This is a genomic window from Halomonas lysinitropha (assembly GCF_902500215.1).
In the GTDB taxonomy this organism is placed as follows: domain Bacteria; phylum Pseudomonadota; class Gammaproteobacteria; order Pseudomonadales; family Halomonadaceae; genus Halomonas; species Halomonas lysinitropha.
In genome coordinates this window covers 1-113,451 of record NZ_CABVOU010000014.1, presented here as the reverse complement: position 1 = coordinate 113,451, position 113,451 = coordinate 1, and the positions used below count along the sequence as shown (strand labels likewise).

The 113,451-nt window shown below is 65.1% G+C and carries 99 protein-coding genes and 1 pseudogene (1 of these 100 only partly in view); 66 read left to right on the top strand and 34 right to left on the bottom strand.

The window, feature by feature from the left end; genetic code table 11:
- The 4 genes from dgcA to etfB all read left to right on the top strand — a co-directional run.
- A protein-coding gene (gene dgcA / locus HALO32_RS00595; protein ID WP_151441839.1) for a dimethylglycine demethylation protein DgcA crosses the window boundary here: on the top strand, positions 1–705 show its 3' portion. The gene continues 1,368 nt to the left of window position 1, outside the view; the window shows 705 of its 2,073 coding nt (coding positions 1,369–2,073); the start codon falls outside the window, past its left edge; it ends in the stop codon at positions 703–705.
- 80 nt (positions 706–785) lie between these two features.
- Positions 786–2,750 (top strand): (Fe-S)-binding protein, encoded by a 1,965-nt coding sequence (locus tag HALO32_RS00590; RefSeq protein ID WP_151441838.1) that lies wholly within the window; start codon positions 786–788, stop codon positions 2,748–2,750.
- Positions 2,750–4,021, top strand: coding sequence for an electron transfer flavoprotein subunit alpha (gene etfA, locus HALO32_RS00585; protein ID WP_151441837.1), 1,272 nt, complete (start codon positions 2,750–2,752; stop codon positions 4,019–4,021). The genes HALO32_RS00590 and etfA overlap by 1 nt, the downstream gene beginning before the upstream one ends.
- Positions 4,011–4,832, top strand: a complete 822-nt coding sequence (etfB, locus tag HALO32_RS00580) for an electron transfer flavoprotein subunit beta (protein ID WP_151441836.1) — start codon at positions 4,011–4,013, stop codon at positions 4,830–4,832. The genes etfA and etfB overlap by 11 nt, the downstream gene beginning before the upstream one ends.
- Before the next feature lie 74 nt (positions 4,833–4,906).
- Here etfB and HALO32_RS00575 read toward each other — a convergent pair whose 3' ends face one another.
- Positions 4,907–5,431 (bottom strand): invasion associated locus B family protein, encoded by a 525-nt coding sequence (locus HALO32_RS00575; RefSeq protein WP_151441835.1) that lies wholly within the window; start codon positions 5,429–5,431, stop codon positions 4,907–4,909.
- Positions 5,432–5,666: 235 nt separating this feature from the next.
- On the opposite strand from HALO32_RS00575, the gene fdhA reads away from it, so the two are divergent.
- Complete coding sequence (gene fdhA / locus HALO32_RS00570) at positions 5,667–6,860, top strand: formaldehyde dehydrogenase, glutathione-independent (RefSeq protein ID WP_151441834.1); 1,194 nt, start codon at positions 5,667–5,669, stop codon at positions 6,858–6,860.
- A 64-nt stretch (positions 6,861–6,924) separates the two neighbouring features.
- Here fdhA and HALO32_RS00565 read toward each other — a convergent pair whose 3' ends face one another.
- Positions 6,925–7,812 (bottom strand): LysR family transcriptional regulator, encoded by an 888-nt coding sequence (locus HALO32_RS00565; protein ID WP_151441833.1) that lies wholly within the window; start codon positions 7,810–7,812, stop codon positions 6,925–6,927.
- Between the two features lie 94 nt (positions 7,813–7,906).
- Here HALO32_RS00565 and HALO32_RS00560 point away from each other — a divergent pair, with 94 nt between their 5' ends.
- The 9 genes from HALO32_RS00560 (at position 7,907) to HALO32_RS00520 (ending at position 19,950) form a co-directional block, all read left to right on the top strand.
- On the top strand, positions 7,907–9,349 hold the full coding sequence (locus tag HALO32_RS00560; RefSeq protein ID WP_151441832.1) for an aldehyde dehydrogenase family protein: 1,443 nt from the start codon (positions 7,907–7,909) through the stop codon (positions 9,347–9,349).
- A 22-nt stretch (positions 9,350–9,371) separates the two neighbouring features.
- Positions 9,372–10,364: a dipeptidase gene (locus HALO32_RS00555; protein ID WP_192576404.1), complete on the top strand. Its 993-nt coding sequence runs from the start codon at positions 9,372–9,374 to the stop codon at positions 10,362–10,364.
- Between the two features lie 42 nt (positions 10,365–10,406).
- Positions 10,407–11,996: a BCCT family transporter gene (locus tag HALO32_RS00550; RefSeq protein ID WP_151441831.1), complete on the top strand. Its 1,590-nt coding sequence runs from the start codon at positions 10,407–10,409 to the stop codon at positions 11,994–11,996.
- Complete coding sequence (locus tag HALO32_RS00545) at positions 11,989–13,749, top strand: hypothetical protein (RefSeq protein ID WP_151441830.1); 1,761 nt, start codon at positions 11,989–11,991, stop codon at positions 13,747–13,749. The genes HALO32_RS00550 and HALO32_RS00545 overlap by 8 nt, the downstream gene beginning before the upstream one ends.
- Positions 13,746–14,513, top strand: coding sequence for an Ldh family oxidoreductase (locus HALO32_RS00540; RefSeq protein ID WP_151441829.1), 768 nt, complete (start codon positions 13,746–13,748; stop codon positions 14,511–14,513). Before HALO32_RS00545 ends, HALO32_RS00540 begins: the two co-directional genes overlap by 4 nt.
- Positions 14,514–14,540: 27 nt before the next feature.
- Positions 14,541–14,912, top strand: a complete 372-nt coding sequence (locus HALO32_RS00535) for a RidA family protein (RefSeq protein WP_151441828.1) — start codon at positions 14,541–14,543, stop codon at positions 14,910–14,912.
- 184 nt (positions 14,913–15,096) lie between these two features.
- Complete coding sequence (locus HALO32_RS00530) at positions 15,097–16,815, top strand: NADH-ubiquinone oxidoreductase-F iron-sulfur binding region domain-containing protein (RefSeq protein WP_151441827.1); 1,719 nt, start codon at positions 15,097–15,099, stop codon at positions 16,813–16,815.
- Between the two features lie 11 nt (positions 16,816–16,826).
- On the top strand, positions 16,827–19,688 hold the full coding sequence (fdhF, locus tag HALO32_RS00525) for a formate dehydrogenase subunit alpha (protein ID WP_151441826.1): 2,862 nt from the start codon (positions 16,827–16,829) through the stop codon (positions 19,686–19,688).
- A gap of 19 nt (positions 19,689–19,707) precedes the next feature.
- The gene (locus HALO32_RS00520; protein ID WP_151441825.1) at positions 19,708–19,950 is read left to right on the top strand and encodes a hypothetical protein; all 243 of its coding nucleotides are present in this window, start codon (positions 19,708–19,710) and stop codon (positions 19,948–19,950) included.
- A 132-nt stretch (positions 19,951–20,082) separates the two neighbouring features.
- Here HALO32_RS00520 and HALO32_RS00515 read toward each other — a convergent pair whose 3' ends face one another.
- From HALO32_RS00515 to purU, 3 genes are all read right to left on the bottom strand, one after another.
- On the bottom strand, positions 20,083–21,639 hold the full coding sequence (locus HALO32_RS00515; protein WP_151441824.1) for a trimethylamine methyltransferase family protein: 1,557 nt from the start codon (positions 21,637–21,639) through the stop codon (positions 20,083–20,085).
- Positions 21,640–21,756: 117 nt separating this feature from the next.
- Positions 21,757–22,677, bottom strand: a complete 921-nt coding sequence (gene folD / locus HALO32_RS00510; RefSeq protein WP_151441823.1) for a bifunctional methylenetetrahydrofolate dehydrogenase/methenyltetrahydrofolate cyclohydrolase FolD — start codon at positions 22,675–22,677, stop codon at positions 21,757–21,759.
- Between the two features lie 16 nt (positions 22,678–22,693).
- Positions 22,694–23,572, bottom strand: coding sequence for a formyltetrahydrofolate deformylase (gene purU / locus HALO32_RS00505; RefSeq protein ID WP_151441822.1), 879 nt, complete (start codon positions 23,570–23,572; stop codon positions 22,694–22,696).
- Positions 23,573–23,890: 318 nt separating this feature from the next.
- Here purU and HALO32_RS00500 point away from each other — a divergent pair, with 318 nt between their 5' ends.
- The 7 genes from HALO32_RS00500 to HALO32_RS00470 all read left to right on the top strand — a co-directional run bounded on the left by HALO32_RS00500 (position 23,891) and on the right by HALO32_RS00470 (position 30,309).
- Positions 23,891–24,592: a corrinoid protein gene (locus HALO32_RS00500; protein ID WP_151441821.1), complete on the top strand. Its 702-nt coding sequence runs from the start codon at positions 23,891–23,893 to the stop codon at positions 24,590–24,592.
- Positions 24,593–24,609: 17 nt separating this feature from the next.
- Positions 24,610–25,236, top strand: a complete 627-nt coding sequence (locus HALO32_RS00495; protein ID WP_151441820.1) for a DUF1638 domain-containing protein — start codon at positions 24,610–24,612, stop codon at positions 25,234–25,236.
- On the top strand, positions 25,224–25,559 hold the full coding sequence (locus HALO32_RS00490) for a virulence factor (RefSeq protein ID WP_151441819.1): 336 nt from the start codon (positions 25,224–25,226) through the stop codon (positions 25,557–25,559). The genes HALO32_RS00495 and HALO32_RS00490 overlap by 13 nt, the downstream gene beginning before the upstream one ends.
- A gap of 50 nt (positions 25,560–25,609) precedes the next feature.
- On the top strand, positions 25,610–26,092 hold the full coding sequence (locus HALO32_RS00485) for a methylenetetrahydrofolate reductase C-terminal domain-containing protein (RefSeq protein WP_151441818.1): 483 nt from the start codon (positions 25,610–25,612) through the stop codon (positions 26,090–26,092).
- Positions 26,092–27,156, top strand: coding sequence for a methylenetetrahydrofolate reductase (locus HALO32_RS00480; RefSeq protein WP_151441817.1), 1,065 nt, complete (start codon positions 26,092–26,094; stop codon positions 27,154–27,156). Before HALO32_RS00485 ends, HALO32_RS00480 begins: the two co-directional genes overlap by 1 nt.
- A 109-nt stretch (positions 27,157–27,265) precedes the next feature.
- Positions 27,266–28,180 carry a dihydropteroate synthase gene (locus HALO32_RS00475; RefSeq protein ID WP_151441816.1) on the top strand — a complete coding sequence of 305 codons (915 nt, stop codon included), beginning with the start codon at positions 27,266–27,268 and terminating at the stop codon, positions 28,178–28,180.
- 95 nt (positions 28,181–28,275) lie between these two features.
- Positions 28,276–30,309: an ASKHA domain-containing protein gene (locus tag HALO32_RS00470; protein WP_192576403.1), complete on the top strand. Its 2,034-nt coding sequence runs from the start codon at positions 28,276–28,278 to the stop codon at positions 30,307–30,309.
- 58 nt (positions 30,310–30,367) lie between these two features.
- On the opposite strand, the gene HALO32_RS00465 is transcribed toward HALO32_RS00470, so the two are convergent.
- Positions 30,368–31,654 carry an aromatic ring-hydroxylating oxygenase subunit alpha gene (locus HALO32_RS00465; protein WP_151441814.1) on the bottom strand — a complete coding sequence of 429 codons (1,287 nt, stop codon included), beginning with the start codon at positions 31,652–31,654 and terminating at the stop codon, positions 30,368–30,370.
- Between the two features lie 330 nt (positions 31,655–31,984).
- On the opposite strand from HALO32_RS00465, the gene HALO32_RS00460 reads away from it, so the two are divergent.
- The 6 genes from HALO32_RS00460 (at position 31,985) to HALO32_RS00435 (ending at position 39,883) form a co-directional block, all read left to right on the top strand.
- Positions 31,985–33,091, top strand: coding sequence for a hybrid-cluster NAD(P)-dependent oxidoreductase (locus HALO32_RS00460; RefSeq protein ID WP_151441813.1), 1,107 nt, complete (start codon positions 31,985–31,987; stop codon positions 33,089–33,091).
- A gap of 136 nt (positions 33,092–33,227) precedes the next feature.
- Entirely contained in the window at positions 33,228–34,538 is a 1,311-nt protein-coding gene (gene glyA, locus HALO32_RS00455) for a serine hydroxymethyltransferase (protein WP_151441812.1), read from the top strand.
- A gap of 47 nt (positions 34,539–34,585) precedes the next feature.
- Complete coding sequence (locus tag HALO32_RS00450) at positions 34,586–35,836, top strand: sarcosine oxidase subunit beta family protein (RefSeq protein WP_151441811.1); 1,251 nt, start codon at positions 34,586–34,588, stop codon at positions 35,834–35,836.
- A 12-nt stretch (positions 35,837–35,848) separates the two neighbouring features.
- A complete protein-coding gene (locus HALO32_RS00445; protein WP_151441810.1) occupies positions 35,849–36,205 on the top strand; it encodes a sarcosine oxidase subunit delta in 357 nt (118 codons plus the stop codon).
- The gene (locus tag HALO32_RS00440) at positions 36,202–39,240 is read left to right on the top strand and encodes a sarcosine oxidase subunit alpha family protein (RefSeq protein WP_151441809.1); all 3,039 of its coding nucleotides are present in this window, start codon (positions 36,202–36,204) and stop codon (positions 39,238–39,240) included. The genes HALO32_RS00445 and HALO32_RS00440 overlap by 4 nt, the downstream gene beginning before the upstream one ends.
- Positions 39,233–39,883 carry a sarcosine oxidase subunit gamma gene (locus tag HALO32_RS00435; protein WP_151441808.1) on the top strand — a complete coding sequence of 217 codons (651 nt, stop codon included), beginning with the start codon at positions 39,233–39,235 and terminating at the stop codon, positions 39,881–39,883. Before HALO32_RS00440 ends, HALO32_RS00435 begins: the two co-directional genes overlap by 8 nt.
- A gap of 128 nt (positions 39,884–40,011) precedes the next feature.
- On the opposite strand, the gene HALO32_RS00430 is transcribed toward HALO32_RS00435, so the two are convergent.
- Complete coding sequence (locus HALO32_RS00430) at positions 40,012–41,043, bottom strand: LacI family DNA-binding transcriptional regulator (RefSeq protein ID WP_151441807.1); 1,032 nt, start codon at positions 41,041–41,043, stop codon at positions 40,012–40,014.
- Positions 41,044–41,185: 142 nt separating this feature from the next.
- On the opposite strand from HALO32_RS00430, the gene ltnD reads away from it, so the two are divergent.
- The 10 genes from ltnD to HALO32_RS00380 all read left to right on the top strand — a co-directional run bounded on the left by ltnD (position 41,186) and on the right by HALO32_RS00380 (position 51,362).
- Complete coding sequence (gene ltnD / locus HALO32_RS00425) at positions 41,186–42,112, top strand: L-threonate dehydrogenase (protein WP_267902479.1); 927 nt, start codon at positions 41,186–41,188, stop codon at positions 42,110–42,112.
- A 2-nt stretch (positions 42,113–42,114) separates the two neighbouring features.
- The gene (otnK, locus tag HALO32_RS00420) at positions 42,115–43,422 is read left to right on the top strand and encodes a 3-oxo-tetronate kinase (protein ID WP_151441806.1); all 1,308 of its coding nucleotides are present in this window, start codon (positions 42,115–42,117) and stop codon (positions 43,420–43,422) included.
- Positions 43,419–44,066: a 3-oxo-tetronate 4-phosphate decarboxylase gene (otnC, locus tag HALO32_RS00415; RefSeq protein ID WP_151441805.1), complete on the top strand. Its 648-nt coding sequence runs from the start codon at positions 43,419–43,421 to the stop codon at positions 44,064–44,066. The genes otnK and otnC overlap by 4 nt, the downstream gene beginning before the upstream one ends.
- Before the next feature lie 23 nt (positions 44,067–44,089).
- Positions 44,090–44,884: a 2-oxo-tetronate isomerase gene (otnI, locus tag HALO32_RS00410; protein ID WP_151441804.1), complete on the top strand. Its 795-nt coding sequence runs from the start codon at positions 44,090–44,092 to the stop codon at positions 44,882–44,884.
- Between the two features lie 53 nt (positions 44,885–44,937).
- Positions 44,938–45,900, top strand: a complete 963-nt coding sequence (gene denD / locus HALO32_RS00405; RefSeq protein WP_151441803.1) for a D-erythronate dehydrogenase — start codon at positions 44,938–44,940, stop codon at positions 45,898–45,900.
- Positions 45,901–45,987: 87 nt separating this feature from the next.
- Positions 45,988–46,980, top strand: coding sequence for a TRAP transporter substrate-binding protein (locus tag HALO32_RS00400; protein WP_151441802.1), 993 nt, complete (start codon positions 45,988–45,990; stop codon positions 46,978–46,980).
- 59 nt (positions 46,981–47,039) lie between these two features.
- The gene (locus HALO32_RS00395; protein WP_151441801.1) at positions 47,040–47,648 is read left to right on the top strand and encodes a TRAP transporter small permease; all 609 of its coding nucleotides are present in this window, start codon (positions 47,040–47,042) and stop codon (positions 47,646–47,648) included.
- Complete coding sequence (locus tag HALO32_RS00390; RefSeq protein ID WP_040183504.1) at positions 47,645–48,919, top strand: TRAP transporter large permease; 1,275 nt, start codon at positions 47,645–47,647, stop codon at positions 48,917–48,919. The genes HALO32_RS00395 and HALO32_RS00390 overlap by 4 nt, the downstream gene beginning before the upstream one ends.
- A 68-nt stretch (positions 48,920–48,987) precedes the next feature.
- Complete coding sequence (locus HALO32_RS00385; RefSeq protein WP_225809602.1) at positions 48,988–50,448, top strand: aldehyde dehydrogenase family protein; 1,461 nt, start codon at positions 48,988–48,990, stop codon at positions 50,446–50,448.
- 35 nt (positions 50,449–50,483) lie between these two features.
- Positions 50,484–51,362: an NAD(P)-dependent oxidoreductase gene (locus HALO32_RS00380; protein WP_151441800.1), complete on the top strand. Its 879-nt coding sequence runs from the start codon at positions 50,484–50,486 to the stop codon at positions 51,360–51,362.
- Between the two features lie 102 nt (positions 51,363–51,464).
- Here the strand turns inward: HALO32_RS00380 and HALO32_RS00375 are convergent, their stop codons facing one another.
- Positions 51,465–52,055: a biliverdin-producing heme oxygenase gene (locus tag HALO32_RS00375; protein WP_192576402.1), complete on the bottom strand. Its 591-nt coding sequence runs from the start codon at positions 52,053–52,055 to the stop codon at positions 51,465–51,467.
- Between the two features lie 111 nt (positions 52,056–52,166).
- Here HALO32_RS00375 and HALO32_RS00370 point away from each other — a divergent pair, with 111 nt between their 5' ends.
- From HALO32_RS00370 to ahpF, 3 genes are all read left to right on the top strand, one after another.
- Complete coding sequence (locus HALO32_RS00370; protein WP_151441798.1) at positions 52,167–52,559, top strand: ribonucleotide reductase subunit alpha; 393 nt, start codon at positions 52,167–52,169, stop codon at positions 52,557–52,559.
- A 137-nt stretch (positions 52,560–52,696) separates the two neighbouring features.
- On the top strand, positions 52,697–53,260 hold the full coding sequence (gene ahpC, locus HALO32_RS00365) for an alkyl hydroperoxide reductase subunit C (protein WP_151441797.1): 564 nt from the start codon (positions 52,697–52,699) through the stop codon (positions 53,258–53,260).
- A 169-nt stretch (positions 53,261–53,429) separates the two neighbouring features.
- The gene (gene ahpF, locus HALO32_RS00360) at positions 53,430–54,983 is read left to right on the top strand and encodes an alkyl hydroperoxide reductase subunit F (RefSeq protein WP_151441796.1); all 1,554 of its coding nucleotides are present in this window, start codon (positions 53,430–53,432) and stop codon (positions 54,981–54,983) included.
- 57 nt (positions 54,984–55,040) lie between these two features.
- Here the strand turns inward: ahpF and HALO32_RS00355 are convergent, their stop codons facing one another.
- On the bottom strand, positions 55,041–57,128 hold the full coding sequence (locus HALO32_RS00355; protein ID WP_151441795.1) for a sensor domain-containing diguanylate cyclase: 2,088 nt from the start codon (positions 57,126–57,128) through the stop codon (positions 55,041–55,043).
- A 316-nt stretch (positions 57,129–57,444) separates the two neighbouring features.
- Here HALO32_RS00355 and HALO32_RS00350 point away from each other — a divergent pair, with 316 nt between their 5' ends.
- A complete protein-coding gene (locus tag HALO32_RS00350) occupies positions 57,445–58,236 on the top strand; it encodes an EAL domain-containing protein (RefSeq protein ID WP_151441794.1) in 792 nt (263 codons plus the stop codon).
- A 7-nt stretch (positions 58,237–58,243) separates the two neighbouring features.
- On the opposite strand, the gene HALO32_RS00345 is transcribed toward HALO32_RS00350, so the two are convergent.
- Entirely contained in the window at positions 58,244–58,609 is a 366-nt protein-coding gene (locus HALO32_RS00345; RefSeq protein ID WP_151441793.1) for a DUF6164 family protein, read from the bottom strand.
- A gap of 515 nt (positions 58,610–59,124) precedes the next feature.
- Between HALO32_RS00345 and HALO32_RS00340 the strand changes: the two genes are divergently transcribed.
- The 9 genes from HALO32_RS00340 (at position 59,125) to HALO32_RS00300 (ending at position 68,639) form a co-directional block, all read left to right on the top strand.
- Entirely contained in the window at positions 59,125–61,134 is a 2,010-nt protein-coding gene (locus HALO32_RS00340; RefSeq protein WP_151441792.1) for a heme lyase CcmF/NrfE family subunit, read from the top strand.
- Positions 61,134–61,679: a DsbE family thiol:disulfide interchange protein gene (locus tag HALO32_RS00335; protein WP_151441791.1), complete on the top strand. Its 546-nt coding sequence runs from the start codon at positions 61,134–61,136 to the stop codon at positions 61,677–61,679. Before HALO32_RS00340 ends, HALO32_RS00335 begins: the two co-directional genes overlap by 1 nt.
- On the top strand, positions 61,679–62,161 hold the full coding sequence (locus HALO32_RS00330; RefSeq protein ID WP_151441790.1) for a cytochrome c-type biogenesis protein: 483 nt from the start codon (positions 61,679–61,681) through the stop codon (positions 62,159–62,161). The genes HALO32_RS00335 and HALO32_RS00330 overlap by 1 nt, the downstream gene beginning before the upstream one ends.
- A 15-nt stretch (positions 62,162–62,176) precedes the next feature.
- The gene (gene ccmI / locus HALO32_RS00325) at positions 62,177–63,073 is read left to right on the top strand and encodes a c-type cytochrome biogenesis protein CcmI (RefSeq protein ID WP_151441789.1); all 897 of its coding nucleotides are present in this window, start codon (positions 62,177–62,179) and stop codon (positions 63,071–63,073) included.
- A 22-nt stretch (positions 63,074–63,095) separates the two neighbouring features.
- Entirely contained in the window at positions 63,096–63,878 is a 783-nt protein-coding gene (locus HALO32_RS00320; protein WP_151441788.1) for a Crp/Fnr family transcriptional regulator, read from the top strand.
- 226 nt (positions 63,879–64,104) lie between these two features.
- A complete protein-coding gene (locus tag HALO32_RS00315; protein ID WP_151441787.1) occupies positions 64,105–65,715 on the top strand; it encodes a nitrite reductase in 1,611 nt (536 codons plus the stop codon).
- A gap of 182 nt (positions 65,716–65,897) precedes the next feature.
- The gene (locus HALO32_RS00310; protein ID WP_225809600.1) at positions 65,898–67,583 is read left to right on the top strand and encodes a NapC/NirT family cytochrome c; all 1,686 of its coding nucleotides are present in this window, start codon (positions 65,898–65,900) and stop codon (positions 67,581–67,583) included.
- Between the two features lie 23 nt (positions 67,584–67,606).
- Positions 67,607–68,002 (top strand): cupredoxin domain-containing protein, encoded by a 396-nt coding sequence (locus HALO32_RS00305; protein ID WP_225809598.1) that lies wholly within the window; start codon positions 67,607–67,609, stop codon positions 68,000–68,002.
- Between the two features lie 79 nt (positions 68,003–68,081).
- Positions 68,082–68,639: a hypothetical protein gene (locus tag HALO32_RS00300; RefSeq protein ID WP_151441786.1), complete on the top strand. Its 558-nt coding sequence runs from the start codon at positions 68,082–68,084 to the stop codon at positions 68,637–68,639.
- A 12-nt stretch (positions 68,640–68,651) separates the two neighbouring features.
- Here HALO32_RS00300 and HALO32_RS00295 read toward each other — a convergent pair whose 3' ends face one another.
- The 9 genes from HALO32_RS00295 to HALO32_RS00255 all read right to left on the bottom strand — a co-directional run bounded on the left by HALO32_RS00295 (position 68,652) and on the right by HALO32_RS00255 (position 78,085).
- On the bottom strand, positions 68,652–69,206 hold the full coding sequence (locus HALO32_RS00295) for a hypothetical protein (RefSeq protein ID WP_151441785.1): 555 nt from the start codon (positions 69,204–69,206) through the stop codon (positions 68,652–68,654).
- 84 nt (positions 69,207–69,290) lie between these two features.
- Entirely contained in the window at positions 69,291–69,842 is a 552-nt protein-coding gene (locus tag HALO32_RS00290; RefSeq protein WP_151441784.1) for a nitrous oxide reductase accessory protein NosL, read from the bottom strand.
- A 32-nt stretch (positions 69,843–69,874) separates the two neighbouring features.
- Positions 69,875–70,699: an ABC transporter permease gene (locus tag HALO32_RS00285; RefSeq protein WP_151441783.1), complete on the bottom strand. Its 825-nt coding sequence runs from the start codon at positions 70,697–70,699 to the stop codon at positions 69,875–69,877.
- Positions 70,696–71,628 (bottom strand): ABC transporter ATP-binding protein, encoded by a 933-nt coding sequence (locus HALO32_RS00280; RefSeq protein WP_151441782.1) that lies wholly within the window; start codon positions 71,626–71,628, stop codon positions 70,696–70,698. The genes HALO32_RS00285 and HALO32_RS00280 overlap by 4 nt, the downstream gene beginning before the upstream one ends.
- Positions 71,625–72,971 (bottom strand): nitrous oxide reductase family maturation protein NosD, encoded by a 1,347-nt coding sequence (locus HALO32_RS00275; RefSeq protein WP_225809596.1) that lies wholly within the window; start codon positions 72,969–72,971, stop codon positions 71,625–71,627. The genes HALO32_RS00280 and HALO32_RS00275 overlap by 4 nt, the downstream gene beginning before the upstream one ends.
- Before the next feature lie 56 nt (positions 72,972–73,027).
- Complete coding sequence (nosZ, locus tag HALO32_RS00270; RefSeq protein WP_151441781.1) at positions 73,028–74,902, bottom strand: TAT-dependent nitrous-oxide reductase; 1,875 nt, start codon at positions 74,900–74,902, stop codon at positions 73,028–73,030.
- Positions 74,899–77,037 (bottom strand): transcriptional regulator NosR, encoded by a 2,139-nt coding sequence (gene nosR, locus HALO32_RS00265; protein WP_151441780.1) that lies wholly within the window; start codon positions 77,035–77,037, stop codon positions 74,899–74,901. The genes nosZ and nosR overlap by 4 nt, the downstream gene beginning before the upstream one ends.
- A gap of 92 nt (positions 77,038–77,129) precedes the next feature.
- The gene (locus HALO32_RS00260; protein ID WP_151441779.1) at positions 77,130–77,447 is read right to left on the bottom strand and encodes a c-type cytochrome; all 318 of its coding nucleotides are present in this window, start codon (positions 77,445–77,447) and stop codon (positions 77,130–77,132) included.
- Between the two features lie 185 nt (positions 77,448–77,632).
- Entirely contained in the window at positions 77,633–78,085 is a 453-nt protein-coding gene (locus tag HALO32_RS00255) for an Rrf2 family transcriptional regulator (protein ID WP_151441778.1), read from the bottom strand.
- A 159-nt stretch (positions 78,086–78,244) separates the two neighbouring features.
- Here HALO32_RS00255 and HALO32_RS00250 point away from each other — a divergent pair, with 159 nt between their 5' ends.
- Both HALO32_RS00250 and hemN read left to right on the top strand, forming a co-directional pair.
- On the top strand, positions 78,245–79,420 hold the full coding sequence (locus HALO32_RS00250; RefSeq protein WP_151441777.1) for an NnrS family protein: 1,176 nt from the start codon (positions 78,245–78,247) through the stop codon (positions 79,418–79,420).
- A gap of 115 nt (positions 79,421–79,535) precedes the next feature.
- Complete coding sequence (hemN, locus tag HALO32_RS00245) at positions 79,536–80,921, top strand: oxygen-independent coproporphyrinogen III oxidase (RefSeq protein WP_151441776.1); 1,386 nt, start codon at positions 79,536–79,538, stop codon at positions 80,919–80,921.
- 58 nt (positions 80,922–80,979) lie between these two features.
- On the opposite strand, the gene gdhA is transcribed toward hemN, so the two are convergent.
- A complete protein-coding gene (gdhA, locus tag HALO32_RS00240) occupies positions 80,980–82,332 on the bottom strand; it encodes an NADP-specific glutamate dehydrogenase (protein WP_151441775.1) in 1,353 nt (450 codons plus the stop codon).
- A 480-nt stretch (positions 82,333–82,812) separates the two neighbouring features.
- Here gdhA and ubiT point away from each other — a divergent pair, with 480 nt between their 5' ends.
- From ubiT to HALO32_RS00225, 3 genes are all read left to right on the top strand, one after another.
- On the top strand, positions 82,813–83,292 hold the full coding sequence (ubiT, locus tag HALO32_RS00235; protein WP_151441774.1) for a ubiquinone anaerobic biosynthesis accessory factor UbiT: 480 nt from the start codon (positions 82,813–82,815) through the stop codon (positions 83,290–83,292).
- Positions 83,293–83,329: 37 nt separating this feature from the next.
- Positions 83,330–86,572 (top strand): LAGLIDADG family homing endonuclease, encoded by a 3,243-nt coding sequence (locus HALO32_RS00230; protein ID WP_151441773.1) that lies wholly within the window; start codon positions 83,330–83,332, stop codon positions 86,570–86,572.
- Positions 86,573–86,647: 75 nt separating this feature from the next.
- Positions 86,648–87,400: a ribonucleoside-diphosphate reductase gene (locus HALO32_RS00225; protein ID WP_151441772.1), complete on the top strand. Its 753-nt coding sequence runs from the start codon at positions 86,648–86,650 to the stop codon at positions 87,398–87,400.
- Positions 87,401–87,520: 120 nt separating this feature from the next.
- On the opposite strand, the gene HALO32_RS00220 is transcribed toward HALO32_RS00225, so the two are convergent.
- The 3 genes from HALO32_RS00220 to ubiU are packed head-to-tail and all read right to left on the bottom strand — an operon-like array spanning position 87,521 to position 90,193.
- Complete coding sequence (locus HALO32_RS00220) at positions 87,521–88,261, bottom strand: anaerobic ribonucleoside-triphosphate reductase activating protein (protein ID WP_151441771.1); 741 nt, start codon at positions 88,259–88,261, stop codon at positions 87,521–87,523.
- Positions 88,262–88,266: 5 nt separating this feature from the next.
- The gene (locus HALO32_RS00215) at positions 88,267–89,187 is read right to left on the bottom strand and encodes a U32 family peptidase (protein ID WP_151441770.1); all 921 of its coding nucleotides are present in this window, start codon (positions 89,185–89,187) and stop codon (positions 88,267–88,269) included.
- 10 nt (positions 89,188–89,197) lie between these two features.
- Complete coding sequence (ubiU, locus tag HALO32_RS00210; RefSeq protein ID WP_151441769.1) at positions 89,198–90,193, bottom strand: ubiquinone anaerobic biosynthesis protein UbiU; 996 nt, start codon at positions 90,191–90,193, stop codon at positions 89,198–89,200.
- 209 nt (positions 90,194–90,402) lie between these two features.
- Between ubiU and HALO32_RS00205 the strand changes: the two genes are divergently transcribed.
- The gene (locus HALO32_RS00205; protein WP_151441768.1) at positions 90,403–90,846 is read left to right on the top strand and encodes a globin; all 444 of its coding nucleotides are present in this window, start codon (positions 90,403–90,405) and stop codon (positions 90,844–90,846) included.
- Positions 90,847–90,949: 103 nt separating this feature from the next.
- Here the strand turns inward: HALO32_RS00205 and HALO32_RS00200 are convergent, their stop codons facing one another.
- From HALO32_RS00200 to ytfE, 3 genes are all read right to left on the bottom strand, one after another.
- On the bottom strand, positions 90,950–91,513 hold the full coding sequence (locus HALO32_RS00200) for a hypothetical protein (protein WP_151441767.1): 564 nt from the start codon (positions 91,511–91,513) through the stop codon (positions 90,950–90,952).
- Between the two features lie 322 nt (positions 91,514–91,835).
- Positions 91,836–92,453: a hemerythrin domain-containing protein gene (locus HALO32_RS00195; protein WP_151441766.1), complete on the bottom strand. Its 618-nt coding sequence runs from the start codon at positions 92,451–92,453 to the stop codon at positions 91,836–91,838.
- Positions 92,454–92,513: 60 nt separating this feature from the next.
- Positions 92,514–93,170 (bottom strand): iron-sulfur cluster repair protein YtfE, encoded by a 657-nt coding sequence (gene ytfE, locus HALO32_RS00190; protein WP_151441765.1) that lies wholly within the window; start codon positions 93,168–93,170, stop codon positions 92,514–92,516.
- A gap of 166 nt (positions 93,171–93,336) precedes the next feature.
- Between ytfE and norR the strand changes: the two genes are divergently transcribed.
- The 7 genes from norR to HALO32_RS00155 all read left to right on the top strand — a co-directional run bounded on the left by norR (position 93,337) and on the right by HALO32_RS00155 (position 101,814).
- Positions 93,337–94,872: a nitric oxide reductase transcriptional regulator NorR gene (gene norR / locus HALO32_RS00185; protein ID WP_151441764.1), complete on the top strand. Its 1,536-nt coding sequence runs from the start codon at positions 93,337–93,339 to the stop codon at positions 94,870–94,872.
- Between the two features lie 108 nt (positions 94,873–94,980).
- Positions 94,981–95,598 carry a TetR/AcrR family transcriptional regulator gene (locus tag HALO32_RS00180; protein ID WP_151441763.1) on the top strand — a complete coding sequence of 206 codons (618 nt, stop codon included), beginning with the start codon at positions 94,981–94,983 and terminating at the stop codon, positions 95,596–95,598.
- The gene (locus HALO32_RS18205; protein WP_151441762.1) at positions 95,595–96,977 is read left to right on the top strand and encodes an efflux RND transporter periplasmic adaptor subunit; all 1,383 of its coding nucleotides are present in this window, start codon (positions 95,595–95,597) and stop codon (positions 96,975–96,977) included. Before HALO32_RS00180 ends, HALO32_RS18205 begins: the two co-directional genes overlap by 4 nt.
- On the top strand, positions 96,974–100,099 hold the full coding sequence (locus tag HALO32_RS00170) for an efflux RND transporter permease subunit (RefSeq protein WP_151441761.1): 3,126 nt from the start codon (positions 96,974–96,976) through the stop codon (positions 100,097–100,099). The genes HALO32_RS18205 and HALO32_RS00170 overlap by 4 nt, the downstream gene beginning before the upstream one ends.
- Positions 100,100–100,198: 99 nt before the next feature.
- Positions 100,199–100,543: a hexameric tyrosine-coordinated heme protein gene (locus HALO32_RS00165; RefSeq protein WP_225809594.1), complete on the top strand. Its 345-nt coding sequence runs from the start codon at positions 100,199–100,201 to the stop codon at positions 100,541–100,543.
- A 76-nt stretch (positions 100,544–100,619) separates the two neighbouring features.
- The gene (locus HALO32_RS00160; protein ID WP_151441929.1) at positions 100,620–101,324 is read left to right on the top strand and encodes a succinate dehydrogenase iron-sulfur subunit; all 705 of its coding nucleotides are present in this window, start codon (positions 100,620–100,622) and stop codon (positions 101,322–101,324) included.
- A 31-nt stretch (positions 101,325–101,355) separates the two neighbouring features.
- Positions 101,356–101,814: a ferritin family protein gene (locus tag HALO32_RS00155; RefSeq protein ID WP_151441760.1), complete on the top strand. Its 459-nt coding sequence runs from the start codon at positions 101,356–101,358 to the stop codon at positions 101,812–101,814.
- 307 nt (positions 101,815–102,121) lie between these two features.
- Here the strand turns inward: HALO32_RS00155 and HALO32_RS00150 are convergent, their stop codons facing one another.
- The 3 genes from HALO32_RS00150 to trxA are packed head-to-tail and all read right to left on the bottom strand — an operon-like array spanning position 102,122 to position 104,334.
- Complete coding sequence (locus HALO32_RS00150) at positions 102,122–102,925, bottom strand: class II glutamine amidotransferase (RefSeq protein WP_151441759.1); 804 nt, start codon at positions 102,923–102,925, stop codon at positions 102,122–102,124.
- A 24-nt stretch (positions 102,926–102,949) separates the two neighbouring features.
- Positions 102,950–103,948 carry a thioredoxin-disulfide reductase gene (gene trxB, locus HALO32_RS00145; protein WP_151441758.1) on the bottom strand — a complete coding sequence of 333 codons (999 nt, stop codon included), beginning with the start codon at positions 103,946–103,948 and terminating at the stop codon, positions 102,950–102,952.
- 50 nt (positions 103,949–103,998) lie between these two features.
- Positions 103,999–104,334: a thioredoxin gene (trxA, locus tag HALO32_RS00140; RefSeq protein WP_151441757.1), complete on the bottom strand. Its 336-nt coding sequence runs from the start codon at positions 104,332–104,334 to the stop codon at positions 103,999–104,001.
- Between the two features lie 246 nt (positions 104,335–104,580).
- Here trxA and HALO32_RS00135 point away from each other — a divergent pair, with 246 nt between their 5' ends.
- A complete protein-coding gene (locus tag HALO32_RS00135; protein ID WP_151441756.1) occupies positions 104,581–105,756 on the top strand; it encodes a trans-sulfuration enzyme family protein in 1,176 nt (391 codons plus the stop codon).
- 2 nt (positions 105,757–105,758) lie between these two features.
- Positions 105,759–106,892: a cysteine desulfurase family protein gene (locus tag HALO32_RS00130; protein WP_151441928.1), complete on the top strand. Its 1,134-nt coding sequence runs from the start codon at positions 105,759–105,761 to the stop codon at positions 106,890–106,892.
- A gap of 165 nt (positions 106,893–107,057) precedes the next feature.
- Here the strand turns inward: HALO32_RS00130 and HALO32_RS00125 are convergent, their stop codons facing one another.
- From HALO32_RS00125 to HALO32_RS00105, 5 genes are all read right to left on the bottom strand, one after another.
- Positions 107,058–107,681: a cytochrome b/b6 domain-containing protein gene (locus tag HALO32_RS00125; protein WP_151441755.1), complete on the bottom strand. Its 624-nt coding sequence runs from the start codon at positions 107,679–107,681 to the stop codon at positions 107,058–107,060.
- A 2-nt stretch (positions 107,682–107,683) separates the two neighbouring features.
- A complete protein-coding gene (locus HALO32_RS00120; protein ID WP_151441754.1) occupies positions 107,684–109,285 on the bottom strand; it encodes a tetrathionate reductase family octaheme c-type cytochrome in 1,602 nt (533 codons plus the stop codon).
- 270 nt (positions 109,286–109,555) lie between these two features.
- Positions 109,556–109,747, bottom strand: coding sequence for a YgaP family membrane protein (locus HALO32_RS00115; protein WP_151441753.1), 192 nt, complete (start codon positions 109,745–109,747; stop codon positions 109,556–109,558).
- Positions 109,748–109,776: 29 nt separating this feature from the next.
- Positions 109,777–110,250: a hypothetical protein gene (locus tag HALO32_RS00110; protein WP_225809591.1), complete on the bottom strand. Its 474-nt coding sequence runs from the start codon at positions 110,248–110,250 to the stop codon at positions 109,777–109,779.
- Positions 110,251–110,322: 72 nt separating this feature from the next.
- Entirely contained in the window at positions 110,323–110,910 is a 588-nt protein-coding gene (locus HALO32_RS00105; RefSeq protein WP_151441752.1) for a rhodanese-like domain-containing protein, read from the bottom strand.
- A gap of 598 nt (positions 110,911–111,508) precedes the next feature.
- Here HALO32_RS00105 and HALO32_RS00100 point away from each other — a divergent pair.
- Positions 111,509–113,443: pseudogene (locus HALO32_RS00100) on the top strand (ribonucleoside triphosphate reductase).
- Positions 113,444–113,451: the final 8 nt, after the last annotated feature.

The window sequence follows — 113,451 nt, the reverse complement described above, 5'->3', positions numbered from 1 at the left end:
GTGGATCTGCGCCTGGGCACCCGTGCGGACGAGGCGACCCTGCTCGACCTGCGCCCGGATATCGTGGTGCTCGCCACCGGCGGCCAGCCCTTCCTGAGCCAGGTCCCGGCGTGGGGGTATTCGGACGATGCCGCGGAGAGCCTGGTGGTCAGCACCTGGGACGTGCTCTCGGGCAGGGTGGCACCGGGCAAGAATGTGCTGATCTTCGATGCCATCTGCGAATTCTCCGGCGTCTCGGCGGCGGACTATCTGGCCGACAAGGGCGCCAAGGTGGAGATCGTCACCGACGACATCAAGCCAGGGGCAGCCGTGGGCGGTACGACCTTCCCCACCTACTACCGTAGCCTCTACGAGAAGGAGGTGATCATGACCTCCGACCTCGCGCTGCATAAGGTCTATCGGGAAGGGGGCAGCCTGGTGGCGGTGCTCGAGAACGAGTACACCGGCGCCCTGGAGGAGCGGGTGGTCGATCAGGTGGTGGTCGAGAACGGCGTGCGTCCCGACGAGGCCCTCTACTACGCCCTCAAGTCGCAGTCCCGCAACAGGGGCCAGGTGGATCTGGAGGCGCTCTACGCCATCCAGCCCCAACCCTGCCTGAGCGAGGAGGGTGACGGCTTCCTGCTGTTCCGCCTGGGCGACTGCACGGCGCCGCGCAATACCCATGCGGCGATCTACGACGCCCTGCGGATCTGCAAGGACTTTTAAACCCAGCTGTAAGCCGGAAGCTGTAAGTGTGCGAGTAACTTACCGCTTAAGGCTTACGGCTCCTCATCGAGGAAGCCGAGATGCTCGAGACCTTGCTACCGATTTTGATCTTCGCTGCCCTGGGCCTGGCGGTGATCGGCGCCTGGCGGCGTATCCGCCTGTGGCGTCAAGGGCGTCCTTCTGTCGTGCCGCTCTTCAAGGGGCTGGCCGCCTTGCCGCGTCGCTATCTGGTGGATCTGCACCATGTGGTGGGGCGCGACAAGGTCATCTCCAACACCCACGTGGCCACTGCCGGCGGCTTCGTGGCCGCCGCCGTGTTGATGATCCTGGTGCATGGCCTGGACCTGGCGCAGGGAATTCTGGGCTGGCTGCTGCTGGCAGCCAGCGCCTGCATGTTCGTGGGCAGCCTCTTCGTGGCTCGGCGTCGTCGCCATCCACCTGCCCGGCTCTCCAGGGGCCCCTGGATGCGCCTGCCGAAGAGCTTGATGGCTTTCTCCCTGGGTGTCTTTCTTATCACCCTGCCGACGGTCGGCCTGCTGCCGTCTGACGCGGGCCACTGGCTGCTGGCACTGCTGTTGGCCGCGGTGGTGGCCTGGGGCCTGGCCGAAATGGTGGTCGGCATGACCTGGGGCGGCCCCATGAAGCATGCCTTTGCCGGCGCTCTGCATTTGGCCTTTCACCGCCGCGCCGAGCGCTTCGGTGAGGGCAATCGTTCCACCGGCCTCAAGGCGCTGGACCTGGAGAATGAGGCGGCGCCGCTGGGCGTCGAGAAGCCTGCCGATTTCACCTGGAACCAGCTGCTGGGCTTCGACGCCTGCGTGCAGTGTGGTCGCTGCGAGGCGGTGTGTCCGGCCTTCGCCGCTGGCCAGCCGCTCAACCCCAAGAAGCTGATCCAGGACATGGTGGTGGGCCTCGCCGGAGGCAGCGACGCCGCCTATGCGGGCTCTCCTTATCCCGGCAAGCCGGTCGGCGAACATCACGGCTCTCCCCATGGCCCGATCGTGGGCCGCGGCGGCAAGGCGCTGGTGGATGCCGACACTCTCTGGTCCTGCACCACCTGCCGCGCCTGCGTGGAGGAGTGCCCGATGATGATCGAGCACGTGGACGCCATCGTCGACATGCGACGTTTCCTGACCCTGGAGCGCGGCGAGACGCCCAACAAGGCCCCCGAGGTGCTCGATAACCTGATCGCCACCGACAATCCCGGCGGTTTTGCCCCCGGTTCTCGCATGAACTGGGCCGCCGACCTCAACCTGCCGTTGATGTCCGACCTGCAACAGGTCGACGTCCTGCTGTGGCTAGGCGATGGCGCCTTCGACATGCGCAACCAGCGCACGCTGCGTGCGCTGGTCAAGGTGCTGCGCGCGGCAGAGGTAGATTTCGCGGTACTTGGCCACGAGGAACGCGACAGCGGCGACGTGGCCAGGCGTCTGGGCGACGAGGCGACCTTCCAGTCCCTGGCCAAGCGCAATATCGCGACCCTGGACAAGTATCGCTTCCAGCAGATCGTGACCTGCGACCCGCACAGCTTCCATGTGCTGGGCAACGAGTACGGTGAGCTAGGCGGCGTCTACGACGTTCGCCACCACAGTACCTATATCGCCGAGCTCCACGACGCGGGTCGGCTGGCGTTCTCACCCTGGAAGGGCGGCAGCGTGACCTATCACGACCCCTGCTACCTGGGCCGCTACAACGGCGAGTACGAAGCGCCGCGCCGGGTCCTCGAGGCGCTGGGCATCGAGCTCAACGAGATGCAACGCTCCGGCTTCCGTTCGCGCTGCTGCGGCGGCGGCGGTGGCGCGCCGATCACCGACATTCCCGGTGAGCGGCGCATTCCCGATATGCGCATGGACGACGTCAAGGAGAGCGGCGCCGCGCTGGTGGCGGTGGGCTGTCCCCAGTGCACCGCCATGCTGGAGGGCGTCGTCGACGCCACTGCCGAGGTGCGCGATATCGCCGAGCTGGTGGCCGATGCCCTTGTGGTGCGTCCTGCTGCCCAGGCCGCCTCTCTATCCCGCCAACCCCAGTTAGAGGAGGTGAGCTGATGGATGAGATTCGCCGCCGTGATCCACGCCGCGAGTGGGTCGCTCGCAACCGCCTGCATCCCGAGCATGCCAGAGCACTTGCCGAGCAGGGCGGTGGGGCCACCAGCGAATGGCTGGGTCCCCAGGGGGTCATGCGCAAGAACCCCCACGCCATCGGCTTCATGGGACCCAATGGCGTCAAGCGCATCGACCGCAGTGGCGCCCAGCAGGGCGGCAGAGTCTCGGGTGCGGCCCACCAGGCAGCCCTGGATAGGCGTCGCATCGTGACCATCGAGGCCCCGGCCTTCCTGGTGGCGGTGGTGCCGGAACTCTCTGGCGGGCGCCTCTCCAGTCATGACAAGGACCTGCTGGGACTGGCCCGGCGTCTGGCCGATGCCGACCCCGACCATCCCGGTGCCGTACTGGCCGTGGTATTCGGCGAACATAAGGAAGATTCCTTTGGGGAGGCGGGAATCGATCGGGTGCTGCATTTCGGCGATGAGGCCTATGCCGGCTTCGCTCCCGAGGCACGCCTGGCGGCACTGATGGCCGTGGAGAGGGAGCTGGCGCCACGCCACTGGCTGCTCCCCGACTCGCCCCTGGGCGGTGCCGACCTGGGGCGGCGTCTGGCGTTGCGCCTGGGTGAGCGCCCCGCCACCGGGGTCTGGCAGGTCGAGGGCGATGGCGAGGCGGCGCTGGGCTGGCGCTGCACGGCCCGTGGTGCCGCGGAGAGCCTGGATATCCAGCGTCCCCTGCCGCGCGTCGCCCTCGCCCTCTCCGAGTGCGCCGAGCCGGTGGACGAGACCCGTCACGCCGCCGAGCCGCTGAGTCTGATGGCCGCGGTTCCTCGCGCCCTGTCGCGCATCGAGGATCTGGGGCAGGTGGCGGTGGACCCCGCCGGCGTGGCGCTGGCCGAGGCAGAGTTCATCCTGTCGGGGGGCAATGGCGTCAAGGACTGGGACGCCTTCCATCATGCCGCCAAGGTGCTCGGGGCGACGGAAGGCGCCTCGCGTGTGGCGGTGGACGATGGCTTCATGGCCCGCGATCGTCAGGTGGGCGCTACCGGCACCTGGGTCACCGCCAGGGTGTATCTGGCGGCGGGTATCTCGGGGGCCATTCAGCACCTGCAGGGCATCCAGAGCTGCGACAAGGTGGTGGCCATCAACATGGATCCCGGGTGCGACATGATCAAGCGTGCCGACCTGGCGGTGATCGGCGACGCCGGCGAGATTCTCTCCGCCCTGGTCGCCAAGGTGGAACAGCAGCGAGGAGGGCAGCGCGATGCGGCCTGAGGAGCAGGGAGTCGAGGTAGTCGTACTGGTCTCGGTGGGGCGTCACCCCATCACCGGGCGTGCCCGCCGTGCCGACCAGGATGCCCGAGGCCTGGAGCTGGCCCTGGGTCTGGAGGCCCGGCTGCCCGGCTCACGGATCGGCTTGCTGCACGCCGGCCCGCACCGCGAGGAGAGCGAATCGGCCCTGCGCGGTTACTTAGGCATGACCGCGGGCACGGGGCTGGACAGCCTGACGCTGCTGGAACAGGCAGAGGGGGCTGATGCCATTCCGGCCCTGGCCGAGCACTTGGCCGCGGCACCGCCGCAGCTGGTGATCACCGGCGCCAGAGCGGAACGGGGCGAAGGGTCCGGGCTGCTGCCCTATGCCCTGGCCGAGCATCTTGGCTGGCCCCTGGTCAACGGTCTAGCAGCGGTGGAGAAGGTAGAGAACGGTGTGGCGACGCTGCTCCAGGCCCTGCCCCGTGGCCAGCGCCGGCGCCTGAAGGTGCGCCTGCCCGCCATCGTCAGCGTCGACGCGGCGGCTCCGGCGGCACGCCAGAGTGCGTTCGGCCCGGCCCGCCGGGCCGAGCTCGAGGCCACCCCGGTGGCCGCCGAACTCGATCTTGAGCTGGCCGAATGGCCGATGGTGCCGGCCCGGAAACGGCCCAAGCGCCTGAAGATCGTCAAGTCGGCCTCGGCAAGGGATCGTTTCAAGGCGGCCGCCGCCAAGGCAGAGGGAGGCAGTGGACAGGTGCTGGAGGGCGTCAGCAGCGAGCAGGCCGCGGAAGCGATCTTCAAGCTGCTGCGTGAGGAGGGCGTCCTGCCCCGCTGATGCAGCAGCCCGCCAAGCCATGTCAGCCCCGGCCAGGTGCCGGGGCTGTCGTCGTTACAGGGCAGGCTGAAACGTCAAGGCGCGATGCGCGAGCTGGCGTCGGTGAAGCCCATCAGAGAGATATCCAGATCCATTCGGTTGCCCCGTGGCCCGATCAGGCTGAGGGTCGCGCTGGTGCCGCTGCGCAGTGGTTCCAGCAGCGAGGGTTCGAGCGGCAGGTCGGCGCGGCAGCTCTGTTCCAGGCAGACCTGGTAGGGGAACTGAGCGGGCTCGCCGCCGCCCACGCTCAGCTGCAGGCCCGGTGCGAGACGCACGCCCAGCGGCAGCAGGAAGGTCATCGCCGGGCGTCCCTCGAGCTCGGGGGGGTAGCCCACGATCACCCGCATCAGGGGATCGTTGCTGTCCGGGTTGGTGACCAGCTGACTCATGGTGCAGGCGCCCTGGTTTTCCTCGGGCGGGCAGACCACCTCCCAGTCCCGGAACTGTTCGGTGCGGACATCGGCTCCCGGTGATGTCTGCTGGGCGACAGCATGGGAGCCCAGGGCCAGCAGCGACAGCAGGGTGGTCATGCACAGGCGTCTTGCGAGACGGTTTGACATCGGTGGTTTCTCCTTGACCTCAGGGGTCATGACTAGACATAAGCACAACCATGCCTGTTCGCTCTCGCAAGGTCGAGCCCCGCGGGGTCCGACGGCCCACGAACTGGCGATGTCTCTAACTGGCATGCGGGTGCCTCTGTGGGGCAAGTGGGTTGCTCCGAAGGACTTAGGCTGGTGCAGCGGAATCAGCCGTCATCACCACGCCGTGCGTGACAACAATAGAGAGGAGCCAGCCATGAGTGCCGCCAACCGCGGAGTCGTCTACAAGGGCCCGGGTGAAGTCGCCGTCGAGTCCATCGCCTATCCGGAACTCGCCCTCGGCAATCGCAAGTGTGAACACGGCGTGATCCTGAAGGTCGTCACCACCAACATCTGCGGCAGCGATCAGCACATGGTGCGCGGGCGCACGACCGCGCAGCCCGGCCTGGTGCTGGGTCACGAGATCACCGGCCTGGTGGTCGAGTGTGGCCGCGATGTCGAATTCATCAAGCCGGGTGATCTGGTGTCGGTGCCGTTCAATATTGCCTGCGGCCGCTGCCGTAACTGCAAGGAAGGCCGGACTGGCATCTGCCTCAACGTCAATCCGTCGCGGCCGGGAGCGGCTTACGGCTATGTGGACATGGGCGGGTGGGTCGGTGGCCAGACCGAGTACGTCATGGTGCCCTACGCGGATTTCAATCTGCTGAAGTTCCCGGATGCCGATCAGGCCATGGAGAAGATCCGCGACCTGACCCTGCTCTCCGACATCTTCCCCACCGGATTCCACGGCTGCGTGACCGCGGGCGTCGGACCGGGCAGCACCGTCTACATTGCGGGTGCCGGCCCGGTGGGCCTGGCGGCGGCGGTCTCCGCCCAGCTGCTGGGGGCCGCCTGCGTGATCGTGGGCGACATGATCGAAGAGCGCCTGGCTCAGGCCCGGAGCTTCGGCTGCGAGACCCTCGACCTGACCCAGGAAGGCGACATGGCCGACAGGATAGAAGCGATCCTCGGCGAGCGTGAAGTCGATGCCTTCGTCGACTGTGTCGGCTTCGAGGCTCATGCCTGCGGGTGTAACCACGGCAAGGAGGCGCCCGCCACCGTGCTGAACTCCGCCATGTCACTGACCCGGGCCGGTGGCCAGATCGGCATCCCCGGCCTCTACGTGACCGAAGACCCCGGCGCGGCCGATGATGCCGCCAGGCAGGGGGCCCTGAGCATGCGCTTCGGCCTCGGTTGGGCCAAGTCACACAGCTTCCATACCGGGCAGTGCCCGGTGATGCAGTACCACCGTCCGCTGATGCAGGCGATTCTCTTCGGCAAGGTGAATATTGCCGATGCGGTCAACGTCCAGATGATCACGCTGGACCAGGCGCCTCAGGGATACGCCGACTTCGACGGCGGTGCGGCCAAGAAATTTGTCATGGATCCCCACGGCAGCGTCGCTGTCTGAGCACACTGGCATAGCCGGTTCCGGGTGGGTCCTCGCGGAAGCGGGCCCACCCCATTGCCGTTCCTCATGTCTTGCGGTCTTCCAGGTAGGCCATCACGTGCCGTTGCATGGCCGCTGCCGCCGGCGACAGACTGACGTTGGCCCGGGAGACCAGCCCGATCCGGCGCTCCAGACGGGGTTTCGATAGCGGCACGAAGCGCAGCCGGTCATGCTCTTCCTGAAATGCCAGGCGTGGCAGGGTGGTAATGCCGATGCCCGCCTCCAGCATCGCGGTCAGCGAGATCATATTGGAAATATAAAGAGCACTTTGCTCGAGAAGCCCCTCAGCGGGAGAGCCCTCGAGCAACCTTGAGGTGCCGTTGCGGATCAGGGCATGCCCGGTCAGCTCACGCCAGTGCAGGCTCTGATGGGCGGCGAGAGGGTGATCCTCCCGGCACACCACGCCGATCTCATCATGCAGCAACGGAGTCGACTCAAGCGCCTCCTGGGGTTGCCAGAGGCTGGTGATCCCCAGTTCCACCTCTCCCGTCACCACCATCTGAGCTACCAGTTCGGAGTGGCCATCCTGCAGGCTGATCTCGATACCCGGGTACTCGTTCACGAAGCTTGCCAGGATGCCGGGCATCAGCCGACTGGCCACCGAGGGCACCGCCGCGATATCAACCCGGCCGGCCCGATGGCTGGCCATGGCCTGGGCATCGCGGCTCACACGATCGTGGTGGGCGACCAGTTCGCGAAAGCGAGGGGCACACCATTGACCGAAGGGTGTCAGCAGCGCCTTGCCATTGCCCTTCTCGAACAGGGGCTGGCCGAGGCGCTCCTCCAGGTCACGGACCGCCATGGAGATCGCCGGCTGGCTACGATGCAGATGCTTGGCGGCAGCATGAAAGCCGCCCTGGTCGAGAATCGCCAGCAGGCAACGCAGCGGCTGAAGCTTCAGTTCGGGCGTCATGGTAAGTCTTCCTGATCATTTTATCGAATTTATTGATTATTCTTATCTTGGTCACTCTCCTAGGATGGCGTCAACGCCATTCAGGAGGTATCCCATGTCCTATTCCTATCCGCTTTTCATCGCCGGTCAGTGGCTCGAGGGCGAGTCGACCATCGCCAACCACAACCCCTCGGACGTCGACGATCTGATTGGCCACTATGCCCAGGCCAGTGTCGCCCAGGTCGGCGAGGCCATCGCCGCGGCCAGGCAAGGCCAGCGTGAGTGGGCGAAGTCCGGTCTGGAGAAGCGCTATGCGCTGCTGATGGCCATCGGGGATGAGCTCGTGGCACGCAAGGGCGAACTGGGTCGCCTGCTCTCCCGCGAAGAGGGCAAGCCCCTGGCCGAAGGCGTGGGGGAAGTCTATCGCTCTGCGCAGTTCTTCCATTATTACGCCGCCGAGGTGTTGCGCCAGATCGACGACCGGGTGGACTCCGTGCGTCCCGGTGTCGAGGTCGAGACGCGCCGCGAGCCGGTCGGCGTGGTGGGCGTGATCAGCCCCTGGAACTTTCCCATGGCCACGGCGGTGTGGAAGATCGCGCCGGCGCTGGCGTTCGGCAACGCGGTGATCTTCAAGCCGGCCAATCTGGTCCCGGCCAGCGCCTGGGCGTTGACCGAGATCATCAGCCGCCAGGCGCTGCCTCCCGGCACCTTCAACCTGCTGATGGGCCCCGGTGGCAGCGTCGGCGATGCGCTGATCTCGAGCCCCGACATCGATGCCTTGAGCTTCACCGGCTCGCTGGAAGTGGGACGGCGCGTGGCGGGGGCCACCGCGGGGAACCTGGTGAAATGCCAGCTGGAGATGGGGTCCAAGAATGCACTGATCGTCGCCGACGATGCCGACCTCGATCTGGCGGTGGAGGCGGCCTTCGCCGGCGCCTATTCCGGCACCGGCCAGAAATGCACGGCGTCCTCGCGACTGATCGTCACCGCGGCGGTCCACGACGCTTTCGTCGAGAGGCTCATCGCTCGGCTGGATCGGGCGACGGTGGGCCATGCCCTGGCGGAGGGCGTGCAGGTCGGCCCGGTCGCGGATTCACGCCAACTGGAATCCAACCTGGCCTGGATCGAGCGGGCCCAGGAGCAGGGCGCCAGGCTAGCCTTCGGTGGCGAGCGCCTCGAGCGTGACACCCAGGGCTATTACATGGCGCCGACGCTGTTCACCGAGACCAGCAACGACATGGCGATCAATCGCGAGGAGGTGTTCGGCCCGATCGCCTGCGTGATCAAGGTCGCGGATGCCGAGGAGGCCATCGAGACACTCAACGATACCCACTTCGGCCTGACCGCCGGCATCATCACCGACTCCCTGAAGCTCGCCAGCGAGTTCAAGGCGCGTGCCGAGACCGGCTGCGTGATGGTCAACCTGGCGACCGCCGGCACCGATTACCACGTGCCGTTCGGCGGCCGCAAGGACTCGAGCTTCGGTCCTCGCGAGCAGGGCCGCTATGCCCGCGAGTTCTACACCGTGGTCAAGACCTGCTATGTCAAAGCCAACTGAGTCAGGGACCGAGGAGCGCTCCATGTCCAAGCCAATGCTGACCGTCGATGGCCTGCAGTATTCCAACTGGTCTCGGGAGATCTTCCAGCAGATGCATGAGGGCGGCGTGGATGCCGTGCATGCCACCCTGGTCTATCACGAGACCACCCGCGAGACCCTCTCCAGGCTCGGCGAATGGAACCGCCGTTTCGAGCAGCATCACGACCTGATCATGCCGGTGCGCGAACCGGGGGACATCGAGCGTGCCCGAGCCGCCGGCAAGGTCGGCATCTTCCTGGGGGCCCAGAACTGCTCACCCATCGAGGATGACATCGACATGGTGGCGGTGATGCGTCGCCTGGGCCTGATGATCATGCAGCTGACCTACAACAATCAGAGCCTGCTGGCTTGCGGCTGTTACGAAAGCGAGGATAGCGGCATCACGCGCTTCGGACGCCAGGTGATCCGCGAGATGAACCGCGTCGGCATGGTGATCGACATGTCCCACAGCGCCGAGCGCTCCACGCTGGAGGCGATCGAGCTCTCCGAGCGGCCGGTGATCATCTCCCATGCCAACCCCGAGTTCTTCCACCCGGCCAAGCGCAACAAATCGAACCGCGTGCTCGCGGCGATCGCCGAGTGTGACGGCCTGCTGGGCTTTTCGGCCTATCCGTTCCACCTCAAGGATGGCCCGGACTGCACCCTCGAGGCCTACTGCGAGATGATCGCGCGGACCGTCGACCTCATGGGGATCGACCATGTGGGCCTGGGCACCGATCTCTGCCAGGACCAGCCCGCCTCGGTGCTCGAATGGATGAGAAACGGACGCTGGTCCAAGGAAATGGACTACGGCGAGGGCAGTGCCAGCAATGCCGGTTGGCCCCGCCCTCTGCCCTGGCTGCGCGACAGCCGGGACTTTCCCAACCTAATCGACGGGCTGCGCGAGCGTGGCTTCGACGAGTCCGAGGTCGAACGCATCATGGGCCGCAACTGGGTGGCATTGCTCGAGCGTGCCGCTATCCCTGCCACGGCCTGACTTCCCCTGACCGACGGTACATCCCATAACAAGGAAAACATCATGAGTACGCCTGATCACCCATCATCGGAAAGACCCACCTCCCGGCACTCGAACCGCTTCGGTGACCCCGTTGTCCTGGGGCTCAGCGTGGGTTTCGTCGTGTTGTTCGTCGTTTGGTCGATCATCGACGTCGACGGCGTGGCCGCTGCCATCGGCAACGGTTTCGCCTGGACGGCCGCCATGCTCGGCTCCTACTTCCAGCTGCTGCTGCTGTTGACCTTCTTCATCGCCATGGGGCTCGCCATCTCGCCGGCCGCCAGCGCCAGGGTCGGGGGGCTCGACACGCCCGAGCTGAGTACCTTCAAGTGGCTATCGATCATCATGTGTACCCTGCTGGCCGGGGGTGGCGTCTTCTTCGCCGCCGGCGAGCCGGTCTATCATTTCGTGGTCACGCCGCCCGCCTTTGACACCGAGGCGGGGTCCGTGGAAGCGGTGGCCGGTGCCCTGGCGCAGTCATTCATGCACTGGGGCTTCCTGGCCTGGGCGGTACTCGGCTCGTTGACTGCCGTGGTACTGGCCCATTCCCACTATGACAAGGGCTTGCCGCTGCAACCTCGGACGCTGCTCTATCCGGTCTTCGGCGAGCGTGTGATGGGCGGCTGGCTCGGCGGGGTGGTCGATGCCTGCTGCGTGATCGCTGTCGTGGCGGGCACCGTCGGGCCGATCGGCTTCCTGGCCACCCAGGTCAGTTTCGGGCTGCATGAGCTGGTCGGGACGGCCGAGGGGTACGGCACCCAGCTGGTGATCCTGGTGGTACTGGGGGCGCTTTATGTCACCTCGGCCGCCACCGGCATCAACAAGGGGATTCAGTTGCTCAGTCGTCTGAATGTCTTCCTGGCACTGGGTATCGCCGCTGTGATCTTCCTCTTCGGCCCCACTCTCTTCCTGACCAACGCCTACCTCCAGGGCTTCGGCGAGTACATCAGCTCCTTCCTGGCCATGGCCACCATGACCTCGGAAACCGCGCCGGCCTGGTGGATGCAGTGGTGGACGGTATTCTTCTTTGCCTGGTTCATCGGCTACGGCCCGCTGATGGCCATCTTCGTGGCGCGGATCTCTCGCGGGCGCACCATCCGCCAGATGATTCTCGCCGTGGCGGTCATGGCGCCCATCGCCACGACCGTCTGGTTCACCCTGCTGGGCGGCTCGGGGATTCATTATCAGTTGACCGAAGTGTTCGACCTGACCGAGGCGCTGAACAACTTCCAGTTCGATGTGGCCACCCTGACGGTCGCTCAGGCCCTGCCGGGCGGCACCTTCATGGCCCTGGCCATCCTGCTGCTGACCACCATCTTCGTGGCGACGACCGGCGACTCCATGAGTTACGCCATCGCCGTGGTGTGCACCGGGCATGATCGGCCCCATGTCGGTGTTCGCGTCTTCTGGGGCGTGTCCATGTCGCTGATGGCCGCCATCCTGCTGTACATGGGGTCCGGCCAGATCGGCGTGCTTCAGCAATTCATCGTGATCACCGCGATTCCCGTCTCGCTGGTGCTGCTGCCCTCACTGTGGACCGGACCCCAGGCAGCCTATGCCATGGCGCGTCAGCAGGGTCTCACCACTCGTCCCAAGGTGATCGTCAATGACTGATGTTGAAAGCCTGGCGGCGACGCCTATGGGTCTGCGTCCTGCCGATGAGGTGATGCGACTCGAGCGGCTCGGCAGTCTGCATGCCACTCGACTCAGCTTCGTGCGCAGCCTGGTGCGCCAGATGGCCCGCCAGCGCTGGCAGATCAGCCGAGTTCGCTTCGACCTGGACGCCAACGGCAACGGTACGGCCATCTATCGCTTGCAGACGCCCCATGGACGCTACCACGGGGTAATGTTTGCCCAGCCGCTGGATGATGCGCAGCGCTCCGACCGAGTGATCGCCGAGGCCTGGGATGTGACCTTCGGCATGGTGGAGGGCGACGTCGACGACAGCCTGCTGGAACAGATGGCGGCCAACGTGCCGCTGCAGGAGGCCGGACGCCAGCACCCCAGGGTGCTGGTCCTGTCGCGGGCCAACAAGAGCCTGCGTAACTTCTCCCACTTCGTCGAGGCCCTGTCGCGAGGCGATCAGCCCGATCCCGCCTGGCTGACCCGGGTCGGCTACCTGTATCGAACCACGGCGGTCTACGGGAACGGCAAGTTCGGCATCGCCGACTTCGCCCGACTGATTGACAACCCCGACTTCCGGCGCCCCTTCTCGGCTCAGATGGCCGGGGTCTACCTGCTGCGCCACTTCTCCATCGAGCAGGTGGAGCATCTGGCGGCCTGCCGCTCACCGGACACCGCCTGTCGGCTGGCCACCGAGTTGCGACGTTACCTGGGCATCGGTAACTCCACGGGGTTGGGCATGGCCCCCTTCCTGATCAATCATCCTCAGCTGATCGCTCAATGGATTGCCCAGCGAGAGACGGCATTGACGCTGGCACTGCGCCAGATGCCCGAGGAGGCCGATCGTGCTCGCCTCATGGCGTTAACCAGACGCGCCCTGAGGCACTTTGAAGAGACGGTCACCGAGGACGCCGAGCAGTCCGAGCGCAACGCCGCCACCGTGGCCGCGCTGCCCGACGTGCTGACCTGGCTTTCCAGTGTGCCGCTGGAACCCGACCTCTGGCATCAGCTGGTCGAGTGGAGTGCCCGGACCCTGCCGCTGGAGGCCCAGGAGCTGATCAATACGCTGTTGATCGAGCTCTATCCGGACCAGGTCGACGCCCTGGAAGATCGCATGGGGGTGGTGGAGAACCTCGATCTCGAGCCTGACATGCCCCTGATAAGGCTCCGCCAGCTGATCGAGACCCACTATGGCTGGGCCCTGGCGCATGACTACGACAGCCGCGAGGGTTCCTACTGGTTCTGGTATCGCTCCGCCGAGAAGGAAGAGCCGCGGCTCGGGGTTCGCCATGAAGAAGCCGGTGCCGAGAAGGAGATGCCCATCGCCATCGGCCCGCGGGTCGCGCGCACCCATCAGCACGTCTGCGTCTTTCTGGAGACTCATCCACGGGCCACGGTGGTTGACTTCCTGCTCGAGCATCCTCGCCATAAGGAAGTCGTGCGCCGTATCCAGACCCTGGTCAAGGCGCCCTATGGCGATATCCACGCCAACCTCTGGCATCGCGACATGAAGCCGATGCACCTACTGCGCACCAAACTTTCCTTCTTCGGGGCGAGCCGTTTCGATCCCAAGTCGGATCGCTGGGTACGGATCACCCTCTTCCAGGGGGCGCCGCTGGTCGAGGAGCTCAACGCCGAGCCGGAGGATCTCGCCGATTTCGACGACTGGAGCTTTCCCCTCGAGCCCGCCCGGGAGGGGGTTACAAGGCCATTTCATGGGCGTTCGGGAGAGATAGTCGAATGAAGGTGTCCTACAACGAACTTCAGGGCCTGTGCCGCAAGGCGTTCAGCGGGATCGGTTTCGAGGACGGCGATGCGGCCGACGCGGCCGACATGGTCGCCTGGATGCAGTGTCACGGCTTGCATGGCGTTGAGCAGCTCAACCGGGGCCTGGATTATCTGCTCGCCGAAGATCCCGAGGCGCTGACAAGGGTCATCTACCAGGACGGTGACCTGGCGGTACTCGACGGCCAGGGCCACAGCGTGCTGCGCAGCATCAGCCTGGCCACCGAGCTCGGCTTTGCCAAGGCCCGGGCCCGCGGTCTCTCGGTGGTCAAGATCCGTCGCTGCCACAATCGCCAGCTGATCATGGGCTACCTCTCGCGGCTGGCGGGGCGAGGCATGAACATCACCGCCTTCTGGCGCAATGCCCAGGTGCCCCTCACCGAGCAGGTGGTGGGCTTTCGCGCGGGCCATACCACCCCCGAGGTGCGTGTCTACTCGGTACGCGACGTGCCCGAGGAGAATGAGCCCAACGACGGTATCACCCTGGTGATGGCCAACCATGTGGAGCTGCTTCCGTCGCTGGACGCCGACCATGACCTCGACCTCTTGGCCCATCACCCCGAGTCGGAGCTGCTGGCCTGCCGAGAGCTGGCGCTCAAGGAAGGCATCGAGGTGGACGATGCCATCTGGGCGCGCCTCAAGACACTGGCCCATCGCATCCTGGTGGAATCCAGTGAGGCCTCCAGGGGCGGCGCCGGTGCCGGCGTCACCGACAATGACTGACCCATCCCTTTCCACGAGACTGCTTCCATGATCCAACCCGTCACCACCGACCTATATGCCGCCAAGGCCCCGCTCGAGTGGGCCGTGATCGGTAACGGGATTCTCTTCACCGCCCAGATTCCCATCGGCGCCGATGGCGCCGTGGTCGATGGGGGTATCGAGGCCCAGACACGTCAGACTCTCGATAACCTGCGTCACACTCTGGTCTGTGCCGGGGGTGACATGCAGAACCTCACCCAGGTGCTGATCTACGTCACCCGTCGCGAGGATCTGGCCACGGTCAATCGGCTCTATGCCGAATACGTCTGCGCCCCCTATCCCAACCGTGCCGCCATCATCGTGTCGGGGTTCGCCCGCGAGGAGATGCTCGTCGAGATGGTGGCCTATGCTGCCATGTAGGAGATAGCCGACGGCGAGATATGCCGAGAGCGACATCCTCATGTCCATTCGCTCACGGGTCCTGTGCCCGGTCATTGTCCTGACGCCGGGCGAGTGACACCATTCCGATGATGCCCGTCGTTGCCCGCGAGGGGCAGCACCCGTCGATACCGCGTTACCTCACAAGCACAACAACGAGCCCGCCATGACCGTCGAGACCGTCACTCCCCCGCGCCGCTTCCGCGGCAGGCCCCGTGGCCGCGACCTGCCTCCCGTTGCCCTGGCCGCGCTGCGCCAGCTGCTCGGCGACGAGCGCAGCGACCCCGGGCTCCGGCGCCGTGACCTGCTGATCGAGCACCTGCACGCCATCCAGGATTCCCACGGTCATCTGCCGTTGGTGACGCTGCGGGCGCTGGCCGCCTACATGAATCTGCCCATGGCGGCGGTCTACGAGACGGCGACCTTCTACGCCCACTTCGACGTGGTGCATGACGACCAGGTGCCGCCACCCGAGGTGACGGTGCGGGTCTGCGATTCGCTCTCCTGCCAGTTGGCCGGCGCCGCCACCCTCGAGGCTGAACTCAAGGCGGGCGTCGACCCACAGGCGGTGCGGGTAGTACGGGCGCCTTGCATGGGTCGCTGCGAGACGGCACCGGTGGTGGAAGTGGGGCACCATCATGTGTTGTTTGCCACCGCCGAGGGGGTAGAGGCGGTGGTGGATACCGGCCACTTCCATCCCGAGGCGATCGTCTGGCAGCGCCTGGCGGACTATCGCGCCGAGGGCGGCTTCGAGCTGCTCGCCGACTGCCAAGCGGGTCGCGTCACGGTCGAGGCGCTGATGGAAACGCTCGAGCGCTCCAACCTGCGCGGTCTTGGCGGTGCGGGCTTTCCCACCTTCAAGAAGTGGCACTTCGTCCGCCAGGAGTCGGGGCCGCGCTATTGCGCGATCAACGCCGACGAGGGCGAGCCCGGCACCTTCAAGGATCGCTACTACCTGGAGCGTTCTCCGCACCGCTTCCTCGAGGGAGCTCTGGTCAGCGCCTGGGCGGTGGAGGCCGAGGCGCTCTATATCTACCTGCGTGACGAGTACCCCGGGCTGCACCGGGTGCTTCATGAAGCGATCGCCGAGCTCGAGGCCGAAGGCCTCGCGCCGCCGGGGTACGTCGTGCTGCGTCGGGGCGCCGGTGCCTACATCTGTGGCGAGGAGTCGGCGATGATCGAGTCGCTGGAGGGCAAGCCGGGCAAGCCGCGCCATCGCCCGCCCTTCGTCGCCCAGAAGGGGCTCTTCGGCCAGCCGACCCTGGTCAATAACGTCGAGACCGTCTACTGGATCCCGCTCATCCACCAGAAGGGCGCCGACTGGTTCGCCGGCCACGGACGCCACGGCCGCCAGGGCCTGAGGAGCTTCTCGCTCTCTGGCCGGGTCAGGCGCCCCGGCGTCCATCTGGCCCCCGCCGGCATCACCTTGAGCGAGCTGATCGAGGAGTACGGCGGGGGCATGGCCGAGGGGCATCGCCTGGCCGGCTACCTGCCCGGCGGCGCCTCCGGGGGGATCCTCCCGGCCAGCAAGGCCGATCTGCCGCTGGACTTCGACACCCTTCAGGAAGCGGGCTGCTTTATCGGCTCGGCGGCCATCATCGTGGTCTCCGACCAGGACGACCTCAGGGCGGTGGCGACCAATCTGCTGGCCTTCTTCGCCGACGAATCCTGCGGCCAGTGCACGCCGTGCCGAGTCGGCACCGAGAAGATGCTCACGCTGCTCGAACGCGACGAGTGGCGGGTCGAGGAGCTCGAGCGACTCTCGCAGGTGATGATGGACGCCTCCATCTGCGGCCTGGGCCAGGCAGCGCCCAACCCAGTGCTGGGGCTGCTCAAGGATTTCCGCGGCGAACTCGCCGCCCAGAACGTCATCGTCAAGGGGTAAGGGAGGTGCGCATGAGCGAACAGAGCGTAAGCAAAGGCTTTACCCTGAGCCTCGATGGTGTGGACGTGAGCGCCACCCCGGGGGAGACCCTGTGGCAGGTGGCCAGGCGCGCCGGCGAGACCATCCCCCATCTCTGCTTCAAGGACGCGCCGGGCTATCGCAGCGACGGCAACTGTCGCGCCTGCATGGTGGAGGTCGAGGGCGAGCGCGTGCTGGCGGCGAGCTGCCTGCGCGAGGCGGCGCCCGGCATGGTGGTCAGGAGTGCCAGCTCCGAGCGTGCCCGGGTGGCGCGCAAGGGCGTAATGGAACTGCTGGTCGCCGACCAGCCCGAGCGCGACGACGGCCCCGACCGTTCGAGCCACTTCTGGGCCATGGCCGACCAGCTTGCCATCGATGCCAGCGCGGTGCGCGAGCGCCTGCCCTCCCGGGACGAGCGCGCCGCCCCCACGGTGCACCATGTCGCCGAACGCTCGGCCTCGCTCCCCCATGCCGCGGGCCATGACGCCACCCATTCGGCCATGAACGTCAACCTCGATGCCTGCATCGAGTGCAACCTCTGCGTGCGCGCCTGCCGCGAGGTGCAGGGCAACGACGTCATCGGCCTGGCTCATCGAGGGGCCGCCTCGAAGATCGTCTTCGACTTCGACGACCCCATGGGGGAGAGCACTTGCGTGGCCTGCGGCGAGTGCGTCCAGGCCTGCCCCACCGGTGCGCTGATGCCGGCGACCCTGGTCGACGCCGCCGGTCGCGGCGATTCTCGCGCCGCCGATCGCACCGTCGACTCGGTCTGTCCCTACTGCGGCGTGGGCTGCCAGCTCACCTACCACATCAAGGACGAGAAGATCCTCTTCGTCGAGGGGCGCGACGGCCCCTCGAACCAGGGGCGCCTGTGCGTCAAGGGCCGTTTCGGCTTCGACTACCCCTACCATCCCGCGCGCCTCAGCCGGCCACTGATCCGCCGGCCGGGCGTGCCCAAGGGGCTCGATCCCGACTTCGACCCGCGCCACCCGCTGACCCATTTCCGTGAGGCGAGCTGGGACGAGGCGCTGGACCTCGCCGCCGACGGCCTGAAGGCCATCAAGTCGGCCCAGGGCCCCGACGGCCTGGCTGGCTTCGGTAGCGCCAAGTGCTCCAACGAGGAAGCCTGGCTGTTCCAGAAGCTGGTGCGCACCAGCTTCGGCAGCAACCATGTCGACCACTGTACCCGGCTGTGTCACGCAAGCTCCGTGGCGGCACTGATGGAGTGCATCGGCTCGGGGGCGGTGACGGCCTCCTTCATGCAGGCGCTGCAGGCCGATGTGGTGATCCTTACCGGCTGCAACCCGGCGATCAACCACCCGGTGGCGGCGACCTACTTCAAGCAGGCGGCGCGCAACGGCACCAAGCTGATCATCCTCGACCCCCGCGGCCAGGCGCTGGACGCCTACGCCCATCGCAGCGTGCGCTTCACCCCTGGCGGCGACGTCTCGCTCTACAACGCCATGCTCAACGTCATCGTCAGCGAGGGGCTCTTTGATCAGGCCTATATCGATGCCCACACCGAGGGTTTCGAGGCGCTCAAGTCCCATGTCCGCGAGCTGACCCCCGAGGCGATGTCGCCGGCCTGTGGCGTGGCGCCCGAACAGATCCGCGAGCTTGCCCGCCTCTACGCCAGCGCCGACAAGGCGATGATCTTCTGGGGCATGGGTATCTCCCAGCATGTGCACGGTACCGACAACGCCCGCTGCCTGATCTCGCTGGCCCTGGCCTGCGGCCACACCGGTCGCCCCGGCACCGGCCTGCACCCGCTGCGCGGCCAGAACAACGTTCAGGGCGCCTCGGATGCCGGCATGATCCCCATGGTGCTGCCCGACTACCAGCCGGTGACCGACGCCCAGGTGCGCGCCGCCTTCGAGGAGCTCTGGAACACGCCTCTCGATGCGACCCCGGGACTTACCGTGGTGGAGATCATGGATGCCATCGCGGCCGGGACCATCAAGGGGATGTATATCCTCGGCGAGAATCCGGCGATGTCCGACCCGGACCTCGACCATGCCCGGGCGGCCCTGGCGAGCCTGGAGCATCTGGTGGTGCAGGACCTGTTCGTCACCGAGACCGCCCAGTTCGCCGATGTCATTCTGCCCGCTTCGGCCTGGCCGGAGAAGGATGGCAGCGTCACCAACACCAACCGCCAGGTACAGCTGGGTCGCGCCGCCGTCCCGCTCCCCGGAGAAGCCAAGCCCGACTGGTGGATCATCCAGCAGATCGCCACGCGCCTGGGCCTGGACTGGGGTTATACGCACCCGCGTGAGGTGTTCGCCGAGATGAAGCAGGTCATGGCCTCCCTCGATCACATCACCTGGGAGCGCCTGGAGCGCGAGAGCTCGGTGACCTATCCCTGTCCCGCCGAGGATGCCCCCGGGGCGGATGTGGTGTTCAGCGACACCTTCCCTACCTCGAGCGGGCGCGCGACCTTCACCCCGACCCGGCCACTCCCGCCGGACGAGCCCGTCGATGGCGACTTCCCCACGGTACTGATTACCGGTCGCCAACTGGAGCATTGGCATACCGGTTCCATGACCCGTCGCAGTCGGGTGCTCGACGACCTCGAGCCCGAACCGGTGGCGAGCCTCGCGCCGGCCGAGCTGGTGCGCCTGCGCCTGACGCCGGGCGAGCCGATCACCATCACCACCCGTCGTGGGGACATTACCCTGAAGGCGCGGGTCGATCCGCTGATGGCGGAGGGGATGGTGTTCGTGCCTTTCTGCTACGTGGAGGCGGCGGCCAACCTGCTGACCAATCCGGCGCTCGACCCCGACGGCAAGATTCCCGAGTTCAAGTATGCCGCCTGCCGGTTGCAGCGCGCGGCGTCAGCATTGGTGGAAGACGACTGATGAAGAAGGAGGACCGCGCATGATGATCGTCGAACTGATCGATGGCGATGATTTCCGTGATCGCCTGGTGGCGTTGGGCCTCGATGTGGCGTCGGGGGCGAGTCCCGAGGTGTGTGCCGAACGTGCCGCCGCGGCCTACGCCGCTGGCGAGCTGGCCGGGCTGCCTGGTCTGGTCGACGACCTGTCACGTCGGCGCGACGTGGTACTCCCGGCCGTGCGCGACGCTATCGCTACTCAGCTTCTGCCGGTACTGGGTCGATAGTGAGCGGACCGCTTCCCCCGGCGACGGCGCCACGCTATCGGCTCTAAAGCCTCTTGACCCCGACATGGCAGCCGGCCAGCAGCATGGTGCTCGGCCGGCGTCATGGGTAGCGGGCCCCGTGAGCCCGAAGGGTCAGACGTTGGAATCGGGGAAGGCGGCCTTGCGCTCGGCCATGTAGGCGAGCAGGGCCTCGTCGATCGCCGGGTCCAGGGGCGGGGCTTCGTACTCGGAGAGCAGCTTCTTCCAGCGCGCGTTGGCACGCTGGGCCATGTCCAGCCGGCCGTCGGCGTCCCACTGCTCGAAGCTGTTGTTGTCGGTGATCGGCGAGAGGTAGAAGGCATCCTTGAAGTTGGCCTGGGTGTGCGCGCAGCCCAGGAAGTGCTTGCCGGGCCCGACCTCGCGGATGGCATCCATGGCCTGGCCGTTTTCCGAGAGGTCGACGCCCTTGAGCAGAGTCTGCATCATGCCGGTCTGGTCGGTATCCATGACAAATTTCTCGTAACCCATCGCCAGCCCGCCCTCCAGCCAGCCCGCCGCGTGCAAGGCGAAGTTGACGCCACCCAGGGTGGTCGGCAGCAGGGTATTGGCGCTCTCGCTGGCGGCCTGGGCGTCAGGCAGTTTGGAGGCGGTGAATGAACCGCCGGAGCGGAAGGGTACGCCGAGGCGGCGAGACAGGTTGGCCATGGCGTAGAGCACCAGCGCCGGCTCCGGCGTGCCGAAGGTGGGCGCGCCGGACTGCATCGACATGGAGCTGGCGAAGCTGCCCATCACCACCGGCGCACCCGGATTCACCAGCTGCACGAAGGCCATGCCCGCCATGGCCTCGGCCAGGGTCTGGGCGGCGGTGCCGGCCACGGTCACCGGTGACATGGCCCCGGCCAGGATGAAGGGGGTGATAATGCACGCCTGGTTGGCCCTGGCATAGACCTTGGCGGCTCCCAGCATGGTGTCGTCGAAGGTCATCGGCGAGTTGGCATTGATCAGGCTGATCACACAGGTGCGCGGCTTGCCGGTGTCGGGATCGATCCAGCGATCACCGAACAGGATCTTGGCCATCTCCACCGTGTCATGAGCGCGGTCGGGGTGCGTCACCGAGCCCATGAAGCACTTGTCGGAATACTTCATGTGGCTGTAGATCATGTCGAAGTGACGCTTGTTGACCGGCAGGTCGACCGGCTCGCAGATAGTGCCGCCTGAGTGGTGCAGGCTCGGCGACTGATAGGCGAGCTTGACGAAGTTCTGAAAGTCCTCGAGCGTGCCGTAGCGGCGTCCCTGGTCGATGTCGTAGACGAAGGGGCAGCCGTAGGCGGGCACATAGACGGTGTGCGGGCCGCCGATCTCAACGTTGCGTTCGGGGTTCCGCGCTTGCTGGGTGAACTGTCGCGGAGCGCTGGCCTGGATCAGCTGGCGGCAGAGGCCGCGCGGCATGCGTACCCGTTCGCCCTGCACGTCGGCACCGGCGTCGCGCCAGATCTGCAACGCTTCCTCGTCGTCGCGAAAGTCGATCCCCACCTCCTCGAGGATGGTATCGGCATTCTCCTCGATGAGCGCCAGTCCCGCCTCGTCGAGCACCTCGAAGTAGGGAATCCGGCGGGTAGCGTAGGGCAGTGCCGCGGCCTGAGCGGCACCCTGGGCGCTGCGGCGGCCACCGCTGGCGCGGGTACGTCGGCGAGTGTTGGGAGCGGTCATGGTGGTCTTCCTTTTGTTGGTCATCACAGCGGCTGTCATGGCAGCTGTTGTCGTGGCGAGAATGGCAGCACGAGAAGCGCTGGCATCAGCTATTGCTCGTCCTGCGTGCGGAGAGCGTCATGTCGGTTCGGCGGTGGTGTCACCCCAGGCGCGCGATACGATGTCGTCGGGAAAGGGGATGTCGTATTGGTGGCACGTCGCCTGGAGGGTGTTGAGCAGCAGGCAGGCGATGGTCATGGGTCCGACGCCGCCCGGCACGGGGGTAATGGCAGCGGCGACGTCGCTGGCCGTGGCGAAGTCCACATCGCCGACCAGGCGCGTCCGGCCCTCGGCCTCGACGCGGTTGATACCCACGTCGATCACCGTGGCACCGGGCTTGATCCAATCACCCTTGATCAGTTGCGGTCGGCCTACCGCGGCCACCAGGATATCCGCCTGTCGGCACAGGTCCTCTAGCTGCCGGGTGCGTGAGTGCGCCACGGTCACCGTGCAGTCTTCCCGCAGCAGCAGACTCGCCATCGGCTTGCCGACGATGTTCGAGCGCCCCAGCACAACGGCATGTTGACCGCTCAAGTCGACCAGCTGGTGCTTGAGCAGCATCAAGCAGCCTAGTGGCGTGCAGGGCACCAGGCCCGGCCCGCCGATGGCCACCTGACCAACGTTGATAGGATGGAAGCCATCAATGTCCTTGCCAGGGTCGATGGCCTGGATAACGCCTGACTCCTCGACCTGGGGCGGCAACGGCAGCTGGACGAGGATGCCGTGCACTTCCGGGTCGCGGTTCAGTCGCTCGATCAGGTCAAGCAGCTTGGTCTGGGGAACGCTGTCGGCAAGGCGATACTCGAACGATGACATGCCGGCCTCGCGCGCCTGTGTTGCCTTGTTGCGCACATAGACTTGGCTGGCCGGGTCCTCGCCCACGAGGATCACGGCAAGGCCGGGAGTGACCAGGTCGTGCTGGCGTAGCCGGCTGACCTGGCGGCCGATCTCCTCACGCAGTCGTGCCGCCAGCGCCTTGCCGTCGATCCGGACAAACATGAGATGTCTCCTTCCGTCAACGGAATACGACGGTCTTGTTGCCGTTGGCAAACACGCGATGTTCCAGGTGGAACCGTACGGCGCGCGACAGGGCCATGTTTTCGGCGTCGCGTCCGACAGCAGACAGTTGAGCCGGGCTGTAGGTGTGATCCACGCGCTCGACGATCTGTTCGATGATCGGGCCCTCGTCGAGATCGGTGGTGACGTAGTGGGCGGTGGCACCGATCAGCTTGACCCCCCGTTCGAAGGCCTGATGATAGGGCTTGGCGCCTTTGAATCCGGGCAGGAAGGAGTGGTGGATATTGATGGCACGACCCGCCAGTTCCTCGCAAAAACGGGAAGAAAGAATTTGCATGTAGCGGGCCAGAACAATCAGCTCAGCGCCGGTTTCCTCGACAATTTCCAGCAGCCTTCTTTCTTGATCCTCCTTGGTGTCCGGGGTCACGGGGAGATGATAGAAGGGGATCTCGTACCAGTCGGCGAGCCGCTTGAGGTCCGGATGGTTGGAGACGATGGCCGGGATCTGCATCTTGATCTCGCCCGTGCGCTTCCGATAAAGCAGGTCATCAAGGCAGTGGTCGAATTTCGACACCATGATAAGCACCTTCGGAGGGGTGAGGGTGTCGTGTATGTCCCACTCCATGCCATCAATTGCGGCGACGCCCCTACCAAAGGCCTCCTTTAGCTCTTCCAGCGGGGGAGTAACATGAGGCGTGGAGGAAAAGACGCATCGGACATAGAAGTTGCCGGTATCAATCTCGTCGAACTGGGCCATCTCCATAATGTAGCAGTTCCGTTCAGCCATAAAGGTGCTGAGGCGAGAAACGGTACCGATGGCGCCTCGGCAGCTCGCCTTCAGCACATAGATGTTCTTCCCTTCGGTCATTGCGGACATGGCGATTCTCGCTGGATTGATTGTTGTTTTGGCTGACTTCTGGGCAATGTACTCCGACCATGCTCGAGCACATGTCTGGAGGCGACGCAGAACGTCGTTGCCGCGACCTGTGAAATACCCTCGAGAATTTATAAAAAATGATATAAATCAATTTATTATCTCTCTTGTTCGTGAGCGAGGTGACAAAGTCAATGGCATGACGTTTCTCGACATGCATGCGTCGCTTGGATGGATGTTGCTTGTCTGTGGTGGGCCTACCTTGTAATCGCAACCATCACCCTTGTCGTGATGGGGTGCCATGACAGGGAGCGGAGTGCCATGACAGAACAGTACAACGAAGACGAAGACTTCGATCTCAACGAATTGCCGGATGATGAGCTGATCGAGCAGATGCATGACGATCTGTACAACGGCCTGCGCGAAGAGGTGGTCGAAGGCACCGAGATCCTGCTGGCGCGCAGCTGGAGTGCCGACCGGGTGCTCGATGAGGCGCTGGTGGGTGGCATGGCCATCGTCGGGGTCGATTTCCGTGACGGCATTCTCTTCGTCCCCGAGGTGCTGCTGGCGGCCAACTCCATGAAAGGCGGTATGGAGGTACTGCGCCCTCTTCTTGCCCAGTCAGGTTCAGAGACCATCGGCAAGATCGTCATCGGTACCGTCAAGGGCGATATTCATGATATCGGAAAGAATCTCGTATCGATGATGATGGAGGGGGCAGGTTTTGAAGTGGTCGACATCGGTATCAATATCCCGGTGGAGACTTACCTCGAAGCGTTAGAGACGCATAAGCCGGACATTCTAGGCATGTCGGCGCTTCTGACCACCACCATGCCTTACATGAAAGTCGTCATTGACACTCTGGTCGAAAAAGGCCTTCGTGACGACATCATCGTCATGGTGGGGGGTGCCCCACTCAATGAGGAATTTGGCCGGGCCATCGGCGCCGATGCCTATTGCCGTGATGCCGGCGTGGCCGTGGATATGGCCAAGGAACTCATTGCCCAGCGTCGCGCTTCCTGACGCCTGGAGGTCCGACAATGTTGCCCGTGCTGATCATCGCCTGCGGAGCCCTGTCCCGGGAGATAAAGGTCCTGATCCGTGCCAATGACTGGCGCAATGTCCGTCTGGAATGCCTGCCAGCGAATCTCCACAACCGCCCGGAACGGATTCCTGCTGCCGTGGCGGAAAAACTGGAAATGGCGTCACAGGGTCAGCGCATTCTCGTCGCCTATGGCGACTGCGGGACCGGGGGGCAACTGGATGCCATGCTGGGGGCCTATGGTGTCGAACGATTGCCGGGCGCGCACTGCTATGACACCTATGCCGGGGAGTCGGTGATGGCAGCGCTCAGCGAACATGAACCGGGTACGTTCTATCTGACCGATTTCCTGGTGCGCCACTTCGATCGGCTGGTCATTCAGGAACTGGGCATCGCGCGTCATCCGGAACTTGTCGGCACCTATTTCGGCCAGTATCGCCGGCTCGTCTATCTGTCACAGCGCCGCGATCCCTTCCTCGAGGCCCAAGCGCGCCGAGCGGCGGACCGGCTGGGGCTGGCCTACGAATCGCACTACACGGGCTACGGGAGTCTGGAGACCAGCCTGGTGCGCCTGATCGAACCGGCCGACACGGCGAACACCGAGGAGACCACATGGGCACATTGACCATCGTCAGCTGGCGAGACATTCCCGCCCAGGTGATCGCCAAGCAGGGACGCAAGACCGCCAAGGTGTTGCTGTCACCGCGCTTCCAGCACGCTATCGACCGCGCGGCCATGCGTGCCGGCAAGGGCGGTTCGGAGGCCTATCTGGCCGACTGGCAGCGCAGCGCGCCCCGTGAGTGTGGCGGCGACCTGCAGGGGCAGGCTGAAGCCGAAGCGGCGCGCCTCGAGGCATGTTTTGACGACGAGGCGCTCAAGCGGCTGGTACGTCAGAAGGGGCTGGCTGAGCCCGCTCGAGGAACCTCGGCAACTGTGGTTCCACGATAACGACCATGACCGGCGTGACGACGAGGCTGCGTCAGTCAAGGAGGTAGAAGATGTACAAGGTGAGGCGCTGGGTGGTTCGACACGCCCGACTGTTCGAGAGCCTGTACCGGGGCTTCGAGCCGGTGCTGATAAGGCTACACCCCTTCTGGCGTCGGATTGGCTACGCGCGGGCCGAAGCGCCGGTCAAGGCCGTCGAGAAACGCGTCAAGGGGTTTCTCTTCGACTGTCAGATGTGTGGCAAGTGCACGCTCTCCGCTACCGGCATGTCGTGCCCGATGAACTGTCCGAAAAATCTGCGCAACGGGCCCTGTGGTGGCGTTCGCGCCAACGGGAACTGCGAGGTCAAGCCGGAAATGCGCTGTGTCTGGGTCGATGCGTGGGAAGGCAGTCGTCAGATGGCGCATGGCGATCGCATCCAGGTGGTGCAGGAGCCGGTGGATTTTCGCCTCGAGGACACCTCCTCCTGGCTGCGCGTGGTGCGTGAGCTGGCCGATCATCCCCGCGAGCGCGCGGATAGCGGAGCCGATGGATAATGAAGTTCGACGACGAGCCCGTGCCGGGCTATTCCCTGCCCATCTTGCCGGGGCATGTCTCGCCCGGGCGTCTGGAACGTGTGCTGCGCGCCGGCAAGTTCGCCATCACCAGCGAGATCGACCCCCCCGACTCGGCTGATCCGGCCGAGGTACTCAAGCGTGCGGCGATCTTCGACGGCTACGTGGATGCCATCAACGCCACCGACGGTTCCGGCGCGCACTGCCACATGTCCAGCGTCGGGGTCTGTTCACTGCTCACGCGCGTGGGTTACGCGACCATTCTTCAGATGTCCTGCCGCGACCGGAACCGTATCGCCATGCAAGGCGAGATCCTGGGTGCCGCGGCCATGGGCGCCTGCAACCTGCTGTGTCTCTCCGGCGACGGCGTCCAGGCGGGTGATCATCCTCAGGCCAAGCCGGTGTTCGACCTCGATTCCATGTCGCTGCTGGAGATTGCCCGTGGTATGCGTGACGACTGCTGCTTCCAGAGCGGTCGCAAGATCAACGTGCCGCCGCGGATCTTCCTCGGCGCGGCTGAGAATCCCTTCGTTCCCCCCGTGGAGTGGCGGCCGCACCGGCTCGCCAAGAAGGCGTCCGCCGGCGCGCAGTTCATCCAGACCCAGTACTGCTTCGACATTCCCCGACTGCGCGACTTCATGCTCAAGGTGAACGACCTGGGGCTGCTCGAGGGGCCGGATCGCGTCTTCATCTTGCCCGGCATCGGGCCCTTGGCGTCGGCGCGAAGCGCCCGCTGGATTCGCGAGAAAGTGCCCGGCGTCCATATTCCGGATGCCGTGATCGCTCGTCTCGAGGGGGCCGAGAACCAGAAGGAGGAGGGCAAGCGGCTGTGCATGGATCTGTTGCACCAGATCCGCGAGATCCCCGGCGTCAGCGGTGCCCATATCATGGCCTACCGCCAGGAGCACACCGTGGCCGAGATCATCGAGACTACCGGGGTGCTGGAGGGGCGGGTCCCCTGGTATCCGGGGCGCGACAATCCGGCCGAGCTCAACCCCGAATCCCCCGATGCGCGGCCCGAAGAGCTCGAACCCGTTCAGGGATGACCGTGCTTTGTCGGTGAAGACACCACCTCGGAAACACGTCCGTCGAAATGGCAACGATAGACGGCAACGTTAGATAGCAACAACAAGACTTCACCATTGAGGAAGTACCATGACAGACACCGTTATCAGCTCGCACAAGAAGGAAGTCGTGCTCGGCTTCGAGCGCCCCTTCGTGGTTATCGGCGAGCGCATCAACCCCACCGGGCGCAAGCAGCTGGCGGTGGAGATGGCCGCCGGCGACTTCTCCCGCGTGGTCCAGGACGTGGAGGCCCAGCTGGCACATGGCGCGCACATGCTGGACATCAACGCCGGCATTCCGCTGGCCGATGAGCCGGCCATCCTCGCTCGGACCATCGAGCTGGTGCAGTCGCTGACCGACGTGCCACTCTGCATTGACTCATCCATCGTCAAGGCCCTGGAAGCCGGCCTTTCCGTCTACAAGGGCAAGGCGCTGGTGAATTCTGTCACCGGCGAGGACGAGAGCCTCGAGGCGGTGTTGCCGCTGGTCAAGAAGCATGGTGCGGCGGTGGTGGCGATCAGCAACGACGAGACGGGCATCTCCCAGGATCCGGACGTGCGTTTCGCCATCGCCAAGAAGATCGTCGAGCGTGCCGCTGACCACGGCATTCCCGCCAGCGACGTGGTGGTCGACCCGCTAGTGATGCCCATCGGTGCCGTGGGCTCGGCGGGTCGCCAGGTGTTTGCTCTCTGCCAGCGCCTGCAGAAGGAACTCAGGGTCAACACCACCTGCGGGGCCTCCAACGTCAGCTTCGGCCTCCCCAACCGCAACGGCATCAACGGCGCGTTCATGAGCATGGCCATCGCCTCGGGGATGACCTCGGCGATCACCAACCCGCTGCACAGCGAGATCATGACCTCGATCATGGGTGCGGACGTGATGATGGGGCACGACCCCGACTGCATGCGCTGGATACAGAAGTTCCGCGAGCCGCCGGCCGTGGGTGCGGACGGTGCCGAGGGACGCGGGCGTCGCCAGACCCGGCGTCGGCGTGCGGTCAGCTGAGGCTGGATTGTCGCATGATCACGCATATCGAATGACCGACGTGTCTCTCACGAGGCGTATCGTCCCTGATGAACCCTTGGCGTACGGAGGTCCCCATGCCCGATGCTGACGATGCGCTCGTTGTCTTTACCCCCTCCGGTCGCCGCGGACGCTTCCCGGTGGGCACCCCGGTGCTGGAGGCCGCCCGCGCACTGGGGGTCGATATCGATTCGGTGTGCGGCGGGCGCGGTCTGTGCGGCCGCTGCCAGGTGGACCTCTGCGAGGGCCGCTTTTCCAAGCACGGCGTCGAGTCGTGGCCGGACCACCTCACCGCCAAGAGCCCCACCGAGCAGGCCTGGGAGACGCGCCGCGGGCCGCTGCGCGACGGGCGGCGGCTGAGCTGCTCGACCCAGCTGCTGGGTGACGCCGTGATCGACGTGCCGTCCTCGAGCCAGGTGCACCGCCAGATCGTACGCAAGCGGGCCGAAGTGCTCGATATCGAGCTCGACCCCATCGTGCGCCTCTACTATGTGGAAGTGCAGGAGCCTGACATGCACGTGCCCGCCTCGGATCTGCGGCGACTCAAGGATGCGCTGGCATATGACTGGAACCTGGTCGAGCTGGAGAACGATATCCGGGTCGTCCAGCAGCTGCAGGCGGCCCTGCGACAGGGCGGCTGGGGCGTGACGGTGGCGGTCTACGATGACCGGCGCATCATCGGGGTGTGGTCGGGTTTTCAGGAGCAGATCTACGGCATGGCAGTGGATGTGGGATCGACGACCATCGCCGCCCACCTGTGTAACCTGCAGACCGGGGTGGTGGTGGCCTCTTCGGGGCGCATGAACCCGCAGATCCGCTTCGGCGAGGACCTGATGAGCCGCGTCTCCTATATCATGATGAACCCGGGTGGCGAGCTGGCCATGACGCGCTCGGTGCGTGATGCCCTGAACGAGCTCACCGTTGAGCTGGCCGCCGAGGCGGACGTACACGTGGATGCCATTCTCGAGGCCACGTTTGTCGGCAACCCGATCATGCAGAGCCTAGTGTTCGGCATCAATCCAGTGGAGCTGGGCGGGGCGCCCTTCGCGCTCGCCACCGACGAGGCCATCGACGGGCTATGGGCCACCGAGATGGACCTGGTCATCCATCCCAGCGCCCGGGTCTATGGTCTGCCGTGCATCGCCGGGCACGTAGGCGCCGACACCGCCGGCATGATCCTTTCCGAGACGCCCTACCTGGGCGAGGAGCTGATGCTGCTGGTCGACGTGGGTACCAACGCCGAGATCGTGTTGGGCAATCGCCATCGGCTGTTGGCCTGCTCCAGTCCCACCGGTCCGGCCTTCGAAGGCGCCCAGATCAGCGGTGGGCAGCGGGCCGCATCCGGCGCCATCGAGCGTGTGCGTATCGACCCGCTGACGCTGGAGCCTCGCTACAAGGTGATTGGTTGCGAGCAGTGGTCCGATGAGGCGGGCTTCGAGGAGGGTGTGGCACCCTATGGGGTCACCGGTATCTGCGGCTCGGGGATCATCGAGGTAATCGCCGAGATGTACCTGGCCGGTATCATCAGCCAGGATGGCGTCGTGCAGGGCGGCCTGTCCTCACGCAGCGGGAGAGTCGTGGCAGAAGGTCGGACCTTTTCCTATGTGCTGCACCGCGACGACAGCCGTACCCTGGCCATTACCCAGAACGACATTCGCGCCATCCAATTGGCCAAGGCGGCGCTCTACGCCGGTATCCGCCTGCTGATGGAGCAGTTCGGCACCGAACGCGTTGACCGCATTCGTCTCGCCGGAGCCTTCGGGGCTCATATCGACGTCAAGTACGCCATGATCCTGGGGCTGATCCCTGACTGCGATCTGGATTACGTCACGTCAGCCGGCAACGCCGCCGGCACGGGGGCGCGCATTGCCCTGCTCAGCCGCAAGGCGCGCCGCGAGATCGAGGAAGTGGTCCGTCGTGTCGAGAAGATCGAGACCGCCACCGAGCCCCGCTTCCAGGAGCACTTCGTGAGCGCCATGGCGATTCCCCACAAGTCCGATCCCTTCCCCTTGCTGCGTGAGCACGTGTCTCTGCCCCTGGGCGTGCCCGCAGAACACCACGCTCGCCGCACTTCCAGACGCCGGCGCGCGCCGTCTTCCCTTTCTCCCTGAGCGAACAGCATCGGGCCTCGCACGATGGCGGGGCCCGATGTGACGGGGACGGCTCGCCTCAGCCCTCTACCACCCTCAGGTTCGGCGCGGTGTGGCCGAGATTCTCCAGCAGGCTCTCGCTGTACCAGTCGATGAAGTCGATGACGCCGAACTCGTATGTCTCCGAATAGGGGCCGGGCTCGTAGCCCTTGGAGTTGATCCCACGCTGGTTCTCTTCCGCGAGGCGGCGATCCTGTTCGTTGGTGGCGTCCCAGACGCGGCGCAGTTGGGTCGCGTCGTAATCGACGCCCTCCACGGCATCCTTGTGGACCAGCCACTTGGTGGTCACCACCGTCTGCTGGGGCCCGAGGGGCATCACGCGGAACACTACCGCATGGTCGCCCAGGAAGTGGTTCCAGGAATTGGGCAGATGGAGAATGCGCAAGGCGCCTACATCGGCATTGGGAAGATGCCCCATCAGCTTGCGGCATGCCGGCCGGCCATCGACGGTCATCGAGACGGTGCCTTCCAGCAGGGGCGTGCGCGTCAGACGGTTGCGCTTGCTCAGGCGCCTGAGCTGCCAGGGCACGCCCATCGCATCCCACTGCTGCTGCTTGCGCGCCACCAGTGCCTTGTAAGCCGGCGTGGCGCGCGGGTCCTCGCTGTCGTCGAACTCCTGAAGCGAGTTGAGCAGCTCGGGATGGGCGGCGTTGCAGTGGTAGCACTCGCGATTGTTCTCGATCACCAGCTTCCAGTTGGCCTGCTCGACGATGCTGGATTCCACCGCCACCTTGACGTTGTCCATGTCGTAAGGGGCGAGGTAGTGCTCGAGGCTCTCGAGGAAGTCATCGATGGCGGGGGGGGCCTCGGCCAGGCTGACGAAGATGTAGCCGCCGGCACTTCTCACGTTGACGGGCTTGAGTCCGTAGGCCGCGAGATCGAAGTTGGCGCCCATGTCACTGCCGGCGAACAGCAGACGCCCGTCCAGCTCGTAGGTCCACTGATGGTAGGGGCAGACCAGCTTGGCAACCTTGCCCTTGTCGCTGACGCAGAGTCGGGAGCCGCGATGGCGACACACGTTGTGGAAGGCATGGATCCTGCCATTATCGCCCCGCACGATGATCACCGGATTGTCGCCCACGTCCAGGGTCATGTAGTTGCCCTTGGCGGGAATCTCGCAGGTCATCCCGGCGAACAACCACTCCTTTTCGAAGATCTCCTGCATGTCCAGGGCGAACAAACGGGCATCGTTATAGAAGGGCTGGGGCAACGAGAAGTGCCGACTGCGCTGAGTCAGCATTTCGGCGGTGGCCTCGCGTGCCGATGCCAGAGGGTCATCCAGGCGAGCGGGAGAGATGGGGTCCATGGCGATATGTCCTCTTGCTGGGCCGCTCGGGCGGCCTCGGGGCTGTTCGGGGAAAACCGGGGTCTTGTGGATGGCCGCTCACGGGCGAAAGAAGGTGGCGGATGGCGGCGAGTGTGGATCAGCGGCTGCGGGGACAGTTGTCTGGCCGCGACGCCCGGTGATGTGGCAACGACGCGACTCCCAATAAGAGACCCTCGGGCCGGAGGCTATGGACATGTCCGTGTCGCTGGCAGGCAAGTCGCGAGACATCACCCTGCGCAGAATGCGCACAACGGCAAGCGAGAGACTCGCAGCCGGATACCCTCATGCTGCAGCCCGGGCGATACGATAATGACAATGAGCTTTCTCAATCCCGTCACGACCCAGACCTGGACCAACGGCCGCCACATGGTGCGTTGCGTCAAGGTGATTCAGGAAACCTGGGATACCCGCACTTTCTGCTTCATGGCCGAGCAGCCCGTGATGTTCTTCTTCAAGCCCGGGCAGTTCGTGACGCTGGAGTTGGAGATCGATGGCCAACAGGTGATGCGCTCCTACACCATCTCCAGTTCGCCATCCGTCCCCTATAGCTTTTCGATCACCGTCAAGCGTATCCCCGGAGGGCTGGTCTCCAATTGGCTTCACGACAACCTGGGGGTCAACGACGAGCTGGCCGTTCATGGGCCGGTTGGCAACTTCAACGTCATCGACTACCCCGCGGACAAGGTGCTGATGCTCTCCGGCGGGGTCGGCATCACGCCTCTCATGTCAATGGCCCGTTGGTTCTTCGATACCAATGCGGCCGTGGACCTGCAGTTCGTGCACAGCGCGCGGACGCCGCGCGACGTCATTTTCCACCGTGAACTCGAGCACATCTTCTCGCGGATCCCCGAGTTCCGTCTGCATATCGTGTGCGAGCGTAGCGACGAGCTGGGGGAGGCCTGGGCCGGCTTTCGTGGCTATCTCGGCCTGCCGATGCTCGAGCTGATGGCGCCCGATTTCATGGAGCGCGAGATCTTCTGCTGTGGCCCGACGCCGTACATGGAAGCCATCAAGAGGCTGCTCCGGGCCAAGGGCTTCGACATGACGCACTACCACGAGGAGTCGTTCGGCGCCACGCCGCTGGCGGTCCAGGAGGAGGTGATCGAGCACGTCGAGCAGGCCGAGGCCGAAGCCGAGGAGTTCGATATCGCCGACATGATCAGCGTCGAGTTCCGCCAGTCCGGCAAGAGCGTGCGTATCCACCCCGATGACACGGTGCACAACGCCGCCGCCAAGCTGGGGCTGCATATTCCCAAGGCCTGCGGCATGGGGATCTGTGGGACCTGCCGCGTCCCGCTGACTTCCGGCCAGGTCGAGATGGAACACAACGGCGGCATCACCGATGAGGATGTGGCGGAGGGCTATATTCTCTCCTGCTGCAGCAAGCCGCTGGGCGACCTGGTGGTGGAGTATTGACCGCGCTGTGTCCTGCCGCCGGCGCTCCCCGCCCATTCCAGACACCTGTCTCGCGCAATGACGGCGGCGTCGTTTCCAGAATACGTCGTGCGCCTCTTTCTCTTAACGTAACGAAGCCAACCACCAGGGTGATGTCATGAACACCAACAACCTTACAACGACCGACCCGCAGATTGCTGCCGCCATCGCCGACGAGATGGCCCGCCAGGAAGCCCATATCGAGCTGATTGCCTCGGAGAACTATGCCAGCCCCCAGGTCATGGAAGCCCAGGGCACCCAGCTGACCAACAAGTACGCCGAGGGCTACCCCGGCAAGCGCTACTATGGCGGCTGCGAGCACGTCGACGTGGTCGAGCAGCTGGCCATCGATCGCGCCTGTGACCTGTTCGGCGCCGACTACGCCAACGTCCAGCCCCATTCCGGCGCCCAGGCCAACGCCGCCGCCTTCATGGCCATGGTCTCGCCGGGCGATACCGTGCTGGGCATGAGTCTGGCCCATGGTGGCCACCTGACCCACGGGGCGGCGCCCAATTTCTCCGGGAAATATTACAAGGCCGTCCAGTACGGGCTGAATCCGGAGACCGGCGAAATCGACTACGCCGAGGTCGAGCGGCTCGCTCACGAGCACCAGCCCAGGATGATCATCGCCGGTTTCTCGGCCTATTCTCGCGTCATCAACTGGCGTCGCTTTCGTGATATCGCCGATGCCGTCGGCGCCTGGCTGCTGGTGGACATGGCCCACGTCGCCGGTCTGGTTGCCGCCGGCCACTATCCGAGCCCGCTGCCCCATGCCCATGTGGTGACCACCACGACTCACAAGACCCTGCGTGGACCACGCGGCGGCTTGATCCTTTCCGCCGCTGGCGACGAGGCACTCTACAAGAAGCTCAACGGTGCGGTCTTTCCGGGTCAGCAGGGCGGCCCGCTCATGCACGTCATCGCCGCCAAGGCCGTGGCGTTTCGCGAGGCCATGAGCCAGGACTTCGTGCGCTATCAGCAGCGGGTGATCGACAACGCCCGGCGCATGGCGAAGGTCTTCGTCGAGCGAGATTTCGACGTGGTCTCCGGTGGCACCGATGACCATCTCTTTCTGGTGTCGCTGATTCGCCAGGGGGTGACCGGCAAGGATGCCGACGCGGCGCTGGGTCGGGCCCACATCACCGTCAACAAGAATGCCGTGCCCAACGATCCCCAGAGCCCCTTCGTGACCTCGGGATTGCGCATCGGCACACCGGCCGTCACCACCCGTGGCTTCGATGAAGCGGACTGCGAGGCCCTGGCAGGCTGGATCTGCGACATCCTGGACGCTCTGGCCGCCGGGCAAGACACCGCCGCCGTGGAAGCCGAGGTACAGGCCAAGGTCGCCGAGGTGTGTGCCCGCCATCCGGTCTATGGGTCGGCCACCGCCACCGCCGATGCCGAGCCGTCCGCCGAAACCATCGCTTGAACCGGCCGCCGGGCAGGGCCCGGCGAGGCCGAGCTGAGGAGACCCCTATGCAACATTATTCAGGCTTCGGTCTGGTCAAGCACGCGCTGAGCCACCACGAGAACTGGCAGCGTCAGTGGCGCAATCCCGTGCCCAAGAAGCAGTACGAGGTGATCATCGTCGGCGGGGGCGGCCACGGCCTGGCCACCGCTTACTATCTGGCCAAGGAGTTCGGCATCAAGAATGTGGCGGTGATCGAGAAGGGCTGGCTGGGCGGTGGCAACACCGCCCGCAACACGACCATCGTGCGTTCCAACTACTTGTGGGACGAAGCGGCGGCGCTCTACGAGCACTCGATGAAGCTGTGGGAGGGCCTCTCCCAGGACCTGAACTACAACGTCATGTTTTCCCAGCGCGGCGTGCTGAACCTGGGCCATACCCTGCAGGACATGCGGGATATCCAGCGCCGGGTCAATGCCAACCGCCTCAACGGCATCGATGGAGAAGTCCTGGATGCCAAGGGCGTCCAGGCGCTGGTGCCGATCATGGACTGCTCGAAGAACGCGCGCTACCCGGTGCTCGGGGCGTCCTGGCAGCCGCGAGCCGGGGTGGCGCGTCACGATGCCGTGGCCTGGGGGTTCGCTCGGGCGGCCGATGCCCATGGGGTCGACATCCTCCAGCAGACCGAGGTGACCGGCTTCAAGATCCGCGACGGCCAGATCCACGGCGTGCATACCAACCGCGGTGACATCGAGGCCAGTACCGTCGGTTGCGTGACGGCAGGCAACTCCGGCGTACTGGCCGGCATGGCCGGCATCAAGCTGCCGCTGGAATCGCATCCGCTGCAGGCGCTGGTGTCGGAGCCGCTCAAGCCGGTACTCGATACCGTGGTGATGTCCAACCATGTGCACGGCTACATCAGCCAGTCGGACAAGGGTGACCTGGTCATCGGCGCGGGTATCGACGGCTACAACGGCTACGGTCAACGCGGCAGCTACCCCACCGTGGAGCACACCCTGCAGGCCATCGTCGAGATGTTCCCGATCTTCTCCCGGGTGCGCATGAACCGCCAGTGGGGCGGGATCGTCGATACCTGCCCGGATGCCTGCCCGATCCTTTCCAAGACCCGGGTCAAGGGGCTCTACTTCAACTGCGGCTGGGGTACCGGCGGCTTCAAGGCCACCCCGGGCTCGGGGCACGTCTTCGCCGCCAGTCTTGCCAAGGGCGAGATGCACTCGATTGCCGCGCCGTTTTCCATCGACCGCTTCCATACCGGGGCGCTCGTCGATGAGCACGGTGCCGCCGGCGTGGCCCACTAAGGAGATTTCGCCATGTTCTATATCCACTGTCCCTATTGCGGCGAGCTCCGGGAAGAGGAGGAATTCCACCCCAAGGGCCAGGCCCATATCGCGCGGCCCGCGGACCCCACGGCCTGCACCGACGAGGAGTGGGGCGATTACCTGTTCTTCCGCGACAACCCCCGCGGTATCCATCACGAGCTGTGGGTACACGCCGTGGGTTGCCGCAAGTTCTTCAACATCACGCGTCATACCGTGAGTTACGAGATCCTCGAGACCTTCAAGATGGGCGAGCAGCCGTCGTTCACTACAGAGCATCCCCAGGGCGGCAGCGCCGAGTCGGCGACGCGCCAGGCACAGGACGCGCTACAGGCAGGAGTCCACGCATGAGCCAACCCAATCGACTCGGCCAGGGCGGACGCATCGAACGCTCCCGCAAGTTGACCTTCACCTTTAACGGCAAGCGCTACCAGGGCCATGCCGGCGACACCCTGGCTTCTGCGCTGCTGGCCAACGGCGTAGATATCGTCAATCGCAGCTTCAAGTACTCCCGGCCGCGGGGCATCGTGGCTGCCGGTGCCGAGGAGCCCAATGCCGTGGTCCAGCTCGGCAGCACTGAATCCGGGCAGGTACCCAATGTGCGGGCTACCCAGCAGGCGCTGTTCGAAGGTCTGGAGGCGCGCAGCACCAACGGCTGGCCGAACGTCCAGCGCGACATGATGAGCCTGGTCGGCAAGCTGGGCGGCAAGTTCATGCCGCCCGGGTTCTACTACAAGACGTTCATGGCCCCGGCCTCGCTGTGGATGACCTACGAGAAGTACATTCGCAAGAGCGCGGGCCTGGGGCGCAGCCCCATGGAAAACGATCCGGACATCTACGACCACCTGCATCAACACTGCGAGGTGTTGGTGATCGGCGCCGGACCGGCGGGGCTCGCTGCCGCGCTGGCCGCCGCGCGTAGCGGCGCCCGGGTGATTCTCGTCGATGAACAGGAGGAGATGGGCGGCTCGCTGCTGGATGCCCGTGAGCGTCTCGATGGCAAGCCGGCGACTCAATGGGTCGCCCAGACCCTGAAGGCGCTGGCCGGCATGGACAACGTGACGCTGCTGCCGCGCACCACGGCCAACGGCTACCATGACCACAACTTCGTGACGCTTCACGAGCGTCGCACCGAGCATCTCGGCGAAACGGCAGCTCCGCTCAATGGACGTCGACAGGTACGCTCGCGCATGCATCGCGTGCGGGCCGGCCGCGTGGTGCTGGCGACCGGGACCCATGAGCGGCCGCTGGTCTACGCCAACAATGACGTGCCGGGTAATATGGTCGCCGGTGCCGTGTCGACCTATATCCGTCGCTACGGGGTTGTCCCCGGGCGCCGCCTGGTCCTCTCCACCAGCAATGATCATGCCTACCGTGCCGCTCTGGACTGGCTGGAGAGCGGCCGCGAGGTGGTGGCCATCGCCGACGCCCGTTCCACCCCGGACGGTGAACTGGTCGAACAGGCCCGCGCTCAGGGGATCCGCATCATTACCGGCAGTGCCGTGATCGAGGCCAAGGGCGACACGCGCGTCAGCGGCGCGCGCGTGGCGAAGGTCGATCTGGACGGTTTCCGGGTCGTCGGCGGGGTCGAGACCCTGGAGTGTGACACGCTCGCCAGTTCCGGGGGCTATAGCCCGGTCATTCATCTGGCGTCGCACACCGGCGCACGGCCGACCTGGCGCGACGACCTGCTTGCCTTCCTCCCGACCCTGGTGAAGGGCGTGAGCGTGGCCGGCGGTGCCCAGGGCGTCTTCGCCACCGCCGAGGTGCTGAAGGACGGCGAGACAGCGGGCCGCCAGGCGGCCGGCGAGGCCGGCTTCGAGGCCCCCTCGGTGAGCCTGCCGAAGGTGGCCCGGCGTCGCGATGGCGCGGCCTGCGCGCTCTACCAGGTGCCTCATGAGAAGCCGACGCTGCGCGCCCCCAAGCAGTTCGTCGACCTGCAGAACGATGTCACCGCGGCGGGTATCGAACTGGCGACCCGCGAAGGCTTCGAATCCATCGAGCACGTCAAGCGCTACACCGCCATGGGCTTCGGCACCGACCAGGGCAAGCTCGGCAACATCAACGGCATGGCCATTGCCGCGCGCTGTCTGGACAAGTCGATTCCCGAGGTGGGCACCACGGTGTTCCGTCCCAACTATACGCCGGTGACCATCGGCGCCATTGTCGGTCGCCATTGCCGAGAGCTGTTCGATCCCGAGCGCTATACCGCCATGCACCAGTGGCATGTGGAGCACGGCGCCGAGTTCGAGGACGTGGGCCAGTGGAAGCGACCCTGGTACTTCCCGCGGAAGATCGACGGCAAGACCGAGACCATGCACGACGCGGTGGCCCGGGAGTGTCGCGCCGTGCGCGAGGGGGTGGGTATCCTCGATGCCTCGACATTGGGCAAGATCGACATTCAGGGCCCTGACGCCCGTGAATTCCTGGGGCGGGTCTATACCAACAAGTGGGCCAAGCTGGCACCCGGCCGCGTGCGCTACGGGCTGATGTGCAAGGACGACGGCATGGTGTTCGATGACGGCACCACCAGCTGCCTGGGCGAGAACCACTTCCTGATGACCACTACCACCGGCGGCGCGGCCGGCGTGCTGGAGTGGCTGGAACTGTGGCACCAGACCGAGTGGCCGGAGCTGCAGGTCTATTTCACGTCGGTGACCGATCACTGGGCGACCATGACCGTCACCGGGCCGGAAGCACGCAAGCTGCTGGCCGAGCTCACCGACATCGACCTCGACCGCGAAGCGTTCCAGTTCATGGATTGGCGTGAAGGCACCGTGGCCGACGTCCCGGCCCGGGTGTTCCGCATCTCCTTCACCGGCGAGCTCGCCTACGAGATCAACGTCCAGGCCAACTATGCCCAGCACGTCTGGGAGGCGCTGTTCGCCCATGGCGAGAAATATGACCTGACGCCCTATGGCACGGAGACGATGCACGTCCTGAGGGCGGAAAAGGGCTTCATCATTGCCGGTCAGGAAACCGACGGCTCGGTGACCCCGGAGGATCTCGGCATGAAGTGGTGCGTGGGATACGACAAGCCGTTCTCCTGGATCGGCCAGCGTGCGCTGACGCGTCAGGATACCGCGCGCACCGACCGCAAGCAGCTGGTGGGTCTCAAGCCCAAGGATCCCAAGGTAGTGCTGGAGGAGGGCGCCCAGATCGTCCTCGATCCGAAACATGCGATTCCCATGCCGATGGTCGGTCACGTGACCTCGAGCTACTACAGCCCAACCCTGGACTCAGGCTTTGCCCTGGCGGTGGTCAAGGGTGGTCAGCAGAAGATGGGCGAGACCGTCTACCTGCCCATGGCCGACGGCCGGACCCACGAAGCCGAAATCGTCAGCACGATCTTCATCGATCCCAAGGGAGAGCGCCAGAATGTCTAACACTGCCGTTGAAACGGTCAGGACCTTTGATACCCGCACCGAGGCCAAGATTCCCCTGGAGTCGCCGCTGGCCTACGCCTATCGCCGTTCGGGCGCGCCGGCACCCACCGCCGGGAGTCGCGCGACACTACGCGAGCGGCCCTTTCTCGGCCACCTGATCCTGCGCGGCGGCGCCATCGTGCTCGACGAGGCGGTCCGTGAGTTGCTTGGCGTCTCCTTGCCCGGCGAGCCCCAGGGCCTGGTTCACGATGCCGAGGGAGAGCGTTCCATCCAGTGGATCTCCCCGGACGAGTGGCTGGTGATCGTGCCCGGCGGCGAAGAGTTCGCGCTGGAGAACCGTCTGCGTGAGGCCCTGGCCGACGCCCACTTTGCCATCAGCAACGTCAGCGGCGGCCAGACCCTGGTCGAGCTGGAGGGCGAGGCTGCCCGGGAGCTGCTGATGAAGTCGGTGATCTACGATGTTAATCCCAGCCACTTCCCGGTCGGCAAGGGGGTTACCACGGTCTTTGCCAAGACAACGGTGATCCTGCGCCGACCCAGCGAGTCACGCTGGGAACTGGTGGTACGGCGCAGCTTCGCCGATTACACCTATCGCTGGCTGCTCGATGCCGGCGAGGCGTATGGCATCAGCGTCGAGCGCTGACCCCCGGCCTTACCGTCTAACGGCGGATGCAGCGTGATGGTCTGGTCCCGCCAAATCAGAGAGGCTGATACGATTCGTGATCCGGCCCGGTCGTGCTGGGGAGGGCGACGGTCCTGGGACTTCCGGTCTCAGGTGCTCTGGCCAACCATGAGCGTGAAGCCCACATTCTGCTGCCGTTGTGTCACCGGCTGGTGATCCAGTCGCCTCAAGACCTGCTCGGCCGCCAGTCGGCCCATGGTCTCGCGGGGTGACTGGATGGTGGTCAGCCGCGGCGTGACGTGCTGGCCCAGCGCCAGGCCGTTGAAGCCGGCGATGGCGATGTCCTCGGGGACCCGCAGGCCAAGGCGTTGCGCATGCAGCAGGGCACCGGTCGCCAGGTCATCGTTGGCGAAGTGGATGGCCCTTGCCTCGGGAAAGTCAGCCAGCACCTGATCGAGTCCGGTGGCGCCTGCCGCCAGGCTGCCCAGCCGGTCGAGTTCGATGAGCGGAGCGTCCAGACCCGTGGCGTCGAGTACCTCGCGATGTCCCGTGAAGCGCATGCTGGCACGGTAGTCCCTGTCCAGGCAGGCCCCCACATAGACGATAGCGCGGTGCCCCCGTGCCACCAGGTGGCGGGCCATGCAGCGTCCGGCCTCCTGGTGGTCGAGGCCGACATTCAGGTCAAGGGCGTCGCCCAGTTCCATCACTTCCATGATCGGCTTGTCCCAGTGGCCGAGCAGGCCGAGACAGGCCTCACTGTGTCGCAGTCCGGCCGTGACCAACGCCGAGCACGACCAGCCCAGGAAGGTGCGCACCAGTTGATACTCGCGGTCCAGGTCGTAGTCGGTGTTGCCGAGCAGGATCTGATACCCGCGGGCCTCGAAGGTCTCCTGCAGGCTACGGATCACCTCGATGAACACCGCGTTGGCCAGCGACGGCACGATCACCGCGATGAAGCGGGAGCTGGCCGACGCCAGGCTACCGGCGACGAGGTTGGGCACGTAACCCACCTGGTCGATGGCCTCGAGGACCCGTTTTCGGGTCGCTTCGTTGACACGCTCTGGCGTGTTCAGCGCGCGGGATACGGTAATGGTAGAAACACCAGCCGTATCAGCCACTTGCTTCAGAGTGGGTTGATCGGAACCTCGCCGGCGCCGCTGGCCTGAGTTCGAGTTAGACATTGGTCTCATCCTTGCACGCTGGGCTTGCTGCCGGGAAGTCACTCGTCTAGAACTATGTTAGCGCTAACATGTTAGCGCTACCACCATGAAATAAAGGACATAGACAAGCACGCGACCACCGGGAGATCGAAAGGTGAGCGACATTTCCGCAAGCACGCCTCGCATAGGGGTCGTTGGTCTAGGGGCCATGGGCATGGGTACGGCCACCGCACTGCTCGAACAGGGGCTTGCGGTGACCGGCTGTGATGTATCGGCCCAGGCACGCCAAGCCTTCGAGGCCAAGGGGGGGCGCGGCGCCGCGACTCCCGCGGAATTGGCGGCTCACTGCGACATCGTGCTGCTGGTGGTCGTCAATGCCGATCAGGTCGAGCAAGTGCTGTTCGGTGACCAGGGCCTGGTGGACGCCCTTGCCCCGGGTAAGGTGGTCCTGCAGTGCGCTACGGTGGCCCCCAGCTTCGCCCGCCGGTTAGGTGAGCGACTGGCTCAGGCCGGGGTCGAGATGCTCGATGCACCGATCAGCGGCGGAGCCGCCAAGGCGCTTGCCGGGCAGCTGTCGGTGATGGCCTCCGGCTCGCCGACAGCCTTCGACAAGGCCGCCCCGGCCCTCGACGGCATGGCCGCCACCGTCTATCGGCTGGGTGACGAGGCCGGCATCGGATCGAGCATGAAGCTGGTCAACCAGCTGCTCGCCGGCGTGCATATCGCCACCGCCGCCGAGGCCATGGCCCTGGGCATCCGCATGGGTCTCAATCCGGAGACCGTCTATGAGGTGATCACCCATTCGGCGGGCAATTCCTGGATGTTCGAGAACCGGGTGCCGCATATCCTCAAGGGAGACTATACGCCACTATCCGCCGTCGACATCTTCGTCAAGGACCTCAATATCGTCCACGACACCGGCCGCGAGCTGGCCCTGCCGACGCCGGTGGCATCTTCAGCACTTCAGCAGTTCACGGCGGCCAAGGGCGCCGGTTTCGGTCGCGAGGATGATGCGGCGGTGATCAAGGTCTACGAGCGGTTGTCGGGCATCACGCTGCCCGAAGCCGCCAACGACGAGGGGGAGGCCTGACCATGAGCATCGTGTTGGGTGCCATCGCCGACGACTTCACCGGGGCCACCGACCTTGCCAACAACCTGGTGCGCAGCGGCATGCGCTGCCTGCAGGTGATCGGTGTGCCGGAAGGAGAGATCGCGCTGAACGATGTCGATGCGGTGGTGGTGGCGCTGAAGTCCCGTTCCTGCCCGGCCGGCGAAGCCGTGGAAGAGTCCCTGGCGGCGCTGGCGTGGCTGCAGGCCCAGGGCGCCCGGCAGAGTTTCTTCAAGTACTGCTCGACCTTCGATTCCACCGACGCCGGCAATATCGGCCCGGTCGCCGATGCCCTGCTGGAGCGGCTGGGCAGTACCCAGACGGTGATGGTGCCGGCCTTCCCGGCCAACGGACGCACCGTCTATCAGGGTCACCTCTTCGTCGGCGACCGGCTGCTCAATGAGAGTGGCATGCAACATCATCCCCTCAACCCCATGCGCGACGCCGATCTGGTGCGGGTGCTGGGTCGCCAGACCCTCCAAGCGGTTGGCCTGGCAGCACGACCGGTGCTGGCAGCTGGTGCTGATGCCACGCGCGACCACCTTCGGTTCCTGGCGGAGCAGGGCGTGCGCCATGTGATCTGCGACACCCTCGACGACCAGGATCTCGAGGTGCTCGCCGAGGCACTTGTCGATTACCCCCTGGTGACCGGTGGCTCCGGCCTGGGTCAGGCGCTGCCCGAGCAGTATCGCCACCGCGGCTGGTTGGAGGAGGTCTCCGAACCAGGGCGGCTTTCGCCCAGCGCCGGCAGCGCGCTGGTGCTCTCCGGCAGTTGTTCACGCGCCACGCTTGGCCAGGTGGAGCATTTCCTTACGCGCCATCCCGGTTTTGCGCTGAACCCGCTGGCGTTGGCCGAGGGCGAGACCCACCTGGCCGAGGCCCTGGCCTTCGCCCGCGAGCATCTCGCCGCGGGTGAGCCGGTGCTGGTCTATGCCTCTGCCGATCCAGAACGGGTCAAGGCCGCCCAGGCGGTGCTGGGCGTCGAGCGCGCGGGTGAGGCGGTGGAGCAGGCCATGGGCCAGCTGGCGCGCACGCTGGTTGATGAGGGCGTCGGCAGGTTGGTGGTCGCCGGCGGTGAGACGTCGGGTGCGGTGGTCTCGGCGCTGGGCGTCCGTCAGCTGCGGATTGGTGGCCAGATCGATCCGGGGGTGCCCTGGACGCAGACCCCCTGGCCTGGCCGAGAGGCGCCGCTGTCACTGACGCTCAAGTCCGGCAACTTCGGCGGAAAGGATTTCTTCACTCGGGCCTTCACCATGCTGGAGCAAATGACCTCAGGAGAGGGGAGAGCATGAGCCGACACGACGAGACGCGACTGCGTGAACAGATCGCCACGCTGGGAAAGTCGCTGTTCGACAGGGGCCTGACCATGGGCTCCAGCGGCAACATCAGCTTGCGGCTGGACGACGGCGGCTGGCTGATGACGCCCACCAACGCTTGCCTGGGGCGCCTCGACCCGGCACGAATCTCGCGGCTCGACGGCGAGGGACGCTGGCAGGAGGGTGACAAGCCGACCAAGGAGCACTTCCTGCACATGGCCATGTATGCCGAACGTCCCCAGTCCGAGGCCATCGTGCATCTGCATTCGACCCATTCCGTGGCGGTCTCCTGCCTGCCGGATATCGATCGCAGTGACTGCATCCCCCCCCTGACCGCCTACTACGTGATGCGTGTCGGTCGTCTGCCGCTGGTCCCCTACCACATCCCGGGTGACCCTGCCCTGGGGGATGCCGTGCGTGGCCTGGCGGGGAAGCACAGCGCGGTGCTGTTGGCCAACCATGGCCCGGTGGTGGCCGGCAAGAGCCTGGAAGCGGCGGTCTACGCCACCGAGGAGTTGGAAGAGACCGCCAAGCTCTACCTGCTGCTGCACGGCCGCAACCCGCGCGCCCTGACCCCTGAGCAGGTGGCCGAGCTCGAGGCCCGCTTCCCCCGCGACTGATCCGATTCCACAAGGACCCGACCATGATTCGACTGGCCGCCAACCTGAGCATGCTGTTCAACGAGCATGATTTCCTCGACCGCTTCGCCGCGGCCGCCGAGGCAGGCTTTCGTGGCGTGGAGTATCTGTTTCCCTATGCCCATTCCCCCGAGGACATCAAGGCCGCCCTGGATGAGGCCGGCCTCGAGCAGGTGCTGTTCAACCTGCCGCCCGGAGACTGGGAGGCGGGTGAGCGGGGACTGGCCAGCCTGCCCGGACGCGAGGCCGAGTTTCGCGACTCGATGGTCGAGGCATTGCGCTATGCCGAGGTCCTGGCCTGTCCCAGGGTGCATGCCATGGCGGGCCTGCTGCCGCCGGAAGCCGACGAGGCGACCCGAGCGGCCCACCACGCGACCTATATCGACAACCTGCGCTTCGCCGCCGGAGAAGCGGCCAGAGCGGGTCGCGAGCTGTTGATCGAGCCGATCAACACCCGCGACATCCCCGGCTTCTTTCTGTCCCGCCAGGCCCAGGCCATGGCAGTGCTGGAGGAAGTGAACCACCCCAGCCTGCGTCTTCAGTTCGATCTCTACCACTGCCAGATCATGGACGGCGACCTGATCAAGCACCTGGAACGGCAATTCGACCGGATCGGTCATGTCCAGATCGCCGGGGTACCCCAGCGTCACGAGCCGGATGTCGGCGAGGTGCATTATCCGGCCATCTTCGATCGTCTCGAGGCCCTCGGCTACGCTGGCTGGATCGGCTGTGAGTATCGGCCGGCCGCGGGTACCCGCGAGGGGCTGGTCTGGGGACGCGAGCATGGGTTGGTGCCCTGATACCCCACGGCGCCTCTCGACAGCCATACAACGACAACAGGAACAGGATCAGCATGCATATCGTCATCACCGGCGGCGCCGGATTTCTCGGACAACGCCTCCTCGCCCGACTGCTCGAGCGGGGCGAACTCGACGGCCAGGCGATACGCCGCCTGACCCTGATCGACCAGGTCGAGCCGCAGGTACCGACCGCGACCGATGTGGAGATAGTCCCCCTGGCCATGGACATCACCGCGCCCCGGGCACTGGATGCCCTCCTGGCCGAGCGGCCGACGGTGATCTACCACCTGGCGGCGGTGGTCAGTTCCGCCGCCGAGGGCGACCTGGACCTGGGGATGCGGGTCAACTTCGATGCCACCCGGGCGCTCTTGGAGGGCTGCCGACACCATGCCCTTGCGGAGACGCGCCTGATCATGGCCAGCTCGGTGGCTGCCTACGGCGGCGACCTGCCCGACATCCTCGACGACATGACCGCCCTGCAGCCGCAGAATTCCTACGGCACCCAGAAGGCCATGTGCGAGCTGTTGATCAATGACTACGGCCGTCGCGGCCTCGTCGATGGCCGTGTCCTGCGCCTGCCGACCATCACCATTCGCCCCGGGCGCCCCAATGCGGCGGCCTCCAGCTTCGCCTCGAGCATCCTGCGCGAGCCCTTGAACGGCGAGGAGGCGACCTGTCCCGTACCGACCGACCTGGCGCTGTTCGTGATGTCGCCCGGCCGGGTGATCGAGGCGTTGATCCACGGCGCCGAGGTGCCACGGACAGACTGGGCTCCCTTCCGTGCCTTCATGCTGCCGGGCATCACGGTAACCGTGGCCGAGATGCTCGAGGCCCTGGGCGAAGTGGCCGGTGAAGAGGCCGTGTCCAGGGTACGTCATGAGCCGGACGAGGCTATCACCGCCATCGTCTCCAACTGGCCGGCGCGTTTCGACACCGCCAAGGCCCGGCGACTGGGGTTCGAGGGCGACCGGAATCTCCGGGAGATCATCGAGGCGTTCATCCGGGAACGCTCGTGAAACCGGCATCCGTCAGGGTGCCGATCTGGATGCGGGACGAGAACGCCGAGGCTCTCGTCGTCCCGACAACAACAAAGAGGAATCACTATGACCAAGCATTTCGCACGCCGCACGCTCGCCGTCGCTATCGGCGGTCTGACCGCCACGGCGCTTAGTCTCCAGGTCCAGGCCGCCACCGAGGTGACCCTGGGGCACACCCTGTCGGACAGCTCTCATTACTCGGTGGGCGCCGATGCCTTCAAGGAGACGCTGGAGCGGCTCTCTGATGGTGAGTTCACGGTCAACGAACATCCTTCCGGTTCGCTCGGTGGCGAGCGGGCGATGATCGAAGGCCTGCAGATCGGCACCGTGGATGTGGTCATCACCTCCACCGGGCCGCTGGGCAACTTCGTGCCCGAGACCTATGTACTCGACCTGCCGTTCCTGTTCGAGGACTACGACCAGGCGCGCTGTGTGCTCGATGGCGAGATCGGCGAAGAACTGTTGACCAAGATGAGTGACCATAACCTGGTCGGCCTGGCCTGGTCGGAGAATGGCTTTCGCCACATGACCAACAGCCTGCGTGAGATCAATACGCCGGAGGATGCGGAAGGGCTGAAGGTGCGCACCATGGAGAACCGGGTGCACCAGGAAGCCTTCCGGCAGTTGGGCGCCAGCCCTACGCCGATGGCGTTTCCCGAGCTCTTCACGGCGCTGCAGCAGGGCACCGTGGATGGCCAGGAGAACCCCATCACGGTGATCGTGGCGACCAACTTCTGGGAGGTGCAGGATCATCTGTCGCTCACCGGACACGTCTATTCGCCCGCTGCCATCCTGGGGTCGCCGATCCTGCTCGATGGCCTGAGCGACGAAGAGCGCGAGTGGTTCAACCAGGCCGCTCAAGCGTCGGCCGAAGCCACTCGCGAGGAAGTCAGCCGTCTCGAGGAAGAAGGTGTGGCGCTGCTGCGTGAGAAGGGCATGACCGTCAAGACCGATGTCGACCCGGCGCCGTTCCAGGAGGCGGTCGAACCCGCCTACGAGATCTATACCGATGAGTACGGCAGCGAGATGCTGGATCGTATCCGCGCCAGCGACTGCTGATCCCACCCAACCTCCGGCGACCACGCCGGAGGTTTCCTTTTCCTGACAAGGTGATCCCGATGCTCTCCTGGTTTCTTCGCCTGGAAAGCCTGCTGACCCGGCTAGCGCTGGTGATCGCGGTGGTGATGCTGATCATCTCCGTGTCGCTGGGTTTCTTTCAGGTTCTGACGCGCTTCATCTTCAACGCGCCCTCCACCTGGTCGGAAGTGATCTCGCGTTCCACCATGATCTGGTGCGTGTTCATGGGGGCGGCGGCCACCTTCCGTGGTGGCTACATGATGGCCGTGGAACTGGTCTACAAGCTGGTACCGCGTCGAACCCTGCTGGCGCTCGAGATAGTCATCGGCGCCTGCTGTCTGCTGGTTCTCGGTGTCCTGATGGTTTACGGCATCCAGATGACGCTTCGGGTACGCAGCCAGATGCTCTCGGGCCTGGGCATGTCCATCGCCTGGTCCTATGCCGCGATTCCCACCGGGAGTGCCTTCGCCATGGTAGCGGTGATCGCCCGATTGATTTCCCAGGGCCTCGGGCTGGAGAAGCTGGGCCCGGAGAACAGCAATCTGGCTCCCGAGGTGGAGGTGGAGGCGGATGTGGTTCAAAAGGCGCGCTCCACCCTGGCCGAGGGGGAGACCGGCGATAGATCGGTCAACGGAGGTGATCGTCCATGAACCTCGTCATTGGCCTCTCGCTGATCATCCTCTTTGCCTTCGGCGTTCCCATTGCCATCTCGATCATCCTGGCCTCGATCATCGGTATCGAATTCTTCTCGCGACTGCCTCTGCTGATGGTGCCGCAACAGGTCTTCGTGGGCATCGACCATTTCCCCTTGATGGCCATTCCGTTCTTCATTCTGGCCGGCAACCTGATGGCCTCGGGAGGGATATCCAGCCGCCTGGTCGATCTGGCCAAGTCCATCGTCGGCGGTGTCCAGGGCGGCCTGGCCATGACCTGCGTGTTGACCTGCATGATGTTTGCTGCGGTATCGGGGTCGAGCGTGGCCACGACCTTCGCCATCGGCGCCATCCTGATCCCGGCCATGGTGCGCCATGGCTATCCCACGCCACTGGCGGCCTCCATTCAGGCGTCCTCCGCCGAACTGGGCGTGCTGATCCCCCCCTCGATTCCGTTGATCCTCTATGGCGTCAGCACCGATACCTCCATCGGTCAGCTGTTCATCGCCGGTATCGGCCCCGGGGTGCTGATCGGTGGTGCCTTGCTGCTGTTTCTTTACCTCTTCTGCAAGCTGCGTGGCTATGGCCTGCAGGATCGCGAGGATCGCAGCCACTTTACGGTGGCCTTCAAGCGTGCCTGGGCGGCCATCCTGATGCCGGTGGTGGTGATCGGCGGGATCTATGGCGGTATCTTCACGCCCACCGAAGCCTCGGCGGTGGCGGTCTTCTATGCCTTGGCGGTGGGCGGACTGCTCTACCGCGAGCTGCGTCTGAAGGATCTCTGGCCGATCCTGCGCCAGAGCGTGATATCCACGGCGGCGGTGATGCTGATCATCGCCGCGGCGGCCCTGTTCAGCTTCTTGATCAGCCGTTCGGGCTTGCCGGGCGAGATCGCCGCCTGGGTGAATCAGGTGTTCGAGAGCCCCTGGGCCTTCCTGCTGGCCGTCAATGGGTTGCTGCTGATGGTGGGGATGTTCATCGAGACCTCGGCGGCGATTCTGGTGCTGGCGCCGATCCTGACGCCGATCGCTATCCAGTTCGGCATTCAGCCGGTGCATTTCGGGCTGATCATGGTCGTCAATCTTGCTCTGGGCATGATTACCCCGCCACTGGGTGTGAACCTCTTCGCCGCCTGTGCGGTGGCCAAGATCTCCATCGACGAGATGCTGCCCTGGCTGGTGCCTTTCGTGCTGGTAGTGCTGGCCTGCCTCATGGGGATCACCTATATGCCCTGGATATCCATGGGACTGGTCGACCTGCTGTATTGAATTAAAGGTACGCCGCTACCGGAATCCTGTCGGGGTGGCGAAGACAACCATGACAAGGAGTCCACGACGTGCAGTCCTTACCCGAGATGCCCTACCACCATGCCCTGATCGGTGGCGCCTGGGTTGACACCCGCTCGACCCTGGACGTGGAGGCACCTTCCCACGGCAAGACGATCGCGCGGATCGCCCGCTGCGAGGGAGCAGAGATCGACCAGGCCGTCGAGGCGGCATGCCTGGCCTTTTCCGGTCAACTGGGCGACTGGTCGCAATGGGCGGCGCGACGCCGCAGCGAGTGGCTGCTGGGCTTCGCCGCGGCCATCGAGGCCGATCATGAGAGGTTGTCGGCCCTGGAGTGCCTCGACACGGGCAAGCCGATGACCCAGGCCCGTGGTGATATCACTGCCTGTGCGCGCTACTTCCGCTTCTACGGCGGGGCCGCCGACAAGCTGCACGGCGAGACGATTCCCTTCGAGAACGACTTTGCGGTGATGACGTTGCGCGAGCCCTACGGCGTCTGCGCCCAGATCATTCCCTGGAACTACCCCGCCCAGATCTTCGGCCGCTGCGTCGCCGCGGCACTGGCGGCCGGTAATGCCGTGGTGCTCAAACCCGCCGAGGACGCCTGCCTGAGCGTGCTGCGCCTCGCCGAGCTGGCCGTGGAGCACGGTTTGCCGGCGGGAGTGCTCAATGTTGTGCCCGGTCTGGGTCGAGAGGCGGGGGCCGCCCTGGCGGCACACCCGCATATCGATCACCTCTCTTTCACCGGCTCGCCGGAGACCGGCACCCTGGTGGCTCAGGCTGCGGCGACACATCACGTCCCGGTGACCATGGAGCTGGGCGGCAAGTCCCCGCAGCTTCTCTTCGCCGATGCGGACCTGGAGGCGGCGCTACCCTTCGTGGTGCGCGGCATCATCCAGAACGCCGGCCAGACCTGCTCCGCGGGGAGTCGCCTGCTGGTGCAGCGCGACATTGCCGATAAGGTGCTGGAGCGGCTGGCCGAACGGTTCGAGACCCTGCGCTGCGATGCCGGCGAAGCGGACGCTGACTGCGGCCCGCTGATCAATGCACGACAGAAGGCCAGGCTGGAGGCTCGCCTGGAAGCAGCCCGCGACGACGGCATTCGCACTCTGGCCCACGGGCGAATGGCGGAAGGAGCACCGGCTGGGGGGTACTACGTGACCCCCCAACTGCTGACCGACATCCCCGAGGGTCATGAGGTGCTGCAAGAAGAGCTGTTCGGGCCCGTACTGGCGGTGCAGGTCTTCGACGATGAAGCCGAGGCGCTGGCCTTGGCCAATGCTACCGACTTTGGGTTATGCGCCGGCATCTGGACGCGTGACGGTGGACGGCAGTTACGGCTCGCCAAGGGCATTCGCAGCGGCCAGGTCTTCATCAACAACTACGGGGCGGCGGGCGGGATCGAGTTGCCCTTCGGGGGTGTCGGTCGCTCCGGCCATGGCCGCGAGAAGGGCTTCGAGGGCCTGAGAAGCTATACCCGCATCAAGACGGTCGCCATCCGCCACGGCTGAGACCGGGATCATCCCACCCATTCTGGAGCAAGCTGATGAGTCATACCTTTCGTGTCGGCATGGTAGGCCTGGGCCTGATGGGCCACGGCATCGCCCGCAATATTCTCAAGGGCGGCCACCGGCTGTGTTTCCTCGAGCATCCCGGCAATCAGCCGGTGGATGACCTGCTGGATGCCGGAGCGGTGGCGAAGGCGTCGGGGTGCGAGGTCGCCGAGGACGCTGACGTGATCCTGCTCTGCGTCACCGGCTCCCCCCAGGTGGAGGCGGTCCTCTTCCAGCCGGGGGGTGTCCTGGAGGGGCTGGCCCCGGGGAGTCTCGTGATCGACTGTTCCACGGCCCTGCCCAGTTCCACCGAGCGTGTCGCGCAGCGCGTCAGCGAGGCCGGTGGGCGCTTCATGGATGCGGCCATGACCCGTACCCCGAAGGAAGCCGAGGAGGGGCGCCTCAATCTGATCGTCGGCGCCCCCGCGGACCTGCTCGCCGAGGTGAAACCCCTGCTAGAGGACTTTGCCGAGAACATCGCCCATGCGGGAGGCGTCGGAGCCGGGCATACCCTCAAATTGCTGCACAACTATGTCTCCCTGGGATTCTCGGCGGTACTCGCGGAGGCCACGGCGGCCTCGCGTCGTGCCGGCATCGACGACACGGCCCTGCTCGAGGTGCTCGGCAAGGGCGGCGGGGGCGGTGTCATCCTCGAGCGCCTGAGGCCCTATATCGAGCGCGGCGACCCCTCGGGCTTCCGCTTCAGCGTGGCCAACGCCAGCAAGGATATCGGCTACTACCACGCCATGACCGACGAACTCGGCGTAGCGCGTGGCGTGGCGACGGGCGTTCGCGATCTCTACGCCGCCATCGAGGATCAGGGGCTATCCGTGCCGGAGGTCATCGGTGTCCTGGAGCGGGACAGACACTGAGCTGCGGGGTCAGCCATCTGGGCCAGAAGAGAGGGCCCCTGGTCGCCAAGGGCTCTATGAGCGATGCCTGGAACTTCGTCTGCGCTCGGCGATGGTGTCCCGCTAGCCATGGGGCTGCAGCAGTTGGAAACGGGTGTCCAGGTGGTAGCGGAATCGGGCGAATGCCTCGTGGGCGCCCGCTTCGGCGGCGTCCCGGTCGTCGTGTGGGCAGAGCGCCTCGAGTTCGGCCAGTCGCCGCAGCCACTCCCCGGGGGCCATGTCCAGGGAGAAGAAGGCGTGCGGCACCTCGGGGCCCAGGGTGCGGCGCAGGCGCTCCGCGATTACCCGCCCTCCCAGGCGTGAGCCCTCCAGCACATAGAGCCGGCCCACCAGGGTGGCGACAGAACCCGGGGGATACAGGGCATTGACGGCAGCCGCCTGCGGGGTCAGGCCGAGGCTGCCGAGGTCATCGGCGAGGCGCGCCAGACGCCGCGGCATCTCGAGCCCCAGGCCGAGCCGCTCGATCTCCTCGCAGACCGCGGTCTCCAGCGCCGCATGGGCGGGATACAGGGCCAGCAGCGAGGCGGCATAGTCCTCCCGCGTCAGTCTCGCGGCGAGCAGGCGCTGCAGGGCCGGATGGTGGTCCAGCGCGCGGTGTGCTTCTCGGGTGGCATCACGCAGCTGACGGGCCAGCGGTGGGGTAGGGGGGGGCATCGGCGCTCCGGAACGTGATCTGGGTCGCATGGGCCGAGAATACCCCTTTCCGAAGCGGAGCCGGCCCGTTACGCTGCCGCCACGATATCATCCCGATCCGGAGGAGTACCCGTGGCCATTTCCTGTTTTGCCGACCTGCTGGACGAAGCACGTTCCCAGCCAGAGCCGCAGCGCCTGCTGTTCGTCTTCACCCGCGCCGAACTGCCGGACCATCCCAACGAGGTGCAGCGGCGTCGCTTCGAGCAGGGCGAGGGCGGCGTGCTGACGCCGGTGGTCTGCGTCGACAAGGCTCCCGAGACGCTGTCCGACATGGCCGCGCTGGTGGCGGAATCCCGGGAGACCGGGGCCGACTGGGACATCGTCTTCGTGGCAGCCCTGGCCGGTGAGGACGCCCAGGCCCAGGCCGAGCAGCACCTCAACCGCATGGTGGAGTCGCTCAAGATGGGCAACATTTCCCAGTTCCTGGCCTTCGATCGTCAGGGCGAGGCGGTGAGCATCGGCTGACGCTGAATCGTCATCTCCATAGGGTTGAATTATCAGGGTGATGGCGCCATTCAATTTACGCTATCGAGTGATGCGGGCTATCATGCGCCTCGTATCGCCGCCACGTATTCAACGAAAGTCGAAAGGAGCACTACCGAATGTCGCTGCTGAACACCGAAGTCAAGCCGTTCAATGCCACCGCCTACTACAACGGCGAGTTCATCGATGTCTCCGAGGAGAGCCTGAAGGGGCAGTGGAATATCTTCTTCTTCTATCCGGCCGACTTCACCTTCGTCTGCCCCACCGAGCTGGGCGATCTGGCAGACAACTATGAGGCATTCAAGAAGCTGGGCGTCGAGATCTATAGCGTCTCCACCGACACCCACTTCACTCACAAGGCGTGGCACGACAGCTCCGAGACCATCAACAAACTGCAGTATCCGATGCTGGCCGATCCGACTCACACCATCTCGCGCAACTTCGAGGTGCTGATCGAGGAAGATGGCGTCGCCGAGCGCGGTACCTTCGTGGTCGATCCCGACGGCAAGATCCAGATCATCGAGCTGAACGCCGGCAATATCGGCCGTAACGCCGAAGAGCTGTTGCGCAAGGTCAAGGCCGCCCAGTACGTGCGCGCCAACCCGAACGAAGTCTGCCCGGCTAAGTGGGAAGAAGGCGAAGCGACCCTCTCCCCGTCCCTGGACCTGGTCGGCAAGATCTAAGAGCCCCCTGCCGGCGAGGCCCGTCCCGGCCACGCCTGCCCCCGCCCGGGTATCCCCTGCCCGGGCCCTGATTTCCGGAAGCATGAGCGAACTGGGCCTCCCCGCATGGGATGTCCCGGTCCCCTCATGCCTCCACCCCGATACCCGAACATGAAGGATTGACGCTGTCATGTTGGACGACAATCTGAAAAGCCAGCTCAAAGCCTATCTGGAAAAGGTCACCCAGCCCTTCGAGATCGTCGCGTCCCTCGATGACGGCGCCAAGTCGAAGGAGCTGCATGGCCTTCTTACCGATATCGTCGGCCTGACCGACAAGATCACCCTGAAGCTCGATGGCCAGGACGCGCGCCGTCCCTCCTTCGCGCTCAATCGCCCCGGCGAGGAGACCGGCGTGATGTTCGCCGGCCTGCCCATGGGCCACGAGTTCACCTCCCTGGTGCTGGCGCTGCTGCAGGTCGGCGGTCACCCGCCCAAGGCCTCGGATGAGGTGGTCGAGCAGATCAAGGGCCTCGAGGGTGAGATGCGCTTCGAGACCTACTTCTCGCTCTCCTGCCAGAACTGTCCGGACGTGGTCCAGGCGTTGAACCTGATGGCCATCCTCAACCCGGGTGTCCACCACGTCGCCATCGACGGTGCGCTGTTCCAGGATGAGGTGAAGCAGCGCGAGATCATGTCGGTGCCCAGCGTCTACCTCAACGGCGAGCCCTTCGATCAGGGCCGCATGAGCCTGGAGCAGATCCTCGCCAAGGTGGACACCGGTGCCGCCGAGCGTGAGGCCGCCAAGCTAGGTGAGAAGCCGACCTTCGACACCCTGATGATCGGCGGTGGGCCCGCCGGCGCGGCGGCAGCCGTTTACGCCGCCCGCAAGGGGATCCGCACCGGGGTGGCCGCCGAGCGCTTCGGCGGCCAGGTGCTCGACACCATGGCCATCGAGAACCTCATCTCTGTGCCCCACACCGAGGGTCCCAAGCTGGCCGCGGCGCTGGAGGAGCACGTCAAGGAGTATGAGGTCGACATCATGAACCTGCAGCGGGCGGTCAAGCTGCTGCCCGGCCAGCCCGGTGAGGAGCACGAGGTACAGTTCACGTCCGGGGCCAGTCTGAGGAGCAAGACCCTGGTGCTGGCTACCGGCGCTCGTTGGCGCGAGATGGGCGTGCCCGGCGAGGCCGAGTACCGCAACAAGGGGGTGGCATACTGCCCCCACTGCGACGGCCCACTGTTCAAGGGCAAGCGCGTGGCGGTAATCGGTGGCGGCAACTCCGGCGTCGAGGCGGCCATCGATCTGGCCGGCATCGTCGGCCACGTCACCCTGGTCGAGTTCATGGACGAGATGCGCGCCGATGCGGTGCTGCAGAAGAAGCTGCACAGCCTCTCCAACGTGGAAATCATCCTCGGCGCCCGCACCACCGAGGTGAATGGCGATGGCAGGCGCGTCAAGGGTCTCACCTTCGAGGAGCGCGCCAGCGGCGAGATCCGCAAGGTCGAGCTGGAGGGAGTGTTCGTGCAGATCGGCCTGGTGCCCAATACCGAGTGGCTGCAGGATTCGCCCATCGAACTCTCCGAGCGCGGCGAGATCGTGGTCGACGCCCATGGCATGACCAGCGTGCCGGGCATCTTCGCCGCCGGCGATGTCACCACCGTGCCCTACAAGCAGATCGTCATTGCCATGGGTGAAGGCTCCAAGGCCGCCCTCGGTGCCTTCGATTACATCATTCGCCACTGACTCGGCGCCCGCCAGTGCTTCCATGCCCCGCCGGTGAGCCCGGCGGGGCATGGTCGTTCATGGGCGGAATGCCTTTGCAGCGCTGTCTGGTGCCTGCTCCACCCGGTTGCGGCCCCCTTCCTTGGCTCGGTACATGGCCTGGTCGGCCCGGGCGACCAGGGTCTTGCGGCTTTCGCCGGGTCGCCAGGCGGCCACGCCGATGCTGATGGTCACCCTGCCCAGTTTGCCCAGATCCAGCTCCTCGGTGCTCCGCCGCAGTCGCTCGGCGAGATGCATGCCGCCGACCGGGTCGCAATCGCTGGCCAGCACCAGGAACTCTTCGCCGCCCCAACGGCCCAGGTTGTCGGTGGGACGCAGGAGGTTCTGCAGGACACTGCAAAGCGTCACCAGCACTTCATCCCCAGCCTCATGTCCCTGAGTGTCATTGAAGTGCTTGAAGTGGTCGATGTCGAACAGCAGCACGGCGAAGGGTCTGTCGTGGCGTTCGGCGGCATTGAGTTCGGCGTCGATCGCCTGTTCCATGCGGTAGCGGTTCCAGATGCCGGTCAGGCTGTCGCTGTAGGCCAGGCTCTGGAGCTTGCGATTGGCACCGTGAAGCCTTTCATTGAGCTGGGCGATCTCGTGGTTGGAGGTCAGGACAGCCAGGTTCTTGGCCAGGTCCCCGGCGGCACGGCATTCGATATCCCGCCAGGCGCGACTCTGCCCCCTGACCTCATCCTGCCACTGGCTAAAGGAACGGCGTGGCGTGAGGATGAGCTGCCCGTCTCGGATCATGGGGGTATCCTCGGGCTTGCCGGCCCAGCGCCTGCTCTGTCGCTGCTCGTGGCGGAACAGCATCAGCCAGTGGGCTGACCCGGTGGGCAGGGCCACGGCGAGCAAGCCGCAGAGGTCGCCCTCCTGCCAGGGCGCGAGGGGTGTCGTGGCCAGTGCCTGGGTGTGCCAGAGAATGTTATGACGCTGGTTACGGCTGAGCCATTCGGCCATGGCGACCAGATTCTCCTCGGTTGGAAGGGCACCTATACCACTGCTCTCTTCCCCGGTGACCAGAGCGATGCCACTGGCACCCAAGAGCTTTAGCCATTGGGTGCCGTGACGCTGGACCAGGCCATCCGGCCCGAGAAGGCGTCCCCTCTCATCGGAGAGAATCTCGTTGCTGTCGTGGATGTCATGAAGGAGCTGGGTGTCGGCGCGCGCGCGAAGCAACATCATTCGTGGCATCGCGATCTGAGTCAGGGCGCACAGGGCATCACGCAGGTCGGCCTCCAGCGGCCTGGGTGTCAGGCCGTGACAGGCCAGCAGGCCCCAGAGCCTGCCCTCCTCGTGCATGGCTATCGACAGCGAGGCGCCGACGCCCATGTTGAAGAGGTACTCCTGGTGAATCGGCGCAACGGCACGCAGCACGCCCCGCGACATGTCCAGTGGCGCTGCCTCGCCGGGGCCACAGGGCGGTACCAGGGGAACCGCCGGCGCCGAGGCATCGGGGATGCTGCGCACCCGGTTGATGTCATAGAGCCGGCGCACCTGAGCAGGAATGTCACTGGCCGGGAAGTGGTGATCGAGGAAGCTCTCCGCCTCGGGCAGACGAGTCTCGGCGATCACCTGGCCGTTCCATCTCTCGTCGAAACGGTAGACCATGACCCGTTCGTGGCCAGTGAGCTCCTGCACCCGTCGCGTCAGAACATCGAGAAGGGTATCGATGTCGTCGACCTGCCCCACCTCCACCAGCCAGTTGTTCACCGTGTCCAGCAGACGATGCCCTTCCAAGCACATCAGGTGTTCCAGTTCCACGACGATAGCGTCGCCACTGTGATAGGCCACCGCGTGGAAGCGTCGTCGTTCGCCCCGCACCTCGCGCTGGGCGGTGAGAACGCAGGCCGAACTGTCCTGCTTCACCAGTTCAGTGTCCAGGAGGTCCAGCAACTCGTCGCCCAGCACCTCCCTCGGCTCGGCGGCCAGGGCATCCGCCACGCTGATACCCAGGAAGGCCTCGCTATTGGCGCTGACCTGGCGAACCCGCTCCAGGTCGGTATCCAGGCTCACCAGGCAGCCTGCCGGCTGGATGGCGCCGGGAATGTGAACCGGTTCACGGGCACAGGCCTCGAGGGCGGCGGCGATTTCGGCATCACTGAAATGGCTGTTGGGCATCTGCGAACTCCAGGCGTTGGGTCCAGCGTTTTGCCAGGGCAGCGACCGGTCGGGCCGGCGCTGACCTGGGGACCTCGCTCCAGCGTGTCGGGGGGATCAAGAGCTGGCATCTCATGGCGGAGTTCATGATGACACTACACCCTGGCCGAGGCGGGGTGAACTGTCCGGTGTCACCGACTGGACCCGCCGCGCAACTATTGCGTCGCCCTTCCGAGCTTGGGATAGTGAGTCGTTGGTAGCTGTCCTCGGCCAGTCATAGGTTTCCTCGAGCCCCTTGCCGTGGAATATACCGACAAGTACAGACAAGGAGTCGCCGATGTCGAGCTGTTCACGAGTCGCGGGAGAATGCGGGCGCTGCGACCGGGAGTTGCCCTTCGAGTTCACCATGGCTTTTCAGCCGATTGTCGACGTTGATGCGGCACGAATCACCACCTACGAGGCATTGGTACGGGGGCCGGCGGGCGAGTCGGCCTGGAGTATCCTCGCGCAGGTTACCGACGACCTGCTCTATCGTTTTGACCAGGCATGCCGGGTGCGGGCCATCGAGATGGCAAGTGCGCTGGGCATGCGTGAGAATCTGTCGATCAACTTCCTGCCCAATGCGGTCTATGAGCCCGAAGCCTGCATTCAGGCGACCCTGGACGTCTCGGCGCGGGTCGGCTGGCCCACCGAGCGCCTCGTCTTCGAGATCACCGAGACTGAACGGGTCAGGGATCGCCAGCACTTGCTCAACATTATCCAAGCCTACCGTACCATGGGCTTTACCACGGCCCTGGACGACTTCGGCAATGGCTATGCCAACCTGGACCTGCTGACCGACCTGACGCCCGACAACCTCAAGGTCGATCGTGAGCTGATCATGGGCTGCGATGGTGATCGTCGCCGCCAGATCCTGCTGAAGGCCGTGAAGCGACTGGCCGACGAGCTCGATATCCTGCTGATCGCCGAAGGCGTGGAGACCCGGGGGGAGGCACTCTGGCTGGCGCGGGCGGGCATTACACGCCAGCAGGGCTATTTCCATGCGCGACCGGCGGTGGCCGCACTGGCCGCGGACCTGGAGCCCGCCCTGACAGCACTGCGCGACGAGAGTCGCCGGCCGGGCGCCTGAAACGGGTTCAGCCGGCCATCCACAGGAAGGGCAGCAGCGAGAGAGCAAGCACGCCGGCGGCGAGCAGGGCGAACAGCAGCGTACGGATCGGCTGGCGCGTCAGGCGTCGCCATAGCGTAGGTGCCTCGCCGCGAGCGGCGAGGACATCATGCTCGTGCCGCATCCGTTCGCCGAGCGCGTGCTGGTAAGCGTCGATCAGTGCCCGGGCTCGCGGCAGCTCGTGCGGGTCGCGCAGCCAGATTGCCGCCACGCCCATCCCCCAGAAGCCCGCCCGGGTCTCGAAGGTATCCAGGCTATGCTCATCGAGCAGCCGGCGAACCTCCTCGGCTTCCTCGTCGGGCACATGGCGCAGATGGAACAACAAAACGGCCACCGTCACTCTCCTTGCGTGGCTGGGTCACCCAGCAGGGTGATACCGGACTTCTTTACCGTTGTCATTCTGCACGGGAACATCGATATCCGCGATGCCCTGTGCCTTGTGGCCGCCGGTCGGGGGAGACGGTATCTCCCCTTTAACCTGTCCCCGGCGCCTCTCGCTTCGTCTAACTGCGATTGCACTGGGCTCGGCGTGCCCCCGCTGGACTCATCGACACCTTGGCCGGGCAGACCCTGGCCACCCTCCTGAATGGCATTATCGTGCTGGTGCGGGCCGGCGAAAGACTCCTCCTGCTGCTGGAGCACAAGAGGATCTAGCCCCTGCTGACCCAAGGTTTGATATGGGTCACCAAAAGATGCATTTGGTATGGATTTTATTGGCCGGACCTTCGACCATGCCTCCTGAGCAGACCGAGTCGCGTCATCCGGCGCTTTCGGTCGGTAACACAGGAAGCGCGCTGCTGCCCCCGAGGGGCCTTGATCCGGCAGTGCCGAGGAAGAGAGGGCGGCGCCATGATGGCAGAACTCGGCAACTTCGCGTTGATCCTGGCGCTTTGTCTGGCGCTGGCCCAATGTTTTCTGCCCCTGCTGGGCGCGCAGGTCGGTGATCCGCGGCTGATGCGCTCGGGGCGATTCCTGGCCGCAGGCCAGTTCGTCCTGCTCTCTATCGCCTATGCGGTGCTGACCTGGGCCTTCGTGGTCAGCGATTTTTCGGTGCGCTACGTTGCCAGCAATTCGAGCCTCAGCCAGCCCCTCATCTACAAGGTGACCGCAGTATGGGGAGGACATGAAGGCTCACTGCTTCTCTGGGTGCTGATTCTTGGTGCCTGGGGCCTGGCCGTGGCGCGCTTCAGTCGCTCGCTGCCGCAGGAAATGCAGGCGCGGGTGCTGGGCGTGCTGGGCATGGTCTCGGTGGGCTTCATCGCCTTCACGGTGTTCACCTCGAATCCCTTCGATCGCATCGTCCCTGGGCCCGGCGAAGGTCGCGGAATGAACCCGTTGCTGCAGGATCCCGGGATGATCCTGCATCCGCCGCTGCTCTACATGGGCTATGTGGGCACGGCGGTCATCTTCGCCTTCGCCATCGCCGCGCTGCTCGGTGGGCGCCTGGATGCCGCCTGGGCGCGCTGGTCACGTCCCTGGACCATCGTGACCTGGGTGTTTCTCACCCTGGGTATCGCGGTCGGCTCCTGGTGGGCCTATTACGAGTTGGGCTGGGGTGGCTGGTGGTTCTGGGACCCCGTCGAGAATGCCTCCTTCCTGCCCTGGCTGATCGTCACCGCCCTGATCCACTCCCTGGCAGTGACCGAGAAGCGTGGTGGCTTCAAGGTGTGGACCCTGATGCTGGCCATTCTCGCCTTCGCGCTGACTGTGCTGGGTGCCTTCATCGTTCGCTCCGGGGTCATCACCTCGGTTCACGCTTTCGCCACCGACCCGGAGCGTGGGGTCTTCATCCTGGGCATGCTGACACTGACCCTGCTCGGGTCGTTGACCCTCTATGCTTGGCGGGCGCCGCGCGTGGGGCTCGGGGGAGCCTTCTCCTGGTATTCCCGTGAGTCGTTGCTGCTCGCCAACAACGTGCTGCTCACGGTGGCGTGTGCCGCCGTCTTCATCGGCACCCTCTATCCGCTGGCGCTGGATGCCTTCGGGCTGGGCAAGATCTCCGTGGGCCCGCCCTACTTCGATACGGTCTTCACCCCCCTGATGCTGCCGTTGCTCTTCCTCATCGGCCTGGGCCCCGCGGTGATGTGGAAACAGAGCAACCCACACGAGACCTTCCGGCGGCTGCGCTGGGCGCTGGCGGTCAGTGTGATCGCCGGCGGCCTCTGGCCGCTGGCGGTGGGTGCCTGGCGGCCGCTGACCGCGCTGTCACTGATGCTGGCGGTGTGGATCCTCGTCACCGCCCTGCTGGACATTCACAAGCGCCTGGGTAGCGCGAATCAGCCGTGGTCTGTCCGGATCAGAAGGGTCGCGAGGCCCAGCTTTATCGGCATGCATCTGGCCCACTTGGGGCTGGCGATGGTGGTGGTGGCTATCGCCATGGTCAACACCTACGAGATCGAGCGCGACGTTCGCCTGGAGCCCGGCGAGACGGCCTCGGTGGCGGGCTACGATTTCGCCCTGCAGCGCATCGAGGCCTTGCGCGGCGCCAACTGGGATGCCGACCAGGCCACCCTGGCGGTGACCCGCGACGGGCGCCCGGTGGCGACCCTCATGCCGCAACGGCGCTACTACGATACCCAGCCCGGCAATGCCATGAACCAGGCTGCGCTGCACCGTGCGCCAACGCGCGACATCTACGTCTCCTTGGGCGAGCGGCTGGAAGGTGACGCCTGGAGCTTCCGGCTCTACTACAAGCCCTACATGTTCTGGATGTGGAGTGGAGCCATCTTGCTGGCCTTCGGTGGGCTTCTGGCGGCCGCGGACAAGCGCTACCGTCTCTCCTCTCGGCGCACGAGCAACGCTCGTTCCCCTTCTGCGGTACCGCCGCAGGGCGGCGAGACACAGGGAGTAACCATCTGATGCGAGTTCGTCTGCTGTTGCCGCTGTTGGCCGTGGTGGCCCTGCTCGGGCTGCTCTTCCTCGGCCTGGGGCTCAACTCTCGTGAGCTGCCCTCACCGTTGATCGGCAAGCCGGCCCCGACCTTCGAGCTGGAGTCGCTGGAGGACGCCGAGCGGCTCGTCACCAAGGAGGACTTCATTGGTGAAGTGGTCCTGGTCAATGTCTGGGCCACCTGGTGCAGCACCTGCAGAGCCGAGAAACCGCTTCTGATGGAGCTGGCCCGGGGCGGAATCCCCATCCATGGGTTCAATTACCGCGATGACCGTGAGACAGCGCTGCGCTATCTCGACGTCAGCGACAATCCCTACAGGACCATCGCCTATGACCCGACCGGTGATGTCGGCATGGACTGGGGGGTCTATGCGACCCCCGAGACCTATGTACTGGATGCCCAGGGAGTCATTCGCTACAAGCGCATTGGCGCATTGAATCGGCAACTCTTGCTCGACGAGGTGCTGCCGCTGATCGAGACACTGCGTGCCGAGCAGGTAAGGGGGTCCTCGTGATGCGAACCATACCACTGGTGTTGTGCTGGCTGTCGGCCCTGGCCGCCTGGCTCTTGCCGGCGGGGCTGGCTCTGGCGATCGCCATCGGTGAACCGGTCGCCTTCCCGACCGAGGCACAGCAGCGACAGTACCAGACCCTGATCCGTGAGCTGCGTTGTACGGTCTGCCAGAGCGAGACCATCCACGAATCCAACGCCGAGCTAGCGGCCGACATGCGCCGCCGGGTCCGCGACATGACGCTGGCCGGTGACGATAGGGAGGCGATCATCGACTTCATGGTGCAGCGCTACGGCGACTATGTGCGCTATCGACCGCCACTGCAGGCCAATACGGCCGTGCTATGGGCCAGTCCCTTCCTGCTTCTGCTGATCGGTGCAGGGGTCTGGTGGCAGATCATTCGCGGGCGCAAGCGCATGTCACAGCGCCCTGCATTCACCGAGCAGGAACGCCAGGCGCTGGACCGACTGCGCCGAGGCGAGTGATTCCGGAGATTATCGATGAATGGCATCTTTCTGATTCTTGCCCTGGCGCTCTGTCTGATCGCGCTGGCCTTCCTGGTTGTTCCGTTGTTGCGCGAGCCACGCACGGAGTCGGTTCACTCCCATCGGACGACCCGCCTGGCGATGCATCGCGAACGTATCCGTGAGCTTGATCACGATCTGGCCGCTGGCACCCTCACCCCCTCGCAGCACGACGCTGCCATGGCCGACCTGGAGCGGGAATTGCTCGACAGTGGCGTGATCGACGCTAACGACGACGAGGGGCCGGGCCACCAGCCTCGCCGTCTGGCAGGCGCAGCGGCGTTCGTCAGCGTGGCCGCGCTCCCTTTCATGGCCGTGGGCATCTATCTGTGGGTGGGGCATGCCGATGAGGTGTTCGCGACCCGGCCAGCCGAACAGCGATCGGTGGTGCCCGAGTCGCAGGCGGTTTCGGAGAGCCAGCGACAGCGCGAGTTTCAGATGCTGACGCAACAGCTGCAGGGGCGCCTGGCCGAAGAGCCGGGCGACCTCGAGAGCTGGATTCTGCTGGGGCGCACTCTGGTGTTCCTCGAGGATCTGGAGGCTGCCGAGCGGGCGTTCCGCGAGGCCATGGCGCATGGCGGTGATCGCGCCCCGGACCTGCTGACCCGCTACGCCGATGTGCTGGCCGAACGCCAGGGCAGCCTGGATGGCGAGCCTCGGGTGCTGATCGAGCGTGCCCTGGCAATCGACCCCGACCATGCCCAGAGCTTGTGGATGGCTGGCACTCTCGCTCTGCAACAGGGGGAGCTGGCGGCGGCCCGTCGTCACTGGGAACGACTGCTGGCCTCACTGCCGCCGGATTCCGACGAGGCCGAGGTCATTCGCGGCAACCTGATGCAGCTCTCGCCGTCTGAGGCGGGAGGCACCTCGTGAAGGCACAATCGAGGAGGGGGTCATGAAGACGCCACTGAGCCGTGACGTCCTGATGGTCGTCCGCAAGGTTCCCCTGTTCAAGGGGCTGGAGGACGACACTCTGGCCCTACTGGTCAACGGGGCCCTGGAGCGACGCTATCGCCGTGGGACTGAGCTGTTCCGTGAAAGCGAGCCGGCGGATCGCTTCTATGTGGTGCTCGACGGCTGGGTCAAGCTGTTCCGCGAAAGCCCGGAGGGCCATGAGTGCGTGGTCGGGTTGTATACGGGAGGAGAGTCTTTCGCCGAGGCGGCGATGTTCGATCGCCTCGGTTTTCCGGTAAATGCAGCCGTGGCCGAGGATGCGCGGCTGCTGGTCTTCACCGCGGATCCCTTCCTGGAGACCCTGCGGCAGCATCACGAGCTGGCCCTCAACCTGCTTGCCAACCTTTCCAGCATGCTGCGCTATCTGGTACGCCAGCTCGATCAGCTGACCAATCAGCCGACCTACCAGCGCCTGGCCGCTTTCATTGTCTCGCTGTGCCCGCGCAATGCGGGGCCGGCCAACGTCTGTCTGCCTTGCGACAAGCTACTGATCGCCGGGTGGCTGGGCATGAAACCGGAAAGCTTCTCCCGAGCCATGGCGCGTCTCAAGGAGGTTGGCGTGCATTGTGAACGCAACTTCGTGCGGGTCGACGACATTGCAGTGCTGCGCGAATTTGCCCAGACAGGTGAGGTCGCCCCCGCTGCCGGCAGCGTGAACGGCAGGCTCGCGATGCCCGCCGGTAGGTCCGCCTTCGTGTCGCGAAGAGCCGTGCCGGGCGCATGAATGGCGAGCGTCAAGGCGGTCCGACTTTAGTTGTCGCTAGTTGTGACATAAGTCAACTCCAGGATGCATCTATTGACAGTGGTCAAGGGCGGTCCGGGGCAAAGCTGCTACTACTAATGCTAGGTGGAGGGTGGCTAATGGTCATGGTCAAAGACGTCGAACTTTGGGACGTGACGTGACACCCGCCAGCCACTACCCCAAGGGGAAACCAAGCGAGGCATGTGTTATGTACAAAAGAGCATTGAGTAAGGGGATCTTCGCCCTCAGCTTCCCGCTGGCGGCCATGGCAGGCGCCGTGCAGGCTGCGGCACCGGAGCTGAGCGCCGAGGAGATGGAACGCGCCACTGATATCTATTTCCAGCGCTGCGCGGGTTGCCACGGCACACTGCGTAATGGCGCCACTGGCCCGGGTCTGCTACCCGAAGACACCCAGGAGCTTGGCCAGCGTCGCCTGGAGAGCATCATCACGCTGGGTACCGAAGGCGGCATGAACAACTTCGACGGCATCCTCTCCGAAGAGGAGATCACGCTGATCACGAAGTACATCCAGAACGAGCCGGTCGAGCCGCCGGAGATGTCACTCGCCCAGATGAAGGAGCGCTGGCAGGTCTTCGTCGAGCCGGAGGATCTGCCCACCGAACCCCAGCACGATCTGAACTGGGAAAACTTCATGGTCACCATCCTGCGTGACCGGGGCGCCATGGGCATCATCGATGCCGATACCAAGGAGATGGTCACCGAGGTCGAGACCGGCTATGCGGTGCACGTGGCCAAGGAGAGCTCCGACGGCCGCTTCTGGTACGTGCAGGGTCGCGATGGCCGTCTGTCCAAGATCGACCTGTGGATGGATCCGCCCCAGGTCACCGCCGAAACCTTCATCGGCTATGACGCCCGTGACGTGGCGGTTTCCCACTACGGCGAGTGGAAGGACAAGTACGTCATCGGTGGCGCCTACTGGCCGCCACACTTCGTGATTGCCGATGCCGAGACCATGGAGCCCCTCAAGGTGGTCTCCACCCGCGGCTACGACACCGAAGGCAACTACGTCCACGAGGCGCGCGTCGCGGCCCTCTACAACACCCCGCATGCCCCCACCTTCCTGGTCAACGTCAAGGAGACCGGACAGGTCTTGCAGGTCGACTACAGCGACCTCGACAACCTGCGCATCGAGCAGATGGAGACCGCCGAGTATCTGCACGACGGCTTCTTCGACCCCACCGGTCGTTTCTTCCAGATTGCGGCCAACAACAGCAACATGATGGTGTTCATCGACACCGAGACCCGCAAGAAGGTCAGCATGCTGGAGACCGGCATCAAGCCCCACCCGGGCCCGGGTGCCAACTGGAACGATCCGGAGTGTGGCCCGGTTGCCGGCACCACCCACCTGGGCGAAGGCCTGATGACCTTCTGGGGCAACGATCCCGAGGGCCATCCGGACCAGGCCTGGCAGATCTGTGACCAGATCGAGACCGACGGTCCCGGGCTGTTCGTGCGTACCCACCCCGATTCCGACAATGTCTGGATCGACCAGGCCATGCACCCTGAGCCCGACGTCAACCAGTGGGTCATGGTCATGGACAAGGAGACCCGCGAGCTGACTCCGATCCATGTCGCCGACCGGCCCATCGAGCATGATGCCGTGGCGGTGCACATGGAGTACGACCAGACCGGTACCGAGGTGTGGGTCTCCATCTGGGCCCGCGGTGAAGGCCATCAGGACGACGGTGCCATCATCGTCTACGACGACAAGACCCTGGAAGAGAAGGCGCGCGTCGAGAACCTGAACACGCCCACCGGCAAGTTCAACGTCTACAACCGCAAGAACCATATCGGCTGATTCAGTGCCGACTCCGCCGGAGCGCCTTCGGGCGCTCCGGCCTCTTCTCCAGCCGTTTCCTCACCATGCCAAGGGGCAACGGGAGTGGCTGGACAAGGGGCCGGACACCACGACACAACAAGGTGGCAGGGCAGGGCAACGTAAAGTGACACCTCGTGTCACGGGATTACCGGGAGACTGACATGCTGAGGGAGCGACTGCGCAAATGGCGCAAGATGACGATCATGGGAGCCTCGCTGGGGGCCGCCGTGATCTTCTTCGTGGCCGGGATCATCTTCTGGGGCGGTTTCAACACCGTGATGGAAGCGACCAACAACATGACCTTCTGTAGCTCCGCCTGTCACGAGATGAGCTGGGTCTACGAGGAATATCAGGAACGCCCGCACTACGAGAATGCCACCGGGGTCGGCGCCCAGTGCTCCGACTGTCACGTCCCCGATGCCTGGGGGCCGAAGATGATCCGCAAGATCAAGGCGAGTCGCGAGGTGTGGCACTGGATGCTCGGCACCATCGACACCAAGGAGGAGTTCGAGGGCAAGCGCCTGCACCTGGCTGAAAATGTCTGGCGCTCCATGCTGCGTACCGACTCCCGGGAGTGCCGCAACTGCCATGACTGGTCGGCCATGGATCTCGAGGAGCAGGCTAACCGCGCAAGTCGTGAGCATGCCCGAGGCTTCGAGCAGGGCCAGACCTGTATCGAGTGCCACCAGGGCATAGCCCATGAGCTGCCCGAGGCCTGGGACGAGTCGCCTGTCTGGGCGGATCGTTTCGACTACGGCACCGTCGATGAGGAGGGTGACCTGCTGGGCGACGAGCCAGAGCTGACGGCAGCGCTGGAGGAAGAGGATCTCGGCGAAGCCAAGGAGGTCGAAGAGAATGTTGCCGCCACGCTGGACTGGAGTGAAGTGCCCACACAGGAAGTGACCCTGTTCCTGCCGGGTCAGGCTTCCATCGAGTGGATCCAGGACGGCGGTGAGCATGGCGGCGGCCGAGCCTTCAGCTATGGCGACCGCTGTATCTGGTGCCATCAGGGTGAAGAGGCCGACATCGGTGCGCTGGCAGTCAGCGGCGAGAAGATCGAGACCTATGACCTGGGTGAAAAGCGTGGCCACGTGCCAATGAGTATTCAGGCCAGTTTCGACGACGACTACCTGTTCATGCGCTTCCAGTGGGAAGCCGGTGAACATGCTCCGCTGCCCTTCGTGGAAGGTGGCATGATGGATCCGGAGAACCCCATGAAGCTGACGGTCAGTCTGTCGGACGACAAGGTCGACATGGCCGACCGGGCCGGATGCTGGGCCAGCTGTCACCATGATTCACGCGATATGCCCGACGCGCCGGAGGAGCAGGCCTTGGCCGAGACCGAGCTGGCTGAACGCCTCGATCTGATGAACGGTGTTACCAAGTACCTCTCCGAGAGTCGTACCGATATCGAGATTCGCGGTCGCCGTGGTGCCAAGCGTGGCGGCTGGGACAAGCTCAAGGAAGAAGCGGAGATCGAGGAGCTGCTCAATGGTGGGGTCTATCTGGATCTGGCACGCTACAAGAGCGGTGACGGATCCACCGAATCCGGCTATGTTCTCGACGAGCGTCACTTCACTGAGAGTCAGGCGATCGTCTTCAGTGCCGACGAGCAGGACGGTGTCTGGACCGCCCACCTGACGCGCGCCTTGAAGACCGGTGCAGAGGGCGACAAGCCGATCAACCTCGACGGCAAGTACAATCTCAACGTGGCACTGCACGACGATCACGCCGATTCGCGTTTCCACCATGTCTCCTGGCAGTACGGGCTCGCGTTCGATGCCGAGATACCCGGTGACTTTGAAGAAGACTTCGTGGAAATCAACGCCGCACGCATCAGCCGCTGATGCATAAAGGAGAGGAAGCCACCATGCAGTATCGACTTCTGACACTTGGCGCCACCGTTCTGACCACCCTGCTCATGGGTGGGGTGGTGCAGGCTGGTACTGACGAAAACGACGTGGAAGACGGGCAGACGGGCGGGAGTAGCCAGACGGTCGAAGTTGAGATGTTCGACTACACCTATCATCCCGCTGAACTGGAAGTCGAGGTTGGTACCACGGTGCGCTGGGTCAGCGAAGAGAAGCGCACCAGCCACGATATCTACTTTCCCGACGAGGACATTGGATCGCCAAGGTTGTTTCCCGATGAGAGCTGGGAGCGCACCTTCGACGAGCCGGGCACCTACGAGTACCACTGCCGTCCCCACGAGGATCGCGATATGGACGGGGTAATCCACGTCGTGGCGGCGGGAGATGCCGAGTAACATGCTGTCGCTCGGTGATCAGCCATCTTGCAAGTCGCGGGGGCGTCTCGGCGCCGCAACCCTTATCAGAGGAGAGCGAATGTCTTTACTCACTCAACCCGCAGCCCGTCTCGGTGGTCTGCTGACCACGCTGGTACTGGCCTTGCCCAGTGTCGCTGCTGCGGCGCAGGGTCCCGAAGGATATCGCAGCGCCGATTTCGGGATGTCCTACGATACGGTCATGGCAGAGCTCGTCGACGATGACGCCGTGGTCAACCTGTCGGATGTCGGAAGCGACGAGGGCGACAGGATCGTCAACGCCCAGCTCAAGGCGAACGATGAGCCAGAAACCGACCTGCGCTATGTCTTTCCGGCGGGCAGTGAACAGCTGGCCCTGGTCGTCGCGTTCTATCCCCACGTGGAGGACCGCGACACCGTTACCCAGCGGCTCGAGGAGCGTTTCGGCGAGCCTTGGCAGGAGGACATGGCTCAGTGGTGGTTCGAGCAGCTCAAGGCGGGCATGCCTCAGGAGCCGAGCAGCCTGATGGTATGGGGGGGTGAAGGAGATGAGGCCGAAACGCGTGGCCGCTTTACCCGTCTCTGGACCTTCGACGATTACCTTTCCGTCGAGTATCTCGATACGCGGCTGTTCCCCTGAGTCGCCTGCCCTTCAGGGGGTGGCCATTCGGCATAGGTGCATTGCCCGGGAAATGGCCGCCTCCGCCCCGTCCAGAGCGAAGATCATGAACCAGGGGTCGTCCTCGCCGCGCATCATGCGCAGGCGCAGGATGTCACCCCGGCGCATTTCTTCGAGCAACAGAGGCTGTTCTTCCGGATAAATGTGGACATAGAAGCCGCTGTCGCCGCGGTAAGTGACGAACTTCGCCCGACCGCCGTGAATGGTCTCGTGGTCGACCCGCAAGTCGATGGGCACGAGGTTTACCGTACGGCTCTCGGCCTGGTATTCGTCAAGCTCCACTCGCAGCTCCAGCCATGGCATGTCGCAGGCGCCGGCGCTGGCGTTGACACTGAAGATGGCGTCACTGTAGCTCTGCTGCTCGATGGCGCGGAAGTGGCGCTCCTCGCCCAGCGACAGGGTCAGCGAGTGCCAGCTGCCATGGGCCTGGACGTTGCCGGTGTTGTAGTTAGTAGCTGATGCCGCCCCAGTCAGAGCCAGGCAGAACGTCAGCAGCAGGGACGGAACGAAACGGGAAATGGGAGGCATGACGTGGTGCTTCCTCGGCCGGGATGCGCCGAGGCTAGCACGGTGTCCAGCGGCTGTCCTGCCCCCTGGCGTCCCTCGCTGTCGCTATTCGTGAGCGGGCATATTGCCCATGCCCTTATCGCTATTGCCACCCAACTCGCCTCGGCCCAGTCGGCCCAGCAGGTCGAGATCGATCTCATCAAAGCCCACCAGCTCACCACCGTGCGTCTCGCGAAACGCCTGGGCATCAGCCTGCTCGGCGAAGGAGGCCAGGGTGTGGCCCATGGCGCCGGGTTGGTCATGGCCCACCACGTACCAGGCTTCCTCGGCGCGAATGAAGGCCTCGTCCGAGGGCTCCCCCCAGGTTGTCACGCCAATGTCGTGGACATAGGCATGTGACAGACGTGTCTCGTTCTCTGGCTGCTTGAGGAAAGTGAACAGGTCCATGGTGGAGCAGAACTTCAGCGCCTCGCCCTGGCTGTCCAGGAAGGCCTCCCCCTTGGGCCCTGGAAACTGCTCGATCAGCATGCCGCAGACGTGACAGCTGTCGCCGTCCTCGATGGGGACGGCGGCGGCCAGTGTCTCGGGTTCGGATTCGCTGCAGCCGGTCAGCAGCAGGCTGGCGAGCAGTGCGATCAGGAGGGCGAGTCGGGTCATGGCGGTCTCTCTCGGGGCGCGTTAGGGAAGGTTCAGGCGGCGCGGTGGCGAAAGCGCAGCAGCGCCAGGCCCAGGGGCACCAGCACCCAGGCCACCAGGATCGCGGTCACTACGCTGGGGCGGAAAGCGCCACCCTCGGCGATGGAGGTGAGGCCGCTATAGTCGCGGGCGGCCTCGAAGCCGGCCAGGTTGATCAGCCGGAAGCACTCGATAGGGTTGAGCAGCAGCAGCCAGGGCAGCCAGTCGCCCCCCTGCTTGACGCTGACCAGTAATGCCAGCAGCCCCAGGTCGAAGACCAGCACGAAGAGGAACCACACCACCAGTGCCAGGCCGGCGGCGCGAGCCTTCTCGGTGACCGAGACGCTGATCAGGTAGGCGAAGGCGATGAATACCCAGCCCAGCAGGATGCTGCTACCGATCAGCAGGCCCATGCCGGTGGCCAGTTCGGTGAGCGGCACGCCCTCTGCAGCCACCGCGATCACCGCCCCGGAGACGCCGAACCCCAGTGCCGTGGCGACGCCAAGGATCAGGCCATGGCCGAGGAACTTGCCCAGCAGCAGTTGGGTGCGGCTGATGGGGTAGGTGAGCAGCAGTAGCAGGGTGCCCGCCTCCTGCTCGCCGACCACGGCATCGTAGGCGAGCAGCAGGGCAATCAGCGGGATCAGAAAGACCGCAAGCGTTGCCAGGCTGACCAGGGTGGTGGCCAGCGAGGTGAAGCCCAGACCGCCGCTGGCGGCGGCGCCGAACCAGGCGATGCCCACGGCCAGAAAGGCCAGCACCAGAGCGATGGCCAGCACCCAGCGATTGCGCAGGCCGTCGCGGAATTCCTTGCCGGCGATGATCAGGATGGCATTCATCGGGCGTCTCCTCGTTGCTCGGGCGAGAGGTCGGCGGAGAAGTGGGTATAGAGGTGCTCCAGGGTGGGCGGCAGCAATTCGATGTCCTCGATGCCCGAGAGCTCGGTGAGCCGGCGCAGCACGGCAAGCTTGGCGTCCGGCGGCACCGAGAGGGTGACTTCGTGGCCGTTGACGGCGGTGGCCTCGATGCGGGGGTCGTCCCAGTGGGCCAGGTCGCCCTCGGCGCTGCTGCCGCGGGCACGCACGGAGAGCGGCAGGGCAGCCTGCTGGCGAAGGTCATCCAGGCTGCCAAGTGCCAGGCGCCGGCCGCCACCGAGGATCAGCGCACGGTCGATATAGGGCTCCACGCCGGGCAGCACGTGGGAGGAGAGCAGGACGGTGCAGCCGCGGTCGCGCAGGCCCCTCACCGTATCGTAGAACTCACGGGTGGCGGCCGGGTCGAGGCCGGTGGTGGGCTCGTCCAGCAGCAGCAGGCGCGGGTCGCCGAGCAGCGCCTGGGCCAGCCCGAGGCGCTGGCGCATGCCCTTGGAGTAGGTCTTCACCCGCCGCGAGGCGGCGTGTCCCAGGCCCACCTGGTCGAGCAGCTCGTCCACCTGGCGGCGGTCGACTCGCTTCAGTCGGGCGAAGTAATCGAGCACCTCGCGGCCGCTGAGCTGCTCGTAGAAGCTTACATTCTCAGGCAGGTAGCCTAGTCGGCGACGCAGGGTCTCGGCATGAGCGCCGTCGGGAGCGCCGCCGAGTACCGCCACGCGCCCCTCGCTGGGCGAGAGCAGCCCCAGGATCAGGTGCATGGTGGTAGTCTTGCCGGCACCGTTGTGGCCGAGCAGGGCCAGTACCTCGCCCTCGCTGACCTGAAGGTCCAGGGCGTCGAGGCGCACTAAATTCCCGTCACGACGTGTCACGCTCTGGAAGTCGATTACCGCGCTCATGCGTCGGCGTCTCCGAGGTTGTGTTGACTCAAGTCGGTTTCATTGAAATCGGGTTCATTCATCAGCGGATGGCTATCCTTGACCCCTTGGGGGCGAAAAACCGGGAACTGTCGCTGTACCCAGCGGAGTGCCAGTACGGCAGGGCTATGCATCAGCAGTCGCGCCACCGGATAGCGCCACAGCAGGCGATCCATGGCGTCGTTGGGTTCGAAGGGTGTATCACCCACGCCATCGCCATCCAGGTCCCAGCCCAGATAGTCACTCCAGTAGTTGCCACGCCCCTTCTCGGACCACTCCTGGGCACGGGTCGCCACGTACATTACCTGCTGGCGGTTGTCGATGAAGGCATTGCCCACCAGGTCGTTGTCCTCGGAGCCGGCGGTGAGGTGGATGCCGATATCGCTTGCCGCGAAGCGGTTAGCCTCGAAGCGATTGTACTGGGCGTTGTAGACGAACAGGGCCTTGCCCTCGCCGCCACTGACCAGGCCCTGGCCCTGGGCATCCCGGCGCTGGTTGATGCCGGTGACGCGGTTGTCGCGCAGGAGGGAGTCGGTGATGTTGTTCATCAGAATCCCGTAGTGGCGGTCGTCCTCGGAGCGATTGCCGATGACCTCGAGGCGCTTGGATTGCATCAGCGCATAGCCGGTGCGGGTGCCCCGGGTCAGGTTGTTCTCCAGGCGGTTGTCGTGGGCGTACATGTAATGCACCCCGTAGCGTAAATCCTGCATACGGTTGTCGCGAAGCAGGCTTTCGCTGCTGGTGTCGATGTAGATACCGTCGCGTGTGTGGCGAATGTCGTTGCCTTGCACCTTGACGTTACGCACGTTGAAAAGGTGGATACCGTTGCCGCGGTCCTGAGAGCGCAATGAGGCGTCGCCACGGATCACGTTGTCGAGTACTTTCACGTCACTCACGGCATCGAGCCAGATGCCGAACCCCGGGCCTTCCAGTCGGGAGTCGCGGATAACGCTGCCGCTGGCGCTCTCGGCGACGAAGATGCCGGCATCCATGTCGGTGAGGTTGGCGCCCCAGTTCTCGATAGTGAGGTGTTCCAGCACCGTGTCGGGCGCCTCGAGCACAACGGCGTGGCCGTTGCCGCCGCCGTCGATCACCGCGCCCGGCTCGCCCTTCAGGGTGAGCGTGCGATCGATGGTCAGCGGTCCGGGATAGCGGCCTTCTGGGAGCAGGAGACGGTCGCCCTTGTCGGTCCGTTCGATCAGCGGCTGCAGCGGCTCACCGGGGCTGGCCGTCCAGTCGGCGGCCAGTGCGCCGCCCGGCAGCCACACGAGCAGCCAGGCAGCAAGAATCATTCGGGGGACGACGCGAGACAGTCGTCGGGTCATGCGGGTCTCCAACTACAAACGGGGCCGGGCGGCTGCCCGGCCCCGATGAGGGCGTATCAGGCCTTCTCGACCAGCATGCGGCCGGTCATTTCCATGTGCATGGCATGGCAGAACCAGGAGCAGTAGTACCAGTACACCCCGGGCTTGTCGGCGGTGAAGGTGACGCTTGCGGTCTGCTGCGGACCGATCTCCATGGAGGCGCCATGATTGACCATGACGAAGCCGTGGGTCAGGTCCTCGACCTGGTCGAGGTTGGTGACCACCACGGTCACTTCGTCGCCCTGCTTGACCTTGAACTCGGTCAACCCGAACTGGGGTGCTACCGAGGTCATGTAGACGCGCACCTGGTTGCCGTCGCGGATCACCGTGTTGTCGCTCTCCAGGGTCACCCCGTCCGCCTCGGCCATGGCCACGGTCTCGGCGAAGAAGGGATCGTCACGCGTCCAGGTCCGCGAGGGGCTGAGCTGGTCGGCGCGCAGCAGGATGCAGTCGTGGGGTTCGGCGAAGGTGGGGCCGTCGTGGACCAGTTTCATCTCCTCGCCGGAGATGTCGATCAGCTGGTCGTTCTCCGGATGCAGCGGACCCACCGGCAGGAAGCGGTCCTTGGAGAACTTGGAGAGTACCACCAGCCATTTGCCGTCGGCATCCCGGGACTCAGTGAGACTGGCGTGGTTGTGGCCCGGCTGGTAGTGGACGTCGATCTTCTGGCGAATGTAGTTGACTTCCTCGCCGTTATAGGAACGGATGGCATCCTCGATGTTCCACTTGGCCACCTGGCTGTCGATGAAAAGGGTGGTATAGGCGTTGCCGCGACCGTCATAGGTGGTGTGCAGCGGCCCCAGCCCCAGCTCCGGTTCACCGACCACGGTGTCGCGTGGCTCGATGGCATCATTGAACAGCTCGGGAAGCGTGTCGATGGCGATGATGGTGCAGGTGGGCGAGAGCTTGCCGTTGGCGATGAAGTACTGGCCGTCCGGCGATGTGTTGAGGCCGTGGGGGTTCTTGGGCACCGGGATGTAGCGGGTCAGCTTGGAGCCTTTACGGCCGTCGAGCACCGGTACCTCGCTGTCGCCCAGGGTCTCGAATTCGCCGGCGTCCACGGCGGCCTCGATGGCCTCGACGTCGAACACCACCACCCAGTCGCGCTCGGCGCGCATGGTGTCGGCGAGCGTCATGCCCTTCTCGGAGTTATAGCAGGTGGATGCCACGAAGCGGCCGGTATAGTCGGCATCGGTGTTGTCCAGGTTGCCGTCGACGATCACCTGCCAGGCCACGTCCATGCTCTCGGCATCGATGGCGTTGAACATGGTGAAGTAGTTCTCCGGACTCTCGAGGTCGCGGCCGTCGTTGACCTGGGGAATCGGCAGCTCGGCATTGGCGAACACGTACTTGGTGTGCGGCACCTTCTGCAGGCGCAGGCCGTGGATGGCCTGGACGTTGGGAATGGTGGTGATCTTGTCCGTCTTCATGATATCGAGACGGATGCGCGCTACCCGGGTATTGGCCTTGTCGTTGATGAACAAGTACTTGCCGTCGTAATGGCCGTCGGTCATGGAGATGTGCGGGTGGTGGCAGTCGCCGTTGAGGAAGCGCGCCGAGTCGCCCATGATGCGCCTGGACTCGTTGGTGATCCCCCAGCCGGTGGCGCTGTCGATGTTGAACACCGGGATGCGCATCAGCTCGCGCATGGAGGGAATGCCCAGCACCCGCACCTCCCCCTGGTGGCCACCGCTCCAGAAACCGTAGTATTCGTCGAGCTCGCCGGGGGCGACCTCGACGCCGTCCTCTGCCGCCTTGGCCTCGCGGCTGCTCATCAGCGCCCCGGCGCCGAAGCCGCCGGCCAGGCCGGCACCGGCCACGCCGGTCACCGCGCTGTTGCGCAGGAAGTGGCGGCGCCCGAGGTTCTCGATCTCTTTCTTCTTGTCACTCATGGTGAATCCTCCTGGTAGGTCGGAATCCGCTGCAGCTGACTGCTGGCGGGATCATGTGTCTCGACGCCACCCTTGCCACCGGCCATGCGGGCCGCCTTCTCATAGCGTTTGCGACGCTTGATGACAGGTGGGCAGCGCTGGTCGTCGTAGTAGGTGATCTGGCAGTCGAGACAGTAGTGGCACTCGTTGGCATTGATGCGGCCATCGGGATGGATGGCGGCCACTTCGCATTCGTTGGCGCAGATCTGGCACGGGGTGCCGCAGTCGCCGCGGTGCCGCTTGAGCCAGTCGAACAGGCGCAGGCGGGCAGGAATCGCCAGGCCGGCGCCCAGCGGGCAGACGTAGCGACAGTAGAACTTGTGGTTGAAGGCCGAGATCGCCACCAGGCCCAGGGCATAGAGCAGGAAGCCCCATTCGCGCTGGAAACGCAGGGTGATAGCGGTCTTGAAGGGCTCCACCTCGGCGTAACGCTCGGCGGTACCCAGGGAGTGCAGCGACACGGCGAAGAGCCCCAGCAGGATGATGTACTTGATGGCCCAGAGGCGCTCGTGAAGGGCGAAGGGCACCTCGATCTGCTTCACCCCCAACTTGCGGGCAGCCTTGTTGACCAGGTCCTGGAGGGCGCCGAAGGGACATAGCCAGCCGCAGAAGACGCCGCGTCCCCATAGCAGCAGGCTCACCGCCACGAAGGACCAGAGGATGAACATCATCGGATCGATCAGGAAAGAGCTCCAACTGAAGCCACTGATCAACGAATTGGTGAAGGTCAGGATGTTGACCACTGATATCTGCGCCAGGGAATACCAGCCGATGAACACCAGGGTGTAGACCAGAAAGCCCAGGCGCAGCGGGCGCAGGATTTTCGGATGGCGTGCCAGCACGTCCTGAAACAGCATGATTCCCGTCAGCACCAGCAGGCCGGCCAACAGCACGCCGATCTGGAAGGCCTTGTCCTTCCAGACCTCCACCCAGATCGGTACTTCCACCGGCGGTTCGGGGCGCTCGATGTAAGCCTCGGGCACGCTGTAGTCGGCGCTGAAGCGGGTGAACTCGGTATCCAGCGGCCCCGAGGCGCGGCGCACCAGCAGGTCCAGTTGCCAGGGCTGACCGGGATTGAAGGCAGCGTCCTCGCGAATAATGAAGATGTCGCGCTCGTTCAGGTTCGGTGCACCGTCGATGGCGAGATTGCCCAGGCGGATATGATCACTGTCGTGGAAGCTGATGCTGGTGTTGCCCTGAGAGAATTCGATGCGGTCGAAGATTCCCCCGCGCACATAGCCCGAACCCTTGAAGGAGTAGTCGCCGCGAGCCATGACGGCGATGGCATGCTCCCCCGGGGCGAGCTCCTCCATCAGCTGCTCGTAGCCGCTCTCACCCAGCAGGTTGCGACCCGCGGTGGGAGGGTTGACGTAGGTATAGAACATCTCGATGAAGGTGCTTTCGGGGTCCTCGGGCTCGCCGCGCAGATAGTCCTCGGCAGCTGTCCCTACGAAAGCCTCGTCCACGGTGCCGTGGGTCAGGTGCAGGCGGCGGATGGTGCCGTCCCCGGTCAGCGTTTCCCAGTCGGCGGGCTCGAAGACGTCCTGGCGCACCGTCGCGGCCGGGCCGAGTGTGGGGTCCTCTATGATTCCCTGCTCGGCGGCCACCTGGCGGGCGGCGCGCATGATGGTGTCACTGACCACGATGACCGTGACGGTGGCGCCGGAGATGGCGTCCAGGTTGTCACCAACCTTCATGCGGTCGTTGACGTGGGCGGGGATGTGCTCGTCGGCGAAGCCCTCGAGCTTCGTCTCGGGGATCCCCACCAGCATGATGGGCTCCTCGTGGCTCAAAATATCGGCCTGGAGGATCTTCCCCTCCGGGTCGATACCCACCAGCAGATTGACCGGCTTGCCCGAGTAGGCCGGGATCGGCGCGATGTCGACGCTCTCAAAGGCGTAGCCGAGTAGTTCGTCACCGGCACGCACTTCACTCACCGGCCACTGCGATTCGGCCGCTTCGAGGCGGTCGGCATCGGGGAAGCCCTCGCGAACCTGTTCCAGCTCCAGAGCGTGCAGCGCCGGGGCGATCAACAGCAGGAAAAGGCCGAACAGCAGGCTGGCGACGCCCGCGGGTCGAGAGTGTCGTGCTGGCATGGCGAGGTCCTTGCGAGGGTAAACACTGGTGGCGAGGCCATCACCCCGGCCGCTTCCCATCAGGAGTGGCCGGCTCGAGGGCCGGCCGGTGATCAGGGCTGGAGGCTGGCGTAGTAGGCGGCGATATCGGCGATGTCCTCATCGGATAGCCCCTGAGCCTGGGGCGTCATCAGGGCAGACATGCCTCCGCCTCGCTGGCCTTCCCGGTACGCCTTCATGGAACTCTCCAGATAGGCGGCGGATTGGCCGGCCAGGTTCGGATAGATGGGCGCAGTGCCCATGCCGTCGGTGCCGTGGCAGGCGGCGCAGGCGGAGATCTTGCCCTTGCCGGCTTCAGGGTCACCGGCGGCCTGGGCGTCCAGGGCCAGGAAGGCGCCGCCTAGCAGGGCGGCAACGAGCAATGACTTCATAACAAACCTCCGAAATGCATCTTTATGCGTATGAAAAGACCCGTCTTGGGCAATGGTTGCGCCGGGCGATGCAGATCATGATGCCAGTCGTCGCCCGGATGGCGCTTGACGTGCGTCATGTCTAGCTTAGCCCCGTAAATGAAAAAGGCAAAAGAGGATGCTAATACAGAGATCGTGGGGAAGGCTCAGGCGTCGGGCGGATCGCCCTCGAGCTGCAGCAGCCGTATCAGCTTCGGCTGCTGGGGACCGATCAGGTCGGCCAGAGTGTAGTGGTCGAGGACGGCAAGAAAGGCGGCGAGCGCCTCGGCCAGGATCGGCTTGAGCCGGCAGGCGGGCGTGATGATGCACTCGTTGTCGTCGCCGAAGCACTCCACCAGGGTCAGATCGCGCTCGGTGTCACGAACCAGTTTGCCCAGCGAGATCGTCTCGGGGGCGCGCTTGAGCAGCAGGCCGCCGTTCTTGCCACGGATGGAGGTGAGGTAGCCTTGATGGTTGAGGTCTTGCACCACTTTCATCAGGTGATTGCGGGAGATATCGAAGCGCCCAGCGATTTCGCTGATGGTTGAGCGTTGCTCGCCCTTGGCGGCTAGGTAGATCAGCACGCGCAGCGAATAGTCGGTGAATCGAGTCAAGTGCATGGAAACCCCGGCGAATTGGACACTTTGCAAGGCATGTTATGCAAACAGATTATTCTATCATCATGCCTGTTAGATTGGATTTTCGACTGTGGCATTTGGCCGCGTGGGGATCCCTGCCACCCCATTGGCATGATCTCTTTTAATAGGTAATTTACATGCATGTTACGATTCTTTTCCAATAGCGCAGGTCAATCCGACAGCATCCGAAGGGCTGACCGGCGTCCAGCCGGGGCGTTATTCTTTCCCCTCGCCGCTCTTCATGCGGCTCTGGCAGTTCCGCTGTCGCTGGCGGCAATGTTCGGTCAGTTGCCGGCGCTGGCGACGCCGGCAGCCCATGGTCGTGAGCTGCTGTTCGGCTTCGCCCTGGCGGTGATGGCGGGTTACCTGCTGGGCCCGCTGCCGCCCCGCCGACTGGCCCTGCTGGCAGGGTTGTGGCTGGTCGGGCGTCTTGGTGGACTGGCGGGCTACCCGGCCTGGCCCGTGCTGCTGGCCGATGTCGCCTTCGCCCTGCTGTTGGCTTTCCTGGTGGTACCGCGCTTCCTGTCGGCCAAGAAATGGCGCAATCGTATTCTCTCGCCCTTGCTGGGGCTGCTCTGTCTATTGGCGGTGGCCAGCCTGGTGGCGCGCCCGGCCTTTCCGGGCCTGCTCTCCTCCCTGCTGCATCAAGGGGTTCTCTGGCTGCTGCTGCTGATGGCCTTCATGGGCGGAAGAGTGATCGCCCCGGCGGTGAACGGGCACCTGATGGCACGCGATCGGGCGACCGGCGCCGGTGTCCAGCCGCGGCTCGAGGCGATTCTGACCGGCCTGCTGGGCGCCGCCGGGCTGCTGGCACTCTGGCCGATGCTGTGGCCGCTGGCCGGCGCGCTGCTGGCGCTGGCCGGGGTGGTGATCCTGGTGCGGCTATGGCGCTGGAAGCCCTGGGCACTTCGCGAACGACCGGACCTGCTCGGCCTGCTGCTCGGCTATGCCTGGCTGGGGGGAGGGGCCCTGTTGATGGCGGGCGACCTCCTGGCGGGGGGCTCGTTGGAGGGCCGGCTCCATGCGATCACCGTGGGGGCGCTCGGCACCCTGGCCAGCGGCATCATGCTGCGCCAGGCGATCCTCAGGGCCAAGGGACGCCCCGGTGAGGAGCGATGGCTGCCGCGCCTGGCCGGGCTCTTCACCCTGGCGGCAGGGCTAAGGCTAGCGCTGCCTGTCGCCGGTTTGCCGGCGCTGTGGGGCGCCGCCGGGGCCTGGAGTCTGGCCTGGCTGCTGGTGGCATGGCGCTTGGTGCACTGGCGCCGCCGCGGGCTGGCAACAGCAGCACGTGCCGCGACACCCCCTGCCGCGAATTGATCTGAGTCAGCTACCCCTTGAAGGGTACCGACGCGCCCGGTCTTGGCTGGCATAATTCGCCCATGCGGCGGTGGCCATGGCCGCCGCCTTACGGTTCCAGAGGCTCGATTCCATCATGCAAGATACCCTGCCGTTCATCCGTCCCCTGGTCGAGAAGTACGACCGCCCGGGGCCGCGCTACACTTCCTATCCCACGGCACCGCAGTTCCAGGCGGCCTTCGCCGAGGACGATTATCGTGCCGCCGCCGAGCGCAGCAACCGGGCCGCGACGCCCAAGCCGCTATCGGCCTACGTGCATATCCCGTTCTGCGAGAGCCTCTGCTACTACTGCGCCTGCAACAAGATCATCACCCACAATCGCGAACGGGCTGCGGCCTATCTCGCCTGGCTCAAGCGCGAGGTCGAGCTGCAAGGGGCGCTGTTCGACGATTCTCGGCGCATGACGCAGCTGCATCTGGGCGGTGGTACACCCACTTATCTGAGCAACGACCAGCTCGGCGAGCTGATGGCGGCGCTGGATACCGCCTTCCACTTCGCCGAGCCCGAGGCGCGGGAGTTCTCCCTGGAGGTAGATCCCCGCACCGTCACCCCGGAGCAGATCCACGAGCTGCATGCCCTGGGGTTCAATCGTCTGAGCTTCGGCGTGCAGGATTTCGACACCCGGGTTCAGGAGGCGGTCAACCGCATCCAGAGCGAGGCCCAGGTGGTGGAGCTGGTGGCCGCGGCCCGCGAGGCCGGCTTCCAGTCGGTGAGCGTCGACCTGATCTACGGCCTGCCGCTGCAGACCGTGGCAAGCTTCGACGCCACCCTGGACAAGATCATTGCCCTGCGTCCCGACCGTATCGCCGCCTACAGCTATGCCCACCTGCCCGAGCTGTTCAAGGCCCAGCGCCTGATCCGTCCCGAGGACATGCCGCCGCCGGAGCGCAAGATCGAGCTGCTGGAGCTGACCATTCGCCGCCTCACCGAGGCCGGCTATGTCTATATCGGCATGGACCATTTCGCCCTGCCCGAGGACGAGCTCTCGCTGGCCAAGGAGAACGGCACCCTGCAGCGCAACTTCCAAGGGTATTCGACACATGCCGACTGCGACCTGATCGGCCTGGGCAATACCGCCATCGGCAAGGTGGGTGACAGCTACAGCCAGAACGTCAAGGAGACCGCCCAGTACCAGGCCCGCCTCGAGGCGGGGCGGCTGCCGGTGATGCGCGGCTACCGCCTGAACGCCGATGATCGGCTGCGTCGCGATGTGATCAACGCCCTGATGTGCCATGGCCGCATCGATTTCGCCGCGATCGAGGCGACCCATGGCATCGACTTCCGCGCCTATTTCGCCGACGCCCTCGCCGAGCTCGAAGAGATGGCGGACGACGGCCTGCTGGTGATCGATGAGGAGAGCATCGAGGTGCTCCCGGCCGGACGGCTGATGATGCGTAATGCCGCCATGGTTTTCGATGCCTATCTGAACCACAGCACCGGGCGCTATTCGCGCACCGTTTGAGTCCCGATAGGCGCCCTCGGGGCGCCGTGTCGCATTGGGCGGAAGCCTCGCGGAGGGCTCAGACGACGCCCTGCTCGATCATGGCATCGGCCACCTTGCGGAAGCCGGCGATATTGGCGCCCAGCACCAGGTTGGTGGAGTCGTCGAACTCGGCGGCGGTGTCGGCACACTGGCAGTGGATGTGGGTCATGACCTCCTTGAGCTTGGCATCGACCTTCTCCAGCGACCACTGCTGCATGCTGCTGTTCTGGGCCATCTCCAGCTGGCTGGTGGCCACGCCGCCGGCATTCGCCGCCTTGCCCGGGCCGTAGGCGACTTTCGCGGCCAGGAAACGGTCTACGGCCGCGGCGGTGGAAGGCATGTTCGCCCCCTCGCTGATACAGGTCACGCCGTTGCCCAGCAGCGCCTCGGCATCGGCCTCGATCAGCTCGTTCTGGGTGGCGCAGGGGAAGGCCACGTCGCCTTTGAGGCGCCAGACCGCATGGCCGTCGTTTGGATAGTCACGAGTCGGGATATAGTGGGCCTCGGGATGCGTTTCCAAATAGGCCGCCAGCGAGACGCGCCTGACTTCCTTCAGCTCCTTGAGCAGTGCTAGGTCGATGCCGCGAGCGTGATGGAGGGTGCCTCGGGAGTCGGAGCAGGTGATGGGGATCGCGCCGAGCTCATAGAGCTTCTCGATGGTGTAGATGGCCACGTTGCCAGCACCGGAGACCAGGCAGGTCTTGCCTTCCAGGGTCTCGCCGCGGGCCTCGAGCATGTTCTCGGCGAAGTAGACGGCGCCGTAGCCGGTGGCCTCCTTGCGCCCGAGGGAGCCGCCCCAATTGAGGCTCTTGCCCGTCAGCACGCCCTCGTAGCGGCCGCTCAGGCGCTTGTACTGGCCGTAGAGGAAGCCGATCTCGCGGGCCCCCACGCCGATATCCCCGGCCGGGACATCGGTGGTCGGACCGATGTGGCGATAGAGCTCGCTCATGAAGGCCTGGCAGAAGCGCATGATCTCGACGTCCGACCGGCCCTTGGGGTCGAAATCCGACCCGCCCTTGCCGCCCCCGATGGGCAGCCCGGTCAGGGCATTCTTGAAGATCTGCTCGAAGCCCAGGAATTTGATGGTGCCCGAGGTGACGCTGGGATGGAAACGCAGCCCGCCCTTGTAGGGGCCCAAGGCGGAGTTGAACTGAACCCGGTAGCCCTTGTTGACCTGCACCTTGCCGCTATCGTCGGTCCAGCAGACACGGAACATGATCTGGCGCTCCGGCTCGACGATGCGCTCTATGATGCCTTGGTCGAGGTAGTGGGGGCTGCGCTCGAAGAGTGGACGCAGGCATTCCAGTACCTCCTCGGCGGCCTGGTAGAACTCGGTTTGGGCCGGGCTGCTCCTGCGGAGCGCCTCGAGGGTTTCATGGACGTAGGGCATGGGAAGAGTCCTGTGCGATGGAAGCGGGTCCACCGCACTATAAGGCAATGCACCATTATGCGGCAACGGCATGGGCTATGCAGGGAATGGGTAAAATAATGAGGCGAATTGCCTTCAAATTGGCAGGAAATTGTGCACCAGTTTGATGCGTTAGGTGTTCTTAAAAGATAGTTATTCAACGCAATACCGCCGGCCTTCAGGCAAGCGCCCGATCCCTTCCCGATCGAGCCTGCCTGCCATGCCGGCGTGCCGCATAGAGTCTGGGCCGGCGCACAGCCGGTGCGGCGGGGCACCCGAATGGTCGTAAGTTTTTTGTACATCTTGTGCTTGAGTCAGGACATTGGTCTATATATGGTAGTGACTCACCGAAAGCAACGGTGCCGGCGACGGCTTGACGCACGTCAGTGCGGGCGGTTTAGATGGCCCCTAGGATGAGCGGTTTGGCGGCCCAGCCGCGCCGATGTCATCAGGAGTAACCTCATGTCCCTGCCTCTACCTTCGTTCCCGCTCCCGTCCGTCCCGAGCCGTCTGATCCGCACCCTGGATCCCTGCATCCCGCTGGCCGTCAAGCGTCGGTTGGTGGAACCGCTGCTCAACCGCACCTTCGCCGAGCCTCTTGAAGAGGGCGAGTTCGATGCCCTGGAGGGACGACGAATCAGTCTGGCTATCGAGGATCTCGGCGTGATGTTGACACTGAGCCTCGAGGCGCAGCGCCTGGTGCTCTGCCGTGAACCCGGCGAAGCCACCATTCGCGGCGGCTGGCGCGAGTTCCTTTGCCTGGCCACGCGTCGCGAGGATCCCGACAGCCTGTTCTTCCAGCGTCGCCTGCTGATCGAGGGCGATACCGAGCTGGGCCTGATGGTCAAGAATCTCCTCGACGGTCGCGAAGAGGGACTGGCCCAGGGCCCCTTCGGTGAACTGCTGGTCCGCCTGGAGCGACTGGCGAGACGTACGACCTGAGTTTTTTCGATAAACGCATTTTTCCGGAGCCATCTGCATGAGCACATCCACCAAGGCCGTGAAGTCATCCAGCGAGGTCCCCCTGCAGGGGCCGTCCCGCGATATCTGGGACTCCAAGTATCGCCTCAAGGACCGTCACGGCCACCCCGTGGATAAGGACGTCACTGCTACCTGGGACCGTGTGGCCCGGGCTCTGGCGGCCGTGGAGGGTAACCAGGCCGATGAGTGGCTGCCGAAGTTTCGCTGGGCGCTGGAGAACGGCGCCATCCCCGCCGGGCGCATCATGTCCAACGCCGGCGCCGAGGCCTACAAGCCGGCGGTGAGCCTGATCAACTGCACCGTGTCGCGCACCATCCGCGATTCCATGCACGATATCCTCGACTCGGTGGTGGATGCCGGCATGACCCTCAAGGCGGGCTGCGGCATCGGCTACGAGTTCTCCACCCTGCGCCACAAGGGGGCCTTCGTGTTCGGCGCCGGCGCCGGCACCAACGGTCCGCTGGCGTTCATGGATATCTACGACAAGATGTGCTTCACGGTGGCCTCGGCGGGCGGGCGCCGCGGCGCCCAGATGGGCACCTTCGATGTCGGCCACCCCGACGTGCGTGAGTTTATCGAGGCCAAGCGTGAGGCGGGCCGCCTGCGTCAGTTCAACCTCAGCCTGCTGATCACCGACGAGTTCATGGAGGCGGTGAAGCACGATACCGACTGGCCACTGGCCTTTCCGCTTCATGAGGGCGAGAAGGATGATGTCGACCAGAGCGAGCTGATCTACCGCGACTGGCCGGTGGTGGAAAAGGGCTATACCGTCGATGCCGAAGGGCGCGTGGCCTGCCGCATCGTCGAGGTGATCAAGGCCCGCGAGCTGTGGGACACCATCATGAGTTCCACCTACGATTTCGCCGAGCCGGGCTTCATCCTGATCGACCAGGTCAATCGCATGAACAATAACTGGTTCTGCGAGGAGATCCGGGCGACCAACCCGTGCGTGACAGCGGATACTTGGGTGCAGACCACGGAAGGACCGCGCCAGGTTGCGCAGCTCGTTGGCCGCTCCTTTGCCGCCGTGATCGATGGCGAGGCTTACCACAGCGGGCCCGAGGGGTTCTTCCCGACTGCCACCAAACCGGTGATCCGGCTGCGCACCGCCGAAGGCTACAACCTCAAGCTGACACATGATCACCGCATTCGTCGGGTATCGGCCTTTACGCGTTATCGCACGGAGACAGAGTGGTGTGCTGCGGGAGAACTGCAGGCGGGTGACCGGGTGTTGCTCAACGACCATCGTGATGCCTCCGGTTGGAGCGGCAAACTCGATGAAGCTCAGGGATACCTCCTGGGACTGCTGATTGGCGATGGCACGCTCAAGGAAGACAAGGCCATCCTGTCCGTATGGCCGCGGGCCGCCGTGGCCAACGGCAACGATGGCGCAATTTCCGAGGGTGTGCGTGCCGTCATGGCCCTGGCAGAAACGGCTGCCAGGAGCCTGCCGCATCGGGCGGACTTTTCAGGCTGGCAGAAAGTCAGTGGTCGCGATGAGTACCGTCTATCCACGGCCTCACTGCGAAATCTGGCGCTCGAGATGGGGATGCAGCCTGGTAACAAGGCGATCACGCCTGAGCTTGAGCAATCTTCATCAAGCGGTTATGTCGGATTCCTGCGTGGCTTCTTCGATGCGGATGGTTCTGTTCAGGGGAGTCAAGCGAAAGGCGTCAGCGTTCGTCTGGCGCAGTCTGACCTTTCCCGACTCGAAGCCGTACAGCGCATGTTGCAGCGTCTCGGCATCATTACCATGCTTTATCGGGACAGGCGCCAGGCCGCCAATCGCGACCTTCCCGATGGCAAGGGCGGTCATCGTGGATACGAGACTCTGCCTCAGCACGAGCTGGTGATCAGTGGTGCCAACCTCGAGCGCTTTTCCGCGCGTATCGGCTTCGGTGACCGTGACAAGCAGGATCATCTTGACACCCTGCTGGACGGGTACCAGCGCCAACTAAATAGAGAGCGTTTCGTTGCCCGGGTCGTGGGTCATGAAGATGCGGGTGTCGAAGAGGTTTATGATGTCCAAGTACCCGGCATCAACACTTTTGATGCTAATGCTTTTCATGCTCATAATTGTGGTGAACAACCATTGCCGCCCGAGGGCGCCTGCCTGCTCGGCTCGGTCAATCTGACCCGCTTTGTCATCGAGCCCTTCAGCAAGCGGCCACGTTTCGACTGGGAGCGCTATCGCCAGGTGGTGGCGATCTTCACCCGGATGCTCGATAACGTGGTGGAGATCAGCGCTCTGCCGCTGGAGGGTCAGCGCAAGGAGATCGAGGCCAAGCGCCGCCACGGCATGGGTTTCCTGGGTCTGGGCTCGACCCTGACCATGCTCAAGATTCCCTACGGCTCGCCCGAGTCACTGGCCTTCACCGAGGAGGTAAGCCGCAACCTGGCGCTGGAAGGCTGGAAGCAGGCGCTCGAGCTCTCCCGCGAGAAGGGCGTGGCGCCGGCACTGGCCGAGGACTTCGAGATCACCCCGCGCATGATACGCGAACGCCCCGAGCTCAAGCAGGATGGCTACGAGGTGGGCGACAAGGTACCCGGCCGTATTCTGCACGCCCGCTACAGCCGCTACATGCAGAAGGTGGCCGAGGTGGAGCCGGAGCTGGTCTCTCAGCTTGCCGAGCACGGCGCGCGCTTCACCCATCACAGTTCGATCGCACCCACCGGGACCATCTCGCTGTCGCTGGGCAACAATGCCTCCAACGGCATCGAGCCCTCCTTCTCGCATCGCTACTTCCGCAACGTCATCCAGTCGGGCAAGAAGACCAAGGAGCAGGTCGAGGTGGTCTCCTTCGAGCTGGCCGCCTATCGTCACTTCATCGCCGCCGACGCCGTGGAGAGTGACCTGCCCGACTACTTCATCACCGCCGATGCGGTGAGCCCCAAGCAGCATGTGGCGGTGCAGGCGGCGGCCCAGGTGTGGGTCGACTCGGCCATTTCCAAGACGGTGAACGTGCCCACCGAGTTCGCCTTCGATGAGTTCAAGGATCTCTACCTCGACGCCTACACCAGCAAGCTCAAGGGCTGCACCACCTTCCGCTTCAATCCGGAGGCCTTCCAGGGCGTGCTGGTACGCGAGGACGACCTCAAGAACACCACCTACGTCTTCGAGCTGGAGAACGGCGAGAGCGTGGAGTTGGCCGGCGACGAGAAGGTCATCTACGACGGCGAGGAGCACAACGCGGCGAATCTCTATGATGCGCTGAAGGAAGGCACTTATGGCAAATGGTAGTAACGGCTCTTGCCGGATCAGCCCCGAGCGATGGATGCCCAGTGCCACCCAACAACTTTCCGGAGGAGCCGCCTGATGGCCGTCGAGATCAATTCCAAGATCGTTTCCTACAGCGTCAAGAAGGCGGTGGAAGAACCACCGCTGGCCGACGAGAACCCGCTCACGGTACGTATCCCCTCTCGCCCTGAGGGTACTCTGGAGGCCGTGTCGGAGAAGATCTCCTATGTCGGCGCCGAGGGGCGCAAGAAGGTCTACCTGCTGGTGTCGTTCATGCCCGTGGAGGGCGTGCTCAATGGCAAGCGGGTAGTGATCGAGCGTCCCGTGGAGTTCTTTTTCCCCTCCGGCCAGCTCTCCAGCGAGCACCAGTGGATCACCGCCACCATGCGCAGCCTGTCGCTGGCCGCCCGGGGCGGCTATGTTACCCAGGCGGTGGCCGACCTGCGCAAGGTGGCCTGGGACAAGGGCCTGGTGCGCTGCGGCATGAACCGCTGGGGCAAGCCGATGTTCCACGACTCCGAGGTCGCGGCGATCGCCTGGTCGATCCAGCAGATCCTCTTTCGCCGCGGCTTCCTCGACCAGGACGGCAATCAGGTGCCGGTGGAGGAGCTGGTCAGCCGCTATGCCCAGCGCCTGGCGAGCGGCCATCCCTGGCAGCCGCCCACCAACGAGGAGATCGAGAAGATCGAGCGCAAGGCGCAGCATGCCGATCACGCCAAGAGCGACGGTCCCACCGTGGTGGGCCACTGCCCCGAGTGCAACGGCGAGCTGATCATGATGGACGGCTGCCCCACCTGCTACTCCGGCTGCGGCTGGTCCAAGTGCGGTTAACGATAGCCCGGTTAACAAGAGCGCGGCTAGGCTGACCGCCAGCCGGCAATCGCCCACCGCCCCGGGTCACGCGAGTGTCCCGGGGCGGTGGCATTTGGGAGCGTGTCTTCAGAATCTGCGTCAGCCCCGCAGCTCGAGGTGGTCGAAGTGGCGATTCAGCCGCCGGACCAGGGCCTCCAGCGCCTCCCGGGGCGGTGCATCTTCCACCGGCTCGCGGTAGGCGGGATCCAGGCAGCGCTCCAGGCGGGCCAGCTGGATAGCGTAGCGGCGCACACCACAGTCGGCCAGGGTCATGGCCAGGCGCTCTAGCGCTTCCAAGGTGAAGTCCCGCCAGTGCAGCGTGGTGCGGCACTCGAAGGGCACCTCACTCTCCAGCAGCAGCGACAGGCTGCGTGCGTGGCGCTGCCAGATGCCGCTACGTTTACTGATGCGGTCGAAGTCGATGCCGCGCCCCTTGGTGTCCAGGGCCACCCAGTCGAGCCGCGGCAGCAGACGTTCCAGGCGCTCCGGGTAGGAGCCGGCGGTGTGCAGCCCCACCGCCAGTCCCAGCGCCTGGCAGGCGTCCGCGGCAGCCGGCAGGTCGGGGTGCAGGCTGGGTTCGCCGCCGCTGAACACTACCGCATCGAACTCGCCGATCCGAGCGGCCAGCAGTCCCTCGATGGCGTGCCACTCCCCCGCTGCAGCGCTCCGTGCCGGCCCCATGCTGCTCGCCGTCTCGCAGTAGCCGCACTGCAGGGGGCAGCCCTGCAGGTAGACCACCACGGCCCGCCGCCCGGGGAAGGCATGGTCGTCCCGGGCGTCGAAACCGGCGATGGGCAGGTGAATCGCGGCGCCGGGCTCGGGCGTCAGGGTAATCACCATGGCGCTCACCTCAGGCCGGCGCCCCGGCTGTGGTCCATGCCGGGTCGCCCATGCCAGTAGCCGTCGCAGATCTCGGCGTCCACCAGCGCCAGCGGGTCGGGAGCGGGAAGCGCGCCGCGCCGGGCGGCATCGAAGTCGGCGACCACCTCAGCCATCCCCTCGGGACGCGGGCTCAGGCGAGCCACGCCGACGCCCATTTCGGCCATGTCGGGTAGCTCGTGGCGCAGGTCCTGGCAGGCGCCGGAGAGCGTCTGGATACCGTTGAGGGTAAATACCTGGTCCGCCTCCTGGGTACGCAGGGCGAGGCCCTCCGGATGCTTCTGGCAGACGAACTGGCAGCGGTCCTTGGGTTTCTGGTAGCGCCGCGCGGTGAAGCAGCGCGACGACCAGGCCAGCGGCAGGTGGCCGTAAGCAAACACCTCGCAAGGGGCGTCGAGGCCCTGCTCGCGGCAGTCGGCCAGCAGCCTCGCCAGGTCCTCCTTCGACATCTCCACTGGCGCCTCCCAGCGCCGCATGCCGATGCGGGAGAGCACGGCCAGCGTCGCCGGGTTGTAGAGATTGAGTGCAGCACCGGCCACGAAGGGCTGGCCAGCCGCCGACAGGCGCTGAAGGGCGCTCTGGTCGTTGGCCTCGACCAGGAACTCGCCGTTGTCACAGAGCTTGCGCAGGTCGCGCAGGTCGGCCTCCGACTCGATCAGGGTCTGGCTGGCCAGCACCACCTGCTTGCCGCTCTGGGCCAGTTCGCGTCCGATGCCTAACCAGTCGTCGAGCTTCATGTCGCGGCGCCGCGAGCACACCGACTCGCCGAGATGGACGATGTCCACGGGCCAGTCGGCGGCCTCGCGATAGAAGTCGGCGTAGCGCTCGCGGGTCCAGTAGAAGAGCACCGGGCCGAGCGACAGCTGGAGCCTGGGGGTGGCAGACATGGGCTCTCTCCTATTTCCAGCGGCGCTCGTAGGCGCCCAGGGTGGTGGTGCTGCCTTCGGAGACCTCGCCGAGGCCGGTCATCCAGGCGGGCTCGGTGTGGAAGTGGCCGGGGGTGCGATCGAGGCGGTCTAGGGCCTGTCGCCAGATGCCGGCGACCTTGGAGACGTAGGCCGGGCTGCGCTGGCGGCCCTCGATCTTGACCGCACTGATGCCCAGCTCCGCAAGCTCCGGCAGCAGCTCCAGGGTGTTGAGGCTGGTGGGCTCCTCGATGGCGTGGTAGGTCTCGCCGCCCACCTCGAAGCGCCCCTTGCACAGCGTGGGGTAGCCGGCGTTCTCGCCCGCGGCGTAGCGGTCGATCAGTACGCCGTTGAGTCGCGATTCCAGGCCCTCCGGGGTCTCCTCCCAACGCACATGGGCGGCCGGGGAGCAGACGCCGCGGGTGTTGGGCGATTCACCGGTCAGGTAGGAAGACAGATAGCAGCGTCCTTCCGCCATGATGCACAGGCTGCCGAAAGCGAAGACTTCCAGTTCCACCGGCGACTGCTTGGCCAGGTCGCGCACCTGGGTGATGGAGAGCACCCGCGGCAACACGGCACGCCTGATGCCGAACTGCTCGTGGTAGAAACGTAGTGCCTCATGGCTGGTGGCCGAGCCCTGTACCGATAGGTGGCGGGGAAGGGAAGGGTGGCGGCGTGCGGCGTAATCGAGCAGTCCCATGTCGGCCATGATAAGCGCGTCGACGCCGAGGTCGGCGGCCTGGTCCACGGCACGGGTCCACATCGACCAGCCGTCCGGCTGGGGGTAGGTGTTGATGGCGCAGAAGACCCGTTTGCCGCGGGCATGGGCATAATCGATGCCTTCCCGAGCCCGCTTGTCGGTAAAGTTGAGACCGGCGAACTGGCGGGCGTTGGTGGTGTTCTGGAAGCCGAAATAGACGGCATCGGCCCCTTCATCCACGGCGCGCTTCAGGGCGGGCAGGTTGCCGGCGGGGCAGACGAGCTCCATGGCGAGACTCCTCTCGATGAAAACCCGACCATGCTAGTGGACTACCCTTGTCCGGCGTTTGACTGGTGTCATGGTGAAGGAGTATTCGTGGCAGACGTCTGTGGCATGACGCAGATCATGTCTAACCCAGAACCGGGGCGCAGATCGAGGCCCGGCGTGATCAGTTGACCTAGCCTCAGTACAGGCATATCGACCAGGCGGTGAGAGTCGTGGACGTTGAACGCCTCTTCGATGAGAGCTACGTGCGGGTGCTGAGCCAGGAGGTCGACGGGCAGGCGTTCTTCGCGGCCTTCTATGAGCGCTTTGTCGCGGCCTCCCCGGAGGTGGCGGAGAAGTTTCGCCAGACCGACATGGCGCGCCAGCAGGCCATGCTCAAGAAGGGCTTCTATCACCTGCTGGCGTTCTACGCCTCGAGCCATGCCGATTACTATCTGGATCAGGTGGCGATCAGCCACAGTCGCGCCCACCTCGATATACGTCCCGGGCTCTATGACCTCTGGCTCGAGGCCCTGATCGACACGGTTCGCAGCTTCGACGAGCAGTTCGACGACGAGGTGGAGCTGGCCTGGCGGCTAGTGATGACGCCGGGCATCGTCTACATGCGCTTCCACTATGATCGCTGTGATGATACCAAGCCGCCGCTCACCGACTGATGCGGTGGGCGGGGTCGGCGAAAAAGGAGGCTGCACGTATCGGGTTCTCACTATGGATCAGGGCCAGAATATCCGCTTGTCCTGAAGCAAGACCCGAGGCAGGTTAATCTGCAGATCTCTCGCCCGGCCCCTCGGGGGCCAGCCCCCACTCTGCCGGAACATCCGAGGCTTGCAGTCCCTCGAAGCGGTCGGCCACGTAGGCGCTGTGACAGGCCACACAGGATTCGGTCATGCGACCGAAGAGTTCCACCTGCCGGGGAGTGTCTTCCGTACGGCCAGCCTCGGCCAGTGATGCCGAGAGCTCATGCAGGTACGCATCCATCTGAAGGAATTCCGGTGGCACGGCGGCCTTCAGATCCTGACGATCCTGATTGGTCAGGGACTGATCCAGGATGAAGCTGTCGTGAATCGACTGCCCCTTTTCGGCCACCGTGGTGTGTCGTCCTTGCAGAATGGCGCTATAGACGTCCTGCATTGCCAACTCGACCTGAATCATTTCCTTCTTCAGCAAGCCTTGCAGCTTGGGCGTCAGATCAGGCCTGACGGGCTCTGCGGCCAGGCTGGTAGCGCTGATGCCCAGTGCTACCAGCGTGCCAAGGGCAAGGGCAGTGTGTCGGCCACGATCGCAGCGAGTAGGGGCTGAACGCGTCAACATGGTATGCAACATGATTGATCTCCCTTCTTGGTTCGTTTCGGATGTGTCAGCTTGAGCGTCGTCTGGATGTGCACCACCCTCATTATCCCATCTCGAAAGATCTTTCTGGGATTGCAGGGGTTCTTCTATCGCCATTTTCGGGCATGAAATAGCCATCTGTGCAGCACGCCAGCCAATATTCAGGCTAGCCCCGCCGCCGGCGTGGCGCAGGGGCAGCGTTCATATGATGTCCCAGATCAGCCGCCTGGGGTCTGAAATAGACGATGGCATCGCAAGGAACCCCCTACGGGCGCTGCTATGGGGGCCGATATCATTGGGTCAGTTGATTGTCGGATCAGGAAGCGGCCGCCGGTCTGGCGTCGCATAGCGGACAGAAGTCGGCCTGCTCACCATGGCCCAGACGCAGCCCGGTGTGGTGATCGGCGATCTGCCGATAGAGTCGCTGGAAGTCGGGACTGCCTTCGGCAGGACTGGTGAGCGAGATACGGGGCGACAGCTCATCCAACTCGCTGGCAGGGATACAGTGCTCGATCAGCGGGTAGACGTTGTGGTTCTCGCTGTGCAGATGATGGTGGTATAGCTCGCTGAAGGCGCGGGCCAGGTTGAGCCGGTTGAGGTCGAGCTCGACCTGTGGCGCCTCTTCGGCCTGGCGGTGGAAGGTCGCTTCCAGCTCCATTCCATCGCGGGTGATCCGCCTATGCTCCTCGGTGAGCACCGCCAGAAGCTCGGCGCTCTGCGCATGGCAGCCGGCCAGGCGGGCGAAGAGGATATCTTCCACTGGGTGGTGCCACTCCTCGGGCTGGCGGGTCAGGTAATGACACAGCCTGGCCAGCAGCTGGTAGTCGGGGAGCTCGTCACAGGCCGCGATATGCAGCTGGCGGTCGAGGATGCAGAGCAGCGCCGCATAGCGATGGTGGTCGGCGTGCAGGCGTTCGAGCAAGATGGCTTTCATGGTGGCCTCCCTGACGCGCCACCGGCAGGGCGACGCGTCGTGGTTGGGTGCGACTGGCGCTCAACCAGCGCGTTCGAAGAGCAGGTTGTTCTCCAGGTGAATGTGTTGCATCAGGTCGCCGCGGAACTCGCGTAGCCCGGTATAGAGGGCGCGCCAGGTGGTGCAGGCGCCCTTGGGCGGCGTGATGTTGTCGGTTAGCGCCATGACCTGCTCGAGGTTCTCGCCGTGATCGTCGTGCTCATGGCGCATCACCTTGATGGGGCCCTGGGCCTGGGCGCCCATCCCGCGGCGCAGCATCGGGAAGAGGATCTGCTCTTCCTTCTGCATATGGCTCTCCATCTCCTGGTGGATCGTGGTGAGCAGGTCGGCGAGGCCGTTGGGGCAGGTGTCGCGCTGGCCGTGGACCTGCTCGACGCGACGGGCCATGCGCACCAGTTCGGGCAGCTGCTGACGATGGACGTCGTGATAGCGGGTCAGGATATGGTCGATCAGCTCGTCGTTGCTGGCCGACTGCCAGTCGTTCTCCTCATTGGCACCGGCCGGCAGTGCCTCGAGCTCGTCAACCAGTGCCTGGGGGGCCAGGCCGACCCGCTCGGCGGCCTCGCGCAGGCTGATACGTCCGCCGCAGCAGAAGTCGATGTTGTGGTCGTGGAACACTCGGGTGGCGCCGGGCAGGGTCAGGGCGGTACGGCCAACGGTCTGTTCGATCAGGCTCATAGCGGGAGCTCCTGGGTCGGATGAATGACAGAGATAGGGGGTACCCCATACTTAGCAAGCGGCGTGCCAGTTCCCAAGGGCCTGTTTCATGGGGCATTGAGGCCATGCTGGTTAAAAATACCCGAATCCATTAGGGTAGATTGAACCCTTTAAGGTGAAAATCACCATGCTCGACGAGACCCTGCTGGCGGATCTGGTCGCCGACCTGCCCAGTGCAGTGCGCCTGCAGCGCCTGGTGCGCACCCTGCGCGAGGGCTTTCGCTGCGGCGCCGTCTGCTTGCTGCGCCTGGAGGAGGGTACCCTGGTGCCGTTGGCCGTGGAGGGCCTGGTGCGCGAGGCACTGGGACGGCGCTTCGAGGTGGCCCAGCATCCACGCCTCGCCACCATCCTCGCCAGTCGTCGCACCACCCTCTTCCCGCCGGATGCCACTCTGCCTGACCCCTACGATGGCCTGGTCGAGCAGCAGCCCGGCCAGCCGCTGCATGTCCATGACTGCATGGGCATCAGCCTGCACGTGGAGGGCGAGCCCTGGGGAGCACTGACCCTGGATGCACTGGAGGCCGGGACCTTCGATGCCGCGGACCGGGCGGCCCTGGAACGCTATGCGCTGCTGGTCGAGGCGGCGGTGCGGGTCAGCCGCCTGGAGCGTGACCTGCGCGCCCTGCGCATGGCCCACCAGGAGAGTGGCCTGCCGCTGGCAGCGCCCGAGGCTCGGGATATCCTCGGCCACAGCGCGGAGCTGCAGCGGTTGCTGCGCGAGCTCGACGTAGTGGCAGGGGTGGACCTGCCGGTGCTGCTCAGCGGCGAGACCGGGGTGGGCAAGGAGCTCTTCGCCCGCCGTCTCCACCGTCGCTCTACTCGACACGCCGCATCGCTGGTGCAGGTCAACTGCGCCGCCCTGCCGGAGGCACTGGCCGAGAGCGAGCTGTTTGGCCATGTGAAAGGGGCCTTCTCCGGCGCCACCGCCGAGCGCGCCGGGCGTTTCGAGGCGGCCGATGGGGGAACCCTCTTGCTCGACGAGGTAGGTGAGCTGTCGCTGCCGGTCCAGGCCAAGCTGCTGCGGGCCCTGCAGGAGGGCGAGGTACAGCGCCTCGGCGAGGATGTCCCGCGGCGTGTTGATGTGCGCGTCATTGCCGCCACCAACCGGCACCTGGCCGAGGCGGTACGCGACGGCAGCTTCCGCGCCGACCTCTATCACCGCCTGTCCGCCTATCCGGTGGCGATTCCGCCGCTGCGCGAGCGGGGCAGCGATGTCCTGGTGCTGGCCGGCCACTACCTGGAGATCAATCGGGTGCGTCTCGGGTTACGCAGCCTGCGCCTCTCTCCCGACGCCGAAGAGGCACTGCTGGCATACGCCTGGCCGGGCAACGTGCGCGAGTTGGAGCATGTGATCAGCCGCGCGGCGATCAAGGCCCTGAGCCGAGGCGCGCGGCGCGACGAGATCATCACCCTGGAACCGGCCTGGCTCGACCTGCCCGTGCCCGAGAGAGAAGGCAGCAGCGCAACGGAAATGCCTGAGAACGCCAGTGGGGTAGGCGCATCGAGCCTGCGCGAGTGCGTGGAGCGGGCCCAGCGCCAGGCGATCCGCGAAGCCCTGGCGGCCTGCGATGGCCGCTGGGCGACGGCTGCCCGGCGACTGGAGCTGGATCCCAGCAACCTGCACAAGCTGGCTCGGCGGCTGGGGCTGAAGCCCGGGCACTGAGCCTTTCCACGTCCCTTTGATCGACGTCATCCCGCGGCGGCTTTTCGCTGGCGGAGGCGCCGTTTCCGTGCTAGATAGTAACTGATTACTATCTTTTGGGGCTCGAGCATGTCACAGCGCCAGCATCTCCCCGCCGACGAGCGCCGGGAGCGCACCGTGGAGGCCGTCATCGAGCTTTGCGGCCGCGAGGAACCCGCCACCCTGACCACCGGGCGCATCGCCCGGCGCATGGGTGTCACCCAGGGGGCGCTGTTTCGTCACTTCCCCAGCAAGGAAGCGATCTGGGAGGCGGCGGTGGCCTGGATCGCCGAGCGGGTAATGGCACGCGTCGCCGCCGCTGCCGAGGGTATCGAGGACCCCTTGGCCGCCTTGGAAGCGATGTTTCTGGCTCACGTGGCCTTCATCGCCGAGCACCCGGGGGTGCCGCGGCTGCTGATGGGCCAGCTGCAGCACCCGCGGCCCACCGCCGCCAGCTGCCTGGTGCGCGAGCTGATGGAGCGCTATCGGCGGCGCCTCCTGGGCCTGCTCGGAGAGGCCGGACGTCGAGGGAAGCTGCGCCCCGAGCTCGACCTGGACGTGGCGGCGACCCAGTTCATCGGCTGCGTCCAGGGACTGGTGCTGCAGTCGCTGATTGCCAACGACGTGGCAGGCATCGTCGACCGGGCGCCGGCGGCCTTCGATCTCTACCGATACGGCATTCGCGTGGATGCGGGAGGTGACGCATGAGGCCCGCGATACGGCGCCTGGGGCGCGGGCTGGCAGTGCTGATCGGCGTTGTCGTGGGGGCGGCGCTGCTGGTCGTTTTCGTGGCCAATCGTCAGGCCCCCGAACGCGAGGAGGCGGCGGCCTCCGCCACCCCGGTCAGGATCGTCGAGGTCCGCCCCCTGGAGCTGCGCCTGGAGGCGCGAGGCCACGGCGTGGCGCGCCCTGCCGAGACCTGGCAGGCGACGGCCAACGTGGCGGGGCGCGTCGTCGAGCGACACCCGGAACTGGAAAGTGGCACCCTGCTGCCCGAGGGGACTCTGATGGTGGCGCTGGATCCCAGCCGCTACGAACTGGCCATTGCCGAAGCCGAGGCGGAGCTGGCCAGCCTGGCCGGCGAGTTGGCCCAGCTCGAGGCCGAGGAGGAGAACACCCGCCGCCTGCTGGGGCTGGAGCAGCAGGCGCTGGGTCTGGCCGAGCAGGAGCTGGCACGCATCGAGCGCCTGGCGGACAGCGGCTCGGTCTCCCGCTCACAACGCGACGAGCAGCGTCGCAGCACCCTGGGCCAGCGGCAGGCGGTCGCTTCCCTGGAGAACAGTCTGGCGCTGCTGCCCTCCCGGCGGGAGGTACTCGAGGCGCAGCGTGAGCGGGCCGCGGTGCGCCTGGCCCAGGCCCGGCAGGACCTGGCCGACACCCGCTTCGAGGCGCCCTATGACCTGCGCCTGGCCGAGGTGGAGGTGGAGCTGCATCAGTTCGTCGGCACCGGGCAGCGGCTGTTCCAGGCCGAGAGCCTGGCCGCCGCCGAGGTGGAGGCGCACATTCCCATCGCCATGATGCGTCGCCTGATGGCCGCGATCCTGGCCGAGGAGCCCTCTGGCCAGGGACTGGACCTGGACGAGCGACTGGACTTCTCGGCGGTCGACGCCGAACTCTTTCTGGCCGGTGCCGAGGGCGTAGGCTGGTCGGGAGAACTGGTGCGCGTGGCCAGTGGCCTGGACCCGACCACCCGTACGATACGCGCCGTGGTACGCGTCGATCACCCCTACCGCGATGCTCGGCCGCCGGATCGTCCACCACTGCAGCGTGACATGTACGTGCGTACGCGGCTTAGCGCGCCCAGCCCTGAGCCTAAGTTGGCGATCCCGGCCAGTGCGGTGCATCAGAGTGAGGTGTGGCTGGTGGATGGCGAGGCACGCCTCGAGCGGCGTGCTGTGAGCGTGGCCTTCGAGCAGGGCAACCTGGCGGTCATCGCGGGTGGCCTCGAGGCCGGCGAACGGGTGGTGGTCGATGACCTGCCCGCGGCGATCGCCGGGATGGCGCTTGAGCCGCGTCGCGACGAGGCGCTGGAGGCGCGTATCGCTGAGCAGGCGCTGGGCGAAGCACACAGGGAAGCCCAGCCATGATCCGCTGGTTCGCCGCCCATCCCACCGCCGCCAACCTGCTGCTGGTGCTGCTGATCGCCGCCGGTCTCTTCACCGCTCCGTCGCTCAAGCGCGAGACGTTTCCCGACTATCGCCCGGTGGAGGTGAGCGTCGAGGTGGTCTATCGCGGGGCCAGTGCCGCCGATGTGGAAGACGCCGTGTGCCGCCGCCTGCATGAGGCGGTGAAGGGGGTGGAGTTCCTCGACGAGTTCGTCTGCGTGGCCCAGGACAACCTGGCCAGCGCCACGGCCACCATGCAGGCCGGCGGCGATCCCCTGCGCTTTCTCGGCGAGATCGACACCGAGGTGGGTGCCATCAGCGAGTTTCCGGCCCGGGCCGACCCGCCGGTGGTGCGCGAGCTGCACCGCAGCGATCTGGTGGCGGCGGTCGCCGTATCATCCGACATGCCCGCCGGTCAGCTCGAGGAGTACGCCCTGCGCCTGGAGGAGCGCATCATGGCGCTGCCTGGGGTGGCGGACGTGGCGATCCACGGCATGTCCCAGCGCCAGTGGCAGGTAGAGGTGCCCGGCGAGGTGCTCGGCCAGCACGGCCTCTCGGCCCGCGAGCTGGCGCGGCGCATTTCGGCCCAGAGCCTGGACCTGCCGCTGGGCACCCTGGAAACCCCCGAGCGCGAACTCCTGCTGCGCTTCACCGACCAGCGCCGCTCGCTTGCCGAACTGGAGCGCCTGGTGGTGATGTCTGATCCGGCCGGTGGCGAGCTGACCCTGGGTGACATCGCCACCCTGAGCGAGGCCGGCGAACGCGAGGAGGAGAAGATTCGCTTCAACGGCGAACCGGCGCTGGTGCTGGAGGTGAGCAAGAGCCTGCGCGACGACTCCCTGACGGTGAAGGAGCGCCTCGAAGCGCTGATCGAGGCCGAGCACCGCCGCTTCGATGGTGGCATCACGCTGACCCTAACCCAGGATATGACCAGCATCGTCCGCGACCGCCTGCAGATGCTGGTGGGCAACGGCATCATGGGGCTGGCGCTGGTGGTGCTGGTGATGAGCCTGTTCTTCCGCCCGCGCCTGGCGCTGTGGGCGGTGCTGGGGCTGCCCGCCGCCTTCATGGGGGCCTTCCTGGTGATGGGGCTCGCCGGCCTCTCGCTGAACATGATCACCCTGGTGGCACTGTTGATGGCCATCGGCATCGTCATGGACGACGCCATCGTGATCACCGACAACATTGCCGCCCACGCCGGGGAGGGGGCCACGCCGCTGGAGGCGGTGGTGGCGGGGACCCGTCAGGTGCTGCCCGGGGTGCTGTCCTCCTTTCTGACCACCGCCTCGGTCTTCGTGCCGCTCTCCTTCCTGGCTGGCGAAATGGGGGCGGTACTGGAGGTGCTGCCGGTGGTGCTGATCGCCGCCCTGGCGGCGAGCCTTATCGAGGCGTTCTGGATACTCCCCCACCACCTCAAGGGCAGCGTGAAACACCTGCAGCAGGGCCAGGATTCGCGCTTTCGCAGCGCCTTCGACCGCGGCTTCGAGCGTTTTCGCGAGAGCGTGGGGCGGCTGGCCGATCGAGCGATCCGTTTCCGTCATGCGGTATTGGGGCTCGTATTGACCGTGCTGTTAGCATCTGTCGGCTTTATGGCTGGTGGCCACGTCGGCAGCGAGGCGATGCCCGACATCGACGGCGACGTGCTGGAAGCTCGCATCCTGATGCCCCAGGGCACGCCGCTCGAGCGCACCGAGGCGGTGGCCGAGCGGGTCGAGACGGCGATGCGTGAGCTCGACGCACGCCACTCTCCCGAGCAACCCGAGGGCATGGCACTGGTGGAGGCGATCCAGGTGCGCTTCAACCACAATCTCAGCGCCCGGGAGGCGGGCCCCCACGTGGCCACGGTCAGCGTCGACCTGCTCACTGCCGAGCGGCGCACCCTGACCCTGGATGCGTTGACCGTCGAGTGGCGAGAGGCGATTGGCGAGATCGCCGGGGTGCAGCGTCTGATCATCCAGGAGCCGGGTTTCGGCCCCGCCGGGGTGCCCGTGGAGGTGCGCCTGACCGGCGAGGATCTCGAGGCCATGAAGGCGGCGGGACGCGAGCTGGCCACGCGGCTGGAGGGCTATTCGGCGGTCTACAACATCATGGATGACCAGCGCCTGGGCAAGCCCCAGCGCGCCTACTCCCTGGCATCGGGCGCCCACGGCCTGGGGCTCACCGCCGAGGAGGTGGCGAGTCAGCTGCGTGCCGGCCTGCTTGGCGAGATCGCCGATACTCAGCGCATCGGCGAGCAGGAGATCGAGGTGCTGGTGCGCCAGGCCGAGGCCGACCGCGACGGTCTCGACGACCTGGCCGACCAGACCCTGATGCTCCCCGACGGCAGCCGGGTGCCGCTCTCGGTGGTAACCGAGGTGGCCGAGCGCCGCGAGTGGGCGCGCATCACCCGCATCGACGGGCGGCGCACCGTCACCGTGGAGGCCAACGTGGATGCCCGCCAGGCCAGCGGTCAGGCCATCGTCGACGACCTCGTCGGCAGCGGCTGGCTGGCGGACTTCGAGGGACGCCATCCCGAGGTGTCGGTCACCTTCGAGGGGCAGGTAGCCAGCTCCGCCGAGACCGGCGGCTCCATCGCCCGCGGTCTGCTGATCGGCCTGGTGGGGATCTTCGTGATCCTCTCCTTCCAGTTCCGCAGCTACGTGGAGCCGCTGATCGTCATGCTCTCGATCCCGCTGGCCTTTATCGGCGCCATCTGGGGGCATGTCATCATGGGCTACTACCTCTCCATGCCCTCGCTGATCGGCGCCGCCTCGCTGGCCGGCATCGTGGTCAACAACGCCATCCTGCTGATCCACTTCATCAAGACGCACCGCGAGCGAGGCATGGACGCGGTGGCGGCCGCCGGCCAGGCCTGCCGCGACCGGCTGCGTGCCATCCTGATCTCCACCACGACCACCATCGCCGGCCTCGCACCGCTGCTGGCCGAGACCAGCACCCAGGCGGATGCCATCAAGCCGCTGGTGATCGCCGTGGTGTTCGGCCTGCTCAGTGCCACCCTGCTGGTGCTGCTGGTGATCCCGGCGCTCTACGTGCTCTTCGACGACTGGGGCTGGACCCGCGAGGCCCCCGCCGAGGCGAAGCGACATGGTCCGGCCCCGCCTTGACCATGGGGCGGCACAGACTACCTTTAAAGATGTACTTTTTTTGCATCTTATAAATTCGGCAAGACGATGTGCACCATGGATCAAAGCTCAGGAGGCCACATGACGCCTATCTCCCATCGCCATGTCGCAGGCAAGATCACCGGCACCCTGATGCTGGCGGCTTCCCTCTTGCTGGGCAGTGTCGCCCTGGCGGATGACCATGAAGCCGAGGATTCCGGTGAGGCCTGGCTGCCGAGCCTGATCACCGAGACGCCCCAGGAGGGCTTCGCCCTGGCGGTGACCCTTTCCCAGAAGGGGGTGGGCACCACCCAGCCGGATGCCGAGGTGCGCAAGGCACAGCGCCCCGAATATGCCGAGGATCCCGACAGCCTGATCGCGGCCTCCCACGTCATTGCCACCCACTTCCAGACCGTCGCCGCGGCCAATGACTACTGGCGGGAGTGAGGCGAAGTAACCCGATACGCCTAGGCAGCGGCATACGACTCATTTCATGCCATGGAACGGCGAGGAGGCTCCCATGATCAAGGTACGGCTCTATCGCTACCACCCCGATGAGGATGACCAGCCTCATGTTGAGACGCTGGACCTGGAGGAGCGTTTCCGCAAGGCGATGGTGCTCGATGTCCTCGAGCACCTGAAGCAGCGCGATGCCACCCTGGCTTATCGGCGCTCCTGCCGTGAGGGGGTGTGCGGCTCCGACGGCATGAACATCAACGGCAAGAACGGCCTGGCCTGCGTGACTCCAGTGGAGGAGGTGCTGGGCAACGGCGATACCCTGACGCTGCGCCCGCTGCCGGGCATGCCGGTGATTCGAGACCTGGTGGTCGACCAGACGCTGTTCTTCCGACAGTTCGAGAAGATCCGCCCCTGGCTGATCAACGACCAGCCACCCACCGCCACGGAGCGACGTCAGAGTCCGGCGGATCGCGAAAAGCTCGACGGCCTCTACGAATGCATCCTCTGCGCCTGCTGCAGTTCGGCCTGTCCCTCCTGGTGGTGGAATCCGGACAAGTACATCGGCCCGGCCGGCCTGATCCAGGCCTACCGCTTCCTGATCGACAGCCGCGACAGTGCCACCGACGAGCGGCTGGCCGAGCTCGACGACCCCTTCAGCGTATTCCGCTGCCGACAGATCGCTAACTGCACCTGGGTGTGTCCCAAGGGGCTCAACCCGATGCGCGCCATCGGCCATATCAAGGCGATGCTGCTGTCGCGCGGCACTTGACACACAACCCACACGTCACGGGAGGGTTTCCATGGCCTTTCGACAGGTGAAGGATCTACTGGAGTGGGTCCATGACTTCCATGACCGGCTGGGGAAGCAGTACACCGGGCTGGCCGAGACGGCACCGGACGAGCGCATGAAGATGGCGCTGGTGTTCCTCGCCGATCGAGAGCGGCGTTTGCAGCAGGGGATGCGCGCCTACCTCGAGGATGCCGATGAGGGACTGCTTACCACCTGGCTGATCGACAGTCAGCAGTTTGGCCACCCCAGTGTGCTGGAGCGAATCCCGCCCTGCCTGGGTTGTCACGACGTGCAGGATATCCTGGCCAACGTCATGACGGCCCATCAGACCCTCAAGGACATGTATCGGCTACGCGCCGAACTGGCCGAGATCCCTGAAGAGGCCGAGCTCTTCCAGCAGTTGGCCGAGCAGCAGGATGCCGAGGCACGACTGCAGACCCGCGATCTGGCACGGCTCGATATGTACTGATGGTGTAACGACGATCCCCGGCCAGATCGGGGCGTCGTCCTGCTGTGCAGGTGGGGCGGGTCTAAGGCGGCGTCGAGGTCGGAGCGGCTGGCTCGCCCGGTATACTGAGGGTGTCTGGCCAGCCTGGCGTCACGTCGGTGCGTCCCTGCTGGTGGTGGCAGACCTGGCCAGCTAGGCGCCGCTGTCTACACACCATCTTCGCTATCGCTCTACCTTCTGGGTGCCAAGCTGGTCGAAAGCTTCCTCTGCTTGTGCACGTTGCATCTCCGATGGTGCCTCGCTGGCATCATCAGTCCCTGTCCTGCGCCTATCTATCGGTTACTCCTTGTTCTTGCGCACGTCGTCGCTGCCAGGCAATTGGCGACGCGGCACCCGGCGTCCTGACTTCCTGAACGATCTCTCCCTCTTTCAGTATCAACAAGGTATTGGGCAGCAAGCACTGCCAAGCTTCCTCGCTCAATGGCTTGGTGGCGATCAGAGCGACCCGTTGATCGCAGCCGTCGATACGGCATTCTCGCCGGAGAAGATGCAGCTCTGAATGGGCGTGAACGAACAGATGCTCGCCATTGCCGAGCAGGAAATTAAACTCGTCGAGTGGGTTGATCGTGGCAATAACCGGTGCCAGGCATGCCAAGGTTTGTTGGATATCGCCGATTTTTCCGTAATGACTGATACAGTCGTGAATGGCCTCCATGAGTAGGCAGAAGGCCCATTCCGAATCCGAGTCCCCCATGGGCAGGTACCGTCCCGGTGTGTACGCTTGAATACCGGGCAGCACGCCATTATGGGCAAACACCCACGAGCGGCCGCCGACCTCACGCTCAAACGGATGTGTGTTCGCGTATGCCCGCCCGACACCGGGGGGATTCGCCTTGCGGATGTGTGCGATCACCATGTCACTCTGCAGCTCGTAGCCTTGCAGAAACGCCAGACACCGGCTCTCGCAGGCTGGGATTGGCTCTTTGTAGAGACGCGCTGTACGCCCCTCGAAGAAGGCCAGTCCCCAGCCATCCGCATGGGGACCGATTTCCCCTCCCCGTGGACGAAACAACTCCAGCGAAGTGTCCAGAGCGCTCGGATAGCGTGCACTCATGCCCAGCAGTTCGCACATGATCCACCTCCGGTGCCATCCACCTCAGGCAGTGGCCTCCAAGCTTGTTTCGGCTGTATTCCGAGGCATGTGCGCCAAGCTGTCCAAGTAGCGTTCGGCGTCCAGGGCCGCCATGCAGCCGGTGCCAGCCGAGGTCACTGCCTGGCGGTAGACGTGATCCATGACATCGCCTGCGGCGAACACTCCGGGCACGCTGGTGGCGGTGGCATTGCCATCCAGGCCGCTTTGTACGCGGATGTAGCCGCCCTCCATGTCCAACTGGCCCCGGAAGATCTCAGTGTTGGGCTTGTGGCCGATGGCGATGAACACCCCATCCACGACCAGGTTCTGCGTCTCATCGGTCTGGGTGGAGCGGATGCGTACTCCGGTCACCCCAGAGTCATCGCCCAGGATCTCATCCAGGGTGTGATGCCACTGGAACGAGACCTTGCCCTCCTTGGCCCGGGCGAACAGCTTGTCCTGCAGGATTTTCTCGGCTCTGAGCTCGTCCCGCCGGTGAATGAGCGTGACGTGGGAGGCGATGTTCGACAAGTACAGGGCTTCCTCCACAGCCGTGTTGCCGCCACCCACCATAGCCACCGGTCGATCCCTGTAGAAGAACCCATCGCAGGTGGCACAGGCGGAGACGCCCTTGCCCATGAAGGTGGATTCCGACTCCAGGCCCAGATACTGGGCACTGGCGCCGGTCGCGATGATCAGCGCATCACAGGTGTAGCTGCCCATGTCGCCGGTGAGACGGAAGGGCCGCTCGCCGAGTTCCACGGTATGGATGTGGTCGAAGACGATCTCAGTGCCGAAGCGCTCGGCGTGAGACTTCATGCGTTCCATGAGGTCCGGGCCCTGGAGGCCTTCGACGTCGCCGGGCCAGTTGTCCACGTCGGTGGTGGTAGTGAGCTGACCGCCCATTGACATGCCGGTGATCAACACCGGCTTCAGGTTGGCGCGGGCGGCATAGACTGCCGCCGTGTAGCCCGCTGGGCCGGAGCCCAGGATCAGCAGGGGGATGTGTCGAGGCGCTTTCATGATAACCCTTCCGTAAATGGTGAGTGACGAGGTCCGGCCATGGGCCACGATCAGCCCGCGGTGTCCAGGTTCATGTGCCTGTTCAGCCATCCATCGAGCTGAGCCCGTGTCAGCGCGCCCGCCTGCTGCGCGACCAGAGCGCCGGTGTCGAACAACATCAGGGTGGGGATAGAGCGCAGCCCGAAGCGGCCAGCCAGCTGCTGGTTGTCGTCCACGTTGACCTTCGCCACGCTGAGCTGATCACCCATGTCCTGCTCCAGCGCCTCAAGGATGGGCGCCACCATCTTGCAGGGGCCACACCAGGGCGCCCAGAAATCCACCAGTACCGGCTTGTCGCTGCCGAGGACCTTCTGTTCGAAATCCTGCGTGGAGACATTGATCACCATGATTTCCTCTCCTCCGTCACAGACGTCTGCTCTATCGAGCAAAGCATCAGGGGTAAACAGCACCACCCAATCATTCAATTGTTCTATGGAATGTATATTTGAAAGACTGCCTTGTCAACTCGATGTCGATACCGGCACAGCCTGAGGACAGGAGGTGGGAACGCTTCATTACCGGCAGCAATTGACACCTTGCCGCCATGCAGCCAGGATTCCATGGATCAATGGAATAACGACTGGAGATCACCGATGACATCGACCCGCGCTCAGGGCCTGGCCACTCGCAGCATTCACGGCCACGGCTTCAAGGATGCCCACGGCAGCCCGCATATGCCGATCTACGACACCACCACCTTCACCTTCGACACGACACAGGAGGTGCTGGACGTGGTGGAGGGGCGCAAGGTGGGCAGCCTCTATACCCGCTACGGGCTCAATCCCTCCATCTTCGCTCTGGAAGAGACATTGGCCGGCCTCGAAGGCGCCGAGATGGCCTGGGTCTTCTGTTCGGGGATGGCCGCCGAGACGGCGCTGTTTCTGGCCCACGGTCGCCAGGGCATCATCGGTATCGGCGATGCCTATGGCGGTACCATGGAGCTGTTGGGCAGCCAGCTACCGGAAATTGGCATCCCGACCCGGCTGATGCTCGGCAGCGAACTCGACCAGCTGGATGATCTGCTGGCCGAGGGGGCGCGTCTGGTCTTCCTGGAAACGCCGACCAACCCGACCCTGGAGCTCTTCGATATACAAGCGATCGCCGAACGCACCCATGCCCATGGCGCCATCCTGGTGGTCGACAACACCTTCGCCTCGCCGGTCAACCAGCAACCGCTGGCGCTGGGCGCCGATGTGGTGGTGCACAGCGCCACCAAGTATCTGGGCGGTCACAGCGACCTGACGGCCGGTGCGCTGATGGGCTCGCAGGACCTGCTGATGCCGATCTGGAACTGGCGCAAGAACCTGGGCTCGATGCCGGCGCCCACCACCGCATCGCTGCTGGCGCGCAGTCTGCGCACCCTGGTGATACGGGTCCGCCAGCAGAACGCCTCTGCGCAGGCCATCGCCGAAGCGATGGAGAAGCACTCGCGTGTTCGCCGCGTCTACTACCCCGGCCTGCCGGACTTCCCCGGCCATGACCTGGCCAGGCAGCAGATGCAGGGCTTCGGCGGGATGCTGAGCATCGAGGTCGAGGGTGGAGGCGATGCAGCGACCGCGGTCGCCGACCGGCTCGAGCTGTTTGCCCTGGCACCCAGCCTGGGTGGCGCCGAGAGCCTGGTGACCCAACCCTGTACCACCACTCACCATGGCTTGCCGGCCGAAGAGCGGGCGCGTCGCGGGATCCCGGATGGCCTGCTGCGCCTCTCCGTGGGCCTGGAAGACAGCGCCGACCTGATCGCCGATCTGGAACAGGCGCTGGCATCGTGACGATGCCCGTCTATCTTGATCACAACGCTACCACGCCGGTAGCCGGGCCCGTGGTAGCCGCCATGGCTCGCGCGCTGGAGGCGTGCTACGGCAATCCCTCCTCGCCCTATCGGCAAGGGCAGGAGGCCGCCGCCCAGCTCTCGACTGCACGCGAGTCGGTGGCCCGGCTGATCGGGGCGAACGTAGACAGTCTGGTGATGACCGGCTGTGCCACCGAGGCCAATAACCTGGCCCTGCTGGGTGTGGCGGCAGCCGCCCCGGCCAACAGGCGCCATCTGGTGGTCAGTGCCGTCGAGCACCCGGCGGTGATGGAACCGGCCCGTCACCTCGAAACGCAGGGGTGGGAGCTCAGCGTGGTGCCGGTGGACGCCGCCGGGCGCGTTGCGGTCGACGAGGTGATGGCCACGGTGCGACCCGATACGGCGCTCGTCTCGATCATGCTGGCGAACAATGAGGTGGGCACTCTGCAACCGCTGGCCGAGATCGCCGCCCGCCTGGCCGGCTCGGCCACGCTGCTGCATACCGATGCCGCTCAGGCCGTGGGCAAGGTGCCGGTGGATGTCGACGCGCTGGGGGTCGACCTGCTCACCCTGGCCGGGCACAAGTTTCAGGCCAGCAAGGGTATCGGCGCGCTCCATGTGCGCTCGGGTACGCCCATTCGGCGCATTCTGTTCGGTGCTGGCCACGAGCATGGGCTGCGGCCCGGCACCGAGAACGTGCCGGCGATCGTGGGGCTGGGGGCCGCCGCCGAGCTGGCCGCCCAGCGCCTGGCCACCGGGGTGGGTGAGCTTCAGGCACGGCGCGATCGGCTGCATGAGCATCTGCGTCAGGGCATTCCGGGGCTGGCGCTCAACGGTCACGAAACGTATCGCCTGCCCAATACGCTCAACGTTTCCTTCCCGGGCGTCGAGGGGCGCGCGCTACTCAAGGCCGTGGAACAAGCAGTGGCAGCGTCCGTCGGCTCGGCCTGTCATGCCGATCAGGCGGCCCCCAGCGGCGTGCTGGGGGCCATGGGGCTGACTACTGAAAGGGCGCTGGGGGCGGTGCGGCTTTCGGTGGGCTGGGAAACGCCCCTTGAGGACATCGACCGCGCGGCCGAGTGCCTGATCCAGGCATGGCAAGGTCGTTCCGCTTAATCTAGCGATACGCCTTGTCAGGAGTGAGTTGCTGGCCGGCCACCCCGCTCAGCGCCATCACCTTCACCATCGCGATGATGAACAGGGTCTGGCTGGAGACCAGGATGGCCACATTGAGTATTTCGCGGGGCAGTGGCCGTCATCTTTTCCCTCTCCGTTTCACTCTCAGGAGCGTCGTTCGATCACCTCCTCGTCGTGCACCTCCTCCCAGCCGGTGACCATCGCCTTGATATGTGCCGTAGGCGTGTGACCCACGGTGGCCAGGTAGGCGTGGATGATCACGAAGGCGAGCATCAGAAAGGCGCCCAGGGCGTGCAGCCCAGCCACCTGCTCCAGCCCGATCCAGGCCGGGGTCAGTCCGCGCAGCGACTCCCAGAACAAGTAGGCTAGCCCCGAGACCCACACCAGCGGGTTGATCAAAAGCTTCACGCCCAGATAGGCCAGGCGCTGCAGCGGGTTGTGCTTGCGCTGCGGGGTCTGCTTGTAGGGATGAGGCTCGCCGACGAAGGTACCGTAGGCATAGAAGCGCATCATGGCGCCGATACGATCGAGAGTGGGGATGTACTGCCGCCACTGGCCGGTGGTGAAGTGCCAGAAGATGGCGAACACCCAGAGCCCGATCAGCAGCCAGGCCGACGTCTCGTGCAGGCGCACCGCGGGGCCGAACGCGATCAGGTCATGATGCCCGCGAATCGCGAAGCCGCTGAACAGCAGCACCAGCACCAGCGCCGCCTGGGTCCAGTGCCAGAAGCGCTCGAAACGGGTGAAGAGATAGAGTCGCTGGCTCATGGTCAGTGCTCCTTGCGACGGTGGCGAGTGGCGATGCGCATGGCACCATGACCCAGGGCGCCCACCAGCATCAGCCCGGCCAATCCGAAACCGAAGCGGTCGAGTACCTCATGGCGGTCGCGACCCGGCATCCATACGCCCTCCACCGCCGCGAGACGCCCTTCATCGGCGTGGCAGCTTCCGCATTTCAATGCCTGCTCGCCGGGTGCCACCATATGCGTGATCGGCCACAGCATGGTGGTCTCGACGAAGTCGAACTCGCTGCTGAAGGGCTGGCCGGTGGCCTCGGTACCCGCCTCCAGCGCCTTGGCCCAGTCAAAGTTGAACCAGAAGGCGGTGTCGTCGGGAATCGCCACATGGGGCACCAGCAGGGTGTTGTGCACAGTGTCGTAGGGCTGCTTGCCGTGGAAGAGCTTCACCGGCCAGATGCGGGAATCTTCGCTGCCCGGGGTGCCGTGATAGGTATTGATCGGCACAGGCGCACTCTGCGGGTCGATCTCCGTCTCGGTGGTGGTAAAGGTCACGTCGCCATTGAACCAGAGGTACTCGGGCACCACGTCCTCGCCCAGGGTGAAGTCGCCCTTCCTGCTGTCGTAGATCACGTGACCGTCGTCATCCTTGCGCTTGAAGGGCTCATCCTCATCGTCCAGTTGACCGGCAGTGGACCAGTCCCAGCCCATCTTGGTAGGCACCCCACCGCGAGCGAAGGTGGGAATGTGGCAGGTCTGGCAGGCCAGCGCCCGGGTATGCTCGTTGAGGCGCGTGGCCATGGCGCCCTCCTCGTGAGGCGCATTGCCATGGCACGCCTGACAGGTAGCCGGGTTGCGGTCGGTCTGCTCGCCGCGCCGGATCGCCCGATTGTCGTCAACCGCCGAGACCTGGATGCGGCTACCAGGCACCGCATGATTCTCGGTCTGGTGACAGGTGCTGCAGCGGAAGTCGCCGCCGTCCACCGCCATGTGCACGTCCAGGTCGCGATGGGCATCGACCAGCGAAGAGTCCAGGTCACCGTGCTTCACGCCGTCGCCACCACCGCCGTAGAAGTGGCAGCTCCCGCAGGTCTCGCGGGAGGTGGGTCCGATATTCTGGGCCACCTCCGCCAGGTCAGTCGGTCCATGGAACTTGCCCGACCCTGGAGGATATTCGATGCGTTCATAGGCGGGATGGCCCGCCAGCCCCGCTACCTTGGTGTAGTCGCCGGTGTTGTGGCAGGCCAGGCAGTCCACCTTGAAGGGATTGGTGAAGTCGAAGGTCTCGTCCTCCCAGCCGTAGCCGACATGGCAGGACTGACAGAACGCCTCATTGGAGCGGTCGGCGATGCAGAAGCCGTTCAGCATGCTCTTCTTGCCCAGCACCTCGCCGTCCACCGGGTTGTGGTACTCCCAGGTCCAGTGACGCGTCTGCATCACTTCCTGTGCTGCCTCGGTATGACAGCTCAAGCAAGCCTTGGTGGCGTCCTCCCCGCTCTCGAAGGGGCCCTGAAGGGCCTCAAATTCATGGTGGTCTGCAGTACTGGCCAGTGCCGGCAGCACCAGCACAAGACACATCAGCGCCAGCACTCCTGGGGCTCGCCAGCGCCTGGATGGATATCGCCCTGTGATCATGCTGCTTTCCTCCCGGAACGGCCTGCCCAGCCATGCAGTCCTGAACAAAACATAGGAGGTACGCCCCTCCTCGCCTTGACGGAAATCAGTCTTTCCCGAATTGCCGAGCGACGAGGCATCACCATTCCCCGCCAGCAGCTCAGGGATGCGCTACTTCAGGGCACGCTCAACCTGCTGGGCGACTCGAGACGCGAGATTGAAGAGCGCATGGCGGTCTTGCTCCAGATTCTCGCGCTTCTGGCAGGATACTACCGGCCGGCGTCGGCCCGGCTACCGGGTCGGCTTGCGGGTATTGACGCCCAGCAGCTTCCAGGCCGGACAGAAGTTGAACAGGCCGGTAGCCAGCGGCAGTACGCCGATCCAGCCCCACACGCCGATCGTGCCGGTCAGGGCCAGCAGGATCAGTACGGCGCCGACCACGATACGGGCTATCTTGTCGATGCCACCCACGTTGCTCGTCATGAAAGTCTCCTTAGGTTCGTCTCGGATTCTCAGAAGCTGTAAACGGGAATGGAGGGATCGCGCATCATCTCGGCCATCGGGCCCGGGGCGGCCACGCCAACCCCCTCGCGCAAGTTGCTCTCACCCAGGTCACTGTTGGGCAAGTAGATGGCGCAGACATCCACGCTGGCCCCCTTGTCCATCAGCATGCCCAGGATGCCCTCCGGCTTGACCTGTCCCGCTGGATTGCTGGGTGGCGTGTTGATCGCCTCGGCACTCTCGTAGCCTTGGACGGCCAGGTGGCCGGCAGCATCACACAGTAGAATGTGCAGGTCGGTGCCCTGCTGCTGCATGGCGTTGGAGAGGATCATCGCCATGCCCTGTGTCTGCAGCGAGTCGCTGGTGAGAATCACCAGGGCTTGATCCTTTGGGGTTTCGCCTCCGTGGTTGTCGGCCAGTGCGGCACCGGCGAGGCCGAGGGTGGCGGCGGCTACCGTCAGGGTCAGTGTCTTCGTGATGGTCATCTGCTTACCTCATGGTGTCGGTCATGATGGCAGGCCCTTTACCCGGCGGGCGGAAAGGCCTCTCGATAATGTTCACTCTCCCGGGCGCCAGGCGACGTCGGGATCGATCTCGTAACTCCAGGGCAAGCCGGAATTGCGCCAGCCGTTGACGGCACGCACGCCGGCGGAGTCGCCCTCCTCGAGCTTGCCGCCCTCGAAGCCATCGGTCATCGAATACACCCGGCTGAAGCCCATCTCGGTGATGATATCGGCGCCTGGCGCACTGCGCGTCGCGCCGGAGCGGCACATGACGATGATCGGGTCGTCTTCGGCCACGTTCAGGGCCTCCAGCTCGGCGCGCACCTGGGCCTCGAAGTCGGCGTTTCTGACCATCGGCCAGGTCTTCGCCTCCTCGTCGAAATTGTCGCGATCAGCCAATACCCAGGGCACGTGAATATCGGTGGGCTCGGCGAAGCCGGTGAACTTGGTCTCGATGGGGTCGCGCACATCGATCAGCACCGCCCGCTCGTCCTCCTGCATCAGGTCATAGGCTTCGCTCGCCGTGACGTAGAGCCCCAGCTGCGTCTCTCGGTAGGCGGGAATGTCTTCCTGGGCCAGGACCGGGCTGGCAATCAGGGTTGCCGCCAGCAGCGAACCGGCCAACAAAGTCGTCACATTCATAATCCAAGCCTCTAAGCAAATAACTTTTATCTCGCACCTAGAAGCGTAGAGCATGGACGTAGCCTCCGCATGAGGCATGTGGCCGAACCTTGATCCAGGTCAGCTTGAGTGAATAAGGGGTTCTACCGAGACACTATGCCGCGGGAAGATTGCCTAGGCGAGGCCCGGTCAGGAGATGGTCATGCTACTGGTCGGCAGCAAAGCGGCCATCAGCAGCTCCATCGCGAGACAGGGTGTGCCTGCTACCCACCAACGCCCCGCGCTGGAAAAGTCTGCGTAGGCGTCCTGCGCTGACCGAGGCGTCATGTTTTTAGGTTGGCTTCAGGCAGTCTCGAGAGGACGCGAGGAGCCGGAGTGCTAGAAACGGTGGCGTTCATTGGGAATGCCGAATTCGACCAGTGCTCGGTCAACGGCGGTCATGAGGCCCGGGGGCCGACGAAGTAGCAGCGGCCGCCGTCCGGTAGGTTCGCTTTCCTTTTCCTGACCTGGGTCATTTCGCTGCCGCATCAGGGTGTCTACCCTTCTCAAACACAACATGTGGCTCGAATCACATCTATCGACACCATATGTAGTTATCCAGTCAGTGAAGGAGCCCTCCATGGGAAGCCCGCAGCCCGGCACCGTCAGCGTGGCGTCGACGGTCAACGAATACCTGCAGCGTGCCGACTGGCGCGTCAATGCCAACGCCAATCAGGGCTACTCCCTGGGCGGGTTGATCCTCAATGCCTCGGGCAAGCTGATCGCCAACTACTGGCTGAACGAGGTCTACCCCGCCGCGGTGGGCGAGGCCCATCGCGAGGGCGACTTGCATATCCATGACCTGGACATGCTCAGCGGCTACTGCGCCGGCTGGTCGCTGCGCACCCTGCTGGTCGAGGGTTTCAATGGGGTGCCGGGCAGGGCGGAGAGCGCGCCCCCCCGGCACCTTTCCAGCGCACTGGGACAGATGGTCAACTTCCTCGGTACCCTGCAGAACGAGTGGGCCGGCGCTCAGGCGTTCAGTTCCTTCGATACCTACCTGGCGCCCTTCGTGCGTCGCGACCGGCTCGACTACCCGGCAGTGAAGCAGTCGGTGCAGGAGTTCATCTACAACCTCAACGTGCCATCCCGCTGGGGCAGCCAGACACCATTCACCAACCTGACCTTCGACTGGACCTGCCCGGCGGACCTGCGCGACCAGGTGCCGGTCATCGGCGGCGAGGAGCAGCCTTTCACCTACGGCGAACTGCAGGCCGAGATGGACTTGCTCAACCGCGCCTACCTGGAGGTGATGGAAGCGGGCGACTGCCGCGGCCGAGTGTTTACCTTCCCCATCCCCACCTACAACATCACACATGACTTCGATTGGGAGAGCGACAACGCCGAGCGGCTTTTCGCGCTGACCGCCCGCTACGGGCTACCGTACTTCCAGAATTTCCTCAACTCGGATCTGGAGCCACACATGGTGCGCTCCATGTGCTGTCGGCTGCAGCTCGATCTCAGCGAGTTGCTCAAGCGCGGCAACGGCCTGTTCGGCAGCGCCGAACAGACCGGCTCGCTGGGCGTGGTGACGATCAACTGCGCGCGCCTGGGCCACCGTTTCGCCGGCGACCAAGCGGGACTGTATGCCGAACTGGACCGGCTGCTCGAACTGTGCCGCGACAGCCTGGAGATCAAGCGCACCTGCATCCAGCGGTGGATGGACGACGGTCTCTACCCCTATAGCCAGCGTTACCTGGGCACGCTGCGCAATCACTTCTCGACCCTGGGGGTGAACGGCCTCAACGAGATGGCCCGCAACTTCTTCGAGGATCGCTTCGATATCGCCGCCCCCGAGGGGCAGCAGCTCGCCATCGAGCTGCTGGAGCATGTGCGCGAGCGGATGCGCGAGTTTCAGGAGATCACCGGCCATCTCTACAACCTGGAGGCGACCCCGGCCGAGGGCACCACCTATCGCTTCGCCAAGGAGGACCGCAAGCGCTTCCCCGGCATCCTGCAGGCCGGCACGCCGGAGGCGCCCTACTACACCAACTCCAGCCAGCTGCCGGTGGGCCACACCGATGATCCCTTCGAGGCCCTGCTACATCAGGACCCGCTGCAGACCCGCTATACCGGAGGCACCGTGCTGCACCTCTACATGCGCGAACGGCTCTCCTCGGTCGAGGCCTGCAAGACCCTGGTGCACACCGCGCTGTCCCGCTTCCGCCTGCCCTACCTCACCGTGACGCCAACCTTCTCGATCTGCCCGGTGCACGGCTACCTGGCCGGCGAACACGAGTTCTGCCCGAAGTGCGACGAGGCGCTTCTGGCACAGCACGCCTCACCGGCCGAGACCACGGCCTGAGGCACCTCTCCCTCGTCACACCCGACCACCATGAAAAAGGAGCGTCACATGCGCCACACCGTCGAGACCCTGCCCACCGAACAGCGCCAGCGCTGCGAGGTCTGGACCCGGGTGATGGGCTATCACCGCCCGGTCAGCCAGTTCAACCACGGCAAGCAGGCCGAGCACCGCGAGCGGCGGCACTTCCGCGAGTCGACCGCCCACGCATAACGCCACCC

What these genes read in the sequence shown, in the direction of transcription:
- ccmI (WP_151441789.1), top strand. Translation starts at nt 62,177, where the DNA reads ATGAATGGCATCTTTCTGATTCTTGCCCTGGCGCTCTGTCTGATCGCG.
- HALO32_RS00115 (WP_151441753.1), bottom strand. Translation starts at nt 109,747, where the DNA reads ATGACGAGCAACGTGGGTGGCATCGACAAGATAGCCCGTATCGTGGTC.
- HALO32_RS00490 (WP_151441819.1), top strand. Translation starts at nt 25,224, where the DNA reads ATGGGCACATTGACCATCGTCAGCTGGCGAGACATTCCCGCCCAGGTG.
- nosZ (WP_151441781.1), bottom strand. Translation starts at nt 74,902, where the DNA reads ATGAGTGACAAGAAGAAAGAGATCGAGAACCTCGGGCGCCGCCACTTC.
- HALO32_RS00225 (WP_151441772.1), top strand. Translation starts at nt 86,648, where the DNA reads ATGGCCGTCGAGATCAATTCCAAGATCGTTTCCTACAGCGTCAAGAAG.
- HALO32_RS00310 (WP_225809600.1), top strand. Translation starts at nt 65,898, where the DNA reads ATGCTGAGGGAGCGACTGCGCAAATGGCGCAAGATGACGATCATGGGA.
- HALO32_RS18205 (WP_151441762.1), top strand. Translation starts at nt 95,595, where the DNA reads ATGAGGCCCGCGATACGGCGCCTGGGGCGCGGGCTGGCAGTGCTGATC.
- HALO32_RS00435 (WP_151441808.1), top strand. Translation starts at nt 39,233, where the DNA reads ATGTCTAACACTGCCGTTGAAACGGTCAGGACCTTTGATACCCGCACC.
- HALO32_RS00400 (WP_151441802.1), top strand. Translation starts at nt 45,988, where the DNA reads ATGACCAAGCATTTCGCACGCCGCACGCTCGCCGTCGCTATCGGCGGT.
- HALO32_RS00170 (WP_151441761.1), top strand. Translation starts at nt 96,974, where the DNA reads ATGATCCGCTGGTTCGCCGCCCATCCCACCGCCGCCAACCTGCTGCTG.
- HALO32_RS00495 (WP_151441820.1), top strand. Translation starts at nt 24,610, where the DNA reads ATGTTGCCCGTGCTGATCATCGCCTGCGGAGCCCTGTCCCGGGAGATA.
- otnK (WP_151441806.1), top strand. Translation starts at nt 42,115, where the DNA reads ATGAGCATCGTGTTGGGTGCCATCGCCGACGACTTCACCGGGGCCACC.
- HALO32_RS00335 (WP_151441791.1), top strand. Translation starts at nt 61,134, where the DNA reads ATGCGAGTTCGTCTGCTGTTGCCGCTGTTGGCCGTGGTGGCCCTGCTC.
- HALO32_RS00155 (WP_151441760.1), top strand. Translation starts at nt 101,356, where the DNA reads ATGGCCTTTCGACAGGTGAAGGATCTACTGGAGTGGGTCCATGACTTC.
- ahpF (WP_151441796.1), top strand. Translation starts at nt 53,430, where the DNA reads ATGTTGGACGACAATCTGAAAAGCCAGCTCAAAGCCTATCTGGAAAAG.
- HALO32_RS00465 (WP_151441814.1), bottom strand. Translation starts at nt 31,654, where the DNA reads ATGGACCCCATCTCTCCCGCTCGCCTGGATGACCCTCTGGCATCGGCA.
- HALO32_RS00515 (WP_151441824.1), bottom strand. Translation starts at nt 21,639, where the DNA reads ATGACCGCTCCCAACACTCGCCGACGTACCCGCGCCAGCGGTGGCCGC.
- HALO32_RS00130 (WP_151441928.1), top strand. Translation starts at nt 105,759, where the DNA reads ATGCCCGTCTATCTTGATCACAACGCTACCACGCCGGTAGCCGGGCCC.
- HALO32_RS00500 (WP_151441821.1), top strand. Translation starts at nt 23,891, where the DNA reads ATGACAGAACAGTACAACGAAGACGAAGACTTCGATCTCAACGAATTG.
- HALO32_RS00220 (WP_151441771.1), bottom strand. Translation starts at nt 88,261, where the DNA reads ATGGTGATTACCCTGACGCCCGAGCCCGGCGCCGCGATTCACCTGCCC.
- HALO32_RS00340 (WP_151441792.1), top strand. Translation starts at nt 59,125, where the DNA reads ATGATGGCAGAACTCGGCAACTTCGCGTTGATCCTGGCGCTTTGTCTG.
- HALO32_RS00230 (WP_151441773.1), top strand. Translation starts at nt 83,330, where the DNA reads ATGAGCACATCCACCAAGGCCGTGAAGTCATCCAGCGAGGTCCCCCTG.
- HALO32_RS00430 (WP_151441807.1), bottom strand. Translation starts at nt 41,043, where the DNA reads ATGTCTAACTCGAACTCAGGCCAGCGGCGCCGGCGAGGTTCCGATCAA.
- HALO32_RS00285 (WP_151441783.1), bottom strand. Translation starts at nt 70,699, where the DNA reads ATGAATGCCATCCTGATCATCGCCGGCAAGGAATTCCGCGACGGCCTG.
- otnC (WP_151441805.1), top strand. Translation starts at nt 43,419, where the DNA reads ATGAGCCGACACGACGAGACGCGACTGCGTGAACAGATCGCCACGCTG.
- HALO32_RS00560 (WP_151441832.1), top strand. Translation starts at nt 7,907, where the DNA reads ATGTCCTATTCCTATCCGCTTTTCATCGCCGGTCAGTGGCTCGAGGGC.
- HALO32_RS00535 (WP_151441828.1), top strand. Translation starts at nt 14,541, where the DNA reads ATGATCCAACCCGTCACCACCGACCTATATGCCGCCAAGGCCCCGCTC.
- HALO32_RS00135 (WP_151441756.1), top strand. Translation starts at nt 104,581, where the DNA reads ATGACATCGACCCGCGCTCAGGGCCTGGCCACTCGCAGCATTCACGGC.
- HALO32_RS00590 (WP_151441838.1), top strand. Translation starts at nt 786, where the DNA reads ATGCTCGAGACCTTGCTACCGATTTTGATCTTCGCTGCCCTGGGCCTG.
- HALO32_RS00460 (WP_151441813.1), top strand. Translation starts at nt 31,985, where the DNA reads ATGACAATGAGCTTTCTCAATCCCGTCACGACCCAGACCTGGACCAAC.
- HALO32_RS00380 (WP_151441800.1), top strand. Translation starts at nt 50,484, where the DNA reads ATGAGTCATACCTTTCGTGTCGGCATGGTAGGCCTGGGCCTGATGGGC.
- HALO32_RS00250 (WP_151441777.1), top strand. Translation starts at nt 78,245, where the DNA reads ATGTTACGATTCTTTTCCAATAGCGCAGGTCAATCCGACAGCATCCGA.
- ytfE (WP_151441765.1), bottom strand. Translation starts at nt 93,170, where the DNA reads ATGAGCCTGATCGAACAGACCGTTGGCCGTACCGCCCTGACCCTGCCC.
- fdhF (WP_151441826.1), top strand. Translation starts at nt 16,827, where the DNA reads ATGAGCGAACAGAGCGTAAGCAAAGGCTTTACCCTGAGCCTCGATGGT.
- HALO32_RS00355 (WP_151441795.1), bottom strand. Translation starts at nt 57,128, where the DNA reads ATGCCCAACAGCCATTTCAGTGATGCCGAAATCGCCGCCGCCCTCGAG.
- HALO32_RS00125 (WP_151441755.1), bottom strand. Translation starts at nt 107,681, where the DNA reads ATGAGCCAGCGACTCTATCTCTTCACCCGTTTCGAGCGCTTCTGGCAC.
- etfB (WP_151441836.1), top strand. Translation starts at nt 4,011, where the DNA reads ATGCGGCCTGAGGAGCAGGGAGTCGAGGTAGTCGTACTGGTCTCGGTG.
- HALO32_RS00150 (WP_151441759.1), bottom strand. Translation starts at nt 102,925, where the DNA reads ATGTGCGAACTGCTGGGCATGAGTGCACGCTATCCGAGCGCTCTGGAC.
- denD (WP_151441803.1), top strand. Translation starts at nt 44,938, where the DNA reads ATGCATATCGTCATCACCGGCGGCGCCGGATTTCTCGGACAACGCCTC.
- trxB (WP_151441758.1), bottom strand. Translation starts at nt 103,948, where the DNA reads ATGAAAGCGCCTCGACACATCCCCCTGCTGATCCTGGGCTCCGGCCCA.
- HALO32_RS00575 (WP_151441835.1), bottom strand. Translation starts at nt 5,431, where the DNA reads ATGTCAAACCGTCTCGCAAGACGCCTGTGCATGACCACCCTGCTGTCG.
- HALO32_RS00255 (WP_151441778.1), bottom strand. Translation starts at nt 78,085, where the DNA reads ATGCACTTGACTCGATTCACCGACTATTCGCTGCGCGTGCTGATCTAC.
- HALO32_RS00545 (WP_151441830.1), top strand. Translation starts at nt 11,989, where the DNA reads ATGACTGATGTTGAAAGCCTGGCGGCGACGCCTATGGGTCTGCGTCCT.
- ubiU (WP_151441769.1), bottom strand. Translation starts at nt 90,193, where the DNA reads ATGGAGCTCGTCTGCCCCGCCGGCAACCTGCCCGCCCTGAAGCGCGCC.
- HALO32_RS00275 (WP_225809596.1), bottom strand. Translation starts at nt 72,971, where the DNA reads ATGACCCGACGACTGTCTCGCGTCGTCCCCCGAATGATTCTTGCTGCC.
- trxA (WP_151441757.1), bottom strand. Translation starts at nt 104,334, where the DNA reads ATGGTGATCAATGTCTCCACGCAGGATTTCGAACAGAAGGTCCTCGGC.
- HALO32_RS00200 (WP_151441767.1), bottom strand. Translation starts at nt 91,513, where the DNA reads ATGTTGCATACCATGTTGACGCGTTCAGCCCCTACTCGCTGCGATCGT.
- HALO32_RS00300 (WP_151441786.1), top strand. Translation starts at nt 68,082, where the DNA reads ATGTCTTTACTCACTCAACCCGCAGCCCGTCTCGGTGGTCTGCTGACC.
- HALO32_RS00450 (WP_151441811.1), top strand. Translation starts at nt 34,586, where the DNA reads ATGCAACATTATTCAGGCTTCGGTCTGGTCAAGCACGCGCTGAGCCAC.
- HALO32_RS00520 (WP_151441825.1), top strand. Translation starts at nt 19,708, where the DNA reads ATGATGATCGTCGAACTGATCGATGGCGATGATTTCCGTGATCGCCTG.
- ahpC (WP_151441797.1), top strand. Translation starts at nt 52,697, where the DNA reads ATGTCGCTGCTGAACACCGAAGTCAAGCCGTTCAATGCCACCGCCTAC.
- HALO32_RS00350 (WP_151441794.1), top strand. Translation starts at nt 57,445, where the DNA reads ATGTCGAGCTGTTCACGAGTCGCGGGAGAATGCGGGCGCTGCGACCGG.
- etfA (WP_151441837.1), top strand. Translation starts at nt 2,750, where the DNA reads ATGGATGAGATTCGCCGCCGTGATCCACGCCGCGAGTGGGTCGCTCGC.
- HALO32_RS00110 (WP_225809591.1), bottom strand. Translation starts at nt 110,250, where the DNA reads ATGACCATCACGAAGACACTGACCCTGACGGTAGCCGCCGCCACCCTC.
- otnI (WP_151441804.1), top strand. Translation starts at nt 44,090, where the DNA reads ATGATTCGACTGGCCGCCAACCTGAGCATGCTGTTCAACGAGCATGAT.
- HALO32_RS00295 (WP_151441785.1), bottom strand. Translation starts at nt 69,206, where the DNA reads ATGCCTCCCATTTCCCGTTTCGTTCCGTCCCTGCTGCTGACGTTCTGC.
- HALO32_RS00480 (WP_151441817.1), top strand. Translation starts at nt 26,092, where the DNA reads ATGAAGTTCGACGACGAGCCCGTGCCGGGCTATTCCCTGCCCATCTTG.
- HALO32_RS00215 (WP_151441770.1), bottom strand. Translation starts at nt 89,187, where the DNA reads ATGTCTGCCACCCCCAGGCTCCAGCTGTCGCTCGGCCCGGTGCTCTTC.
- HALO32_RS00195 (WP_151441766.1), bottom strand. Translation starts at nt 92,453, where the DNA reads ATGAAAGCCATCTTGCTCGAACGCCTGCACGCCGACCACCATCGCTAT.
- HALO32_RS00290 (WP_151441784.1), bottom strand. Translation starts at nt 69,842, where the DNA reads ATGACCCGACTCGCCCTCCTGATCGCACTGCTCGCCAGCCTGCTGCTG.
- fdhA (WP_151441834.1), top strand. Translation starts at nt 5,667, where the DNA reads ATGAGTGCCGCCAACCGCGGAGTCGTCTACAAGGGCCCGGGTGAAGTC.
- hemN (WP_151441776.1), top strand. Translation starts at nt 79,536, where the DNA reads ATGCAAGATACCCTGCCGTTCATCCGTCCCCTGGTCGAGAAGTACGAC.
- HALO32_RS00485 (WP_151441818.1), top strand. Translation starts at nt 25,610, where the DNA reads ATGTACAAGGTGAGGCGCTGGGTGGTTCGACACGCCCGACTGTTCGAG.
- HALO32_RS00555 (WP_192576404.1), top strand. Translation starts at nt 9,372, where the DNA reads ATGTCCAAGCCAATGCTGACCGTCGATGGCCTGCAGTATTCCAACTGG.
- glyA (WP_151441812.1), top strand. Translation starts at nt 33,228, where the DNA reads ATGAACACCAACAACCTTACAACGACCGACCCGCAGATTGCTGCCGCC.
- HALO32_RS00565 (WP_151441833.1), bottom strand. Translation starts at nt 7,812, where the DNA reads ATGACGCCCGAACTGAAGCTTCAGCCGCTGCGTTGCCTGCTGGCGATT.
- HALO32_RS00470 (WP_192576403.1), top strand. Translation starts at nt 28,276, where the DNA reads ATGCCCGATGCTGACGATGCGCTCGTTGTCTTTACCCCCTCCGGTCGC.
- HALO32_RS00280 (WP_151441782.1), bottom strand. Translation starts at nt 71,628, where the DNA reads ATGAGCGCGGTAATCGACTTCCAGAGCGTGACACGTCGTGACGGGAAT.
- HALO32_RS00530 (WP_151441827.1), top strand. Translation starts at nt 15,097, where the DNA reads ATGACCGTCGAGACCGTCACTCCCCCGCGCCGCTTCCGCGGCAGGCCC.
- ubiT (WP_151441774.1), top strand. Translation starts at nt 82,813, where the DNA reads ATGTCCCTGCCTCTACCTTCGTTCCCGCTCCCGTCCGTCCCGAGCCGT.
- HALO32_RS00395 (WP_151441801.1), top strand. Translation starts at nt 47,040, where the DNA reads ATGCTCTCCTGGTTTCTTCGCCTGGAAAGCCTGCTGACCCGGCTAGCG.
- folD (WP_151441823.1), bottom strand. Translation starts at nt 22,677, where the DNA reads ATGTTTGTCCGGATCGACGGCAAGGCGCTGGCGGCACGACTGCGTGAG.
- gdhA (WP_151441775.1), bottom strand. Translation starts at nt 82,332, where the DNA reads ATGCCCTACGTCCATGAAACCCTCGAGGCGCTCCGCAGGAGCAGCCCG.
- HALO32_RS00550 (WP_151441831.1), top strand. Translation starts at nt 10,407, where the DNA reads ATGAGTACGCCTGATCACCCATCATCGGAAAGACCCACCTCCCGGCAC.
- HALO32_RS00260 (WP_151441779.1), bottom strand. Translation starts at nt 77,447, where the DNA reads ATGAAGTCATTGCTCGTTGCCGCCCTGCTAGGCGGCGCCTTCCTGGCC.
- HALO32_RS00445 (WP_151441810.1), top strand. Translation starts at nt 35,849, where the DNA reads ATGTTCTATATCCACTGTCCCTATTGCGGCGAGCTCCGGGAAGAGGAG.
- HALO32_RS00120 (WP_151441754.1), bottom strand. Translation starts at nt 109,285, where the DNA reads ATGATCACAGGGCGATATCCATCCAGGCGCTGGCGAGCCCCAGGAGTG.
- HALO32_RS00390 (WP_040183504.1), top strand. Translation starts at nt 47,645, where the DNA reads ATGAACCTCGTCATTGGCCTCTCGCTGATCATCCTCTTTGCCTTCGGC.
- nosR (WP_151441780.1), bottom strand. Translation starts at nt 77,037, where the DNA reads ATGCCAGCACGACACTCTCGACCCGCGGGCGTCGCCAGCCTGCTGTTC.
- HALO32_RS00375 (WP_192576402.1), bottom strand. Translation starts at nt 52,055, where the DNA reads ATGCCCCCCCCTACCCCACCGCTGGCCCGTCAGCTGCGTGATGCCACC.
- HALO32_RS00165 (WP_225809594.1), top strand. Translation starts at nt 100,199, where the DNA reads ATGACGCCTATCTCCCATCGCCATGTCGCAGGCAAGATCACCGGCACC.
- norR (WP_151441764.1), top strand. Translation starts at nt 93,337, where the DNA reads ATGCTCGACGAGACCCTGCTGGCGGATCTGGTCGCCGACCTGCCCAGT.
- HALO32_RS00540 (WP_151441829.1), top strand. Translation starts at nt 13,746, where the DNA reads ATGAAGGTGTCCTACAACGAACTTCAGGGCCTGTGCCGCAAGGCGTTC.
- HALO32_RS00315 (WP_151441787.1), top strand. Translation starts at nt 64,105, where the DNA reads ATGTACAAAAGAGCATTGAGTAAGGGGATCTTCGCCCTCAGCTTCCCG.
- HALO32_RS00440 (WP_151441809.1), top strand. Translation starts at nt 36,202, where the DNA reads ATGAGCCAACCCAATCGACTCGGCCAGGGCGGACGCATCGAACGCTCC.
- HALO32_RS00180 (WP_151441763.1), top strand. Translation starts at nt 94,981, where the DNA reads ATGTCACAGCGCCAGCATCTCCCCGCCGACGAGCGCCGGGAGCGCACC.
- HALO32_RS00320 (WP_151441788.1), top strand. Translation starts at nt 63,096, where the DNA reads ATGAAGACGCCACTGAGCCGTGACGTCCTGATGGTCGTCCGCAAGGTT.
- HALO32_RS00105 (WP_151441752.1), bottom strand. Translation starts at nt 110,910, where the DNA reads ATGAATGTGACGACTTTGTTGGCCGGTTCGCTGCTGGCGGCAACCCTG.
- HALO32_RS00305 (WP_225809598.1), top strand. Translation starts at nt 67,607, where the DNA reads ATGCAGTATCGACTTCTGACACTTGGCGCCACCGTTCTGACCACCCTG.
- purU (WP_151441822.1), bottom strand. Translation starts at nt 23,572, where the DNA reads ATGTCCGCAATGACCGAAGGGAAGAACATCTATGTGCTGAAGGCGAGC.
- HALO32_RS00475 (WP_151441816.1), top strand. Translation starts at nt 27,266, where the DNA reads ATGACAGACACCGTTATCAGCTCGCACAAGAAGGAAGTCGTGCTCGGC.
- HALO32_RS00330 (WP_151441790.1), top strand. Translation starts at nt 61,679, where the DNA reads ATGCGAACCATACCACTGGTGTTGTGCTGGCTGTCGGCCCTGGCCGCC.